The 115,343-nt window shown below is 60.2% G+C and carries 104 protein-coding genes and 1 tRNA gene (1 of these 105 running past the window's edge); 41 read left to right on the top strand and 64 right to left on the bottom strand.

The annotated features are described in order from the left end of the window. From AB3N21_RS18240 to AB3N21_RS18190, 11 genes are all read right to left on the bottom strand, one after another. Nucleotides 1–735 carry the 5' portion of an aldehyde dehydrogenase (NADP(+)) gene (locus AB3N21_RS18240; protein WP_367936559.1) on the bottom strand. Its footprint begins 768 nt before the window's first position, so only the first 735 of its 1,503 coding nucleotides appear in the window; the start codon lies at nt 733–735; its stop codon lies off the left edge, out of view. A 1-nt stretch (nt 736) separates the two neighbouring features. Then, entirely contained in the window at nt 737–1,648 is a 912-nt protein-coding gene (locus AB3N21_RS18235) for a dihydrodipicolinate synthase family protein (protein ID WP_367936659.1), read from the bottom strand. Then, nucleotides 1,649–2,824 (bottom strand): L-rhamnonate dehydratase, encoded by a 1,176-nt coding sequence (locus AB3N21_RS18230; RefSeq protein ID WP_367936558.1) that lies wholly within the window; start codon nt 2,822–2,824, stop codon nt 1,649–1,651. It abuts the gene before it with no gap. A 10-nt stretch (nt 2,825–2,834) separates the two neighbouring features. Then, nucleotides 2,835–3,845, bottom strand: coding sequence for a 4-hydroxythreonine-4-phosphate dehydrogenase PdxA (locus AB3N21_RS18225; protein WP_367936557.1), 1,011 nt, complete (start codon nt 3,843–3,845; stop codon nt 2,835–2,837). Beyond that, on the bottom strand, nt 3,842–4,804 hold the full coding sequence (locus tag AB3N21_RS18220; protein WP_367936556.1) for a YncE family protein: 963 nt from the start codon (nt 4,802–4,804) through the stop codon (nt 3,842–3,844). Before AB3N21_RS18220 ends, AB3N21_RS18225 begins: the two co-directional genes overlap by 4 nt. 75 nt (nt 4,805–4,879) lie before the next feature. Then, nucleotides 4,880–6,031 (bottom strand): substrate-binding domain-containing protein, encoded by a 1,152-nt coding sequence (locus AB3N21_RS18215; protein ID WP_367936555.1) that lies wholly within the window; start codon nt 6,029–6,031, stop codon nt 4,880–4,882. Nucleotides 6,032–6,113: 82 nt separating this feature from the next. Next, nucleotides 6,114–7,241: an ABC transporter permease gene (locus tag AB3N21_RS18210; RefSeq protein ID WP_367936554.1), complete on the bottom strand. Its 1,128-nt coding sequence runs from the start codon at nt 7,239–7,241 to the stop codon at nt 6,114–6,116. Nucleotides 7,242–7,252: 11 nt separating this feature from the next. Continuing rightward, nucleotides 7,253–8,014, bottom strand: coding sequence for an ATP-binding cassette domain-containing protein (locus tag AB3N21_RS18205; RefSeq protein ID WP_367936553.1), 762 nt, complete (start codon nt 8,012–8,014; stop codon nt 7,253–7,255). Between the two features lie 111 nt (nt 8,015–8,125). Further along, nucleotides 8,126–9,172, bottom strand: a complete 1,047-nt coding sequence (locus AB3N21_RS18200) for a substrate-binding domain-containing protein (protein ID WP_367936552.1) — start codon at nt 9,170–9,172, stop codon at nt 8,126–8,128. A 19-nt stretch (nt 9,173–9,191) separates the two neighbouring features. After that, nucleotides 9,192–10,211 carry an ABC transporter permease gene (locus tag AB3N21_RS18195; RefSeq protein ID WP_367936551.1) on the bottom strand — a complete coding sequence of 340 codons (1,020 nt, stop codon included), beginning with the start codon at nt 10,209–10,211 and terminating at the stop codon, nt 9,192–9,194. Between the two features lie 11 nt (nt 10,212–10,222). After that, the gene (locus tag AB3N21_RS18190; protein WP_367936550.1) at nt 10,223–11,728 is read right to left on the bottom strand and encodes a sugar ABC transporter ATP-binding protein; all 1,506 of its coding nucleotides are present in this window, start codon (nt 11,726–11,728) and stop codon (nt 10,223–10,225) included. A 127-nt stretch (nt 11,729–11,855) separates the two neighbouring features. Between AB3N21_RS18190 and AB3N21_RS18185 the strand changes: the two genes are divergently transcribed. Next, the gene (locus tag AB3N21_RS18185; RefSeq protein ID WP_367936549.1) at nt 11,856–12,905 is read left to right on the top strand and encodes a LacI family DNA-binding transcriptional regulator; all 1,050 of its coding nucleotides are present in this window, start codon (nt 11,856–11,858) and stop codon (nt 12,903–12,905) included. 99 nt (nt 12,906–13,004) lie between these two features. On the opposite strand, the gene AB3N21_RS18180 is transcribed toward AB3N21_RS18185, so the two are convergent. Next, entirely contained in the window at nt 13,005–13,916 is a 912-nt protein-coding gene (locus AB3N21_RS18180; protein ID WP_367936548.1) for a LysR family transcriptional regulator, read from the bottom strand. Nucleotides 13,917–14,062: 146 nt separating this feature from the next. Here AB3N21_RS18180 and AB3N21_RS18175 point away from each other — a divergent pair, with 146 nt between their 5' ends. The 5 genes from AB3N21_RS18175 to AB3N21_RS18155 all read left to right on the top strand — a co-directional run bounded on the left by AB3N21_RS18175 (nt 14,063) and on the right by AB3N21_RS18155 (nt 20,115). Next, nucleotides 14,063–15,013, top strand: a complete 951-nt coding sequence (locus AB3N21_RS18175) for a TAXI family TRAP transporter solute-binding subunit (RefSeq protein WP_367936547.1) — start codon at nt 14,063–14,065, stop codon at nt 15,011–15,013. A 69-nt stretch (nt 15,014–15,082) separates the two neighbouring features. Further along, complete coding sequence (locus AB3N21_RS18170) at nt 15,083–16,999, top strand: TRAP transporter permease (RefSeq protein WP_367936546.1); 1,917 nt, start codon at nt 15,083–15,085, stop codon at nt 16,997–16,999. Beyond that, a complete protein-coding gene (locus AB3N21_RS18165) occupies nt 16,996–18,567 on the top strand; it encodes a sulfatase (protein WP_367936545.1) in 1,572 nt (523 codons plus the stop codon). The genes AB3N21_RS18170 and AB3N21_RS18165 overlap by 4 nt, the downstream gene beginning before the upstream one ends. A 206-nt stretch (nt 18,568–18,773) precedes the next feature. Continuing rightward, entirely contained in the window at nt 18,774–19,040 is a 267-nt protein-coding gene (locus AB3N21_RS18160; RefSeq protein ID WP_367936544.1) for a transposase, read from the top strand. Nucleotides 19,041–19,638: 598 nt separating this feature from the next. Further along, nucleotides 19,639–20,115, top strand: coding sequence for a sulfatase-like hydrolase/transferase (locus tag AB3N21_RS18155; protein ID WP_367936543.1), 477 nt, complete (start codon nt 19,639–19,641; stop codon nt 20,113–20,115). A gap of 327 nt (nt 20,116–20,442) precedes the next feature. Here the strand turns inward: AB3N21_RS18155 and AB3N21_RS18150 are convergent, their stop codons facing one another. The 8 genes from AB3N21_RS18150 to AB3N21_RS18115 all read right to left on the bottom strand — a co-directional run bounded on the left by AB3N21_RS18150 (nt 20,443) and on the right by AB3N21_RS18115 (nt 30,260). Then, a complete protein-coding gene (locus tag AB3N21_RS18150; protein WP_367936542.1) occupies nt 20,443–21,186 on the bottom strand; it encodes an IclR family transcriptional regulator in 744 nt (247 codons plus the stop codon). A 223-nt stretch (nt 21,187–21,409) separates the two neighbouring features. Continuing rightward, nucleotides 21,410–22,069 (bottom strand): 3-oxoacid CoA-transferase subunit B, encoded by a 660-nt coding sequence (locus AB3N21_RS18145; RefSeq protein WP_367936541.1) that lies wholly within the window; start codon nt 22,067–22,069, stop codon nt 21,410–21,412. Further along, a complete protein-coding gene (locus AB3N21_RS18140) occupies nt 22,069–22,722 on the bottom strand; it encodes a CoA transferase subunit A (RefSeq protein ID WP_367936540.1) in 654 nt (217 codons plus the stop codon). Before AB3N21_RS18140 ends, AB3N21_RS18145 begins: the two co-directional genes overlap by 1 nt. A gap of 75 nt (nt 22,723–22,797) precedes the next feature. After that, nucleotides 22,798–24,867, bottom strand: a complete 2,070-nt coding sequence (locus AB3N21_RS18135) for an FAD-dependent oxidoreductase (RefSeq protein ID WP_367936539.1) — start codon at nt 24,865–24,867, stop codon at nt 22,798–22,800. Nucleotide 24,868: 1 nt separating this feature from the next. Next, nucleotides 24,869–26,110, bottom strand: a complete 1,242-nt coding sequence (locus tag AB3N21_RS18130) for a Tm-1-like ATP-binding domain-containing protein (protein ID WP_367936538.1) — start codon at nt 26,108–26,110, stop codon at nt 24,869–24,871. 28 nt (nt 26,111–26,138) lie between these two features. Further along, on the bottom strand, nt 26,139–28,604 hold the full coding sequence (locus tag AB3N21_RS18125; RefSeq protein ID WP_367936537.1) for an FAD-dependent oxidoreductase: 2,466 nt from the start codon (nt 28,602–28,604) through the stop codon (nt 26,139–26,141). A gap of 13 nt (nt 28,605–28,617) precedes the next feature. Beyond that, nucleotides 28,618–29,970, bottom strand: coding sequence for an aminotransferase class III-fold pyridoxal phosphate-dependent enzyme (locus AB3N21_RS18120; RefSeq protein WP_367936536.1), 1,353 nt, complete (start codon nt 29,968–29,970; stop codon nt 28,618–28,620). After that, a complete protein-coding gene (locus AB3N21_RS18115) occupies nt 29,967–30,260 on the bottom strand; it encodes an HAD-IA family hydrolase (RefSeq protein ID WP_367936535.1) in 294 nt (97 codons plus the stop codon). Before AB3N21_RS18115 ends, AB3N21_RS18120 begins: the two co-directional genes overlap by 4 nt. Before the next feature lie 335 nt (nt 30,261–30,595). On the opposite strand from AB3N21_RS18115, the gene AB3N21_RS18110 reads away from it, so the two are divergent. From AB3N21_RS18110 to AB3N21_RS18080, 7 genes are all read left to right on the top strand, one after another. After that, on the top strand, nt 30,596–31,531 hold the full coding sequence (locus AB3N21_RS18110) for a tripartite tricarboxylate transporter substrate binding protein (RefSeq protein ID WP_171179139.1): 936 nt from the start codon (nt 30,596–30,598) through the stop codon (nt 31,529–31,531). A 78-nt stretch (nt 31,532–31,609) separates the two neighbouring features. Continuing rightward, on the top strand, nt 31,610–32,149 hold the full coding sequence (locus AB3N21_RS18105) for a tripartite tricarboxylate transporter TctB family protein (protein WP_367936534.1): 540 nt from the start codon (nt 31,610–31,612) through the stop codon (nt 32,147–32,149). A 10-nt stretch (nt 32,150–32,159) separates the two neighbouring features. Further along, entirely contained in the window at nt 32,160–33,680 is a 1,521-nt protein-coding gene (locus tag AB3N21_RS18100) for a tripartite tricarboxylate transporter permease (RefSeq protein WP_367936533.1), read from the top strand. A 6-nt stretch (nt 33,681–33,686) separates the two neighbouring features. Beyond that, nucleotides 33,687–35,174 carry an aldehyde dehydrogenase family protein gene (locus tag AB3N21_RS18095; RefSeq protein ID WP_367936532.1) on the top strand — a complete coding sequence of 496 codons (1,488 nt, stop codon included), beginning with the start codon at nt 33,687–33,689 and terminating at the stop codon, nt 35,172–35,174. Nucleotides 35,175–35,190: 16 nt separating this feature from the next. Continuing rightward, nucleotides 35,191–36,222, top strand: coding sequence for a GlxA family transcriptional regulator (locus AB3N21_RS18090; protein ID WP_367936531.1), 1,032 nt, complete (start codon nt 35,191–35,193; stop codon nt 36,220–36,222). 41 nt (nt 36,223–36,263) lie between these two features. Then, nucleotides 36,264–37,541, top strand: coding sequence for an aspartate aminotransferase family protein (locus AB3N21_RS18085; RefSeq protein WP_367936530.1), 1,278 nt, complete (start codon nt 36,264–36,266; stop codon nt 37,539–37,541). Further along, entirely contained in the window at nt 37,538–38,542 is a 1,005-nt protein-coding gene (locus AB3N21_RS18080) for a phosphotransferase enzyme family protein (protein WP_367936529.1), read from the top strand. Before AB3N21_RS18085 ends, AB3N21_RS18080 begins: the two co-directional genes overlap by 4 nt. Nucleotides 38,543–38,681: 139 nt before the next feature. Here the strand turns inward: AB3N21_RS18080 and AB3N21_RS18075 are convergent, their stop codons facing one another. Genes AB3N21_RS18075 through AB3N21_RS18065 form a run of 3 tightly spaced genes read right to left on the bottom strand, consistent with a single transcriptional unit; the run spans nt 38,682 to nt 42,686 of the window. After that, nucleotides 38,682–41,102 (bottom strand): FAD-dependent oxidoreductase, encoded by a 2,421-nt coding sequence (locus tag AB3N21_RS18075; RefSeq protein ID WP_367936528.1) that lies wholly within the window; start codon nt 41,100–41,102, stop codon nt 38,682–38,684. Next, the gene (locus AB3N21_RS18070; RefSeq protein WP_367936527.1) at nt 41,099–42,595 is read right to left on the bottom strand and encodes a trimethylamine methyltransferase family protein; all 1,497 of its coding nucleotides are present in this window, start codon (nt 42,593–42,595) and stop codon (nt 41,099–41,101) included. Before AB3N21_RS18070 ends, AB3N21_RS18075 begins: the two co-directional genes overlap by 4 nt. Continuing rightward, entirely contained in the window at nt 42,534–42,686 is a 153-nt protein-coding gene (locus tag AB3N21_RS18065) for a hypothetical protein (protein WP_367936663.1), read from the bottom strand. The genes AB3N21_RS18070 and AB3N21_RS18065 overlap by 62 nt, the downstream gene beginning before the upstream one ends. A 59-nt stretch (nt 42,687–42,745) precedes the next feature. Between AB3N21_RS18065 and AB3N21_RS18060 the strand changes: the two genes are divergently transcribed. Both AB3N21_RS18060 and AB3N21_RS18055 read left to right on the top strand, forming a co-directional pair. Beyond that, a complete protein-coding gene (locus AB3N21_RS18060) occupies nt 42,746–43,189 on the top strand; it encodes an SRPBCC family protein (protein WP_367936526.1) in 444 nt (147 codons plus the stop codon). Next, on the top strand, nt 43,182–43,883 hold the full coding sequence (locus AB3N21_RS18055) for a hypothetical protein (RefSeq protein WP_367936525.1): 702 nt from the start codon (nt 43,182–43,184) through the stop codon (nt 43,881–43,883). Before AB3N21_RS18060 ends, AB3N21_RS18055 begins: the two co-directional genes overlap by 8 nt. Nucleotides 43,884–44,167: 284 nt before the next feature. Here the strand turns inward: AB3N21_RS18055 and AB3N21_RS18050 are convergent, their stop codons facing one another. From AB3N21_RS18050 to AB3N21_RS18040, 3 genes are all read right to left on the bottom strand, one after another. Continuing rightward, complete coding sequence (locus AB3N21_RS18050; RefSeq protein WP_171179159.1) at nt 44,168–45,274, bottom strand: site-specific DNA-methyltransferase; 1,107 nt, start codon at nt 45,272–45,274, stop codon at nt 44,168–44,170. A gap of 107 nt (nt 45,275–45,381) precedes the next feature. After that, nucleotides 45,382–45,999 (bottom strand): ribonuclease HII, encoded by a 618-nt coding sequence (locus AB3N21_RS18045; RefSeq protein ID WP_367936524.1) that lies wholly within the window; start codon nt 45,997–45,999, stop codon nt 45,382–45,384. 104 nt (nt 46,000–46,103) lie between these two features. Continuing rightward, entirely contained in the window at nt 46,104–46,568 is a 465-nt protein-coding gene (locus AB3N21_RS18040) for a hypothetical protein (protein WP_367936523.1), read from the bottom strand. Between the two features lie 176 nt (nt 46,569–46,744). Between AB3N21_RS18040 and AB3N21_RS18035 the strand changes: the two genes are divergently transcribed. The 3 genes from AB3N21_RS18035 to AB3N21_RS18025 all read left to right on the top strand — a co-directional run bounded on the left by AB3N21_RS18035 (nt 46,745) and on the right by AB3N21_RS18025 (nt 49,504). Next, a complete protein-coding gene (locus tag AB3N21_RS18035; protein ID WP_367936522.1) occupies nt 46,745–47,032 on the top strand; it encodes a hypothetical protein in 288 nt (95 codons plus the stop codon). Further along, nucleotides 47,004–47,705, top strand: coding sequence for a transcriptional regulator (locus AB3N21_RS18030; protein WP_367936521.1), 702 nt, complete (start codon nt 47,004–47,006; stop codon nt 47,703–47,705). The genes AB3N21_RS18035 and AB3N21_RS18030 overlap by 29 nt, the downstream gene beginning before the upstream one ends. A gap of 158 nt (nt 47,706–47,863) precedes the next feature. After that, complete coding sequence (locus AB3N21_RS18025) at nt 47,864–49,504, top strand: DUF427 domain-containing protein (protein ID WP_367936520.1); 1,641 nt, start codon at nt 47,864–47,866, stop codon at nt 49,502–49,504. Between the two features lie 112 nt (nt 49,505–49,616). On the opposite strand, the gene AB3N21_RS18020 is transcribed toward AB3N21_RS18025, so the two are convergent. From AB3N21_RS18020 to AB3N21_RS17995, 6 genes are all read right to left on the bottom strand, one after another. After that, the gene (locus AB3N21_RS18020; RefSeq protein WP_367936519.1) at nt 49,617–50,414 is read right to left on the bottom strand and encodes a DUF1217 domain-containing protein; all 798 of its coding nucleotides are present in this window, start codon (nt 50,412–50,414) and stop codon (nt 49,617–49,619) included. After that, complete coding sequence (gene flbT / locus AB3N21_RS18015; RefSeq protein ID WP_367936518.1) at nt 50,411–50,815, bottom strand: flagellar biosynthesis repressor FlbT; 405 nt, start codon at nt 50,813–50,815, stop codon at nt 50,411–50,413. The genes AB3N21_RS18020 and flbT overlap by 4 nt, the downstream gene beginning before the upstream one ends. A gap of 1 nt (nt 50,816) precedes the next feature. After that, nucleotides 50,817–51,188: a flagellar biosynthesis regulator FlaF gene (gene flaF / locus AB3N21_RS18010; RefSeq protein WP_367936517.1), complete on the bottom strand. Its 372-nt coding sequence runs from the start codon at nt 51,186–51,188 to the stop codon at nt 50,817–50,819. A gap of 70 nt (nt 51,189–51,258) precedes the next feature. Beyond that, nucleotides 51,259–52,503 (bottom strand): flagellin, encoded by a 1,245-nt coding sequence (locus AB3N21_RS18005; protein ID WP_367936516.1) that lies wholly within the window; start codon nt 52,501–52,503, stop codon nt 51,259–51,261. A gap of 212 nt (nt 52,504–52,715) precedes the next feature. Continuing rightward, nucleotides 52,716–53,075 carry a flagellar biosynthesis protein FlgN gene (locus AB3N21_RS18000; protein WP_367936515.1) on the bottom strand — a complete coding sequence of 120 codons (360 nt, stop codon included), beginning with the start codon at nt 53,073–53,075 and terminating at the stop codon, nt 52,716–52,718. Then, a complete protein-coding gene (locus AB3N21_RS17995; protein WP_367936514.1) occupies nt 53,065–53,352 on the bottom strand; it encodes a rod-binding protein in 288 nt (95 codons plus the stop codon). The genes AB3N21_RS18000 and AB3N21_RS17995 overlap by 11 nt, the downstream gene beginning before the upstream one ends. Nucleotides 53,353–53,537: 185 nt before the next feature. Between AB3N21_RS17995 and AB3N21_RS17990 the strand changes: the two genes are divergently transcribed. The 3 genes from AB3N21_RS17990 (at nt 53,538) to AB3N21_RS17980 (ending at nt 56,498) form a co-directional block, all read left to right on the top strand. Next, nucleotides 53,538–54,887, top strand: a complete 1,350-nt coding sequence (locus tag AB3N21_RS17990; RefSeq protein WP_367936513.1) for a flagellar hook-length control protein FliK — start codon at nt 53,538–53,540, stop codon at nt 54,885–54,887. A 3-nt stretch (nt 54,888–54,890) separates the two neighbouring features. Further along, complete coding sequence (locus tag AB3N21_RS17985) at nt 54,891–55,559, top strand: flagellar hook capping FlgD N-terminal domain-containing protein (protein ID WP_367936512.1); 669 nt, start codon at nt 54,891–54,893, stop codon at nt 55,557–55,559. A gap of 129 nt (nt 55,560–55,688) precedes the next feature. Beyond that, entirely contained in the window at nt 55,689–56,498 is an 810-nt protein-coding gene (locus tag AB3N21_RS17980; RefSeq protein ID WP_367936511.1) for a phosphotransferase, read from the top strand. Between the two features lie 4 nt (nt 56,499–56,502). Here AB3N21_RS17980 and AB3N21_RS17975 read toward each other — a convergent pair whose 3' ends face one another. The 5 genes from AB3N21_RS17975 to AB3N21_RS17955 all read right to left on the bottom strand — a co-directional run bounded on the left by AB3N21_RS17975 (nt 56,503) and on the right by AB3N21_RS17955 (nt 61,793). Next, nucleotides 56,503–57,804 (bottom strand): NAD(P)/FAD-dependent oxidoreductase, encoded by a 1,302-nt coding sequence (locus AB3N21_RS17975; RefSeq protein ID WP_367936510.1) that lies wholly within the window; start codon nt 57,802–57,804, stop codon nt 56,503–56,505. Continuing rightward, nucleotides 57,804–58,619: an ABC transporter permease gene (locus tag AB3N21_RS17970; RefSeq protein ID WP_367936509.1), complete on the bottom strand. Its 816-nt coding sequence runs from the start codon at nt 58,617–58,619 to the stop codon at nt 57,804–57,806. The genes AB3N21_RS17975 and AB3N21_RS17970 overlap by 1 nt, the downstream gene beginning before the upstream one ends. After that, nucleotides 58,616–59,497, bottom strand: a complete 882-nt coding sequence (locus AB3N21_RS17965) for an ABC transporter permease subunit (protein ID WP_367936508.1) — start codon at nt 59,495–59,497, stop codon at nt 58,616–58,618. Before AB3N21_RS17965 ends, AB3N21_RS17970 begins: the two co-directional genes overlap by 4 nt. Next, nucleotides 59,497–60,624, bottom strand: a complete 1,128-nt coding sequence (locus AB3N21_RS17960; RefSeq protein ID WP_367936507.1) for an ABC transporter ATP-binding protein — start codon at nt 60,622–60,624, stop codon at nt 59,497–59,499. The genes AB3N21_RS17965 and AB3N21_RS17960 overlap by 1 nt, the downstream gene beginning before the upstream one ends. Before the next feature lie 83 nt (nt 60,625–60,707). Next, complete coding sequence (locus tag AB3N21_RS17955) at nt 60,708–61,793, bottom strand: polyamine ABC transporter substrate-binding protein (RefSeq protein ID WP_367936506.1); 1,086 nt, start codon at nt 61,791–61,793, stop codon at nt 60,708–60,710. Nucleotides 61,794–61,936: 143 nt separating this feature from the next. On the opposite strand from AB3N21_RS17955, the gene AB3N21_RS17950 reads away from it, so the two are divergent. From AB3N21_RS17950 to AB3N21_RS17925, 6 genes are all read left to right on the top strand, one after another. After that, nucleotides 61,937–62,635, top strand: a complete 699-nt coding sequence (locus AB3N21_RS17950) for a GntR family transcriptional regulator (RefSeq protein WP_367936505.1) — start codon at nt 61,937–61,939, stop codon at nt 62,633–62,635. A 58-nt stretch (nt 62,636–62,693) separates the two neighbouring features. Beyond that, complete coding sequence (locus AB3N21_RS17945; RefSeq protein WP_367936504.1) at nt 62,694–64,091, top strand: aspartate aminotransferase family protein; 1,398 nt, start codon at nt 62,694–62,696, stop codon at nt 64,089–64,091. A gap of 398 nt (nt 64,092–64,489) precedes the next feature. Further along, entirely contained in the window at nt 64,490–65,590 is a 1,101-nt protein-coding gene (locus AB3N21_RS17940; protein ID WP_367936503.1) for an ABC transporter ATP-binding protein, read from the top strand. 87 nt (nt 65,591–65,677) lie between these two features. Next, nucleotides 65,678–66,781 (top strand): extracellular solute-binding protein, encoded by a 1,104-nt coding sequence (locus AB3N21_RS17935; protein WP_367936502.1) that lies wholly within the window; start codon nt 65,678–65,680, stop codon nt 66,779–66,781. Nucleotides 66,782–66,866: 85 nt separating this feature from the next. Further along, nucleotides 66,867–68,540 (top strand): ABC transporter permease, encoded by a 1,674-nt coding sequence (locus tag AB3N21_RS17930; protein ID WP_367936501.1) that lies wholly within the window; start codon nt 66,867–66,869, stop codon nt 68,538–68,540. A 6-nt stretch (nt 68,541–68,546) separates the two neighbouring features. Next, a complete protein-coding gene (locus AB3N21_RS17925) occupies nt 68,547–69,722 on the top strand; it encodes an ABC transporter permease (protein ID WP_171179195.1) in 1,176 nt (391 codons plus the stop codon). A gap of 156 nt (nt 69,723–69,878) precedes the next feature. On the opposite strand, the gene AB3N21_RS17920 is transcribed toward AB3N21_RS17925, so the two are convergent. Next, nucleotides 69,879–71,210: a lytic murein transglycosylase gene (locus AB3N21_RS17920; RefSeq protein WP_367936500.1), complete on the bottom strand. Its 1,332-nt coding sequence runs from the start codon at nt 71,208–71,210 to the stop codon at nt 69,879–69,881. Between the two features lie 63 nt (nt 71,211–71,273). Further along, nucleotides 71,274–71,984, bottom strand: a complete 711-nt coding sequence (locus AB3N21_RS17915) for a helix-turn-helix transcriptional regulator (RefSeq protein ID WP_367936499.1) — start codon at nt 71,982–71,984, stop codon at nt 71,274–71,276. An 85-nt stretch (nt 71,985–72,069) separates the two neighbouring features. On the opposite strand from AB3N21_RS17915, the gene AB3N21_RS17910 reads away from it, so the two are divergent. Continuing rightward, nucleotides 72,070–72,768: a glutathione S-transferase family protein gene (locus AB3N21_RS17910; protein ID WP_367936498.1), complete on the top strand. Its 699-nt coding sequence runs from the start codon at nt 72,070–72,072 to the stop codon at nt 72,766–72,768. Continuing rightward, a complete protein-coding gene (locus AB3N21_RS17905) occupies nt 72,765–73,151 on the top strand; it encodes a DUF1801 domain-containing protein (protein WP_367936497.1) in 387 nt (128 codons plus the stop codon). The genes AB3N21_RS17910 and AB3N21_RS17905 overlap by 4 nt, the downstream gene beginning before the upstream one ends. Here the strand turns inward: AB3N21_RS17905 and rnr are convergent. The 3 genes from rnr to dapE all read right to left on the bottom strand — a co-directional run bounded on the left by rnr (nt 73,142) and on the right by dapE (nt 77,035). Beyond that, nucleotides 73,142–75,400 (bottom strand): ribonuclease R, encoded by a 2,259-nt coding sequence (gene rnr / locus AB3N21_RS17900; RefSeq protein WP_367936496.1) that lies wholly within the window; start codon nt 75,398–75,400, stop codon nt 73,142–73,144. The two genes, AB3N21_RS17905 and rnr, sit on opposite strands and share 10 nt — an antisense overlap. 70 nt (nt 75,401–75,470) lie before the next feature. Next, a complete protein-coding gene (locus tag AB3N21_RS17895; RefSeq protein WP_367936495.1) occupies nt 75,471–75,836 on the bottom strand; it encodes a GNAT family N-acetyltransferase in 366 nt (121 codons plus the stop codon). Nucleotides 75,837–75,889: 53 nt separating this feature from the next. Further along, entirely contained in the window at nt 75,890–77,035 is a 1,146-nt protein-coding gene (dapE, locus tag AB3N21_RS17890; protein WP_367936494.1) for a succinyl-diaminopimelate desuccinylase, read from the bottom strand. A 212-nt stretch (nt 77,036–77,247) separates the two neighbouring features. On the opposite strand from dapE, the gene AB3N21_RS17885 reads away from it, so the two are divergent. Beyond that, the gene (locus AB3N21_RS17885; RefSeq protein ID WP_367936493.1) at nt 77,248–78,303 is read left to right on the top strand and encodes a transporter substrate-binding domain-containing protein; all 1,056 of its coding nucleotides are present in this window, start codon (nt 77,248–77,250) and stop codon (nt 78,301–78,303) included. Between the two features lie 6 nt (nt 78,304–78,309). Here AB3N21_RS17885 and AB3N21_RS17880 read toward each other — a convergent pair whose 3' ends face one another. The 4 genes from AB3N21_RS17880 to AB3N21_RS17865 all read right to left on the bottom strand — a co-directional run bounded on the left by AB3N21_RS17880 (nt 78,310) and on the right by AB3N21_RS17865 (nt 81,248). Then, entirely contained in the window at nt 78,310–78,654 is a 345-nt protein-coding gene (locus AB3N21_RS17880) for a hypothetical protein (RefSeq protein WP_367936492.1), read from the bottom strand. Between the two features lie 98 nt (nt 78,655–78,752). Next, nucleotides 78,753–79,580, bottom strand: coding sequence for a 2,3,4,5-tetrahydropyridine-2,6-dicarboxylate N-succinyltransferase (gene dapD, locus AB3N21_RS17875; protein ID WP_367936491.1), 828 nt, complete (start codon nt 79,578–79,580; stop codon nt 78,753–78,755). A 106-nt stretch (nt 79,581–79,686) separates the two neighbouring features. After that, complete coding sequence (locus tag AB3N21_RS17870; protein WP_367936490.1) at nt 79,687–80,286, bottom strand: GntR family transcriptional regulator; 600 nt, start codon at nt 80,284–80,286, stop codon at nt 79,687–79,689. A 44-nt stretch (nt 80,287–80,330) separates the two neighbouring features. Beyond that, nucleotides 80,331–81,248, bottom strand: a complete 918-nt coding sequence (locus tag AB3N21_RS17865; protein WP_367936489.1) for a threonine/serine dehydratase — start codon at nt 81,246–81,248, stop codon at nt 80,331–80,333. A gap of 99 nt (nt 81,249–81,347) precedes the next feature. Between AB3N21_RS17865 and AB3N21_RS17860 the strand changes: the two genes are divergently transcribed. The 3 genes from AB3N21_RS17860 to AB3N21_RS17850 all read left to right on the top strand — a co-directional run bounded on the left by AB3N21_RS17860 (nt 81,348) and on the right by AB3N21_RS17850 (nt 83,746). Beyond that, nucleotides 81,348–82,190 (top strand): LOG family protein, encoded by an 843-nt coding sequence (locus AB3N21_RS17860; RefSeq protein ID WP_367936488.1) that lies wholly within the window; start codon nt 81,348–81,350, stop codon nt 82,188–82,190. A gap of 47 nt (nt 82,191–82,237) precedes the next feature. Further along, nucleotides 82,238–82,525 (top strand): hypothetical protein, encoded by a 288-nt coding sequence (locus tag AB3N21_RS17855; protein WP_367936487.1) that lies wholly within the window; start codon nt 82,238–82,240, stop codon nt 82,523–82,525. Between the two features lie 105 nt (nt 82,526–82,630). Continuing rightward, nucleotides 82,631–83,746: a cystathionine gamma-lyase gene (locus tag AB3N21_RS17850; RefSeq protein WP_367936486.1), complete on the top strand. Its 1,116-nt coding sequence runs from the start codon at nt 82,631–82,633 to the stop codon at nt 83,744–83,746. Between the two features lie 99 nt (nt 83,747–83,845). Here the strand turns inward: AB3N21_RS17850 and AB3N21_RS17845 are convergent, their stop codons facing one another. The 8 genes from AB3N21_RS17845 to AB3N21_RS17810 all read right to left on the bottom strand — a co-directional run bounded on the left by AB3N21_RS17845 (nt 83,846) and on the right by AB3N21_RS17810 (nt 92,082). Then, nucleotides 83,846–84,232: a hypothetical protein gene (locus AB3N21_RS17845; RefSeq protein WP_367936485.1), complete on the bottom strand. Its 387-nt coding sequence runs from the start codon at nt 84,230–84,232 to the stop codon at nt 83,846–83,848. A 79-nt stretch (nt 84,233–84,311) separates the two neighbouring features. After that, nucleotides 84,312–85,493 carry a 23S rRNA (adenine(2503)-C(2))-methyltransferase RlmN gene (gene rlmN / locus AB3N21_RS17840; RefSeq protein WP_367936484.1) on the bottom strand — a complete coding sequence of 394 codons (1,182 nt, stop codon included), beginning with the start codon at nt 85,491–85,493 and terminating at the stop codon, nt 84,312–84,314. A gap of 132 nt (nt 85,494–85,625) precedes the next feature. Beyond that, the gene (locus AB3N21_RS17835; protein ID WP_367936483.1) at nt 85,626–86,474 is read right to left on the bottom strand and encodes a carbohydrate kinase family protein; all 849 of its coding nucleotides are present in this window, start codon (nt 86,472–86,474) and stop codon (nt 85,626–85,628) included. Next, complete coding sequence (locus AB3N21_RS17830) at nt 86,471–87,529, bottom strand: ABC transporter ATP-binding protein (RefSeq protein WP_367936482.1); 1,059 nt, start codon at nt 87,527–87,529, stop codon at nt 86,471–86,473. Before AB3N21_RS17830 ends, AB3N21_RS17835 begins: the two co-directional genes overlap by 4 nt. Before the next feature lie 2 nt (nt 87,530–87,531). After that, entirely contained in the window at nt 87,532–89,010 is a 1,479-nt protein-coding gene (argH, locus tag AB3N21_RS17825; protein ID WP_367936481.1) for an argininosuccinate lyase, read from the bottom strand. Beyond that, on the bottom strand, nt 89,007–89,810 hold the full coding sequence (locus AB3N21_RS17820) for a carbohydrate ABC transporter permease (protein WP_367936658.1): 804 nt from the start codon (nt 89,808–89,810) through the stop codon (nt 89,007–89,009). Before AB3N21_RS17820 ends, argH begins: the two co-directional genes overlap by 4 nt. Nucleotides 89,811–89,876: 66 nt before the next feature. Continuing rightward, nucleotides 89,877–90,764 (bottom strand): carbohydrate ABC transporter permease, encoded by an 888-nt coding sequence (locus AB3N21_RS17815; RefSeq protein WP_367936480.1) that lies wholly within the window; start codon nt 90,762–90,764, stop codon nt 89,877–89,879. Between the two features lie 58 nt (nt 90,765–90,822). Next, nucleotides 90,823–92,082 carry an extracellular solute-binding protein gene (locus AB3N21_RS17810; RefSeq protein ID WP_367936479.1) on the bottom strand — a complete coding sequence of 420 codons (1,260 nt, stop codon included), beginning with the start codon at nt 92,080–92,082 and terminating at the stop codon, nt 90,823–90,825. A 103-nt stretch (nt 92,083–92,185) separates the two neighbouring features. On the opposite strand from AB3N21_RS17810, the gene AB3N21_RS17805 reads away from it, so the two are divergent. From AB3N21_RS17805 to AB3N21_RS17780, 6 genes are all read left to right on the top strand, one after another. Beyond that, nucleotides 92,186–93,352: an ROK family protein gene (locus tag AB3N21_RS17805; protein WP_367936478.1), complete on the top strand. Its 1,167-nt coding sequence runs from the start codon at nt 92,186–92,188 to the stop codon at nt 93,350–93,352. A gap of 10 nt (nt 93,353–93,362) precedes the next feature. Then, a complete protein-coding gene (locus AB3N21_RS17800) occupies nt 93,363–95,705 on the top strand; it encodes a PIG-L family deacetylase (RefSeq protein WP_367936477.1) in 2,343 nt (780 codons plus the stop codon). Nucleotides 95,706–96,004: 299 nt separating this feature from the next. Continuing rightward, the gene (locus AB3N21_RS17795) at nt 96,005–97,333 is read left to right on the top strand and encodes a hypothetical protein (protein WP_367936476.1); all 1,329 of its coding nucleotides are present in this window, start codon (nt 96,005–96,007) and stop codon (nt 97,331–97,333) included. A gap of 200 nt (nt 97,334–97,533) precedes the next feature. Next, nucleotides 97,534–98,190, top strand: a complete 657-nt coding sequence (locus tag AB3N21_RS17790; RefSeq protein WP_367936475.1) for a hypothetical protein — start codon at nt 97,534–97,536, stop codon at nt 98,188–98,190. Nucleotides 98,191–98,248: 58 nt separating this feature from the next. Further along, on the top strand, nt 98,249–99,358 hold the full coding sequence (locus AB3N21_RS17785; RefSeq protein ID WP_367936474.1) for a hypothetical protein: 1,110 nt from the start codon (nt 98,249–98,251) through the stop codon (nt 99,356–99,358). A 1-nt stretch (nt 99,359) separates the two neighbouring features. Next, on the top strand, nt 99,360–100,883 hold the full coding sequence (locus tag AB3N21_RS17780) for an OmpA family protein (protein WP_367936473.1): 1,524 nt from the start codon (nt 99,360–99,362) through the stop codon (nt 100,881–100,883). A gap of 2 nt (nt 100,884–100,885) precedes the next feature. On the opposite strand, the gene AB3N21_RS17775 is transcribed toward AB3N21_RS17780, so the two are convergent. From AB3N21_RS17775 to AB3N21_RS17760, 4 genes are all read right to left on the bottom strand, one after another. Then, nucleotides 100,886–102,163, bottom strand: coding sequence for a DUF1598 domain-containing protein (locus tag AB3N21_RS17775; protein WP_367936472.1), 1,278 nt, complete (start codon nt 102,161–102,163; stop codon nt 100,886–100,888). After that, a complete protein-coding gene (locus AB3N21_RS17770) occupies nt 102,160–103,959 on the bottom strand; it encodes an RHS repeat domain-containing protein (protein WP_367936471.1) in 1,800 nt (599 codons plus the stop codon). The genes AB3N21_RS17775 and AB3N21_RS17770 overlap by 4 nt, the downstream gene beginning before the upstream one ends. A gap of 149 nt (nt 103,960–104,108) precedes the next feature. After that, entirely contained in the window at nt 104,109–104,720 is a 612-nt protein-coding gene (locus AB3N21_RS17765) for a ferric reductase (RefSeq protein ID WP_367936470.1), read from the bottom strand. 5 nt (nt 104,721–104,725) lie between these two features. Beyond that, nucleotides 104,726–105,214: a twin-arginine translocation pathway signal gene (locus tag AB3N21_RS17760; RefSeq protein WP_367936469.1), complete on the bottom strand. Its 489-nt coding sequence runs from the start codon at nt 105,212–105,214 to the stop codon at nt 104,726–104,728. Nucleotides 105,215–105,586: 372 nt separating this feature from the next. Here AB3N21_RS17760 and AB3N21_RS17755 point away from each other — a divergent pair, with 372 nt between their 5' ends. Both AB3N21_RS17755 and AB3N21_RS17750 read left to right on the top strand, forming a co-directional pair. Next, entirely contained in the window at nt 105,587–106,510 is a 924-nt protein-coding gene (locus AB3N21_RS17755) for an SMP-30/gluconolactonase/LRE family protein (protein WP_367936468.1), read from the top strand. A 150-nt stretch (nt 106,511–106,660) separates the two neighbouring features. Beyond that, the gene (locus tag AB3N21_RS17750) at nt 106,661–109,846 is read left to right on the top strand and encodes an adenylate/guanylate cyclase domain-containing protein (RefSeq protein ID WP_367936467.1); all 3,186 of its coding nucleotides are present in this window, start codon (nt 106,661–106,663) and stop codon (nt 109,844–109,846) included. Nucleotides 109,847–109,871: 25 nt separating this feature from the next. Here AB3N21_RS17750 and AB3N21_RS17745 read toward each other — a convergent pair whose 3' ends face one another. The 6 genes from AB3N21_RS17745 to AB3N21_RS17720 all read right to left on the bottom strand — a co-directional run bounded on the left by AB3N21_RS17745 (nt 109,872) and on the right by AB3N21_RS17720 (nt 115,279). After that, a complete protein-coding gene (locus AB3N21_RS17745) occupies nt 109,872–111,269 on the bottom strand; it encodes a Dyp-type peroxidase (RefSeq protein WP_367936466.1) in 1,398 nt (465 codons plus the stop codon). Further along, nucleotides 111,266–111,982, bottom strand: coding sequence for a hypothetical protein (locus AB3N21_RS17740; RefSeq protein WP_171179266.1), 717 nt, complete (start codon nt 111,980–111,982; stop codon nt 111,266–111,268). Before AB3N21_RS17740 ends, AB3N21_RS17745 begins: the two co-directional genes overlap by 4 nt. A gap of 4 nt (nt 111,983–111,986) precedes the next feature. Beyond that, complete coding sequence (locus tag AB3N21_RS17735; RefSeq protein ID WP_367936465.1) at nt 111,987–113,000, bottom strand: catalase; 1,014 nt, start codon at nt 112,998–113,000, stop codon at nt 111,987–111,989. A 128-nt stretch (nt 113,001–113,128) separates the two neighbouring features. Beyond that, the gene (locus AB3N21_RS17730) at nt 113,129–114,178 is read right to left on the bottom strand and encodes a patatin-like phospholipase family protein (RefSeq protein WP_367936464.1); all 1,050 of its coding nucleotides are present in this window, start codon (nt 114,176–114,178) and stop codon (nt 113,129–113,131) included. Between the two features lie 241 nt (nt 114,179–114,419). Continuing rightward, the gene (locus AB3N21_RS17725) at nt 114,420–114,800 is read right to left on the bottom strand and encodes a VOC family protein (protein WP_367936463.1); all 381 of its coding nucleotides are present in this window, start codon (nt 114,798–114,800) and stop codon (nt 114,420–114,422) included. Between the two features lie 402 nt (nt 114,801–115,202). Further along, nucleotides 115,203–115,279, bottom strand: a tRNA-Met gene (locus AB3N21_RS17720). Nucleotides 115,280–115,343: the final 64 nt, after the last annotated feature.

Raw genomic sequence — 115,343 nt, 5'->3', positions numbered from 1 at the left:
CAATTCGTAGAGCGCCCGACCGCCTGTCAGAGATCCAGTGAAACCGACGGCACGGATTTCTGGATGCTGTACGAGAGCCGAGCCGACCTCGCGCCCCGAGCCCTGCACAATCTGAAATGTGCCAGACGGCATGTCGCAGATCTCAATGGCCTTGGCGATGGCCTGTGCCACCAGTTCTGCTGTGCCCGCGTGGGCGCTGTGGCCCTTAACGACAACTGGACAGCCTGCCGCCAAGGCTGAGGCGGTGTCACCACCCGCCGTTGAGAAAGCGAGCGGGAAATTCGACGCACCAAAGACGGCCACGGGGCCGATGGCTTTGTGCGTCAGGCGCAGATCAGGACGGGGGAGTGGCGTCCGATCAGGAAGTGCGCCGTCTTTTCGGATATCGAGGTATCCTGTCTCTTCAATCAGGTCGGCAAACATACGCAGTTGGCCGGTCGTTCGGCCGCGCTCGCCCACCAATCGCGCTTCGGGCAGGCCCGTTTCAGCCATGCCGGTTTGCGTTATTTCGTCGCCCAGAGCATCTATCTGGTCCGCAATCGTGCGCAGGAACGTGGCGCGTTCAGCGCGAGATTTTCCCGAATAGGCGCGGAAATCGCGTCGGGCCGCGCGGCAGGCTTCGTCGACCTGCGCGGCGGTGGCCTGCGCAAAGCCCTGCCCACCCAGATCGTCAGATGCACGTAAATTATCGGACCCGACCCAGTTGCCGTCGATCAGGTTTTTTCCAAGGATCATCTTATTTTCCCCATTTCAGGACAAGCGGGTCCAGTGGTTTCAAAAGGTCTATCAAACGGTCGCGAATGGCCGGTTGCAGCGGATCGATCGGATGACGGCAATAGTCAGATTGGATAACCCCGCCTTCGACCATCGCGGCCTTGCAGGATTGCCAGCCGCATTGGCGGTTTTCGTGATTGATCACCATTGCGACGCGCCCATAGGCGGCGGTGGCCTCATAAATGCGGCCAGCATGGTGATGGGAGATCACTGGCTTGATTTGGTCGACGATCATGCCCGAAGTCATCGACCCCGTGGCCCCGGCATCCAGATCAGCCAGTAGAGTGATCCCTTCTTCACCATCAAACGGCGCTTCAATCGAGTCTCCCCCTTCGGCGATCAGTGCGCGGAGCTTGTTGGCCGCGCGGGGGCATTCGATCTTGAACAGTTTTACCATGTCGATCTCTCGCGCCATCCTCACCAGCAACGGCACTGGCAGATCAACACCTGACAGCGGCGCATCCTGCACCATGATCGGGATGCCAACCTCACCTACGGCTGCAAACTGCTCATAGGTTTGCTGCGCGTTCCCTTTCAGAAGCGCCCCATGATACGGCGGCATCATCATGACGATGTCGGCACCAAGCTCTTTGGAGTATTTTGCCCGTTCGACTGCGATCTGCGTGGCAAAATGGCTGATTGTCACAATCATCGGCACGCGTCCGGCGACATGTTCCAGACACAACCGGGTCAGAATTGCGCGTTCCTCGTCTGAAATCAGAAACTGCTCCGAAAAATTCGCCAAGATGCAAATGCCATCTGCCCCTTGGTCAATGAGGCAATCCAGAACACGTTCCATTCCGTCCAGATCAAGAGAACCGTCATCGTTGAACGGCGTGGGCGCAACGGGCCAGATACCGGTGTAAGCCATGATCTACTCCGTAATCTCGAAGTATTTGAGGTACTTGTCTGTGATCTCAATCCCCAGACCCGGTTTGCTGTCGTCAAGGTCCAGGAACCCGTCGACAGCCTGCGGATCGCCCTCAAAGATGTAGTAGAACAGCTCATTGCCCACCTCGACATCGAAGACGGGGAAGTACTCGCTGATCATGCAGTTCGCATTGGCCATGGTTAGATGGTAATTGTGCATCTGCCCGGCATGCGGGATGACCGGCACCTGAAAGGCCTCAGCAATGGCATTGATCTTTTGCGCCGCCGTGATACCGCCCACGCGGTTGGTGTCGTATTGCAGGACTGAAACCGCCTTTTTCTCGATCAGGTCCTTGCAGCCGATGACCGAAAATTCGTGTTCGCCGCCTGAGATCGGAACGACGTTCATCGCATTGAGTTCACGATAACCTTCGACATCGTCGGCGATCACCGGCTCTTCCAGCCAGCGAGGTTCATACTGAACCAGTTTGGGCAGCATCCGTTTGGCGTAATCGAGGTTCCAGCCCATATAGCATTCCAGCATAAGGTCGGCGTCATATCCGATCACCTCGCGCACTGCCTCAACCCGTTTGAGGTTCTCGCGCATACCGGGCATGCCATCCTTGGGGCCCCAACCAAACCGCATTTTGTAGGCTCTATAGCCGTTCTGTTTCGCTTCTTCCGCCTCGGCTTGCATCACGTCAATGGGACCGGAATACAGCTTGGAATAATAGACCGGGATCCTCTCCTTGGTGCGCCCGCCCAGCAGTTTGAACACCGGCTTGCCCGCCAGTTTGCCCATCAGATCCCAGATCGCGAGATCAACAGCGGAAATGGCTGCCATCCCGATCCCTTTGCGCCCCCAGGCATGGCTGCGGCGGTACATCTTTTCCCAAAGGTAGGCATAATCGAAAGGGTCTTCGCCAATCACCAGCGGCGCGAACCACTCGTCAATGGCCGCCTTCACAACAGACGGAGCCAGCGCCGCGTTGCCGATGCCAATGGTACCGTCTTCGGTTTCGATCTCGCAGGTCAACCACTGATGAAACCGGAATGACGACATCGCGTCGCCTTTCTCATACAGGAGGTCTGACGCGTTGGTACAGAAATTGCCGGTGGGTGGCACGGTTGGGCCTGTCCAGTTCCAGACGCGCGTGCGCACGGACTTGATTTTGGTCATCTTGGTCTCCTCAGGCCGCACCACGGTCGGCGCGATGTGTTTTTGCCATACGCACCAGCAGGTCGAACGCCTGCCGCGTTGCGCCCGGATTGGCCTTGTTCTGTCCGGCTATATCAAAGGCAGTGCCATGCGCCGGGGTGGCCACCGGAATCGGCAGCCCGCCCGCAACTGTCACACCGCGTTCAAACCCCATCAGCTTGATCGCGATCTGACCCTGGTCGTGATACATGGTCACGACCGCATCAACCTCGCCACGCTGCGCCTTGAGGAACACCGTGTCCGACGGCCAGGGGCCCGTCACATTCATCTGTTTCTGCTGCGCCTTGCGGACGGCGGGTTCCAGAATGTCGATTTCTTCCCGGCCGAACTTGCCATTGTCGCCCGCGTGCGGATTGAGCGCTGCCACCGCGATATTAGGTCTGGCCTTGCCGGCCTTGCGCAACGTGTCATGGGCCAGATTGACGGCCGCCAATATCCCCTCTTCGGTGATATTGGCGGCCACATCCTTGATCCCGATATGCGAGGTCACGCGCGTCGTCATCAACTCGTCCAGAACGTTGAGTTCCGAGTGATAGCCGTCATGCCCCATATACCGCGCCATATAGCGATGTTCGTCTTCTGCGTTCAGCCCTGCAGCGGTCATCGCAGCTTTGTTGAACGGGCCAAACAGAATGCCATCGACCTGCCCCGCCATCGCCAGATCCATCGCTTTGTCCAGGCAGCGAAGGGACGTCCTGCCGCCTTCCACCGTAACCTCGGCGATCTTCACATCTTCGGGTGCGATGGTATCGAGCTCAAGGTGAGACAACCCCCGCTGATCGGCAACGTCGGCTTCGGTGGTTGTGTTCAGAGGCACATTCAGACCGGCCTGTTCCGCGCCGCGTGCCCAAAGATGGCCATCACCTACCAGCACGATGTCGGCGGCATCCTGAACACCATCCTGATGTAGCAGTTTGGCGATCAGTTCCGGCCCGATCCCCGATGGGTCGCCCGAAACAATCGCGATACGCGGTTTGGTCATGCCGCATTCTCCCAATGTTCTGAAAATCCGTCGGGCAGGATGACCATCACATCTGGTTCTTTGCCCGTATCAAAGGTCTGAACAACCTCGAACGTATCGAGGTTAAAGCGCTGCACCTGCTCACAATCGATTGCGATATAGGCAAAGGCGGCCTCATCATCGATGCACAGCGCCAGCGGATTGGCAGGCGTTTTCTGTTCATGCAGCATCTCGCCCGTCGCCTCGTCGAAAACGGAGAACGACCCGCCGAAATGGTTCATCGTCACCAGGCGGTTGCGCTTTTTGTCATAGTAGATGCGGCAGGGATCATCCGGTGTCGGAAAGGTGCGCTCAATCTCAAGCGTTTGCGTGTTGATCACCGCAACCGTGTTGGAGATCCGTTGCGAGGTATAGAGCGTATGAACCTCTTCCCGCAGGCACCGACCTTCGGGTTTTTGTCCGGTCTTGATCGAAATTGGCTCGACCGAGGCGTCATACGGGTCGAACACCGTCACATCGCCAGAGGTCAGGTTCATCGAATAAGCCGTGCGGCCATTCTTGGTCAGCGCAAACAGATGGCATTTGCTGCCACCGGTCGGCGTGATGTGATCCCAACCCTGATCGAAAGCGCGCGGGTTTTCCTTGACCAGCAAATACCCTGTCCATTCTGACAGAACATATAGCCGCCCCTGCCTATCCAGCCCGATTCCATGCGGGCGGGCGTGCTCGCCAAGATCATAAGTATGGGCGATTTCTTGTTTGCGAATATCGACTACGACGACCGAGCGCCCATCGGTGCCGTCAATGCCCGAATTCTGCACCCCGTAATGGCCGACATAAGCATAATGGAAATCGCTATCGACAACGAATTCATGAGGGAAATGTGGCAAATCCAAACGCCCCTGCAAGGCGCCCGTGTCAATGTCATACCAGCTCACGCAATGGCTGCATTTCTCTATCAACATCATGGATTGCGCCATTCAAACTCCCTCCTGTGATGGTCTGTTCCGCGTGTCTGAGGCCGGCCTCGAAACGGCCGGCCTCGGACGGGTTTCTTACCGCTCCAACGCGCCAACGCCTGAGAAGCGGAAGGCTTCCTGTTCCAGCGCATCGAGCTCTTCGGCGCTCATCTGATCATGCGCGACCGTGATCCGACCCAGGAAAACAAAGGGCAGCTCGTCCTGTCGACCTTCCATATGCGCCTTGATCGCTTCGGCCGTGGCCGCACCAACATCATCGCCCATGCGCATGGGGGTTGCGTCCAGATCGCCTCGACGAATGGCGTCCAGCTCGAGACCTGTGCCGCCCCAGCCAGTCGAGAACACATCCTTTTCTTTTCCGACTGCAACCTGCGCCTCAACCGAACCCATCGCCATCGCCGTGTTCGCGTTGTGGATGATCGTGGCCTCTGGGTATGCCTGCAAGATCAGGCTGGTGCCTTCGAAACCGCCTTCACGCTGATACTCGCCATAGTGCTCATAGACAGTAGTCCAGTTGCCCTTTTCCTCGACACAGGCTTTGAAATCGCCCGAGCGCTGATCATCGGTGATCCCCGGAATGCCGCGGTTCATCGCCATGGTCACATCATTACCCAGACGCCCCAGCATGTAGTCGCACATGGTCAGCGCGCCCGCCGCCGAGCTGAAGTCGAACCACGCATCCGGTTGGTTTTTCAGATCTTTGGGCGGCGTGTGGAAGGCCCATACGAAGGTCGCAAAACCATCATTGCCTGCCATCTTGTCAATATTGTCCGCCTGAATGGCTAGTTCCGAGGGACCAAAGATCACGAAATCATAGAGGTCGGCATCCTGCACAACCTGATTGGCATAGGTCGACTGCAAACTGTGTTCGATCTGACGGCTGGCGAATTCAGTGGTTTCGTATTCGATGCCCAACTCGTTCAGCCGTTTTGTCATCGCCAGATAGTTGCGGGCCCAGAAATCCGACGTGTCCGCGGATGGATAGATCAGGGCGATTTGCAGCGGACCATCCTGGGTGCCCGAATACTTGACCGCTTCGGCACCGGTTGTGGCTTGCAGGGCCTCCAGCTTGCCATCGGCGTTCACCTCAGCCGGAACCCAATAGTCGCGGTCTTCGATACCAGGCAACTCCTTAAGTGGCAGCTTGCCATCACCGTCTGCGAACGCCCCCGCGGCACACAGGCAAAACGCGCTTGTCGTCAGTAAAGCTTTGTTGAATTGTTTCACGGTAAGTCCTCCCTTTCGCGAACATTGTGGGGTCTTGCAGGTGCGTCGGGACTCCTACCTCCCGGCGCACCACTTTTGTGCCTCAGCCGCTCGGCGTAGGCTCGGTTGCCAGTCCCGCCCCAACGGCCAGCAACAAGATCAATGCTCCGATCAGCGCGGCCGAGAACCGCAGTAGCCTCTGCGCCTCTTTCGTACGCAACCCATCCAGGAGGCTGCGTGCGCCGTCCCGGTCTTTCTTTTGCATCCAGGTGTAGAGCGCGACCGAGCTGACAATCACCACACCGGAAGCAACGGATTGCCAGAAGAACTCGATCCGCAGGGTCACCAGAGCGTTGATCATCATCGAGAGCAACAGCACGCCCGCCAGCGAGCCCAGCATCGACGCTCGCCCACCGAACAAAGATGTGCCGCCAACCACAACCGCTGCGATGACATGCAGGTTGAAATATGGAGCCGACGTTGCCTGAATGGCGTTCAGCTTGCCCGTCAGCATGACACCTGCCATCGCTGCAGCCGCGCCCATCAGCACATAGGCATAGATTTTGTGACGGTCGACCGCGACGCCGGTCATCTCACTGGCCTCGGGGTTCGAGCCGATGGCAATGGTGTAGCGCCCGAAGTAAGTGCGGGTCAGCACGACATAGCCGATGGCCATTGTGATAAGGCCCAGAACGACTGGAACAGGAATGAAACCGGGAATCTGGCCTCGTCCGATCTCGGTAATCAGGTCCGGGAAACGGGCCAGCACCAGACCTTTGGCAATCACCAGCGCCAGACCGCGATAGACCAAGTCCATCGCAAGCGTGCCGATCAGGTCGGGTACTTTGAACCGGGTGATGACGAGACCGTTGACCAGCCCCATGAGCGCGCCCATGACAATCGCCAACGGCACGGCGACCCACGCCGGGAAACCGTATTGTTTGATCAGAAAGGCCATCAGGATTGCCGACAGGGCGGCAATTGACCCGATGGACAGGTCGATCCCGCGTTGCGTAATGACGAAGGTCATGGCCATCGCCATCGGCATATAGAGTGCGGCATCTAACAGGATCAGGTTGAGGTTTGTGAGGCGGAAGTACCGCGCAGGTTCTGCGATACCCATAAAGATGAGGATGGCAAGGATCATAACCATAGGTCCGATGAAGGCCAGATAGGGCTCAAGCCGGTCCATGATCGTTTTCTGTTCGGTATTTGTGGTTGCTGCGGACATATCGTTCTCCTTCACGCAGCCGCATCCTGGGCGCCAACAATCAGGCCCAGAACGTCTTGAACGGAGCTTTCAGCAGTTTTGACAACGCCGACGGCACGGCCCCGGCGTTGCACATGCACCCGGTCGGCCACTTCGAACACATCGTCCAGTGAGTGGGAAATCAGAATCACTGCCAGGCCCTGCTCACGCAGCGTCTTGATCAGCTTCAGCGTCCGCGCGGTTTCCTGAGGGCCCAGCGCCGCGGTGGGCTCATCCATCACCAGAAGACGCAGGTCTTCATGGTAAACAGCGCGGGAAATTGCGACCGCCTGCCTCTGCCCGCCCGACAGGCTTTCTGTCATCACATCCATCGAGCGAAGACGAACGCCCAAGCGTTCTTCCAGAACCCGCGCAGCCTCGGTTTTCATGCGCTTGTTGTCCAGAAACGGAATGCCAAATACACTCTTGGTCAACTCGTTGCCCAGAAACATATTGGCGGTGGGCGACAGGTGATCAGCCAATGCCAGCGTCTGATAGACTGCGTCAATCCCGTTTGCGATTGCATCGGAATGGCTCGCCATCTTCAAGGGCCTTCCATCCATCTGGATGTGGCCTTCGGTGGGTTGATATACGCCAGTCAGTATCTTGATCAGAGTGGATTTACCCGCCCCGTTGTCGCCCACGATGGCCAATACCTCGCCAGCATAAGCCGTCAGATCAACATCCTGCAGCGCCGTCACGCCGCCAAAGCGCTTTGTTATTCCTTGCATCTGAACCAATGGCTGTTCGCTCATGGTTTCCTCCTCTGCGCAAAGCTCCGCCATCGCGGTCAGTTGACCGCTCGAATGGGTTTGCGCCGTTTCATCTTGCCGAAAGCGGCCCCACAGCCGGGGCCGCCCCTGGGCTTACTTGCCCCAAATCTGTGCGTAGGCTTCGCGATAGGGACTGTCAGGGTCGAACTGGTTGCTGTCACCCAGCTTGGCCAGACCTTCCTCGGTCACCAACGCGGGCGAGGTGATATAGCCCGAGCATGCCTCGCCCTGAATGGCGCGGTTTAGCTCGTCCACAAGCTGCCAGCCTTGTAGGTTCAGCGGTTCAGCCACGGTGATGGTCTGGTAGTTGCCACTGCGGATGCGCTGGAACGCGGCCTCGGACCCGTCGCCAGCTGAGCCGGCTTGCGGACCATCCTCGGATGAAATCCCCGCCGCAGCCAGCGCCGGCCCCATGAAATCAAAGTACAGGTCGTTGATCGCTAGAGCGTGCGTCCACTGGTCGCCATACTTTTGCAGTAGGCTGGTGGTCAGCGGGCCCATACGAGCCGAAGTATCGGCAATCGGAGTGTCCACATATTCCAGCACGGTGCCACCCGCCGCCTCGATCGTTTCTTTGATACGGTCAGCCTTGTCGATGGCAATCTGGTAGGTCGAGTCGGTAAAGATGATCGCGCCGACCCCGTCGCCCCCATCGTCCATGGCCCATTCGGCAGCCACTTCGGACACGGTCATGGCGTCGGTCGAGACATTGGCAAAGATACCGCCGGGCGCGTCGCAGCCAATCTTGGGCCCCGAGTGCCACGCGACCATCGGGATCCCCGCGCTGACCACACCTTCCAGCGCCGCTTGTTGTTCAACGGCGTCGAAGCCGTTGATGATGATTCCGTCAGGTTGCAAGGCAAGTGCTTGGCCAATCGCACCGGTACGGCCCTGAATCGACCCCGCACCATCCAACACGCGGACGTCCCAGCCAATGGTACCGACCGCCTCTTCGACGCCGTTGGTCACCCCAAGAATGCCGCCGTTCTTCAAATCACCTGCTACGACGACAATTGATTTGCCCTCGGCTGCTTTGGGCCCGCTGGTCGGTCCGTCAAAGGCGGTCTCGGCCATGACAGGTACGCCCAGACCCGTCAGCAGGGCAGCGGCGGATACCGCCATAAAAGTCCGTTTCAGCATAATCTCCTCCCTTATGCTTTTACTTGTTGGCGCCCTTGCGGCGCTGAGCGTAACCGGCGATCCCGATCGCAATCAGCAGCGTGACACCGTTGAACATCGGCTCGACCCAGAAGGATCCACCGAATTGCTGAATGCCCGAGATACCAACAGCCAAGATCGCGACACCCACGACTGTTCCCCAAACATTCACGCGTCCCGGCTTGATGGTGGTGGACCCCAGAAAGGCCCCGACCAAAGCAGGTAACAGGAATTCAAGACCGACCGAGGCTTGCCCGATCCGCAATTTCGATGCCAGAAGCACCCCGGCAAACGCGGTGATCAGGCCCGATGACATGAAGGCTCCAATGACGAATTTCCGCGTTGGAATACCGTTCAACTGTGCGGCGCGTTGGTTGGCGCCTATCGCGTACAGGTAACGGCCGATTGGCGTGTATTCGAGGATCAGCCACATCGCGACGGTGATCGCCAGAACATAGAACCCGGTGATCGGCAGGCCGAACACAAAAGTCCCGTTAATCGCGTAGAAACTGTCCGGCAATGCACCAACCATCTGACGCCCGCCCGTGTGCCACAATGCTAGTGCGTACAACACAGTCCCGGTGCCTAGCGTAGCGATAAAACTGTCGATCTTTGCAACCTCGACCAGCAACCCGTTCAGGAACCCGGTTAAAAGACCCAATGACAGAACGATCGCAACGGCGATCGGCCAGGGAATTCCGAACGTCGTCTGCAACGAGATTGCCAGGATATGCCAAAGAACTATCCCGTAACCGACTGTCAGGTCGATCCGGCCCGCAGCCATCGGGATCATCGCACCCAGCGACAACAGCGCAATGATGGCCTTGTCCGAGATGATCGCCCGCAGGTTCAAAAGCGTCGGAAAGGTATTCGGCAACAGGATCGAGAACAGGATGATCAGAAATCCGGTCAGCAGAACCAACCCGTACACTGGAAGAAAACGCAGTACCCGGGTTTTGAGCGGAGCATTTTTCAGCTCGGCCTTTGTGGGTTCCAGTGCATTGGATTCAAGCGATTGCATTTTTGTATTCCCTAACTCGCAACTGCGTTCGACGCCGAGGCTGCCTGTATGAGGTTTTCCGTCGTCAGTTCGGTGCCCATCAGCTCCTGAACGATCTGTCCCTGACTGAAAACGATGGCGCGATGGCAAATGGCAGCGACTTCTTCAAAGTCGGTCGAGACCACGATGATGCCCACGCCGTCTTCCATTGCCCGGTTCAGCAACGCATAGATTTCGGCCTTGGCGCCGACATCCACGCCGGCGGTCGGGTCTTCGCAGATCAATAATTTGCGCTTGGTTTCTAGCCACCGTCCAATCACGACCTTCTGCTGATTTCCGCCGGAAAGGCTTTCAATGGCCATGCTTTGGTCATTCGGCGACAACGCGACGTCCGCCCCTATGCGAGCCGCGTTCTCTGTCTCCGAGCGGTGGCTCATGAAGGACAAAAGCGTCCGTCCGACGGCGGCCGGATTCAAAAACGTGTTTTCCCTGATGGTCAGCGACATTGCCACCGACTCTTCGGTTCTGTCCCGCGCGACCAATCCGATGCCAGACGCCATAGCCGCTTGCGATGAGGTCAGATCCAGGGTTTCACCATGAAGGGCGATTTGACCGTCGAACACTTCTGCGCCGAATAATGCACGCGAAACGTGTTCATGGCCCGCTCCGCGCAGGCCCACCAGACCGACAATCTCATTGGACTTCAGCTGGAAACTCACGTTTTGCGCAGCCTCCATGGTCAGATCCGATACCTGAAGAATGGTTTCTCCCGGGGGGGTATCTGGTTTGATTACCTGACGGGTTTTGCGCCCAACGATCATGTACACAAGCTCTTCGGGCGTCGTGTGATCAATGCTGCGCAGCCCGACAAGTTCTCCATCGCGCAAAACAGCGACGCGGTCCGCGATCTGAAAGATCTCGTCCAACCGGTGCGACACATAGATCATGCCCACGCCTTGCTCTTTCAGCGGGCGCAGAGCCTCGAACAAACGCTCGACCTCATCGGCCGGCAGCGACGCCGTGGGTTCATCCAGAACCAGATAGTCACAATCGACCGCCAGAGCACGTGCAATAGCCACAAGAGATTTTTCGGTACGCGACAGATCTTGAACACGAGTGGTGGGATCGAAGTCACAGCCGACTTTATCCAACGCCCGTTGCGCGAATTCATCCACTGTCTGCCAGTTGATTAATCCGTTCTTTCGCGAATACCCCAGCGCCAAAGCAATGTTCTCGGCCACGGTCATCCATTCGATCATCCCCAGATCCTGGTGAATGAACGCCACAGACTGACGCTCCCCGAAACCGCCCGGGCGATGCTCGTAGGGGTGACCGTCGATCAGAACCCGGCCTTCGTCCGCCTTGTGGATACCGCCAAGTATCTTGATGAGAGTGGATTTCCCCGCCCCGTTTTCGCCCAGCAAAGCTACGATTTCACCGCGTTCAATGTTCAAAGATACATCACGCAGGGCATAGGTGCCTCCGAAATGCTTCTTTACCCCGTCAAAGAACAGATTGTTTTGTGCAATGCCGGGCACTGCGGCCTCCTCCCAGATCGCGGCAACTCTGCTGCACCTCAACGACGTATTGAGTTACCCGTAACGTTACGTTAGCATTCTCGCAGGCTACTCAGATGTCAACAAAAAAGAGTTACCCGTAACGTAAATGAGCAGAGATTCTGAAAAACCAAGTAAGAACAGCAAGATAAGCTTGGCTGAGGTGGCCAAGGCTGCGGGTGTTTCCAAGATGACCGCAAGCCGTGTCTTGCGGGATGAAGGCGGATTTTCGGAAAAGACACGTGCCAAGGTCATGGCCGAGGTCGATCGCCTGGGGTACCTGCCGAATCGCCTGGCGACCGTGTTTGCAGGCGACAAAAAGTCGACATTTGTCGGCGTCAGCATTCCGGAATTGGGGAACGAAATTTTTGCCCAGGTTCTTGAGGGGATTGACCGCAAGTTAGGGGCGTTCGGCCACCAGACCGTTCTGGGCCTGACCGAGCACGAAATCGATCACGAAGAAAAATGGATCGAAACAGTTCTGTCCTGGCAGCCGGCCGGATTGATCGTCACCGGGCGCTCACACAGCCCCAAAGCCATTCAGATGCTACGCGGTGCAGGCATCCCTTTGGTGGAGATCTGGGACTTCAACTCCAGCCCGCTGGATATGTGTGTCGGTTTGAACCACTTTGACAGCGGTTACAGCATGGGGCGCTATCTAGCTGGTATGGAGTATCGAAAGTTTGGGTATGTCGGCACTTCGCATGACGTTGCCAACGCGGCGACCGCGCGGCTGAACGGCTTCTCCAAGGCAATCGAAGATGCAAATGGCAGGCTTGAAAAGCAGCTTCTGCTTAAGGACACCCCGGGTTTCTATACCGGTTTCTATGGAACCGAGCAGCTTTTGGCGGCCCACCGCGATATCGAGGTCATTTTCTATCAAAACGACAACATGGCCGTAGGCGGTCTGCAATACGCGCAAAAAATCGGTCTCAATGTGCCGGGCGATGTCGGTATTGCAGGGTGGGGTGACTTGCCGATTGCAGCTATTCAGCCATATCGATTGACTTCAATCGCAGTACCTCATCTAAAAATCGGACAAATCGCAGCTGAAATGGTTTTGGCGCAAATTAATGGAGAGCCCGTGAAGTCCGCTAAGGACGTAGGGTTTAGGCTCATTCCAGGCAGCACGGTCAAGGAACCCACAGCTGGAGCGTAATGGCTTTCTAGCTCATAGCTCATAGCTGGCAACGGGGTCTGATCACCGGACTGACACCGTCATGGGATGCCAGCACGAGTCTTCAGGTTAAACGCAGCATCATGGTATGCCTTTGGCATGAATTCCCCGCTTCAATAACTGGAGGAAACGATCCTCAATGCGGCTCGAAGACGTGCTACTTCTGCGTATGGCTCCCAAAGGTCGGTGAAACTGAGGATGATCGAACGGCAGGAAGACAAGCCGATCCTCCAGATAGGGCGCCGTCGTTGCCTTCGGCATTGTGGTGATCAAGTCGGTCTCGGCAACAATCTCAAGCACGGAACGAATTGAATCGGTTTCACAACCTATCTGCATCGAACGGACACCGGATGCAGTCATCGCTGCTTCGGTTTGCTGTCGGAGCAGGCTACCCCGAGAGTGTGCAAGCCAGACCTGTGATTCTAGATCGGAAGCCATGATCCGCTCGCGAGATGCCAGAGAGTGGCCGGCGCGGCACATGACCCCAACACCATCATCGATCAGTTCTTCGAACTCCAACCCGTCTACGGGCTCGGCCAGGCTTTTCGGTCCGAAGACCAGATCGACCTGACCCCGTTTCAGCAAGGCCCGAAGCTCATGCACTAGCCCCGTGCGTATCTCGACGCTGCAATTTGGATTGGCCTTGATGAATTCCGTCAGGGCATCACTGAGGAATCTGCCGGACACGATGGGCGGGGCGCCAATACGCAGTTCTCCCACTGACCCTTTTGCGGTTTGTGCGGCGAGGATGCCGGCCTGCTCTTCGGCTAGTCGGATCGCCAGGCCATTGCGGGCCAATCTCAGGCCCAGAGCGTTTGGAATGGAGCGGCGCCCTTCCCTTTGAAAAAGAGGTGTGCCCAGCCGGGTTTCCAGAGCCTTCATGTTCCGGCTGAGCGCTGGTTGTGTCGTACCCAACCGATTGGCGGCGGATTGGAACGAGCCCGCCTCGACGATGACCGACAATTGAGCCAGGTGCTTGGGATCAAGTTTCATGTCTAATTGTTATGTATAGACCCGAGACTTTGATTATTCCATATCAATTAAACCTGGTAGTTTCCCGGTAACGACAGTGGGAGGACAACATGTTTCATTTCAGATCGCTGGGCCATAAGGTTCTGTCTGCAACGCTTGCCTTGGCTTTGCCCGGCACCGGGTCTGCCGAGATTTTCAAGGGCGAGACCGCCGGGGTCGGTGATCCGGTTCACACCATGTTCGTGGCATTCGCCAACCAGGCAGGCAAAAGCGATGTCGAAATTCAGGTCAACGCTGGACAAACACTGACCAAATCGATGCTAAGAGGCGCCAAGGGCGAAATCGACTTCTTCTCGACGGTGCCCTCGCTGGTGAATCTGATGGCCGGTCAGAAGCGAATGTACGAGAAGGTTGAAGGCGCCCCGGAACTGGCCAAGAACCTCCGGGCCATCCTAGGCTTCAAGGCCGGAGCCTACCACCCGGTGACGCTGGCCGGGTCCGGCATCGAAGCATGGGAAGACATCAAAGGCAAAACCGTGTTCACCGGCCCGCCCGCCGGTTCGGCCTCGGCCACCTCAGAAGCCTTAATCAAGATCATTACTGGTTATGTGGCGGGCGAAGACTATACTGCCGTGCGCCTCAGCTGGGGGGAGGGCTATGCCGCCCTGGCCGATGGCAAGATCGACATGATGGTTCGCCCTGCAGAAATTGGCTCGGCCAATATCGAACGGTTTGGCCTGTCGGGCGAGTTCCGGGTTCTGTCGATCCCTGACGACAAGATTGCGAATGACGAAATGAAAGCCCTGTTTGGTCGGCCTGGGCGCGGTATGCTCCAGTTCGACGGCGGTCTTTACAAAGGTCAACTGACCGGAGGTCAGATCACAGCCTTGGGCTTCACCCAGTTTGTTGGCACCCATGCCGGCGTCTCAGATGATGTGGTCTACAACGCCACTAAAGCGTTCTGGGAAAACCTTGACGAAGTTCATGCCACAGCGTTCTTCCTGAAGGATGTGACAAAAGATAGCGCCTTCACCTCCGTGAACGTACCGCTGCATCCTGGTGCCGTGCGCTACTATGACGAAGCGGGTTTTACGATCCCGGACGCGTTGCGCCCCTGATCCTGCTTGACAGGCTGGGCGGCTTGGGTTGCCCGGCGACGCCCTGAAAACTGCTGAAAGAAACTCGCCATGACGGATGCGGCCTCCACTGCCAGCGTCACGACCCGACTGTTTGCTCTGGCTGCGGCGCTTGCCTGTCTTACGCTGGGTCTGATCACTCTCTACAGTTCGGGCGTTGGCCTGATCGACCCGAAACTCCACCGGGCCGCCGGTTTTGCGCTGGCCCTGATCGTCGCAGTGGCCGTGTCACAGAAACGCTGGGCTCATCGCGGCCGCTCAACACCGCTGCATCTCGTCATAGATGCCGCCCTGATTCTGACCGGGCTGTGGTCGATCTGGTCGTTTCACTTCGTTCAAACCGAAATGGAAACCGCCCTTTACGACGTGACAACCAAGGATGCCTGGCCCGCGCTGGCCGGTCTGGTTGTCTTCCTTGAACTCTGCCGCCGTTTGTGGGGATGGGGGCTTTTCGGGGTCGGCACATTCGGAGTCATCTATCTTCTTTTTGGCCAGGATTTGCCGGGCATCATGGCTCATTCCGGTTTTTCGTTGAAAGAGGTCGCCGAGGCTCTTTGGTATAACACCAACAAGGGCGTGTTCGGTTCGATCACCAATATCGTGCTCAGCACGGTCTTCATCTTCATCATCTTCGGTGTGCTGCTTGAAGGCACCGGGGCGGGCGACACCCTGCTGAAATTCGCCTTCCTAGCCACCCGCCGCACCCGGGGCGGTCCGGCCCACGCCGCCATTCTGGCTTCGTCGATGTTCGGCACCATGTCGGGGTCTACCGTAGCCAATATCGTCGGCACTGGCACCTTCACTATCCCGATGATCAAGAAACGCGGCTTCTCTCCCACTTTCGCGGCCGGGATCGAAGCGACGGCGTCGTCCGGTGGTCAGATCATGCCCCCAATTATGGGGGCAGCTGCCCTGGTGATGGCCGACCTAACTGGGGTTGGCTATCTCAGCATTATCATCGCAGCCCTGTTCCCGGCGCTGTTTTACTATTTCAGCCTATTTTCAGCCGTCACGGTCGAGGCCCGCAGACAAGGCATCGATGTTCAGGAAATGACGGTCGATGATCAAATCACCCGCACCGACATGATCAACTCGGTGCTGTTCGCCGGGCCGATCCTTGTGGTGATTGGGTCGCTTCTTGCCGGGCTTTCCACATCTGCCGCCGGCTTCTATGCGGTTGTCGTTCTTCTGGTGCTTTCGGTCATCAACCCCGAGGTCCGGGGTGATCCGGTCCGGGTTTGGAAATCCTTCCTCAAGGGCGCCGAATCCGGGGCCACCCTTCTTATTGCCATTGCTGCCATCGGCATCCTCGTCGGCTCACTGGATTCCACTGGGTTGGGCCTGAAACTGGCCAATGTCATCGCGTCGATCCGAGGTGAGAGCCTGTTCTCAGCCCTTCTTGTCGCCATGGCCGGTGCATTGATCCTTGGCATGGGGATGCCGACGCTGCCGGCGTATCTCATCATCATCCTGGTGATGGGCCCGGCGATTCAGGAATTGGGCGTCTCGATGCTGACCGCACATATGTTCGTCTTCTACTATGGTGTGGCCTCATCGCTGACCCCACCCGTCGCTATTGCGGCCTATGCTGCGGCGCCAATCGCCCGGGCCAACCCCTTGATGACCGCATTCATGTCGTTCCGACTGGGAATGGCGAAATTCATCATTCCCTTCATCTTTGCCTTCTACCCCACAATCCTGATCGTTGAAGAGTTCGCCCTGCTGCCGTTTCTCTGGATTGTGGCCCGAACGTGTTTTTGCATCTGGCTGTTTTCTTCGGCCTTGTCGGGGTTTGACCGGCGTAAATTGTCAGTGCCCGAGATCGTGATCAGGTTTGCAACCGCGTTTGCCTGCCTTGCAATCGATCCGGTTTTCCATCTGCCCGCCGTCGGACTTGGCTTCGCCCTGATTGCGTTCGATATACATGCGGGCCGGTCCGCGGCAGCGACTTCCGAGGCAACGCGATGACGAAACGACCGAACTTTCTCTTCATCATTACCGACCAACATCGTGCCGATCACCTGGGCTGCTACGGCAACACGGTGGTGCAAACGCCCAATATCGACCGGATTGCAGCGGGCGGCACACGGTGGAACCGCTTCTATGTCGCTAACCCAATCTGCATGCCCAACCGGGCCTCGATCATGACCGGGCGAATGAGCTCGGTCCACGGGGCCCGTCACAACGGTATCCCGTTGTCCAAGGATCACACCACCTTCGTCGACTTGCTGCGGGACGCTGGTTACAACACCGGATTGATCGGCAAATCCCACCTGCAGAGCTTTACCGGTTTACCTGCAACAAATCGGTTTGAGGCCAGGGAAGGCTTGTCCTCGCCGTCCGCTCACCTTCGGGATGCGTATAAGAACAATCGGCACTCATCGGAGTATGACCTGGAGGTTGCCCCCAATTGGGTCACACCTCTGGCCGAACGCCTGGATGGAGATTTCTATGGGTTCGATCATGTCGAAGTGGCCGCCGACCATGGGGATCAGGCATCCGGCGACTACCTTTTGTGGGCCCGCAACCAACACCCCGGCTTTGATACCCTGACCGGCCCCGAGAACGCCCTGCCCGACAATTGGATCGACGCCCCCCAGGCGTGGAGAACGGCCGTCCCCGAAGAGCTTTATTCAACCTCCTGGATCGCCGAAAGATCGGAAGCTTGGCTCACCAATCAGGTCGAACAAGACAATCCGTTCTTCCTGCAGATGTCGTTCCCGGACCCGCATCACCCATTCACGCCCCCCGGGCGCTACTGGGACATGTATGATCCCGCTGACATAACGTTGCCCGCATCGTTCGGCCAAAGCGATCTGCCGCCCATCAAGGCGATGAGGGAGGCGTTGGAGAAGGGATCAGATCCACGGGATAATCAGAACCCATTTGCCGTAACCGAAGACGAGGCCCGGGCCATCATCGCCTTGACCTACGGCATGATCAGCATGATCGACGACGCCATCGGCCGCGTTTTGAAACGTCTGGAAACGCTGGGCCTTGCGGACGACACCGTGGTCATTTTCACCACGGATCACGGTGATTACATGGGCGATCATGGCCTGATGCTGAAGCTGTTGCTGCACTATCAGGGGATCATCCGGGTGCCGTTTATCTGGAACGATCCTGCGGCGCCGACCCATGGCAAAGTGGATCGGGGCTTGGGCTCCTCCATCGACATCTCTGCCACCATCCTCGCCCGGGCCGGAATTCAGTCCTTTAACGGCATTCAGGGCCGCGATTTACTCTCATCCGAACCACCAGAGGCCATCATCGTGGAAGAAGATAGCCAACGCAAAATGATCGGTTTCGACCGCCCTCAAAGAGTGCGGACGGTCGTAACCGAACGATATCGGATGTCGCTGCGGGAGGGGGAAGACTGGAATGAGCTGTATGATCTGGAGAACGACCCGGATGAGACAGAAAACCTGTATGGAGATCCTTCTTTCGAGTTTGCTCGGCACTCGGTCACCGAGACCATGCTACGGCGAATGATTGATCTACAAGACCGTGCGCCCTTGCCAGCTTATCGAGCATAGCACATCGTTTGTCGTGTCTATCGAAGGCGAATGCGGGTAAAACAAGCGAATGAAACTGTGGGGGGTCGGGCCAGCAACCAGACGTTCGCCGCTTCGCGAGCAATGTGCATTTCAGGCTCGTTATGGTCATGCGGTTCTACAGCGACCCGCGTTTTCGTGACATTCTGAGACTTGAATCAGGCCCACCTTGATTTCAGCTTTGTGGCATGATTCATCAGTCAAAAAAAAAGAGCGGTGTTACGTCTGACCTTTTCTGGCTGACCGATGCGCAGATGGCACGTCTGGAAACCTTACTCTGCCAAGTCCCACGGCAAGCCACGCGCCGATGGTCGACGCGTCCCAAGTGGCATTATATATTAAATCGCAACGGGTTACGCTGGCGGGATACGCCAAGGGAATATGGCCCTCACAAGACACTCCACAATCGCTGGACGCGATGGAGTGACGGGGCATCTTCGTCCAGATCTTGGTGAGCTTACACTGGGCGATCATCTCCTATCTTGTGGCGTCGAGTGCTGGCTTATAGATAAAACGCACATGAAGGCGGATGTGGCAGGCATGGCCCGGCTAGACCTGTCCCCAGATAGCGTTATTGGCGCGCTCCAGTCAGAGTGTGGTTTTCACGTGTGATGTCGCGATGACGGGCTTTGGAGCGTTTGTCCCAAGGCCCTTATGATTCCAAGCGAAGCCCCCACAACGAATATCTCCCGTCGAAAGGGCATCGAGGAAAAAACCCGACGGCGGATTTTGCAAAAGCGAGCCTTGCGGGTGACGATATGGCCAGCGGGTGGTTCATGAAAAACGCCAACAGACCCGCAAATACTGATGAACCCGACAGCGAAACTCCCTGGCTTGCCACCGAGGCAATGGCGCCACACAAGGGCCCTGGTGCGCTCATGTTAGCTACATCAAGCCGCCTTGGCCCTACATCACCCCAGCTCCGCGCCACGACATTTATACTGCGAACGACATTGTGCCCGTGTTGCGAGATCGAACAGAGATCGACAACCCGCATCCGGTCTACAACGCTTTCGCTTCAAACCATATCGCCAAGAGCTTTTCCACGATCATGTGCGTGGAAAAGTGATCCCGGTCTACATAGGATTGATTAAACAATGCGATGATCAGATGGAGCGCTTTTTCCGGTATCTTGAAGACGCAGGGCAAGACAAAGACGCGATGATCATCTTCACATCCGATCATGGAGACTATCTTGGTGATCACTGGCTGGGCGAGAAGGACCTGTTTCATACCCCGGCCGTCAAGGTTCCGTTGATCATCCATGACCCGCGAGAGTCAACAGGCGGAACCCGTGGGGTGGTGTGCCGGAATCTGGTGGAAGCTATCGACGTTACCGCAACAATCACCCACGCTGCGGGGTGCGAGTTGCCCTCACATATCGTGGAAGGTCGCTCTTTAATGCCGTACTTAGAAAACCGGGAGCATCTCGAACCGCAGAGCCACGCTATCAGTGAGTACGACTGTTCCAACCATCCAGCCAGGGCAGGGCTGAAGGTTGCCCCTAGGACGCCTGGATGTTCATGGTAGCCACCCATGACGAGAAACTCGTTCACTGTGAAGGCGGATTGCCCCCGATGCTCTTTGACATAAGGAATGATCCCAATGAGTTGGTTGATCTTGGCATAAGCCCAGAACACTCTGATATCAGGGCCGATATGTAAGCATTGCTGCATGATTGGTCGCCAAGGATGTCGCAGCGAGTGACCATTTCGGACGTAGAGATCGCAAGAAAACGCAAGGAGGCGGCCAGAACGGCGTTGTTCTGGGCCTTTGCGAGGACACTGGCGCCCCTCGCGCATAACGGTGAAATAATGCGGGAAGGTATCTGCAAGGAAGAAGTCCTGATACGTGGCGCTACAGCCCTGTCAATGCAGTTTCCATTCTTGAGATGGCGTCTTTCAACATTGGCAACAACTCGTCACGTCGCTCATCCGTCAGATCGTTTCTCGGAAGGGCCAAGGCAATACAGCCTGCGGGATCTGTCGCATCCTGAAAAAACGGCATGGCGACACTAGCGACATCTGTTTCGAAGGAGTTGCGAGTTTGGGAATAGCCCTGTCTCTTGAACGCGACCATCAGCCTCTGGAGTTCGGGTTTAGACGTCACTGTTGCATCTGTGATCTTTTCGCGCTTTAGCTTCAGAAGCTTGTTGGCAGTTTCAGAACTGGCAAATGCAAGAAACGCCAAGCCGGATGCCGTCGCATGATAGTACAGTATTTGTGACGGGATAATGTTAATGACATTACCGCGCTTTGGAAGCCGATGCGCGATCGTCGTCATGCCCTGCGCGCCCGGGATGCTTACATGCGCAGTTTCGTTTGCCTGCTCAACCAACCAATTGGAAACCTCCTGTGCCGCCCGCACGATGGGAACCGTTGCCTCGCGTATCCTGGCGAGACGCAGAAACCCGTGGCCAAGCCGGTATTTGCGCGTATCGGCTGCCTGTTCAATGAAGCCGTGTTTTGCCAAGGCGACAAGCAGACGGCGCGTCGCGGCCTTGTCCAACCCTGCCATCCTGGACAACTCACTCAGGCCTATTTCGGTGTTCTCCAGTGAGAACTGGTCTAGGACAGATAGAGCTTTATCGACGGTTTTCATTCACTGTGCCAGTAATTTAAGTATTAAAAGCAGTGTAACATAAACACCTGTGTTGTCTATAATGTACCACCAGAGCCTTCAGCCTCCTTTGGTGCGCGATAGATTTCAACCAGCCTGCATGTTGAAGCACTTTTTTCACCGCCCTTCAGCATCGCCCAATTCAACTAGGAAGCATCCACCAAGGCATCAGTTCTGTTGCGCCTCAGGTCCGGCCTTTGATGGCTCAATCTGGTCGCAGCGACATAACAGACAGGTCAGGCGATACTTCAAAATCGGCCAACGTCGCGGCGCGGATGGTCTCAATGTCAGTTCCCGGCGCATGCTCAAGCAGCACCAGCCCTGCTGGCGTCGGCCTGAACACAGCCAACTCGGTAACGACCAGATCGACGGAACGTGTCGACGTTAGTGGAAGTGAGCAGTTTTGTACGACTTTCGACTGACCACGATTGGCGTGCTGCATTGCGACCACGACTTTCTTCGCGCCAGTCGCAAGGTCCATTGCGCCGCGCATCCCGGGCGTCAGTTTTCCCGGGATCACCCAATTTGCAAGATGCCCTTTCGCATCGACCTCCAATCCCCCCAAAACTGTCATGTCTATATGACCTCCTCTGATAAGCCCGAAACTCATTGCGCTGTCTATTGCCGCAGCGCCGGGCACTGCGGTGACAAATCCTCCTCCTGCGTCGGTCAGATCGGGGTCTTCCATGCCTTCCGGAGGTCGGGCGCCCAAACCAATGACTCCGTTCTCAGACTGAAAGAACACACCAAGATCCGGTGAGACATAGTTTGCCACCAAGCTCGGAAGGCCGATCCCGAGATTAACCAGGGTCGCCGGTTCGATTTCCTTCGCCACACGACGGGCTATGCTCTCTTTTGCGTCCATCACAGCGCCCTCTCGATCAGATGATCCACCAACGCCGCCGGTGTGCGAACGGAATCCGGCGGGATCATTCCGACAGGAACAATATGCTCCGGCTCCGCAATCACGGTATCTCCTGCCATCGCCATGATCGGATTAAAGTTTTGGGCTGTTAGTGCATATTCCAGATTACCCGCATAGTCGGACTGACGGGCGGCAATCAGGGCAAAATCCGCCTTGATCGGTTTTTCGATAAGATATGAGACACCGTCGATTTCCAAGGTGTCTTTGCCTTCGGCTACCGGCGTCCCGATACCGGTTGGCGTGATCACCGCGCCCAGGCCGACGCCGGCCGCACGAATACACTCGACCAACGTGCCCTGTGGCACAAGATCAACTTTCAAATCTCCTGCGTTCATCTTTGCCTGGGTTTCTGGGTTCAGACCAATATGAGACGCAATCACATGCGCGAGACACCCCGCCGACACCAGATTGCCGATCCCCTTACCCGGCATCGCGGTGTCGTTGGCCACAAGAGTCAGGTTCCTTTTTTCGCTTGCCACCAAGGCATCGATCAATCGGTTCGGGGAACCCACGCCCATAAAACCACCGACCATGATGGTCGACCCATCCGGAATGAGTTCGACTGCCTTGTAAGGCGTTACCGACCGTTTCATCGCAGGCATAGCAACCTCGCAGTCAATTGGGCTGGCGGCGAGGAAGGGAGAATGCCTCGCCGCCAGAGGCGCGCGTCAACGATCAAACAGGACCGGTGTTTCGCGCTTGTAGATACCGTTTTCAGGCTCGTGTCCGATCAAGCGGCGCGCCTGGGCATGACCCGAAAAGACAGCGGCTTGAATAATTCCAGGCGCGAGGCAGTCGCCAATTCCGGTGACGTGATCACCCAGGCCCGGGAGTCGCTTCAGTTCGGCAAGCAATGAATCTTGCGGGCGCCTTGCACCTACGGCGATCAGGTGCTTACCCGAAATCGCGGGCAATATTTGCCCGGTATCAGATCTGGTGACCTCAAGCGCCGCCCCAGTCCACCGGCCAACCGTTGTGTTGGGGTACATGTGAACCCCGAGTTCGACCATTTCATCAAGCACACGCGGGCTTTCTAATGTGTACCCCATCCATTCCGCAATCGACGGAAGCGGGCATATCAGATGGACCTCGTGCCCTCTGGCCGCCAAGTGCCCGGCAAGCACATTGCCCATGTAATAATGGTCATCGTCATAAATGACGATTGGGCCGTCGAACTCCGCCCCTGCCATTACGTCATCGGGGGTTACCGCGTTTTCCGCAAAACCTTCGATCGGGCGGAATGTCGTTGCGCCAGCTCCGTCGTTGCGCCACTTGGCGCCTGTCGCCACTACGATATTGTCCGCTTCAAAGTCGGCGACATCATTCGCGTCAATCTCGCTTTCTACGTAGAGCGAGACATTGCCCATCTGCCGCAACTGATACAGCCGATAGTCCTTGACCCTGCCCCAAGCCGACAACCCCTTGAGGCCGGATTCCCTTAAAACGCGCCCCCCGAACTCCGAGGCGCGCTCGGCCACAGTGACCTCATGACCGGCCCTTGCAAGCGTCAGCGCACACTCAAGCCCCGCGGGACCGGAGCCGATGATCAGCGTTTTCTCCTTTTGAGGTGCCTGAGGAATGATTTCAGGGTGCCATCCGCGTCGCCATTCCTGACTGATTGTCGGGTTCTGCGTACACATCAGCGGCACAGAATAAGCATCGGCAGAGACGCACACATTGCAGCCTATGCATTCGCGGATGTCGTCAATCCGACCTTCCTTGATCTTGTTGGGCAGGAATGGGTCGGCGATGGAGGGGCGCGACGCGCCGATCAGGTCGAAAACACCCTTTTTGACAAGGCTGGCCATGGCATCTGCCGATGTGTAGCGCCCGACTCCAACGACCGGTTTTGTGGTCACCTGCTTGACATAAGAGGTGTATTTTTCCTGATGGCCCTCATCGTCAAACCTCGAGGTGCCGCTGTCACGCGGCCAACTGGCGACGTTTACGTCCCAAAGATCGGGTATCTCGGCGAGGCTCTCGATCACCGCCCGGGCCTCGTTGTCGTAGGTGAGCGGACTGCCAGACTTGAAATCGTGCGCCGGTATCCGCACCGCGACGGCAACGTCACCCGCGGCCGCTTCCATTGTGTCTTCCAAGACCTCGCGCATCAAGCGCAAACGGTTCTCAAACGAGCCGCCATATTCATCCGCCCGTTGGTTGTACATCGGGTTCAGGAAGTGCCAGACCAGTGCCGCATCATGTGCCGCGTAGACATAGACGATGTCATAGCCCGCCTCTTTGGCCCGATACACCGCGCGCCTATGACTGTCGCGGAACGCCCTGATGTCCTCTTTGTCCATCGCCTTGGACTGAATCGGGTTTTGCGGTTTCAAGATCCGCATGGACGATGGCCCGAGAACAGGGGTCCCGGTGTCCATATTGCGCGCCCGAATTCCCGTGTGGGCCAGTTCGACCGCAGTTATCGCACCGTGTTTCTTTACCCGCTCGACCATCAGCGCGTGGGATTTGATATCTGTGTCATCCCAGAACCGCTCCATCGGCAGGTTGGAGATATCCGAGGTCGGGTCGATCTCTGCCACCTGCATCGAGATTACGCCCCACCCGCCTTCGGCCTTCATTTCCCGCATCCCAATAGAGCCGTTTGGCATCAAGGGACTGTGCCCCGTGGCGTGCGGGACCGAGTAAAAACGGTTCGGCGCCGTTACCGGCCCGATCTGAACCGGTTCAAAAAGGATGTCATAGCGCGGGTCACGCTTGTGGGCACCGCCGTCCATCCTACGTTCCTCCTGACTTGATCGTACCGTCAGCAACCCAGCCGTCGAAGATTTCCAGCGCTTTATCGACAAACGGACGATCATTGATATGGCAGTCGAGCTCGGTAAACAGGATCGGGTCCGTCATCTGCACACGCATCTCGTCGCAGAATTCGGCAAAGGCGTCGGGATCGTGGGCCTCCTGTCCCTCGCGATCCCATTCCTCGATCCCCTGATTGGTCAGGATCACATGGGCGGGGGTGTCGGACGACTTGATGCGTTTCGCCATCTCGCGCGCGGTTTCGCGGCGCTCTTCAGCGTTCAGCCCGGACGATTTTATCAACCGGTTATGAGCATGGAACGGGCGATCCTGATACTGGGCCGGGATTTCCTGCCAACCAGCGAAGTCGATCAAATCGAGGCAACCGGGCGCAATGATTTGCGGAATGCCGGCGCGACCTGCATTGAGCATCCGATCGTCACCTCCGTTGATGACGGACCCGGCCAGGAGGTTACCAAGCTCCGGCAGCGCAAAATCCATCACACAGGCAAAGCCACCGTCGCGCGCAATGCTTTCATAGGCCATCCCGCCCATGCCCGTGGCGTGGAAAATCGCAACTTCGAAACCTCTGCTCTCCAGTTCGGGCTTCAGGGCTTTCATGTATTTCAGACAGGAAGACCCAAGCGAGGTCATTCCGACCGTCGGTCGTTCTTTGCTGGGCGGTTCAACCGCGCGGGCGGCTCCCAGAACGGCACCAGCGGCCTGGCTCAGGGATGACTTGCAGACGGAGTTCAGGCCATAAAGCCCGCCCGCCCAAAGGATCATCTGGATATCCGCCGACAGTCGTTGCGGCTCGATCAGGGGAGAAAAGGACACGGTCGATACGACATATTTCGGAACCCCGAGCGGCAGTGCCTGACAGATATCCAGGGCAGCATCGGTTCCCATGGTCCCCCCGAGGATCACCACGCCGTCGAACAGACCGTCATCGAGGAGTTTGCGAGCCAGGGTGCTGGCCCCCTTGGCCATGATCTGCATCGCGGTGTTTTCATCGCCACTGTCAATGGCGGCCTGGATCGAGCTGCCACCAGCCTCAGCCACATCGTGTTTGGAATAATTGGTTGGCCTTTCCGGATCGCCCAGAACCGAAATGTCCATGCTGAGCGCGCTACCACCTATCGCTCGGATCCGTTCGACCATATAGTCGAGTTCGTCGTTTTTGGTGTCGTAGGTGCCCACGACCAGAATTGTCTTTTCGGACATTTGTTATCCTCCCTGTTGTGCTTTTGGCTCAGTTGCGCATGATCTCGCCCTTTGGATCGTAGAATGGCCCAAGCCTCGCTTCGATCGGATGCATCTGCCCGGCGATCTGAACCTCGAAGCCACCTTCGTCGATCCAGGCTTTGGGCGCGCCGCCTTCCTTTTCGAGGGTGGCCAATCCGACCATGGCCCCCAGCCGGAAACCCCAGTCGCCGGAGGTCACATGGCCGACAATCTCGCCACCCTTCCAGATCGGTTCATTGTGGATCAGGTAAGGTCCCTCTTCCGCGGTCAGACCCGGCACTTTGATCGACACCATTCGGTGTCTGTAGGCCGGGCCTTCTTCTTCCTTCTGTTGTGCAAGGCGAGCCTTGCCCAGGAAATTGTCCTCTTTGTCGAGCTTCACGGCGAAGCCGAGACCTGTCTCATAGGGCGTATCCTCTTCGGCAATGTCATGGCCGAAATGGCGGAAACCCTTCTCAAGGCGGCAGGAGTTCATTGCAAACATGCCCATGTGGCGCAGCCCGTGCGGCACACCAGCCTCCAATAGGGCCTCATAGACGCCAGCCGTGAACTCGGTCGGGAACATCATCTCGAAACCAAGCTCGCCCAAGAACGACCGGCGGATCACCCAGCCTCGCGCATATGCGACGTCCATCTCGCGCGCTGCGCCGAACGGGAAGGCCTCGTTCGACACATCATCCGTACTCAGCGATTGCAGGATTTCCCGCGATTTGGGTCCATGCAACGTCAAGAGGCAATAGGCCGAGGTCGCATCGAAGACTTCGAAATTCCATGATGGACCGGCATGGGCCTTGATCCAGTATTGGTCCCGCATCTGGCTTGGATGACCGGTCACCACCATAAAGCTCTGCGGTGCGATGCGTGTGACGGTCACATCCGCCTCGATCCCGCCATTGCTGTTGAGGAACTGCGTGTAGACAGAGTTGCCGACATCGACATCCATCTGCGCTCCGCATACATGATTCAACGCGCGCGCTGCATCCGGCCCTTGCACCAGAATCTTCGCATACATCGACTGGTCCAGGATCACAGCCGCATCGCGCGCCGCGAGGCATTCTTGCTTGACCTGCTCTGACCAGGGCTTCCAACCGAGCGATGGGCTATCCGGCCAAGTCGGGTTCCCGGCATCATAGTACATCGGAACTTCCCAACCGATGCGCTCGGCCATGACCGCGCCAGCTTCCTTAAACTCGCGATGCAGCGGAACTCTGCGCACGCCGCGGGCTGAATTGACTTGTCGACCCGCCCAGGCAATGCCGTAGTGGAAGCCGACACTTTCGGCCGCACGTTCCTGATTGTAGCGGGTGTTGGCTTGAAAGGGATGCGCCCGGGCGGCCAAGAGCGGCCCCATGGACCGCGACGGCATGCCCTCGATTATCCATTCGGCCATTGTAAGGCCAGCACCGCCTGAGTTCAGGATGCCGTTTGAATTCATACCGGTTGCAAGGAACACGCCCTGTAACTCCGGCGCCGGCCCCATATAGGGGCGGCCATCCGGGGTAAAACTCTCCGGGCCGCAAAAAAAGGTCTGGATGCCCATATTCTCCAGCGACGGCATCCGCGAGAACATGCGCATCAGGTCCTCCTCGACATGCTCCATGTCGAAAGGAAGCTCATCGAACTCGAAGTCTTCCGGGATACCGTCCTGCGCCCAAGCCTTGCCCTGCGCTTCGAAGCCACCAATCAGGATTTTGCCCGCGTCCTCTTTCCAATAGTTCCGCTCTTCAATGATGTTTAGGATCGGCTGGTCAGACGTCAGGCCGTCGACAGGTTCCGTCACGATGTAGAAATGCTCGGCCGCATGGAGGGGAACCGTGATGCCATGTGCCTTACCGAAGAGGTGAGACCACATTCCCCCGGCCAGCAACACCTGGTTCGTCGCGATGGTGCCCCTGTCGGTCGCAACACCCACGACCTTGCCGTCACGAATTTCGAGGTTCTCGACTCTGGTTTCCTCAAAAACCTGAGCGCCCTTTTGACGGGCGCCCTTGGACAGAGCAACGGTCACATCCAGCGGATTTACCTGACCGTTGGATGGGACAAACAAGCCCGATTTCACATCGTCGATGACGAGGGCGGGCCAGTACTCTTTCACCTCCTGAGGCGAGAGCATCTGGCTTGGGATGCCCATCCGTGCCGCATGGTCATGCTGGCGCAAAAGCTGCTCGTGCCGCACATCGCTGAGCGAAATGTTGATCGTGCCGTTCTGCTTGTAACCCGTGCCTTGCCCAGTTTCCTCTTCGAGATCACGAAACAGGCGCGCGGTGTATTTGCCCAGCTCGGTCTGCGAGTTGCTGTCGCGCAATTGGCCCACGATACCCGCCGCATGCCAGGTCGTACCACTTGCGATCTTGCGCCGCTCGATCAACACAGCAGGCACACCGCGATGGGCAAGGTGGTAAAGCGTCGACATGCCGATGATGCCGCCGCCGATGATCACGACCGGAGCCGATTGCGGGAGGGGTTTGTTCATGATGATTTCTCCGTCAGGCTGCCGCCAAGCCGATATCGAGCGCGGAGAGGACTTGCCTCACGTCCTCTGCGGTCAATACCAATGGTGGGGACAAAATGAGATTGGGACCCGATACGCGGACCATCACGCCATTGGCGTGGGTTGTGTCAAAGACCTGCTTGATCCGCGCCGCGTCCAAAGGTTTTTTCTTTTCGCGGTCAGACACCAGCTCAAGTGCATTCATCAGGCCTTCACCGCCGCGCACGTCACCAACGATCTCATGCTTGGCTTTCAGGGCCTCGAGACCCGCCATCATTTCTTTCCCTCGCGCAGCGGCGTTGTCCTTGACATTCAGGCGTTGGATCTCCTTCAGGCAGGCGATGGCTGCCGCGGCCCCGACCGGATGTCCGGAATAGGTGTAGCCGCTGGCGATATTGGCTTTGCCGGTGTCATCCTTTTCAAAGGCTTCGGTCAGGTGGTCGGCGATCATGACCGCGCCGAAAGGGAAATAGCCGTTAGTAATGGCCTTGGCGGTCACTGCGAAATCCGGCTTTACCCCCCAATGGCGTGAACCAGACCAAGACCCGGTCCGCCCATAGGCGGTGATCACCTCATCCGCGATCAAAAGGATACCGTTGCGGTCGCAGATATCCCGCACGCCAGGCATGAAACTTTCATGAGGGGGGATCACGCCCCCCGCCCCAAGAACCGGCTCCATAATGAAGGCGGCAATGGTCTCGGCCCCCTGAAATGCGATCTCGTCTTCCAGGGCCGAAAGGCAAAGTTGAGCGAGCCGCTCTGGGTCAGTCTCGTTGAAGGGGTTGCGATAGGTGTAAGGGGCCGGAATGTGAAAACAGCCAGGCAACAACGGTTCGTACTGCTTGCGGAAATTCGAGTTGCCATTGACGGAAGCACCGCCGGTATGGGTGCCGTGGTAGCCCTTTTTGAGGCTCAAATACTTGGTCCGGCCCGCCTCGCCGCGGACTTTGTGATACTGCCGCGCAAGGCGCAGAGCGATCTCGATGCCGTCCGAGCCGCCTGAGGTAAAGAACGCACGGCTCAACCCATCAGGTTCAAAAAACTCCTGCAACATGTAGCTGAGTTCGATCACCGCATCATTGGAGGTCCCTCTAAAGGTTGAATAGTACGGCAGTTGCTCAAGCTGCGCGGCAATCGCCTTTTTCACCGGGGCGCAGGAGTACCCAAGGTTCACGTTCCAGAGCCCGCCCACCGCGTCGATGGTCTCGTTGCCGTCTACATCGACGATGCGCACGCCCTTGCCGCCGGTGATGATCTTGGGAGGGTTGGCGAGGCTGTCGGCAGGATGTGCCATTGGGTGCCACATGTAACGGGCGTTGTTTTCTTTCAGAAAATTGTCGTCCTTCATCCTGCTATCCTCTCTTCCAGCCCAAGCGGGCGTTCGGCCTCTGCAAAGCTCTGCCCCGGGTTCATCACATCAAAATGCACGGTGGTCATGCCGACGGCCCACGCGCCATCAATGCCGCGGCGCTGATCGTCCACAAAGACGCAGTCCTCTGCCGGCGAACCAAGCTTGGCGACAAGGCTTTCATAGGCGGCAGGTTTCAGCGTCTCGGTGAGATCATGCGTTGCGGAGTGCGTTTTCGAGATGACACCACCAATATCCAGAACCAGGGATTTTGCGCGATCGGAACTCATTTGAGGCCCTCGCAACCGCTTCGAGACCGCTCGGTATTGCTCAGAAAGCCAATGGCGATTCGCGAATTTGAATATCTTGCGCGATCATGATGTGGGGCCCTGCAGGCTTTTCTCGCTGAGATTTGGCGCAAACCCAAAAATCCCCCGGAGAACAAAAAACTAGGTTTTGCAACGAGTTTCATGTGTCTGCCGACTCCTCTCACTGCATTTGAGCTGCGTTTGACCGACGATTTGCGCGTCGATGACCTTTCTCCATCGTTGACAGAAGTTCATTTCTAGATCAATCTATTTTACACCAATGGTGCAAATAGTGTACCGCTGACAGGGAGACTAGAATGAAAAAGACACTGATCGCTGTTGCCGCAGCGCTCGCGGCACTGACGCCGGGACTTGCCGTGGCTGAGTATCCTGAGAAGCCGGTCGAGTTTGTGGTGCCGTGGCCTCCGGGTGACGCAGAGGACGTACTGACGCGGATGATCGCGGAAGACTTCCAAACCAAATACGGCGTGCCGGCAGCTGTGGTGAACAAGCCGGGCGGCGGCGGCGGCCCTTTCCCGGGCGCTGTCGAAGTCGCAAAGGCACCGGCTGACGGGTACACCGTCGGGTCGTTCATTCTCGCGGTGCCGGTCATCGGCCCCAATATCGGCATTCCAGAATTGAACCCGAACCCGTTTGAGCCCCTGGGTGCGTTTCTGACCTATCCGTTTGTGATCGTGTCGAGCAAGAATTCTCCCTACTCCAGCATCGACGAGCTTGCCGCCCATGCGCAGGACAATGACGTTGTGCTCGGCCATTTTGGAGCGCCGCTGATCCCGACAAAGGTGACCTTTGCGCTGGCACAGCAAAAAGGCTTTTCCTTCGCTGCGGACGCTGCGTTTGACATTCTTGACTGCAACTCCCTGGCTTCGGGCGATGTGGATGTCATGAACACGACACTGCAGTTGGTCTTGCCCTGTCTCGATGACATCAACGTTCTGGCTTCCATCGGCGGTGAACGCATCGGTCTGACACCGGAGACGCCGACCGTCGGCGAGTTGGATCCGAGCCTGACCCTGTCCCTGTGGAACGGCCTCTTCGTGCACAAGGACACGCCAGCCGATGTGCGCGAGAAAATCATCGCGGTCGCTCAGGAGACTATGGCGTCTGAACGGGCGCAGGACTTCATGGCGAAGACGGGTGCGCTTGTGTACTGGCAAAATGCCGAGGATACGGCCGCGCAGATTGAAGCGGATGCCGAGGCACTGGCCAATATCAACGCGATGCTGGAGTGATCTGGACATCATCAGGCGCTACGGCGGGCTGACCGGCCCGCCGCATCACGATGTCGGCCAGGGCCTAGGGAGGGGCAGATGATCAAAGCACAGACACTACAGGACCTGTTCAAACGCTATCGCCGGCCCGGCGATTTGTTTTACAGCTGCATTTGCCTCGCCTTCAGCCTGTTTCTGGCCGTCAACCTGTCGTCCCAGACAACCTGGGCCTCAGGCACCAAACTTTTGGCACAACCGGCATTCTGGCCCTATGCGGCAGTGATCACGATGGTGGGCTGCTCCACCCTGCACCTGATTTCCAGCTTCGTGTCACCAAAGCTCGATGGACGCTGGCAAGAGATCGGGTTCTGGTTCAAATCGGTCGAATTTGCCGGGTGGTTCATGATCTATGTGATCATCGTCCCGCAGCTTGGGTACTTTCCAACCACGATCATCTTCTCGGTCGCATTGTCGTATCGCCTTGGCTATCGCAGCGTTAAGTTCCTGGGCTCCGCCGCACTTTTCGGCGCGGTTGTTGTCATCGTTTTCAAGTCATTCCTGCAAGTGAAGGTGCCGGGGGGCGCTGTCTACGAATATCTCCCGAACGGGCTTCGCTCTTTCTTCCTGACGTATCTCTAGGAGCGCGAGCATGGAAACCTTCTTCTCAGGTGTCGAGCTTCTCATGCGTTGGGACGTCGTTCTTGCGCTTTTTGTTGGCTCCATCGGCGGCGTGATCATCGGCGCAATTCCAGGTGTTGGGGCAGCGGTGGCTATTGCGATCCTGCTTCCGGCGACGTTTTCCCTCGACCCGATTGTCGGCCTCACAATGTTGCTCGGAATTTATGGGTCGTCGATGTATGGCGGCGCTTTGCCCGCGATCCTGATCAACACGCCCGGCACAGCGGTCAACGCGCTGACCACCTATGACGGCTATCCCATGACCAAACGCGGTCAGGCCCGTCGTGCACTTGCGCTGGCCTACTCCGCGTCATTCTGGGGCGGGATGTTCGGCATCCTCTGTCTGATCTTCCTCTCGCCTGTTCTCGCGCTTGTTGCTCCGCATTTCGGCAGCCGGGAGATATTCCTCGCCGCTCTTCTGGGCATCATTCTTGTCGTGCTAGCCCACCGTGGTCAGGTTTTCGCAGCCGGTGGTCTGGCTGGCTTCGGGATCTTGCTCCATACCGTTGGACTGGACGTCAAATACAATCAACGCATGACGTTCGAGCAAACCTGGCTCACCGGCGGATTCGATCTGATCGTCGTCGTGCTTGGGCTATTCGCACTGTCACAGGCGTTCCTGCTTTTGACCGACAAGGACAGCGCACCCCACCCTCAGCCCGTCGAGGGCTCTCTTGCCAATGCCATGAAGGAAACCTGGCTCTACAAGCGCGTCGCGACTGTCGCTGGTGGGTTTGGTGTTCTGATGGGTATGATCCCAGGAGTCGGCGAATTCACCGCGCAGTTCATGTCCTATACCTATGCCCGGAAGACTTCCAAAACGCCCGATGATTTCGGTGACGGCGCTCCGGAGGGCCTGATCGCGTCGGAGGCCGCCAACAACGCGGTGCCAGCGGCAGCCATGATCCCGCTTCTGGCCCTTGGCATCCCCGGCGAAGCGCTCACTGCCATGATGCTGTCGGTCTTTTATGTGCATAACGTGATCCCCGGACCGCAGCTCTTCCAGAGTCAGCTCGATTTCGTCTACGCGCTCTACGTGGCGATGATCCTGCTCAACGTCATCGTGATCATCTTCCTGATCTTCTCGACCAACCTGCTGACGAAGATCATCCAGGTGCCCACGCGTTTCCTTGGCATGATCATCCTGACGCTGAGCTTTGTCGGGGTCTACAGCCTGCGAAACTCCGTTGTCGATTGCGCCATCGCGGCAGGCTTCGGCATTTTGGGGCTGGTCCTGAAACGGTTGAACTTGCCGATCGTGCCGATCGTCCTCGGCATGGTGCTGGGTGGCATCATGGAGGTCAAACTACGCTCGGCCATGATCCGAGTGAAAGATCCGCTTGATTTCGTCGACCGCCCCATCGCCGCCATGCTCGCAGCAACGATCGTTCTGGTAATCGTCCTGCATATCCGCACGTTGCGCAAAGAGCATAATGCGCGGTTGGCAGAATCCGAGATCGATCACGAAATGCACGACACGCAGCAAAGGTAATTCGCCGTGACGGACCAGTCTCAAATTGATGCGCTACGCGACAAGCCAATCCCGCCGCAGAACCTCCTGATCGACGGGGAATTGTGCCAAAGCGCCTCTGGGGCGACAGATGACGTCATCTCGCCACTGAACGGAGCGTTGCTGACCACGACCCCGGCAGGCACCAAGGAAGATACCGAACGGGCGATACACGCGGCGCGGCGGGCGTTTGACGATAAGCGCTGGCGTGGGATGCCACCTGCGGCCCGGAAAAAGATCATGCTCAGATGGGCCGGCTTGCTGGAAGCAAATATGCTGGACCTGGCCGTCCTGGGTGTTCGCAACAACGGCACCGAGATTGGTATGGCCCTGAAAGCCGAACCTGGCTCAGCCATTGCTACGATCCGCTTTTATGCAGAGGCCATCGACAAGATTTATGGCGAGATCGCCCCAACGGCCGGCGATGTTATGGGGCTGATCCACAAGGAAGCTGTTGGCGTGGTGGCCGCAATCATCCCCTGGAACTTCCCGTTGATGATCGGTGCCTGGAAACTGGGCCCTGCCCTCGCCGCTGGCAACTCCGTTGTCTTGAAACCGTCGGAAACAGCGTCGCTTTCTCTGATCCGCATGGCGGAACTGGCGCTTGAGGCCGGTCTGCCCCCCGGCGTGCTCAACGTCGTGACGGGCGAAGGAAAAATCGTCGGCGAGACGCTGTCGCATTCCATGGATGTCGACGTGATCGTGTTCACTGGCTCGGGCGCAACCGGTCGCAGGCTTTTGCAAGCCTCAGCCGCGTCGAACATGAAGCGCTGCTATCTCGAATTGGGTGGCAAGTCGGCGAATGTCGTCTTTGCAGACACCAAGGACCTGTCTGAGGCCGCGGCCGTTAGCGCGGCAGGTATCTTCCGCAACTCGGGGCAGGTCTGTGTGGCTGGGTCGCGCTTGCTGGTCGAACGCTCCATCCATAATGACTTCGTCGCGGAGTTGGCAAAGGCTGCGGCGGCCATACGAGTGGGCGATCCGCTTGATCTGACGACACAGGCTGGTGCAGTTAATAACCCCACTCAACTGGCGCAAAATCTTGCTTTCGTTGAAACGGCACAGGCTGAGGGCGGCACGCTCTATCATGGCGGCAATCAGATCCTCCAAGACACCGGCGGGTACTTCATGGAGCCCACGATCATCACCGATGTGGCAGAGGACCATACCGTCGCGCAGAAAGAAGTGTTCGGCCCGGTGCTAGCAGTCACGCCATTTGAAGATGAAGGCGGCGCCATACGGCTCGCCAACAGCACCGACTATGGGCTTGCAGGCGGTGTCTGGACGTCAGACCTCTCCCGCGCTCATCGCATGGTGCGCGAAATGCGCACGGGCGTGGTGCATGTGAACACCTATGGTGGTCCCGATGTCACCGTTCCCATGGGTGGCGTTAAGCAGTCGGGCAACGGGCACGACAAGTCCCTGCACGCGTTCGAAAAGTACTTCGATCTCAAGACGGCGTGGTTCAAACTCTGACGTTCAGGAGGGGTCTTTGAATAAGATCAACAGTTCCATCGCACGGGATTTCCCTGTTGGCAAGGCAACACGCCCGATATCCTGCGCGTTCATCCTCATCCCGGGCTTCAGTTCCTTAGACCTTGCCGCTGCAGTTGCACCACTTGCCGCGACCAATCGGATATGTGGACGGACGGTCTATGACTACAACGTATATTCCGTTCACGGAGGACCGGTGGAAAGCGCCAATGGCAGCCTGAATTCGGTAGATGGTGCGTTGGCGGACATTCGCAGCGACGCGCGGTGTTTTATTCTCTCATTTGACGACCCATGGGCTCACATCGACATGGCACTTTCGAATTGGCTGCGCCACCGGGAACGCCATGAAAACGCGCTGTTGGGCTGCATCGGAACCTCCACGGTTGCTGTTATCGAAGCGGGAGTCCTGCGGCGGCGCCCTTTTACGGTGCATTGGAGCATTCAGGCAGCTTTCGAGGAACGGTACCCGGACTTGGTTCCGGCTTCGTCGATTTTTACAGAAGCCTCAGGACTTGTGACTTGTGCGGGCGGCCAATCCACGTCTGATATGATGATGTCCTTGGTCGCTCGGGATACGCATGACCGTGTGTCCTTGAAGGTCGCAGATTTCCTGCTCGGGCAGGCTCCTCGCCCTTCCGACACGCCACAAAGGCTCAGCGCATCGGTTCGGTACAACACACGCAACCCAATGTTCCTGTCGGTGGTTCAGGCCATTGATGAGAACCGGATCGAAGGGCTGACCGTGGACGAACTTGTCGAACGATTTGGGATATCGCGCCGCCAGATCGAACGGACGTTCAACAGCATCACGGGGATGCCACCAACGCAATTCATCAAGCGCAAGCGGCTCGAGAAGGCGCGCGATCTTTTGAACCAAACAAACATGTCCGTGATGGATGTCGCGATTGCAACAGGGTTTGGATCGGTCGCGAATTTCTCCAAATCCTTCACTCGGCAATATGGGGTGCGCCCGTCTCAATGCATCAAGAGTCAGTTTTCAGCGGACGCAGTCACGAACAGGACGCAATAAAATACATGACCCAGTTTCACGCAACACGCTCAGACGCAGAGTTGATCTCGGCCAGGGAACGCCTCCTCGGCCCAAAGATGAGCACGTTTTATGAAGAACCCGTGCATTTGGTGAAGGGTGACGGAGTTTGGGTCTGGGATGCACAAGGCCGCAAATATCTCGATTGTTACAACAACGTGCCGCATGTGGGTCACTGTCACCCCAAAGTGGTTGACGCCATTTGCCGACAGGCGGCGACACTGAACACACACACGCGATACCTTCACGAAGGCATTATTCGATATGTCGAAAAACTGACTGCGACTTTCGATGAACCTCTGAAGACTGCGATCATGACCTGCACCGGGTCAGAGGCCAACGACATCGCACTCAGAATGGCTGAAGCGATGACCGGCAAACGGGGTGTGATCGCGACTGACCACACGTACCATGGCAATACCACCGTCGTGGCGCAGCTCTCGATGACCAATCGCCCAGGCACCGGGGATGGCAGCCATGTACGCCATGTGCCCGCGCCGGACAGCTACCGTCCCTTGGGAGGAGAGGCAGGCGACGCGCATGCCCACGCTTTCGCACAGGCGATTCAGGCGCAAATCGATGATCTTGAGGCCAGCGGCCATGGATTTTCGGCGCTGATCATTTGCCCCTACTTCGCCAACGAAGGTTTCCCTGATCTCGCACGTGGCTTTCTTGATCCAGCCGTCGAGGTTGTGCGCCGGACAGGCGGGATCATCATCGCGGACGAAGTGCAGCCAGGCTTTGGCCGGATCGGCAGCCACATGTGGGGCCATCAGCGCATCGGTATGACGCCGGATGTGGTCACCCTGGGCAAGCCCATGGGCAACGGGCACCCCGTTGCGGGTGTGGTTACCTCGATGGACGTGATGTCGAAGTTTCGCAACTCATTCCGGTACTTCAACACGTTTGGCGGCAACCCGGTCTCTTGCGCTGCCGCCGAAGCGGTATTGGATGTGCTTGAGAAAGAAGGATTGGTCGCACAGGCACGTGATGTTGGGGCTTATGCCTGCGAACGACTGCGCGAACTGGCCGAGCGTCATATCTGCATCGGCGACGTGCGCGGATCCGGCCTGTTCTTTGGGGCCGAGATGGTTTTGGACCGCGAGACAAAGGAACCGGCCACCGCCTTCACCAAACGACTGGTCAACGAGATGCGCCAAGAAGGCGTTTTGATCAACTTCCTTGGCATCAACTACAACGTCCTCAAAATCCGCCCTAGCATGCAGTTTACGCGCGCGAATGCCGATCTGCTGGTCCACACGCTCGATCGAGTTTTGAGCCGGGTGGAGTTGCACCCGTGATCGAAGCGACGGCACAAAACGCCCTTTCATCCTGGGGTCTCGATGGCGCGCATCTCTCACTTGTTGCACAACGGGAGAATATTGTCTTTCGAGTGAAACACGCCGCGGCGCAATATGCGCTGCGCCTGCATCGCCCGGGATATCAATCGGTTCAGATGATGAAATCTGAGCTGGCTTGGATGCAGCATCTGGGGGCGGAGGGTTTGAACGTTCCCGCTCCACTGCCGTCAGACGACGGAGCACTGCTGAGAGCGGTCGGCGGATATCAGGCGGACCTTCTGACTTGGCTCAGCGGAACCCCAATGGGAGAAACGGGCAAGCCGCTGGATCTTCCTGACCGGATTGGGACCTTCCGGCGGGTAGGCCGCCTGATGGCCCGGGTTCACCAGGTTTCAGACGATTGGGACCTGCCCGAGGGTTTTGAGCGGAAGTCTTGGGACATCGGCGGTCTCTTGGGCGACGCTCCACTCTGGGACCGCTTCTGGGACAACCCCGGCTTGAGTGACACAGAGCGCGCCCGTGTCATGGCGGCGCGGGACGGTCTGCGGGCCGAACTCTCAGATGACGGTTTGGATTTGGGCCTGATCCACGCAGATATGTTGCGTGAAAACATTATGATCGACGGGGACAACTTGGGTCTGATTGACTTTGACGATAGCGGTTTTGGGTTCAGGCTGTTTGATGTTGCAACGGCTTTGTTCAAAAACCGCGCAGAACCGGATTTCGATGGCTTGCAAACCGCGTTTCTGAATGGCTACCGCGAGGTGCGGCCGCTCGACACGACCTTGTTGCCGCAATTCATGCTCGTGCGTGCATTGTCGTATCTGGGCTGGATCATCACTCGCATGGATGAGCCAGGCGCAAAGACACGTCAGAAGCGCTTTTTGTCCTCATCACTGCCTATGGTGGATGCCTACCTTGAAGGGATTGGACCAGTAGCAAGGGTCAAGACCGACCATCGGAACGATGGTTCCAGCTCAATCCCGCCGCTTGACCATTGAAGAGCCTAAGCATCACCCTCGCGACCGCAAGACTCTCCTTGCTTGCGAGGTGCCTAGGGGATGGTATGTGAAGCACATCCTCTGTTCAAAGCGTCATCTTTAAGCGTTCAAAGTCGATAAACGACATTTCAGGTGATTTCTACCGCAACAAACGAGCGTTTTCCGGGTCGTATTGGGCGGTCGGGTGCCTTTTAGCCCCAAAGCCCTCACCCAGAATACTGACATCGCAGTCTTCGCCCATTGCCAGGGCCCCGCGGTGCACATAGCCCAATGCAAGCGTTCTACCTGTCCGGGCGCCGTAAGTTCCGGACGTGATATAGCCTATGACTGTCCGGTTTTTCAGTATCGATTCCGAGGCGAGTGGCAAAGGAGAGGTGGCGGCGATTTCCAAGCCGACCCATTCCCACTCGCATGCTTCTGCGGTCTGATCAAGCAGGGCTTCTCGGCCTTGGAACGCGCCTTTTCGCGGCCTGGCGAAGGATTGCAGCCCGGCATCAAAAAGCGTGTATTCGGTTCCGATGTCCGATCCCCAACCGTGGTATCCCTTTTCGATACGCATCGCGTTCAATGCGTAAGAGCCGAATTGTCCGATCCCGAATTTCGCCCCCTGATCCATGATCGCCCGATAGAGCGCAGACAGGTTAGCGCTGGATGCGTGCAACTCCCATCCCAGCTCTCCCACATAGGAAACCCGCATCGCGATCACGTCGATGCCCGCGACCCTGATTTCGGCGACGGACATCCAAGGGGCCGCGGCGGCCGACAAATCAGCCTCGGACAGCGGGGCCAGTACGTCGCGCGACCGAGGACCCATCACCATCAAGCATCCGTCTTTGGGGTGGCCCATGGAAAGGGCGACACCCTCGCTGGGCAACGCGGCGTTCAGCCAGTCGAAATCCCGCAAGTTCGCCAGCGTTGGCCCGCAGAGAAGAAACCGGTCGTCCGAAAGCCGGGCAATGGTCGCCTCGGACCAGATACGGCCCTTGGGGGTCAGCATGTATCCCAATTTGATCCGGCCGGGGCGCGGCATCGCCCCGCAAAACACGTGGTCCAGATAGGCCTCGGCCCCGGGCCCTTCGACGGTGAATTTGGTGAATCCCCCGTGATCCATCACGCCGACGGATTGAGCGACCGTCAGGCATTCGTTGCGCACAGCCGCGTGCCAGGGCTCTTCGTGAAAGCTCAATTCTCCGGTTGCGGGCGTTTCATCGGTTTCGAACCAGAAGGCCCGCTCCCATCCGCCGATTTGGCCCATGACCGCGCCAGTTTGTTTGAGTTGATCGTACAGGAGGGTGCGTTGCAGCGGTCGTCCGGACGCCATGTTCCGGTGCGGATAGGGAATGGCGTATTGCAGATCGTAGTGCTCGGACGCACGGGCATGGGCATAGTCGGGTGTCGCCCAATCGCCAAAGCGGCGCGGGTCCCAGGCCGCAAGGTCCCATTCGGTCTCACCTTCGGTGATCCACTCCGCCATCGCCTTGCCGATGGCAGCGGAATGGGTGATGCCGATCTGGACACCTGTGGCGTGGTAGAAATTGGGCGCCCCTGACGCTGGGCCGACAAGCGGTAAGGCATCGGGCGCATAGGCAATCGGGCCGTTGACGAACCGCTGCGCGCCCGCCTGCGCCAACAGTGGGACATGAGCGATCGTATCCTCAAGGACTTCGAGAATATCCTCGACACTGTCCGGGAAAAGCTGATGCGCGAAATCGTCGGGCGGGCCGCTGTCTGGCCAGGCGGGCCGTCCGGCATGAGCGTAGGAGCCCAACAGAAAGGCGTTGCGCTCGCGCCGCAAGTAAAAACGGATATCCGGGTCGCGCACCAGTGGGAACAGGTCGGGGTGTTCTTCGAGCGCCGCCAGAGGTTCCGTTACCAGATATTGATGTTCCAGCGTCACCACGGGTGTCTGCAATCCCGCCATCTCCGCGACTTTCGCACCATAGAACCCGGCTGCGTTGATCACGATTTCCGCCGTGATGCATCCATCAGCGGTTGAGACCTCCCACTCGCCGCTGGGCTTTCGCGTGATGCCGGTCACCGGAGTAAACCGCCGGATCTGGGCGCCCAGATCACGCGCGCCTTTGGCCAGCGCCTGCGTCAGCTGGCTGGGATCGATATCGCCCTCATAGGGGTCCATGATCCCGCCCAGAACGGTGTCGTCTGGGGACCAGAACGGGTGCATGGCATCCATCTCGCCGGGGCTCAGCATATGCAGATCGAACCCGGCGCTCTGGGCCACCCCTTCGATATGGCCAAACAGATCCATCCGCTCCGGCGTATGCGCGGGCCACAAGGCGCCGGTGTGGCGATAGGTGATGGGACTGTCCACCTTGTCGGCGAGATCCTTGTAGAGCCGCCAGCCGTAGTTTCCGGCCCTCATCCCCAGCCACGAGGTCGCATAGGTCGGGATGTTGCCCGCCGCATGCCAGGTCGATCCGCTTGTCAACTCGTTCCTTTCCAGCAGGACAGTGTCCGTCACACCCGCCAGTGCGAGGTGATACAAGATCGAGCATCCCACGGCACCACCGCCAATCACAATGACGCGCTTATGGGTATTCATTCTGGGTCCTTTGGAAGCTTGATGTCGAACGCTGCACGGATGGCCGTCTCACGGTCCTTAGACAGGTGAGTTGGGGGCTCAGCCGTCATCTCGGCCACCCTGGCCCGCGCTCGATCCATCAGCGCCGGGCTGCCCGCATCCTGCCAGTCCTGAACACTTTGCCTGTCGGCCAGCGACGGGTAGACGTATTCGCTTTTCATCCGTGCCAGCGTCTGCGCCTCACCCAGATAGTGACCCGGCCCGCAGGCGACAGCCTCGATCATCTCACGATCAAGCGCATCGTCCGCCAGTTCCACCCCGCGAACGGAGCGCAGGATCGCGCCGCACATGTCGTCGTCAATCACCAATGCCTCGGGCGAGGCAACCATCAGCGACCCGAGCATCCCAACGCTCAGGTTGATCATGTCAGCCCCTGCCTGCGCCGCCAAAGCTACGGTATAGCCTTTTTCATATCCGGCCTGAGCATCTGGCACTTTTGAATCCGTCATCCCGGCGGACACGGTTGAGGGAAGTCCAAGGTTCAGCAGCAACTGCGCAGCGGCTGCGTTGGCCACCGCCGCCTCGCCGCTGCCGCCGGTCATCGCCCCGGTGCGCAGATCACTGATGAAAGGCATGAAGGCGAGAATTGTGGGGAATCCGGGATGCAATAGATTGGCGACGATCAAACCCGCTATGGCCTCGGCAAACCCCTGCGCCAAAGCCCCGGCCAGCGTCACCGGGCTGGTCGCGCCTGCCTGAGCTGCCGTACAAATTTGCAGCGGCATCCCGGCGCCGATGGCGGCTTTCATGATCTCGATGCCCTCGGGCGCAAACCTCAGGGGTGAGACCGCATGCACGATGACCCCCATGCAAAACGGCTGACGCCGGAACGCGCCCTCCTGCCCCAAAGCAAGATCGAACATCGCCGCAACGCGGCCGACATGATGCGCATTGTCGAAGCTCACGCCGATCGGTTTGGGACACGCCTTGAGACAGGCAAAGGCTGTATTTGAATCGAGGTCCCAAGGCGTCTCCATATCCCGAGCCACTATGGGCCGAACACCGTAGTGGATGTTTTCCCCGCGCCCGACGATCTGCATAAGTTCGTAGAGGTCCGTCAGATGCGCCTGCCGAAACCCGCCCGTATTGTCCGGCACTTCGACGGCCGCACCGCCAGTGCCGATGTGGACCTGTCCGCCACCAATGGTCAGGCCAAAATCTTCCTCAAATCCCGGGATGTTCACGCGCTGCATCGCCGTCGCGATAGTGTGTTCCACCATGGCTCGGGGAAAGCACAAGCGACCGTCATCCCGCCTCCTTGCACCCGCCGCGACGGCCAGATCAGCGACGTCCAAGGGGCAATCGGCCATGCCGATGCTTTCCAGAATCGCAAACGCCGTCTCGGTAATCTGAGTGACCTGGTGCGGGCCAAGAGGCTGAAAGCGCCCCCCCTCAGGCGGCGGCGTTACCCGAATGCCGGGTGACTCCTGGATAACCCGTGCCCGCCTGGCCAATACCCACTCCGATCTTGTGTCGTCCGTTCAGGGAAAGCGGTGCGCCGGTCGGTTGCTGTAGAAAAAACGACACCGCGAGGTCGTTTTTCATTGGCCTGTGAGGGTTCTGGTAGATTTTACTTGGCTAAAACCAAAGGAGAACCACCAACCATGCACGTCTTCAGAAGCATGATCATAGAGGCCCCGGTCGCCGCGGTCTGGTCCGCGGTTCGGGCCTTTGACGGCGTCGCCAGCTGGAACCCGGCGGTTTTAGAGGCCACGATGGAAACAGGTTCAGCCATCACGCCAGGCAGTATTCGCCATCTCGATATTGCCGATGGAACGGTGTTTCGCGAAACACTTCTGGAGCTTTCGGACCTGGATCGGTTCTACACCTACGACATCATCGACAGCCCCCTGCCCGTCCGCAACTATGTCTCGACGCATCGCTTTGTTCCGATCACTCACACGAACCAGACGCTTGGCATCTGGGAGAGCCGGTTTGACTGCGAGGCGGGTCAGGAAACCGAGTTGGCTGCGATTGTCGGCGATCAAATCTATGTTGGCGGCATGACCGGGCTGAACGACTTTCTGAAAGGACAGCGACATGAGTGATACGCTCGCGCCCCGCGCCGTTATCGGCGTCATGACGCCCGCAATGAACACCGTCGTTCAGCCCGAGCTTGAGTTATTGCGCCCGCCCGGCGTGACCAACCAGATGCAGCGCTTCCGGTTGGGTGGCGACAACGTCTCGGACGATCTGCCCGACGAGGCGCAAAAGCTGATGGATTGCAACCCGACCGCGCTGTGCATTGGGTTGACGACCGACGCTGGCCCCGGCGGCGTTGAAAAGTTGTCAAGGCGCTGCACTGAACTGGAGGATCTGGTCGGCATACCGGTATTGAACGCCTCGACCGCCGACTATGCGGCGCTCCGCGCAATAGGCGCTAAAAAAGTGGCCGTGGTGACGCCGTTCAATCCCGAAATCGACCAGAACGTGAAAGCCAATGCTGAGGCGGCTGGGTTTGAGGTCGTTGCCATCGCGGGCACCTGCGCTCCGTCCTTGCCGGAGATCTGCGAAACACCGCTCGATGACATTCGTGCCGTTTTCCGCAAGGTCGCCGCTTCGAATTGCGACGCCATCCTTCAGGTCGGAACCGCTTTGCCGGTTGTGTCGATGATAGAAGAACTTGAGGCGGATCTCGGCAAACCAATCGTTGCGTGCAACGCTGCGGTTTACTGGCAAACATTGCGAAAAGTCGGCATCAGCGACGCTGTTAAAGGCTATGGCTCACTGCTTTCCAACTAGGCGAGCGGCGCCACATCATTTGGAAAATTCAGACTTATCCTCAACCCAGTGCCGACGAAGAGAGGCTTGGCAACGCCGGGACCCGTGGCAAGAATAAGTGCAACAGAGAAACATTTCTCAACACGCCTCATACCCCAGCGCGTGTCAGCGCGATGACAGATCGAACCCTCACGACATTCTCCGTCACACTCGGCGGCTGTCCACACGAAAAGGCCCCGCCGAGATCGGCGGGGCAAGGTTTAGTGCCTTGTGTCAGGCCACAGGCACCGGCGGTGTTCAGTTAATCAATTGTGCATCTCGGACCGGATCTGCTGGCGCAGCACGTCGATCGGTACCGTCTTGCCATCACGCTTGAAGCACCAGTAAGTCCAGCCGTTGCAGGAGGGAGCGTTTTCCAGATGCGCGCCCACCTGATGGATCGAGCCTTTAACGTTGTCACCAACCAAGGTGCCGTCAGCCCGCACCTTCGCCTTGTGACGCTGGTTCATCGAATAAAGCTCTTCACCCGGCCGCAGCATCCCGCGCTCGACAAGCTGGCCGAAGGGGACACGCGGTTCGGCGCGTTTCGACGCACTGACCTCCAACGCTTCGCGGTCGAATTTGCGGATCTTGGCGATGCGCTTCTCGGCCACCTTGCGGTAGCTTTCCTCGCGCTCGATGCCGATGAATTCTCGGCCCAGCATCTTGGCAACCGCTCCGGTAGTGCCGGTGCCAAAGAACGGGTCCAGCACTACGTCACCCGGATTGGTCGAGCCGATCAGCACCCTGTGCAACAGCGATTCCGGCTTTTGCGTCGGATGCGCCTTGTCACCGTTTTCGTCCTTGAGCCGCTCATGCCCTGTACAGATTGGCAGCACCCAGTCGGACCGCATCTGCACGCCCTCGTTCAAGGCCTTCAGCGCCTCATAGTTGAACGTGTATTTCGCGCCTTCCTGTTTGCTGGCCCAGATCATCGTCTCATGCGCATTGGTGAACCGCTTGCCGCGGAAATTTGGCATCGGATTCGACTTGCGCCAGACCACGTCGTTCAGAATCCAGTAACCCGCATCCTGCAGGGCCGAGCCCACGCGGAAGATGTTGTGATACGACCCGATCACCCAGATCGCGCCGTTGGGTTTCAGCAGCCGGTGCGCCGCTTTCAACCAGTCGCGGGTGAACTTGTCATAGACCGCAAAGCTGGAAAACTGATCCCAGTGATCGTCGACCGCGTCCACCTGAGAGTTATCCGGGCGGTGCAACTGGCCCTTGAGCTGCAGATTATAGGGCGGGTCCGCAAAGATCAGATCGACCGACGCCGCAGGCAGACTGTTCATCACTTCGATGCAGTCACCGGAAAGAATCGTGTTCAAAGGGAGCGCAGCTGCTGCGCCCTTGGTCTTGGTCGTTGTCATTTCACTGCCTCAGATTCCACGGCGCTTTTTGCGCTCATTTGGTTGAGACAAGGATGAGTCAAACCGGATTCGCGGTCAAATTCTTTTTTGAATCAGTTACTTACGATTTACTCTTGATACAAGATATTGTGGACCGGTTTGAACGAACGTCTATGATGTGGGGTCACCCCAAGATTTCGGAGCGCCTCGCGGTGGTGTTTGGACGGATAACCGGCATTCGTCTCCCAGCCATAGCCGGGGTGCTGTTGCGCCAAATCCACCATCACTTGATCACGCCATATTTTCGCCACAATTGAGGCCGCCGCAATGGAAACCGACCGGGTGTCGCCCTTGACCACTGCCTGGCTGGGCACACCAAGGCCGCGGGGAATCATGTTGCCATCGATCAGCAGGAAATCGGGCGCGGGGTCCAGCGCGGCCACGGCCCGTTCCATCGCCAGATGCGCAGCCCGCAGGATGTTAAGCTCGTCGATCTCTTCGACGCTGGCCTGCCCCACCGAAACCTCGGCCTGTTGCCGCAGGGCCAAATCCAATGCTTCGCGGCGTTTGGCGGTCAGTTTCTTGGAATCGTTCAGGCCCTCGGGAATGCGATCAGGATCAAGGATGACCGCCGCCGCCGCGACCGGCCCGGCCAACGGCCCCCGGCCCACCTCGTCCACACCTGCAATGCGAACATATCCCCGCGCCCGCAACGCATGCTCCAGATCGTAATTAGGTGTCGTCATGCCAATGGCAAATCGCGAATCCCGCGCCAAATCAAGAAAAAAGAGAGGGCGGTCAGACCGCCCTCTCCCACGGCGCTTCTGTGGCGCCGCTCCTGCTCGGAAACTCAGTAACCGCCGACCACTCGGTAACCGTGCTGACGAAGGCAGCGAGGTTCATAGGCTTTGCGAACGCGTTCGCCATTCCAGAACCCGACCTTGCAGGACTTCGGCAGGCTGTTGGCGTGCCTGTAGTGCCGTTTCAGGCATTTCTGCCCGAGCAGCGGATGATGACGTGAATACCGCTTGAATGTACGCAGGCAACGCTGCGGCAGGTCGTACCGTGCGACGCGCGGCGGCAGTGGGCGGCGGGTAACCGGGCCGGGATCAGGATAGTCCCGAATACGATAGTCGTGCCTTGCGCGCTCGCGATCACGCTTCTTGTCATAGTGATGAATAGCCGCCCCAAGGATGGCGATGGCGGCCAGACCGCCGAGAATGTCGTGTGGATCGGCCGCACGAGCCTGAGACGCGGAGAGGCCGGTAATCGCAATCGCGGTCGAAACAATAAGGGCAATGAATTTGCGGTGCATGGGGTATGTCCTTTCACTTGGGTGGTGCGATCCGCATCAGAACCGCGCCGGATATGCCTCAACCCTGGTCCTGACCCCGTCAGACAGGCAATATCGGCCCCGTGTTATTGGATATCATCACGATCAACGCCCTGTGGTTATTGAATATCCCACCATCCCTGCGCAGGATGCAGCGTATGAAACAGTTCCTCTCTTTTTTGGCCCTTGCGGCCCTGATATCGCTCTCGCCCGCAGCCGCGTCGGCGGAATGCTACGCCGATTACAAGGCAAAGCGGGACTCGCCCCTGCGTTTGCACTATGGCGTTATGCAGGTGTCGAATTGTTCACGCGGCGGCGCAAAGGCCGAGGTCTCGGCGCGCCTGCGGTCGTCCGGCTGGACGCTGCTGAACGTGATTTCGGTCTTTGGGCCTGAAGGTCTGCAAAAGAGGAAGGCCAATGCCGGAAAATTCTATCTCCGTTTCTGAGGCGCGGCGTTCAGGTGTACGACTGGTCGGTGCCGGGATCGCCGTCATCGTTCTGATCCTGGCAACTTCGGCCGTCTTTCTGCTTTTGACCCTGCCCGACGCCAACGCATTTAACGCGCGGGTCGAGCGGGTGTTCGTCGAAAACGACCTGACCTCGCAGGCTGAAATCAAGCTGCTCGAAATCCTCGCGCAGTCCGGCACCGCCTTCGCCGACACGCTGTCGAGCTACCGGATGGTGATTTTTGTTCTGCTGGTTTTTGCCACCGCGATGATGATCGCGGCACTGGTGTTTCTGGTGATGCTCGTCACCCTGAACCGCCGCATGGCGCAAATCGAGCGGACCGGCATTCAGGTGACCTCGCTGCTGATCAGCCGTGAGGAAAACACCGTCTACCTCAACAATATGGATTTCAAGCTGACTGCGGCGGCGATTGAAACCCTCTCGGTTCTTGCCGAAGCACGCCTTGACGACGAGGTTCTGTCAGGTGCCGAGATCGAGGCGATGATATCCGGCAAGGACGCCTCGGACTGCGAAGAGGCGGCGGGCGCCACTCGCATCAAGCGCCTGCGCGACACACTGGGTAACCAGATGGTCAGCGAGTTGCTGGTCAAGAACATCGCTCGCCGCGGGTACATGCTGGCCATCGAAAAGGATGTCATCCAGATGATCTGAGGGTTGTGCCCGTTTGGCAGTGCCCGCTGGCAACCTGCGCTGGTAGTGCCACTTGACCCTTGCTTCCGCTCTCATTCGATAAAAACCCTGCGCAGCCCCTTGGAAATGACCGCGTTCGCGCCCATCCTTAAACAGCGCAGGCGAAAGGGAGGTTACAGATGAACGTCCACGCCACCCCTCAGGTCAAAGGCTATGGCATCGACATTGAGCCGCTGCAGGGCCGTGTTGCAATTTATCGCGGCAATACCCTGTTGGCCGCAAGCACCCATGCCAAGGTGATGTACGAAACCCGGCTGCCGCCGACCGTCTACTTCCCGCGCGAGGATGTGGCGACCCACCTCAGCGACCCGACCGAGTTGCAGACGTTCTGCCCGTTCAAGGGCACGGCGACCTATCGCGACATCATGCTGGGAGAGGAGCGTCTAGCCAATTCGGTCTGGGCTTATGACGATGCGCTGCCCGAAAGCGCCGGGATTCAGGGCCATATCGGCTTCATGCCCGACGCCTATTCCCGCATCGATCTGGGTGAGAACACACTGCGTGAAACGGATGACGGCAATATCAGCGGCCCGTTGATCGATTGGCTGCTGCGCGGCGCATCTGGCCTTGAAAGCCCCGAGGATTTCACACGGGCCCTGGCGGAGAAGATGCTTGAACACGGCATCGCCATTCAGCGGTTGAGCATCCTTGTTTGGTCATTGCACCCGCTGATCGCGGGCAAACACTATATCTGGGAGAAGGGCGAGGAGGAAATTTCGACCTTTGCGCCGACCTATGAGATTCATAGCCATCCGGCCTACACCAACAGTCCGCTGCGCCATGTGTCCAACGGGTTGGGCGGCGTGCGTCAGCGGCTGAACGACGACCAGCCGGAGAACAGCTTTCCGATCATGGAGGATCTGCGCGCAAAGGGGGCGACCGACTATGTCGCGATGCCGATGCCATTTTCGGACGGACGTACAAACGTGCTGACGCTGACTTGCGATCATCCGGATGGCTTCACCACCGAAAATCTGGGCTTGGTCTTCGAATGCTCTGCCGTGATCGGACGGTTCTACGAGGTCTTCATGCAGCGTGAAAACGCACAGACCCTGCTGGAAACCTATGTGGGCAAACGCAGCGGCGCCCGGGTGTTGGGTGGAGAGATCCGCCGCGGCGACGGGGATGAGATCGACGCCGCCATCATGTTCTGCGACCTGCGCGGCTCGACCGTGCTTGAGGAGCGTTTGGATCGCGGCGCGTATATAAAACTGCTTAACGAATTCTTCGAGACCGTATCCGGCATCGTCCATGAGCATGGCGGCGAGGTGCTGAAATTCATCGGAGACGCGGTTCTCGCCGTGTTCCCCGCCGGCGACGACGCAGCGCTGGCACAGTGTCACGCCCTGCGTTCGGCGGTGGAAATCGTCGAACGGCTGGCCGAGCTGCGCAAGTCCGAAACTGACGTGCAATGCGACTGCGCCATCGGCCTTGCCTATGGCCGCGTGACCTATGGCAATGTCGGCTCGCAAGAGCGGCTGGATTTCACCGTGATCGGCCAAGCCGCCAATGTCGCGGCCCGGCTTGGCGATTTCGGCAAGGTGGCAGGTCACCGTATCGTTGTCTCAAAGGACATCGAGCCGGTCTGCACCGACGCGATCCCGTTGGGTGAGATCCGGCTGCACAACGTGTCGCAACCGGTAAGCTCTTATGCGGTTCGCACCCGTGTGGATGGCGAGGTCTTCCGGGCCAGAACCCACCCCGTCACATATCAATCAGAGACTGATACCGACGCCGCGGCCCAATCGCCGGGTGAATGACGGGATGGACCCCAATTGCGTTTCTGGAAACCATGAACCGCCAAAACATTGCCGCGTCTCGCACTCTCGGGACATTGGCCGCCAATGATGTATCAGGCGTTCCCGCAGCGCTTTAGCGGATATTCTGAAGAAGTGTTAACGCGGTCTGCGCCGATGAAAACCCAACGCCCAACGCGGCGATCTGCGAACGCGCCAGATAGGCGGTGGTCAACTGGTCCCGTACGTCAGGGCCGGTGAATTGGTCAATCGTTTCGGAACCCGTCAGCCCCCGCAACTTGTCCTTGAACACGTTGAGCTGCCGGTCGATATCGAGCTGGGCAAAACTCGCTGGTAGTCCCAAGGCGGTCTCCATCATGCCACGCAGTGGCGGCAAGCCCATCAGGTTGAACCACTTCGCATCGTCGCTGATATCCCGCTGGGCCAGATCCGCCAGCTCATGCTGAGCATAAAGCGCGGTGCGCATCGTATCATCCTGCTCACCGACTGAGATTTCGAACTGCGCCACCTGGTTCTTGCGAACGATCTCTTCCATATCGGTCAGCAAGCTGGTCTTGGAAAACTCCCCCGGCCCAAGGCCGAAAGCGGACGAGAACTCCCGATAACGTTTGTCCGCCAGACGATTTGCCAGCGCATCCTGCGACCCCGTGCCATCTTCGAGGATCTTGCGAATGAAATAGGTGTTATTGAGATCACCCTCCAACCCAAACGCCCCCAAAGCCACCGACAGCATGCGCCGGTCGGAAACAAGATCTTCGGCGGTGTTCACTTCTTTGATCTTATCCAAAAAGTATGCGTTCTCCCGCTGCCGGACATTCGATCCCGAAAAGGCCTCCAGCTGCGCCTGATAGGTGCGCTGCATAAACCGCCATCCAGCGATTCCGGTCGAGATCAAAACCGGCTGATAGGTCATTGCGGGCGAAAGGCCATCAGGCGCTCTTCACGCGGCAGCAGGGTGCGTAGGGCTTTTAGACATTTGTAGTGATGGTTCGCAATCAGCGCGTCCGTTGCCTCGGCCAGCGCACGACGACTGTCGCGGTCGGTAAAGATCTGGCTTAGTTCCTCAATCCGCCGCAACAGCGACAATCGCGTGGTTTCCGCATCGCTGTCGCCTGATAGCACCAATTGCGCCGCGTAGCAGACCCGGCGCACAGGAGTTGTCGCCTCTTCCGGATGGATCGCATCGCGCAGCCGCAAGATATTGGCATCCGGTGTCACGATGGACAAACGCCCGCGGCGATCACCGTTTTCGATGACTGCACCATTGATCAGAACACGTTCCTTCGGCGCCAGTTTCAGTACCAGTCCACTCATATCAGGCCGCTCCGCTGCGCAGGCCACGCATGATGGCCGCATTAATTTCGAGCAAGGGGATCACGTTGGCCTCGCGCCGCAACACCTTGCTTGTGTGGTCATGCGTGAATTCTGCGAGGTAAAACAATTGTGCGCGCAACTGTGAGGTCAGCCCGTTTTCTGCATTCGCAACTTCGGTTGCAAACACGGTCCACATCCGATTGTTGTCATACAGGGCCTCGACCAGTTCCCCATAGGCAGAATTCCCCTTTTTCGCCGCCGAATGAATCCGGTGCGTGATCCGTGAGATCGCCTCATATTCCATGTTTCTGGGGGTTCGGATCGGAGTGGATGCCGCGGAATAAGCCCGCCGTGCCTGTGTCAGCGCGTTCACGTCATGTCCTTACGATTGAAAAATTCACGAGAGGGAAGGGACCAGGGCGCGAACGCCCTGGTCAGATCGCTTAGCGGAACAGCGACAGGATCGACTGCGGCGCCTGGTTGGCGATCGACAGCGACTGCGTGGCCAGTTGCTGCTGCACCTGCAGGGCCTGCAGACGGGCCGAAGTTTCTTCCATATCCGCGTCGACCAACGAGCCGATCCCCGACTTGAACGAGTCGGACAGGTTCGAGATGAACTCTTTCTGAGTCTCGATCCGCCCCTGGGCCGAACCGAACGCAGCTGAGGCGTCGATGGAAGTGTCGATCAGCGTCTCGATAGTGCCCAGCGCCGCAGCAGCACCCGCATCCGTCGACACATCAATCGAGCTCAGCGCCGCGAGGCCACCGGAACCCGCATTGGTGAACTGGGCCGACACCGTCACGTCACGATCGGCATCGACACCACCCGCACCGGTCACGAAGGACAATGTGCCCGGAGCCGAACTGGAGTCATAGTCGATCTCGACGCCGGTAATCCCAAGTGCATCGATCTGGTTCTTCAACCCGACGGCAACGATGGCATCGGTGTAGTTGGCATCATAGGTGCCCGACGGATCCAAATCCCCGGCCTGCACCGTGTAGGACGCAACCTTGTCACCGATGGTAATCGACACAGTGTCACCCGCCGCGAAGTTGTCGGTCGAGCTGTCGATCACGATGTCACCCGAACCACCGGTCTTGTCCATGGTGAAACCAGCGGCGTCATTGTCAGTGGTCGCGTTGTCAGACCCGGCAAGAACGCCCTTGCTGGCGTAACCGCCGGTGGACAGGTTCTGGCTGGCAACGGAAATCGACGACGCAGTCACGTTGCCGGCATTGTCCCGATCAAGCGACGCCAGAACCGAGGCGGTACCCGCCGAACCATCGACCAAGTTGAGACCGTTGAATTGCGCGGCCCCGACCACCGATGCGATCTGATCCCGTAGCGCGGTCACGTCATCGTTGATCTTGCCCCGGTCAACGTTGTCTTCCTGCGCTGCAACGATCTTGCCCTTCATCTGGGTCAGCAGATCGGTCACGGTTTCAGACGCGTTTCGCGCCACCGCCACCGTCGATTCTCCCAGCGCCAAACTGTCTTTGATGGCGTTGAAGCCTTTGACATCCGACTCCATCACTTTGGAGATCGCCCAGACGGCCGAGTTGTCCTTTGCAGTAGCGACGTCCTTGCCGGTTGAGATGGCATTCTGGGTCATTGCCAGGTTCTTGTTGACCGATTTCAGGGTCTGCAGCGCCACCATCGCGCCGTTGTTTGTCAGAATACTGGACATGTTTCTTTGTTCCTTCAGTCATTGGGCGGTTCACCACCCAGGTTTCATCCCGCAGCAATGCGGGCGCTATGTCGTTCTGACGTCTGCGAGTTACCGGTTCGGTGTTCGCGCCACCCGTTGTTCAAGGTGCGGGCTCACCTTTGGCCGCTTTCCCCTAACGGATTGCTAAAACGGGCAGGTTGCGTTGTTCGAATTTGATTCAACCCGAACGCTCAAGCCCGCTTTTCCAGCTTGGCCTGCATGCGCACCGGATAACGCTGTTTCTGGCCGGCACTATCATAGGTCTCGAGCCCCTGACTGACCCGGCGCAATTCGGCCATACGGTTGGCAACCGCGCGAATCCCCTCCATCGCGCTGTTCAGAAGCGCCTGATTGCGCGTGATCTTTTCGTGAACCCGCGTCAGGCTCCGTCCCTCGATATCATCTTGCTCGTTGATCGCCTCGATCAGCTTTTCCTTCTCGGGCATCATATTGCCCAGCCGGTCCAGCTCTCCGTCAATCAGCGCGCTACGCTCAAGATCGAGCAGTTCCTCAAGCGCTGTGATCAGGTCCTTTGACGAATCATGTGTCATTGCCGCTCTCCATCAATGCGTTGAACAAGGTTTCCGACAATCCGATGCCGCCCGCGCGTGCCAGTTGCTCGGCCTGCTGGCGCACCAGCATTGAGGCGAACTGATCTTCGCCCGCGCCTCCGCCAAACGCTTCGGGCGCTTTCCCGAGGCCCGCGGATCTGAGCATTTCAGACAGAAACGCCGCCTCCAGTTCTACGGCGGCATCCCGCAATGCCTCATGTTTGGTCGGAGTGGGTGGCGCCTGCGCCGTTGCGGTTGAAGGGGGCGGTATCTTCATCGTTTCCCTCGGGATTTGTCTCGAACTGTCTCGATCAAAAGGGAAAGCGGTTAAAATAAATGTAACCCGTTGCGGGCAATGGTTGGGCGAACACTTCAAATCACCGGATACCGATGTTGACGCCGTTATTGAACACAACCTGCTCTGCGAATGGCTGTGCGGCCCTGCAAAGGGATCGTGCCCAAGTGGAGGAATCGAAGGGAAAATCAAGTGGATTGGACACGTTCGACCGGTTCATGGAGGCGCCGGAGAACGAGCGTCAGGATCTTCCGGCCCCGGAGTTGACAATCGATTCCCCCGATGTGGAGAACAGTGCAGGCCCGAAAACAGCCGGAGCGCTGACGGAACTCGCCAAGGAACCTGCACCGGATGCACCCTTTCTGACCCGGTCGGTCGACACACAAGAATTGCCGCGCGCGCGGGCAGCTTCCGGGGCTGACGATGTTGCAAAAGGCATTGCGCGTGCAGGCCTTCAATTGGCGCCCAACGCTGGCGCGCCGTCAGCCGCGCAGGCGCGTCTTGGCGCCGCGAGCCAATCTGAGAACGCTCATTGCGATACCGGGAAAGTGCAGGTCGAGTTGAACGTGACGAATGGCAAATTTGTTCTCACTGGACTGCCGGGCGGAAATGGCAACGAGGTTCAATCTAGTTCAGCCGATCTGTCCGGCACTGTTTTGGCGCAAGACAAGGCTGCGTTCGCAATGTACGCCGGAGCCACTACGCAAAACACCGCGGCGTCAAGAATGGCTACCAGATCAGGCGCGGGCCACACTGGGCCTGAAGCTCGGTTGGCAAATGGTTCCAGCGCGCACGGCTTGCTTGCGGAATCCACAGCACGCTCCGAGAGTGCTGTTGTTGAGCCTATCGATCCGCCGTCTCCAAAAGCCGGTCAGGCCGCCGAAACGTCTTCCCACTCTGCCAGCGTCCAGCCTGTCAGACCGCAAGTTTCGTCAGGACCAGCAGTACCCTCTTCGGCAATTGTTCCTGACCAAGAACAACGCACCTCTACTACCGCGTCGCTTGCCGAGGATCTCTGGCTAGAGACGGCAGACCCGGGAGAAACCAGCGGTACTTCGGGATCGTCGCAAGCAAATAGTGCTGACCGGGCTCCGCTCGCGCAGCTTCCTTCGACGCGAGCCGAATTGGCGCGGGCTGTAGCCGGCCAGCTGTCGGCCGCAGTCTCGGCGCGCGCCGGAGCGGGTATCGTTGACATCACGCTCAATCCGGAAGAGTTGGGGCGGGTCTCGATGGCACTGAGCACGCGCGATGACGCCTTGATCTTGTCGATTTCGTCCGAGCGGCCGGAAACCTTGGATCTGATGCGGCGCCATATCGCGGAACTGTCCACCGAATTCCGAGAGCTGGGATACGAGTCGGTCACGTTCGAGTTCGGCACGGCAACCGGAGATACCGAGAACGCTCCGCAAAACCCTGAAGGTGAAGCGACCAAATCCCGGCACGATCCGGGTGACCATCAACCATCGCCCGATGCCCCGCAGCAAATCGCCGGGCCGGGCGTCGACCTGAGGCTTTGATGCATGACGACACCTGTTGGCAGTCCGGTTGGAAACACCACCGGAACCCCTGTCCCCGCTCCGGCAAGCAACACTTCGGCGTTGACGTCGGATTTCGAGACATTTCTGAAGATGCTCACGGCACAGGCACGGAATCAGGACCCGTTGGAGCCCCTGGATTCGTCGGAATACGCCGCTCAGCTTGCGCAGTTCTCGATGGTCGAGCAGCAGGTCCAGACCAATGACATGCTGGCCAATCTCGTCAACCAGCTTGGCGCATCCGATATGACGGCGCTGGCCGGATGGGTCGGTATGGACGTGCGCGCACTGGCCCCAGCGCATTTCTCCGGCACGCCGGTTACGGTTTCACCCACAGTGCACAACACGGCGGACAAGGCGTATCTGAATGTCCGCGACAGCTCGGGCACTGTGGTCGAACGCTATGAAATTCCGGTCTTGCCGCAGTCCATCACTTGGGATGGAACCGATGATGCCGGGGCATCTTATCCGTCCGGCCTCTACACGTTTTCGGTCGAAAGTCACAAGGGTGGAACAATGATCGCCGACGATCCTGCCGCGACCTATAACCGGGTGACCGAAGCGCAGATTCAGGACGGCGGCATTGTCCTGACACTCGCAGGTGGGCAGGTCATCCAGTCTTCAGTGGTTACCGCCGTGCGCGCAGGGAGTTGATCTGGGCACCGGGACAGGTCAAACCATACCTGTTCCCGGGCAATCTGCCCGCTCAAACTGCGGAGCACGACACTGCAACCCGACACACCTCCTCCGAGTGCCCTTGTCGCCCAGCTCCACGCGCAGGGGTTGGTTGGCGATTCCGACCGGTTCGAGACGCTCTATGGCGGGCGAACCAACCGGGTATGGAGGCTATTGGGCACTGAAAGTGACCGGGTGCTGAAGCTTTATCAGACCGGCTTTAGGAACCCGCTATTCCGCAACGATGCGAGGCTTGAGGCGGCATGTCTGAGAGCATTCGAGGGCACCGGTTTTGCACCGCGCCTGAGAGCGGCGGGGCAGATCGGCGCAGAAAGCTGGGTTCTTTATGATCACGCGCCCGGTACACCTTGGCGGGAAAACCCGGAAACAGCCGCCCGTGTTCTTCAGCAGGTACATACGCACCCGACGCGGATCGAGGCACCAAAGGGTTGCGATGGCAGCGACGATCTGGCCCGGCATGGCGCGCGGATCGCGTGTTTGTGCGATCCGGATGACCGCCGCGCCCTCGACGCCCTGCGCCCCGACGTTGTTGTTCCACCCGCACAAAAGCGCTGCTTGATCCACGGCGACCCGGTGGCAGGAAATATTCTGGTGGCTAACGGATTGGCAACCCTGATCGACTGGCAATGCCCGGCGCTGGGCGATCCCTGTGAGGATCTGGCACTATTTCTGTCGCCCGCCATGCAGCAGCTCTATCGAGGCAATCCTTTGACTCAGGCCGAGATCGATCGGTTTCTTGCCGCCTACGGCACAACGGAAATCGTTGATCGTTATCATGCGCTTCGCCCCTGGTATGCATGGCGTATGGCCGCTTATTGCCTGTGGCGCAGCCGGAACGGGGCATCAGACTATGCGTCCGGGTTCGAGTTGGAGTTGGAAACGCTCAGAATGGGGTAAACGGTCAGAGATCGCTCAACGCGAGAGCGGCATAAATCGGCGGCATCAGCGCCCGGCGAAAGCGGCCCAGCGGGAATCGCCTTGGCGGCTGCGACAGGACCAAGGGAAGGGCCGTCGACCTTCCCAACGCAAGTTGCGCCAGCGCCCGTCCACAATAGGTGCCCATAGCGACACCGTTGCCGTGATAAGCCAGTCCGGCGAACAGGCCGGGCCGACCGGGAACCGGGCCGACGTAGGGCTTGAGGTTGCGCAACAGGCAGACAAGGCCCGACCACATGTGGCTGGCCTCGACACCGGTCCAGGCCGGGAACATCCGGTCGAAATCGCGGCGGACCCGGACTCGGATCGCGGACTCGGCCCGGGGTGAAGACATCAGCCCGCCGCGCATCCCGAACAGGAACCGGCGGTCCGGCATCAACCGGAAATAGTGCAGCAGGTTGCGGGTGTCATAGCACATCTGGTCCGAGGTCCAGCCCTGCGCCTGCAGCTCGGCATCGCTGAGCGGGCGGGTGACCAATACCGTCGATTGCGCGGGCATGTAGCGCCCGGCGAGCCAATCCGGCAGGCCCTCGCTGGAATAGCCGTTGGTGCAGATCAGGACCATGTCGCAGTCCACCCGACCCTGCGGCGTCGCAACCGCGTGCCCTTGGCCGGTGCGGGTTATCGAGGTTGCCAGGCTTTGAGCAAAAAGCTCAGCACCGGCTTTTCGGGCAACGTCCGCCAGTCCGAGCAGATATTTGCGCGGGTTTAGACCGAACCCCACGGGATTCGTGTATCCGCCATGAAATTGCCCGCCGAAGCCGAGACCCGGCAGCTCATTGGGCTCATGCAGGGTGCCTTCGTTATCAGCGGCACGCCGCAGCGCCCGCATCGCACGTGGGCCGTGGGCCAGCAGGGTTTCGCCTTTGGAATGGGTGTCTGCCTCGATCCCGTGCTCGGACAGAAGACCGGCCACCAACGCAACCGCGTCGTATTCGGCCTTCTCATAGGCATCCGCCGCAGCGGTTCCATAGCGACGAACCATGGCGGGATAGCCGAGTTTGGAGCCGCCCAGACAGCAGAAGCCGCCGTTTCGACCCGAGGCGCCCCAACCGGGCGTCTCGGCTTCAAGCACCGCAACCGAGGCCCCTTCCTGCGCAAGATGTAAAGCTGCCGAGAGGCCGGTGAAGCCGGCGCCGATGACAGCGATATCCGCCTTCACTTTCCCGGCCAGCGCCGGCCAGTGCGGCGCAGCTATGGTTTCATCCCACCAGCACCCCACACGCGGACCGGGGCCGTAGGTATAGGCAGGAAAGATCCGTTTCATCACGCGCGCACGGCGGCCTGTTCTTCCTGTTTCTGCCGGACCATGGCGCGTTTCGTCACCAGCGAGGCGGTGATCACGCCGATGGTCACGATGGCAATCATGATGGTCGAAAGTGCGTTGATCTCGGGGCTCACGCCCAGACGCACCGCTGAGAAGATCTTGATCGGCAGCGTGGTCGCTGACGGACCGGACGTGAAGGACGCGATAACCAGATCGTCAAGCGACAGGGTGAAGGCCAGCAGCCAGCCCGAGATCACCGCCGGAGCGATGATCGGCAGGGTCACCAACCGGAACGCCTCAGCCGGCGAACACCCCAGGTCCAAAGCTGCCTCCTCAAGTGAGCGATCAAAAGTCACCAACCGCGAGGAGACAATCACCGAGACGTAACACATCGAAAAGGTCGTATGCGCCAGCACTATAGTCAGCACACCGCGGTCCAGCCCGATACCGATGAACAAGAGCAGCAGCGATAGACCGGTGATCACCTCGGGCATCACCAGCGGCGCGTAGATCATGCCGGAAAACAGCGTGCGCCCCAGAAACCGGCCGCCACGTACCAGGACGTAAGCCGCCATGGTGCCCAGGATCGTCGCCAGCGTGGATGAGAACACCGCAACCTTGAATGTGACCCAAGCGGCGTTCAGAAACGCCTCGTTCCGGATCAGTTCACCATACCATTTGGTCGAGAACCCGGCCCAGACCGTCACCAGCTTGCTTTCGTTGAAGCTGTAGACGATCAGGATGATCATCGGGATGTAGAGGAACGCAAATCCCAACGTCAGCGAGACCGCGTTGAACCAGCTCAGCCTGTTCATCCGTCCGCCTCCGCCTGTTTCTGCTGGTTGCGCTGGAACAGCACGATGGGGATCACCAGGATCAGCAGCAGCACCACCGCCACGGCGCTGGCCACCGGCCAGTCGCGGTTCGAAAAGAACTCCTCCCACAGCACCTTGCCGATCATCAGCGTGCCCGAACCACCCAGAAGCGAGGGGATGACGAATTCACCGATCACCGGGATCATGACCAGAAAACAGCCCGCGATGATGCCGGGGCGCGAGAGTGGGATGGTGACGAGCCAGAACGCCTGCACCCGTGAGCATCCCAAATCTTCGGCCGCTTCGATCAGCGATCCGTCCAGCCGGTCGAGCGCGGCGTAGATCGGCAGGATCATGAATGGCAGATAAGTGTAGACGATGCCGATATAGACCGCCGTGGGCGTGTTCAGAATGGTGAGCGGGGCCGAGATGATCCCGGTCCACAGCAAAAACTGGTTCAGAACCCCCTCGTTGCTGAGGATGCCCATCCACGCGTAGACGCGGATCAGGAATGAGGTCCAGAACGGCAGGATCACCAGCATCATCAGCGTCGGGCGCCATTCTTCGGGCGTGCGGGCCATGGCGTAAGCGATGGGGTAGCCGACAATCAGCGTCAGTAGTGTCGAGACCACCGCGATCCTGACGCTGGACAGGTAGGCCTTCCAATAGAGGTCATCCTCGGTCAGGAAAACGAAATTCTCGAAATCCAGCTCGCTGAGAAATGCCCAGATGCCCTCGGCCCAGTCGAATTGTGGCATGTAGGGCGGACGAGCGATGGCCGCGTCGGACAGCGAGATCTTCAGGACGATGGCGAAAGGCACCAGAAACAGGGCCAGAAGCCACAGATAGGGAACGGCGATCAGAAAGGCGCGGCGCATCAATTCGCCAGCAGAACGCCTGCGGTGGCGGTCCAGGACAGCCAGACAGGGTCTTCCCAGGTGTAGGACCGGCGCGAGATGCGGCGGGTATTGGCGGTCTGCGCCTTGATGATGATGCCGTTGGGCAGTTCGACATGGTAGGTCGAGAGATTGCCCAGATAGGCGATGTCATGCACCTTACCCTGCACCGCGTTGGCGGCGTCAGAGGGACGTTCGGCGGTGATAGTCACCTTCTCCGGCCGGATGGCCAGATGACAGGATTGCCCGGTGTCGAAACTGTTGTCTGAGGCGGCGGTCAGCGCCTCCTGCCCTTCGGCCCAGTCGATGTGATAGCCGTCGCCGCCATTCTGCCGCGCGCGGCCCCGAATGATGTTCACGTCTCCGATGAAATCAGCCACGTAGACCGAATTCGGGGTTTCGTAGATCCGGTCCGGGGTCGCCACCTGCATCAGTTGACCCTGATCCATGACGGCGACGCGGCTGGCGACGGTCATCGCCTCTTCCTGATCGTGGGTCACGATCACGAAGGTGGTGCCGGTCTTTTCCTGAATATCCATCAGCTCGAACTGCGTATCCTGCCGCAGTTTCTTGTCGAGCGCGCCCAGCGGTTCGTCCAGCAGCAGGAGTTTCGGCGCTTTGGCCAGACTGCGCGCCAGCGCCACCCGCTGGCGTTGACCGCCGGAAATCTGGTGCGGCTTGCGGCGGGCGAACTGCTCTAGCCTAGTCAGCCGCAGCATCTCTTCCACCCGCTCTTCTAGGTCGTGTTTGGGCATCTTGTCCCGCCGCAGGCCGAAGGCGATGTTTTCCCAGACGCTGAGATGCGGGAACAGCGCATAGGACTGGAACATCATGTTCACCGCGCGCTTGTTCGGCGGGATCGGGTCGATGTCCTGACCTGCCAGCATAATCTGACCCTCGGTCGGCGTCTCAAACCCGGCAAGCATCCGCATCATCGTGGTTTTGCCGCAACCCGAGGGGCCGAGCAGGGCAAAGAACTCTTTTTCGAAGATATCCAGCGACAGATCGTCGATGGCGGTGAATTCGCCGAAGCGCTTTGTCACGTTACGGAACTGGATCAGCGGCTTCTCCCCGGGATCGTCCCAAGGCGCAAAAACTGAAGTGTTCAAATCGAATCCCCGCGAACTGACTGTGTCGATTGAGGTCAGGCTGGCGGGGCAGCAGACTGCCGCCCCGCTGCGTCAGGTTCGGATCAGGTGCCCGACTTGATCTTGGTCCACAGCCGCGTCACCGTGCGCTGCGTTTTCGCCGGATAGGGCGTGGTGGTGTAGAGGTTCTGCATGGTCGCGTCGTCGGGATAAATCGCGCTGTCGCCGATCACGCCCTCTTCCAGAAACTCCTGCGCAGCCTTGTTGCCGTTGGCGTAGTAGACATAGTTCGATGCCGCCGCCATGTTCTGCCCTTCCATGATGAAGTTCAGGAACCTGTGCGCGCCCTCCGGATTGGGGGCATCCACCGGGATGGCCATCTGGTCGAACCACATCAGCGAGCCTTCCTTGAAGGCGTGATATTCGATCTCGACACCATTCTCGGCTTCGGCCGCACGGTCCCGCGCCTGAAGCACGTCACCCGACCAGCCCACGGCCACGCAGATATCGCCGTTGGCCAGCGCGTTGATGTATTCCGAGCTGTGGAATTTCTGGATATGGGGGCGCACCGCCATCAGCACCGGCTCGGTCTTGGCGATCACGTCCTTGTCGTGGCTGTCAGGGTCCTCACCGATATATTTCAGCGCCATCGGGATGATCTCGGTCGGGGCATCCAGGAAATGCACACCGCACTGGCTGAGCTTTTCCATATTCTCGGGTTTGAGGATCAGGTCCATCGAGTTCAGCGGCGCGTCCTCGCCCAGAACCTCCTTGACCTTGTTCACATTGACGCCCAGCCCGGTCGAGCCCCACATGTAGTTGATCGAATAGGCGTTGTCGGGGTCGTATTGCGCCGTGCGTTCTTTGATGACCTCCCACATGTTTCCGGCGTTAGGCAGCTTGGCCTCATCAAGCTTCTGAAAGGCCCCCGCCTGAATCTGCCGTTGCAGGAAGGTGCCCGTCGGCACCACCACGTCATAGCCGGACCCGCCTGCCAGCATCTTGGTTTCCAGCAACTCGTTGCTGTCGAAGACATCGTAGATCAGCGTCAGGCCGGTCTCATCCTCGAACTTCTTCAACAACTCTTCATCAATGTAGTCGGACCAGTTGTAGACCCGCACCTCTTCGGCAAAGGCCGCCGAAGTCCCCAACGCAATCACAGCTGTGAGTGTCAGCGTCTTGATCTTCATATTCTTCTCCCTGCGATTTGACGGGTATCCTCCCGTCTGCCGGGATTTGATCAAGTTTTGCCTTCTGCGGCAACAAAATTTATGGTTTCATGGGTGTAACATCCGCCGTTTCAGCCCTCCGAACCGAGGTAACCCTGTTGAATATGATCAAAAATAAGGCTCAGGAAACAGATCGTGAAGAGGGCAAACGCCCTGCGCACGAGCAGGTTTACCAAACTCTCAGGTCCCAAATTCTGTTCGGAGAGCTGGTTCCGGGGCAGGCGGTGACCATTCAGGGACTGACTGATTCGCTCGGCGTCGGCATGACCCCGGTGCGCGAGGCGATCCGCCGTCTGATCTCGGACGGGGCCTTGATGTTCCAGGGCAACCGGAGGGTCAGCGTGCCGGTGCTGTCCGATGGCGATATCGAGCAACTGATTTACGTAAGGAAATCAATTGAATCCGAACTTGCCCGCCGTGCGGCACAGCACATGGGGGCAAGTGAAATCAATCAGGTCGAAGCTATCGACCGCGCCCTTGATACCGCCATTCAGGCCGGTGACGTCAGCGGGTATCTGCGTTACAACCATGCCTTTCATGCGACGCTCTATGCCCAGGCCGATGCACCGGTTCTGAGCGATTTGGCCGAACGGCTTTGGCTGCGGTTCGGGCCTTCGCTGCGCATGGTTTGCGGGCGATTTGGCACCCAGAGCCTTCCGGACCGGCACAAGGACATCATTCGGGCCCTTCGGGAAGGCACGCCGGATGATGTCGCTCAGGCCGTGGCGCAGGATGTAGAACAGGGGATGGAACTGATGGGCGGGGTGTCGACGAAACGCATCCCTCAGTCATCCGTTGATTGACACCGTAAAATTTGATCATATTGTGTCTCTCGGCCCCTTTTCCGGAGGAGAGATTCCGATGTCGACCATCACCAACCATATGCCCACCGCCGAGTTGCAGGCATTGGACGCCGCGCATCACATGCACCCGTTTTCCGCCAACGGCGAACTGGGCCGAAAAGGCGCACGCGTCATCACCCGCGCTAAGGGCGTCTACCTGACCGACAGCGAGGGGGAGGAGATCCTGGATGGTATGGCCGGGCTGTGGTGCGTGAATATCGGTTATGGCCGTGACGAATTGGCCGATGTCGCCGCGCGCCAGATGCGCGAGCTGCCCTATTACAACACTTTCTTCCAGACCACCCACGTGCCTGCCATCGCCTTGGCCGACAAGATCGCCAGCCTCGCGCCGGGGGATCTGAACCACGTCTTCTTTGCCGCCGGCGGGTCCGAAGCAAACGATACCAATATCCGTCTGGTGCGCACTTATTGGGCGACGAAAGGCAAGCCAGAAAAATCGATCATCATCAGCCGCAAAAATGCCTATCACGGATCGTCAGTCGGCTCGGCCTCGCTGGGCGGGATGGCGGCGATGCACGCGCAGGGCGGCATTCCGATCCCCGATATTCACCATATCAACCAGCCCAACTGGTGGGCCGAGGGCGGCGACATGACGCCCGAGGAATTCGGCCTCGCCCGGGCCCGCGAACTGGAAGAGGCCATCGAGGAACTGGGCGAAGATCGCGTTGCCGCCTTTATCGCCGAACCGGTGCAGGGTGCGGGCGGTGTGATCGTGGCGCCCGACACCTACTGGCCCGAGATCCAGCGCATTTGCGACAAATACGACATCCTGCTGATCGCGGATGAAGTGATCTGCGGCTTTGGCCGCACCGGCAACTGGTTCGGCTCGCAGACCGTCGGCATCAAGCCGCATATCATGACCATCGCCAAGGGCCTGAGTTCCGGCTACGCGCCCATCGGCGGCTCGATCGTCTGTGACGAGGTGGCCGAGGTCATTGGCAGCGGCGATTTCAACCACGGCTACACCTATTCCGGCCATCCCGTCGCCGCCGCCGTGGCGCTGGAGAACCTGCGCATCCTCGAGGAAGAGGACATCATCGGCCACGTTCAGAATGTCGCCGCGCCCTACCTCAAGGAAAAGTGGGAGGCACTCGTCGACCATCCGTTGGTGGGCGAGGCACGGATCGTCGGCATGATGGCATCAATCGCACTGACCCCGAACAAGGCAACCCGGGCGAAATTCGCTTCCGAGCCGGGCACAATCGGCAACATCTGCCGGGACCGCTGTTTTGCCAATAACCTGATCATGCGCCACGTGGGCGACCGACTGATCATCTCTCCCCCACTGATCCTCACACCGGCGGATATTGACGAGATGTTCGTTCGCATCCGCAGATCGCTGGACGAAGCACATGCCGAGATCCTGGAAAACGGGCTGATGAAAGAGGCGTCATAACGCCAAATTGAATTGCGGCAGAGTTTTTGCCGGGGGCCGATCTCAGAATGAGATTGGCCCCATTTTCTTCGCCTCTATTCCGGCGAATCCACAGTCAGGCGACCGATGATGAAGGCAGGCACGACCACTGGCCTCTGCCTGATTCAGTATCAAAAGCGACACTCCGATGTCGCAACGACGCAGCGACGCGTCGCAAAATGCCGACGTTCAACCCGGGCAGTTCAGCAAAGATGTAGCGAAGAGTTTTCAGGGGACCGCCCAATCGGCGTTACGAATTTCGTCCCGGGGGTAACTGAAAATTATTAAATTCGTACCTAGCGTTTCATATAGTGGGTATGATTAGATCGAAGAACAAGCGCGGGGACAACCCGCCGGACACAATCAATGGGGAGCCTGACTTGGCTGAAGCGTCCACCGAAGACGCGTTCGTAGAATTCGAACGCGTTCAGAAAAGCTATGATGGCGAAACGCTCGTCGTCAAAGACCTTAACCTCACAATGCCAAAAGGCGAGTTTCTGACCATGCTCGGGCCGTCGGGTTCCGGCAAGACCACGTGCCTGATGATGCTGGCCGGGTTCGAGACCGCGACCCATGGCGATATCCGTTTGGGCGGTGTCTCGATCAACAACATCCCGCCGCACAAGCGCGGCATTGGTATGGTGTTCCAGAACTACGCGCTGTTTCCGCACATGACGATTGCCGAAAACCTCAGCTTTCCGCTGGAGGTCCGCAAGTTGGACAAATCCGCGCGCGAGGAAAAGGTGATGCGCGCGCTCGACATGGTCGAAATGGGCGCATTCGGCGGGCGCCGTCCAGCGCAATTGTCGGGCGGTCAGCAGCAGCGGATCGCACTGGCGCGTGCGCTGGTGTTCGAACCCGAACTGGTGCTGATGGACGAGCCGCTGGGCGCGCTGGACAAGCAACTGCGCGAAAAAATGCAGTTTGAGATCACCCATCTGGCCCACCGACTGGGCATTACCGTGGTCTACGTGACCCACGACCAGACCGAGGCGCTGACCATGTCCGACCGCGTCGCCGTGTTCGATGATGGCCGCATTCAGCAACTGGCGCCGCCAGACAAGCTGTACGAGGAACCCTCGAACAGTTTCGTTGCCCAGTTCATCGGCGAGAACAACACGCTGGAGGGGCAGGTCAAGGAAATCAACAACGGCATCGCCGTGGTGCAGTTGGATGATGGCGAACTGATCGACTGCAAGCCGATCAATGTCAGCCAGCCGGGTGAGCGTACCCGCGTGTCGATCAGGCCCGAACGCGTCGAATACAACAAGGACCGCCTGCAGGAAGGCGCCCACACGCTAAAGGCCGAGGTGCTTGAGTTCATTTATATGGGCGACATCTTCCGCACCCGTCTGCGGGTGGCCGGAAATGATGAGTTCATCATCAAGACCCGGAACGCACCCGACCAAACCCGTCTTCAGCCCGGCGAGCAGATCGAGATCGGCTGGCTGCCTGACGATTGCCGCGCGCTTGACGCCTGAGGCCGGCAACAGTGCCCCCTTTCCGACCGTCGTCGGGAAGCAACGACAATTGCAAAACCGCAAGAAAATCAACAAGGAGAGAACCAAATGAAGCTAAAGAACCTGACCGCACTGGTCGCAACCACCGCGTTGGTCGCCCCGATGGCGATGGCAGCGGACATGGCCGACGAGATGACCATCGTCTCGTGGGGCGGCGCCTATTCCAAGTCGCAGCTCAAGGCCTATCACGAGCCCTATTCGGAAAAGACCGGCGTCAAGATCATCAACGATGAAAGCTCGGCCGAAGCGGTGGCCAAGCTGCGTGCGATGAACGAGGCGGGCAACGTCACCTGGGACGTGGTTGACGTGGTGGCCGCAGACGCGCTGCGTCTGTGCGACGAAGGTCTGGCGATGGAGATCGACCCCGAAGAGCATCTGGCCGCGGCGCCCGATGGGACTTCGGCCGAGGATGATTTCGGCGACCTGCTGGTCGGCGACTGCTTCATCCCGCAGATCGTCTATTCGACCACTTTCGGCTATCGCACCGATCTGGTTGGGGACAACCCGCCAACAGATGTCTGCGCCGTCTTCGACCTGGAAACCTACCCCGGCAAGCGCGCACTGGAAAAACGCCCGATCAACAACGTGGAATGGGCGCTGCTCTGTGACGGCGTTGCCAAGGAAGACGTCTATGATGTTCTGGCCACCGAAGAAGGGCAAGAGCAGGCTCTGGCCAAGCTCGACACCATCAAGGACGAAGTAATCTGGTGGTCGGCGGGCGCCGACACTCCGCAATTGCTGGCCGATGGCGAGATCGTCATGGGCTCGACCTACAATGGCCGCCTATTCAGCGTGATCGAAGAGCAGAAGCAGCCCGTTGCCATGCTGTGGGACGCACAGGTGTTCGACCTCGATGGCTGGATTATCCCGGCTGGCCTGTCCGACGAACGCAAGGCCCGCGCGCTGGACTACATCTACTTCGCGACCGACACCCAGCGTCTGGCGGATCAGGCCAAGTGGATCTCGTACGGCCCGGCGCGCGCGTCCTCGGCTCCGCTGGTGGGTCAGCATGCGGATCTTGGCATCGACATGGCACCGCACATGCCGACCGATCCGGAAAACGCCAAGAACACGTTCCTCTACAACTACGAGTTCTGGGCTGACTACCGCGACGATATCGACGCGAAGTTCCAGGCCTGGCTGGCCAAGTGATCGTCTGATCGCTTGATCGGATAGTGACGGATGGGGCCTGCCGGGCCCTGTCCACCCTCAAAGAACAAACACCAACGGGGACAAGATGAGCGATTCGACCGCCTCTGGACCGGTGTTGGCCGCCGACGGCACACCACTCAAACGCAGCCTGGCCCGAGCGCTACGCATGCAGAAGCTGCGCGCATTGATGCTGATTGCGCCGCTGCTGCTCTTTGTCCTGCTCACTTTCATCGCGCCGATTGCGGACATGCTGTTCCGCTCGGTCGAGAACAAGATCGTCGTCACCACCCTGCCGCGCACCGTGCAAGCCCTGCAAGAGTGGGACAGCGCTTCCGGTGAGGCCCCCGACGAGGCGGTGTTTCAGGAGCTTTACTACGACATGTTCGTGGCCGCCGAGGCCAAGGAACATACCAAGCTGGGCACCCGGCTGAACTACGAACGCACCGGCATCTCGTCCCTGTTCCGCAGTTCCGGGCGCAAGGTCGACGATATCGGCAAGGACCACGTGAAAGCGATCGAGGATGCCTCCGACAAGGCGCTGAAGGACGAGGCGCTGTGGTTCGAAATCATGACCGGCGGCGCGGGCGCCGAGACCAATGACGCCCTGCTGAACGCCGGGCGCCAGCGGCTGAGCAACCTGACCGACACCAGTTTCGGTGGCGATATCGGCTTCGTGCCTGGTGCCGCAATCTCGGAAATCCTGCCGGAAACCACCCAAGCCTACACCGATTTCGCTCTGTTCACCGCTGTCGCGGACAACGATGTCGTGGCCGAGGAAGACCCGTGGGAGACCGTCTTTGTGGCCCTCGCCACCGAGTTGCAAGCCGACCCGGCACGGCTTGACGGCTATGCCGGCCCCGGCGCCGATGCGCTGATAGCGGCGGCCGAGGCGGTTGCGGGGTTTGAACCCATCGCCTTCAAACCGGCTTTCATTGATATCGACAAGGATTGGGGCGACGCCGAGAACTGGAAGACAATCCAGATCTATAGCCCGCGCACCACCAACGGCTATTTCCTGAACGCCGTGGACCTGCAAAAGGGCACCGACGGCATCGAGGCACGGCCCGAGAACCAGCAGATCTATATCACGCTCTTTACCCGCACCCTGATCATGTCGCTGATCATCACCGGATCCTGCATCCTGCTGGGCTATCCGGTGGCATGGATTCTGGCCAACCTGCCGACGCGCACGGCAAACGTGTTGATGATCCTGGTTCTGCTGCCCTTCTGGACCTCGCTCCTGGTGCGGACATCGGCTTGGAAAGTGATGCTGCAACAGCAAGGCGTGATCAACGAAGTCCTGGTGTGGCTTGGTATGGTCCCGGACGAGGCGCGGCTGGTGATGATCAACAATCAGTTCGGCACCATCGTGGCGATGACCCACATCCTGCTGCCGTTCATGATCCTGCCGATGTACTCGGTGATGCAGACCATCAACCCGACCTACCTGCGCGCAGCCAAATCGCTGGGCGCCACCAACTGGACCGCCTTCTGGCGGGTCTATTTCCCGCAATCGGTGCCTGGAATCGGTGCGGGCAGCATCCTCGTCTTCATCCTGGCCATCGGCTATTACATCACGCCCGAGATCGTGGGCGGCACCAAAGGTGTCTTCATTTCGAACCGGATCGCCTACCACATCTCGTCTTCGCTCAACTGGGGGCTGGCGGCAGCACTGGGGACAATCCTGCTGGTGGTCGTTCTGCTGCTCTACTGGGCCTATGACCAGATCGTCGGCATCGACAACGTGAAGCTGGGGTAAGCGAACATGGCACTCAATACCGTCCAACCACAAACCCCGGGCTTCGTCGCCGCCGTGTCCGCCGGCGCCGGAGCGCTCTTCGGCCTCTTCGTCGGGACCGCACAAGGTTCGGGCTTCATCGGCATCGTGATCGGCGCGGCCCTGCTGGCGGCGTTGGGCTTTGTCCTCTCGGGCATGCGCGAGCGCGAAAAACCGCTGCGCTGGCTGATCACCGCCGGGTTCCTGATTGCGGGCCTCGTTCTGGGAGGTATATCAGCTGCTATCGTCGGGGCGCTCTTCGGCTGGTTCGCCGGATGGTTCATCTTCTGGCTGGCTACATCGCGCTACCGTGCTCATCTGGCGCCTTACCTGACACCGGGCCAGGTCCTATGGCACTATACGTTTCGAGTAATCTGCGGTGCGATCTTCGTGTTCCTTATCACGCCGATCCTTGTGGTGATGCCGCTCAGCTTCAACGCGCAGGACTTCTTTACCTTCACACCCGAGATGCTGCGGTTCGACCCCGCCGGGTACTCGATGAAGCACTACGAGGATTTCTTCAGCAATTCCGACTGGCAGAATGCGCTGTGGAACTCGATCAAGATCGCACCCATGGCGACGCTGCTGTCGGTCGGGTTCGGCACGCTGGCCGCCATCGGCCTCAGCCAGCCGCATGTGCCCTTCCGCCGCGCGATCATGGCGATCCTGATCTCGCCCATGATCGTGCCGCTGATCATCTCGGCGGCTGGCATGTATTTCTTCTACAGCCGGATTGGCCTGCAGGGCACCTATTTCGGCGTGGTACTGGCGCACGCAGCGCTGGGTATCCCCTTCGTGATCATCACCGTGACCGCAACACTGGTGGGCTTCGACCGTTCCCTGACTCGGGCCGCTGCCAATATGGGAGCGGGACCGGTCACCACCTTCTTCCGAGTACAGATGCCGCTGATCCTGCCCGGAGTGATTTCGGGTGGTCTCTTTGCCTTCATCACCTCCTTCGACGAGGTGGTGGTGGTGCTCTTTGTCGGCTCTGCCGGACAAAAGACCTTGCCCTGGCAGATGTTCACCGGCCTGCGCGAACAGATCTCACCCACCATCCTTGCCGTGGCAACGATCCTGGTGGCGATCTCTATCCTGCTGCTCACAACGGTCGAGATGCTGCGCCGCCGCTCGGAACGCCTGCGCGGTATGTCCCCAAGCTGACAACAACAGGGCGCCTCTCACAGGCGCCCTTTCTTCTTCTGTTCAAAAATATCCCGGTGGGGTGAACAGGCTTCCCGGAAACTGTCCAGTGGACAGTTCCGCCTGTGAACGGCGAAGCCTCGGATGCCCTCAGGCAGCGGAGGCAGAGCCCCCAATCTACCGCAACCGCTCGAGCAACCTCAGCGACGCATAACCGTCCGGCAAAAGCCCCTCAGCCAGTTGATAGGCCCGCACCGCGTTGATGGTCAGCGGCCCGATACGCCCGTCGATCTTCTGCGTGTCGAACCCCGCCTGAGTCAACCGCTGCTGCAACTCCTTGCGCTCGGCAAAGCTCAGCGCGCGATCGCCACGCGGCCACTCAGCGCGGATGGGTCCGGCCCCGCCTATCCGGTCAGCCAGATGGCCCACTCCGATCACATAGGCATCAGCGGTGTTATAGCGCTCCAGAACTTCGAAATTGTCAAAGATCATAAAGGCCGCGCCCTGCCCGCCTGCAGGCAACAGGATCGAGGCAAGCCCGTGGTCCGACACCGGCCGCCCGTCCACCCCAACGACCCCGAGCCTCGCCCAATCCGAGGGCTTCTTCGTCAGCTCGCGTTTGGCGTTGGAATAATCGAACCCCTCCGGCAGAAGCACCTCGACACCCCAGGGCAGCCCACTGGTCCAGCCGAACCCGGCCAGATACGCAGCGGTTGAGGCCAGCGCATCGGTCGGATCGTCCGACCAGATATCGCGCTTGCCATCGCCGGTGAAATCCACCGCGTGGTCCAGATAAGAGGTCGGCATAAACTGGGTATGCCCCATCGCGCCGGCCCAACTGCCCTGCATGTTGCTGGCCGAGACATCGCCCGCGTCCAGTATTCGCAGAGCGGCGATCAGTTGCTCTTCAAAAAATGTCGACCGCCTCGCGTCAAAGGCCAGCGTGGCCAGCGAGCGGATGGTGCTGTCGCTGCCCCGGAAGGTGCCATAGGCGCTTTCCAGCCCCCAGATCGCTGCCACGATCTCTTTCTCGACGCCGTATTTGGCCTCGATCTTTTCCAGCGTCTTGCGATGCTTGGCCAGCGCCGCCTTGCCGTTCCTGATCCGCGCATCCGAGACAGCGCTGTCCAGATAGTCCCAGATTGTCTTGGTAAATTCCGACTGGTTGCGGTCGCGCTTCACGACCTTGGGGTCGTAGGTCACCCCGCGCAGCGCGGCATCCAGCGTCGCGCTGGAAATCCCCTGTTCCAACGCACGGCGCTTGAACGCGCCGACCCACGCCTCAAACCGTGCATTCGAACTGCTTGCCGTCACCTGCTGCACCTCACGCGCCGGGCGCAAAACTGGCCGGACCGAGGATGTGATCTCGGCTGCGGCCAGCACGATCTTGCCCTGCCCGGCCTGTGTCTGGGGCCGCTCCTGCGGCCGGATTGTTTGATTGACTGTGCCACCTGACACATTCGTAGCCCATATCACGGCGAGGACGGCGCCACTCACGCATGTTCGCATTCCGGTTTTCCCGATTGTCTGCTCGGGGTCAGGATAGCGCGAAACCGGCCATCGACAAAGCGTCTAAGCGTCAGGCCCGCAATCTTCCGCCCGTTCCGCCCGGATCCGTTCGAGTGCGGTGCGCAGCAGCGGAACCCGCTGGGGGCGAAAGCTCTCGTCGGTCACCGCCATTTCGCTCATCCGGTCCAACCGGAAGACGCGAAAATCCCGGCGCAGATGACACCAGGACAAGAGCACGCTGGAGCGGTCCATGTAGACGATGCTCAGCGGATTCACGCGGCGAAAGGTCTGTGCGCCCTTCACATCGGTATAGGCGAATTCGACCGCGCGTTCGTCCCAAGTGGCCTGTCGCAGCGCTGCGACCTCGATGGTGGGGGCCGCCGGGCGGTCGAAACGGGTGGCGGCCAGGATGGCGTGGCTCAGCCGGTGCGACTGGCGCTGCGGTAGCCGTCCCTGCAACTTGCGAAGCGCCGCCCCAGCTGCCGCGGACAGCGCCGGATCACCGATCAGTTCGACCTCGCGCAGGCCCAGAACCAGAGCCTCAAGCTCATCATCGGTGAAACCCAAAGGCGGTAGCGTGGCGTCTTCGATCAGGGTAAAGCCGAACCCGGCCTCACCGTCGATCACGGCCCCAAGGCTGCGCAGTGCGTCGATATCGCGGTGGATCGTGCGCGCCGACACGCCCAGATCCTGCGCCAGATCGACCGAGGTGCGCGGCGGCGTGCCCGAGCGCAGGGCTTGCATCAATTGGAACAGGCGGGTGGTACGGGTCATGACTCAGCTTAACCTATCCCTGATGACAGAAATTGTCATGAGGTGTGTCTACTCTTGGGACCGACCCCCAAACGGAGACCCCGACATGCTGACCCTGCTCACCTTCCCCTCTGCCTTCGGCCAGTTCAGCGCCAGCCCCTTCTGCGTCAAGGCCGCCTATATGCTGCAGCTTTCCAAACAGCCATGGCAACGCTCCGACCTGCTGGACCCGCGCAAGATGCCCCATCGCAAGCTGCCCGTCCTGCGCACGCCCGAACGGCTGATGCCCGACAGCGACGCCATCCGCAGCTGGCTCGAGGCGCAGGGGGCCGAGTTCGATGCGGGCCTCAGCGACGTGCAAAAGGGCCAGTCCCGCGCGCTGATCCGGATGGCCGAGGATCACCTCTATTTTCACATCGTGATGGACCGCTGGGGCAATGACGAGGTCTGGCCGGTCCTGCGTGACACTTTTTTCACCACGATCCCGACGTTGATCCGCAAACCGGTCTCGAATTCGATCCGCAAGTCCGTACTTAAGGGGCTGGATATGCAAGGTGTCTCCCGGTTCTCGGAAACTGAACGGCTGGATCGGGTCGAGCGTGACCTGCAGGCAATCTCCGCCTTTCTCTGGCAATCACCGTTTCTGATGGGCGAGGCCCCGACCTCCGCCGACTTGAGCGTAGGCCCAATGCTGGCGGCGATGCGCGCGACGCCTGCGGAAACACCGCTGACCCGGCGGATCGACGGCGATAAGATGCTGTGCGACTACATCGACCGGATCGACCAGACGATACGCTTGCCATGAGACCTTTTGCAGACCCTGCCGTCGCGAACGCCTTCGCCGCCTTGCCCGACGCAACCCGCAACGGGTTGATGGATCTGCGCGAACTGATTTTCGACACCGCCGACACCCTGCCCCACGCGCAACCCTTGACCGAGGCGCTGCGCTGGGGCCAGCCCGCCTATCTGGCGCCGCGCGGCTCGACCATCCGGCTGGGTGGACACAAGTCGGCGCGGTTTGCCCTGTTCGTACATTGCCAGAGCCGGTTGATGGGCGATTTCACCACGGCCTTCCCAGACGAAGACCGGATTGAGGGTAGCAGAGCGATCCTGTTCGATGCGCCGGGCCAGATCGACCCGACGCGGCACGGCTGGCTGATCGCCCGGGCGCTGACCTATCACCTCTGACGGCGCTTGCGCTCGATCTTGCGTTTGATCTTGTCTTTCTTCCGCTTGGTGCTGGCACCTTTGCGCCGGGGCGCACGGCCCGCTGGACCGCGTCCGCGTGGCAAGGCCTGATCGTCGATGGAGAGCAGCTCCAACTCCAGCCCGCCAGTCACGGGCACGGCCTCGGTCAGGCGCACGGTTACCCGCTGGCCGATGGCAATCAACATCCCGGTATCCGAGCCCATCAGCGTTCCGGCCTCGCGGTCGAAATGGAAGAACTCGCGCCCCAGCGAGCGCACCGGCACCAGCCCGTCGGCACCGGTCTCGTCCAGCTTCACGAAGGCCCCGAACCGGGCGATGCCGCTGATCCGGCCCGAAAACTCGTTACCAACCCGCTCGCTGAGGTAGGCCGAGAGATAGCGGTCATTGGTGTCCCGTTCCGCCATCATCGAGCGGCGCTCGGTATCCGAGATGTGGTTGGCGGTCTCTTCCAGCCGGTCAATCTCATCCTCCGTCAGCCCGTCGTCACCCCAGCCGTGGGCCGTGATCAGCGCGCGGTGCACGATCAGATCAGCATAGCGCCGGATCGGTGAGGTGAAATGGGCGTAGTTCCTGAGCGCCAGCCCGAAATGACCAAAGTTTTCAGGGTTGTAATAGGCCTGCGCCATCGAGCGGAGGGTGCTAAGGTTGATCAGCTCCGCCTCGTCGGTTCCGGCGGCGGCGTTGAGCAGCGCGTTCAGGTGCCGGGTCTGCAACACCTGCCCCTTGGCTAGGTTCAGCCCCGCCGCCTGCGCCGTTTCACGCAAGGATTCCAGCTTTTCGGGCGCCGGTTCCTCATGCACCCGGAATAGCAGCGGGCGGCGTTTCGCGATCAGGGTCTCGGCGGCAGCGACATTGGCGAGGATCATGAATTCCTCAATCAGCCGGTGCGCGTCCAGCCGGTCGCGGAAGGCGACGCTCAGCACCTCGCCCGCATCGCTCAGCACGATCTTGCGCTCGGGCAGGTCCAGATCCAGCGGCTGGCGCACAGCGCGCGCCTTTTTGAGCGCCTCGTAGGCGGCATAGAGCGGCCTCAGAACCGGCTCCAGCAACGGCCCGGTGCGGTCGTTTGGGGTACCGTCAATGGCCTCCTGCACCTCGGCATAATTCAGCGAGGCAGCCGAGCGCATCAGTCCGCGCACAAAGCGATGGCCGATCTTGTTGCCCTCGGCGTCAATCTGCATCCGCACCGCGATACAGGCGCGCGGCACGCCCTCGTGCAGCGAACATAGATCGCCCGACAACCGGTCCGGCAGCATCGGCACCACGCGGTCGGGGAAATAGGTGGAGTTGCCGCGCTTGCGCGCCTCGCGATCCAGCGCCGCGCCGGGGCGCACATAAGCCGCCACATCGGCAATCGCGACCCAGATCACATGGCCACCCGGGTTCTTGGGATCGTCATCGGCATGGGCGTAACACGCATCATCGTGATCGCGCGCGTCCGACGGATCGATGGTCAGCAACGGCAGGTCGCGCAGGTCCTCGCGCCCGCTCAGGCCCACCGGCTTGGCCTTGTCGGTCTCGTCGATCACCTTGTCGGGGAAGTCGTCGGGGATGCCATGTTGATGAATGGCAATCAAGGACACCGCCTTGGGCGCCGAGGGATCGCCCAGCCGCTCGACAATCCGTGCGCGTGGCAGGCCCATGCGGTTCTTGGGACCGGCCTGCTCGGCCTCGACCAACTCGCCGTCCTTTGCGCCTTGCGTGGCACCCTCGGGCACCTGCCATTCTTTCGAAGCGGCCTTGTCGATCGGCACGATCCGCCCACCCTCGGCGCCTTTGCGGAACAGGCCGAGGATGCGGCGCGGGTTGGTGCCGATGCGCCGGATCAGTCGGGCCTCGTAATTGTGATCCTCCTCATGCACCAGCGTGAGGCGCGCCAGGATGCGGTCACCCTCGCCCAGCGCCGGATCGCTGGCGCGCGGGATGATCAGCACGATGGGCTCGACCCCCTCGCCATGCCATTCCAGCGGACGGGCGAACAGGTCGCCATCGGCATTGGGCGCCTTGACCTGCAACACGCTGACCGGCGGCAACCGGTCCGGGTCGCGATAGCTGCGCTTGCGTTTCTCCAGATGCCCTTCGGCCTCAAGCTCCTTGAGGATACGCTTGAGGTCGATCCGGTCCGCGCCCTTGATGCCAAAAGCCTTGGCAATGTCGCGTTTCGAGGTGAGGGTGGGGTTCGTCGAGATCCAGTCGAGGACCTCCTGCTTGGAGGGGATGCGTTTCATGTTTCCGCCCTAGCACGGCGATACGACCGCGTCATGACCAAAAACGGGCAACGCCGCCGGTCACGCGCGGTTAGGGATCGCGTATCATGTCGCGATGTGCGATTCCGGCGCTGTCATAGACCGGCCCGCAGGCGCGAAAACCCAGCTTTTCATAAAACCCCATGGCCCGGACCCGCGCGCCCAGCATGACCCGCCGGACCCTACCGCGCGCGCTGGCCACCTCCACTCCATGCCCGATCAGCGCCGCGCCCAGCCCGGTGCCGCGTGCCTCAGGCAACACACAGACCCGACCGATCTTGGCAACCTCACCGTCAAAGAGGACTCGCGCTGTGCCCACCGGCTCGTCGTCCAGAAAGGCAAGCAGATGCAGCGCATCCTCGTCGAACGTGTCAACCTCGATCTCTGCCGGAACGCCCTGCTCTTCGACAAACACCATGCGGCGCAAGGCAAAGCAGGTCCTGCGATCCTCGGTCTGCCCGATGGTTCAATTCATGCGAAATAGTCGGCCAGTACACGCCCGTAGATGGCTTTGAGTTGATGGATCTGCGCCACCTCGACCCGTTCATCCACCTGATGCATGGTCCGGCCTACAAGACCGAACTCGACCACCGGACAGTGGCTCTTGATGAACCGTGCGTCCGAGGTGCCGCCGGTGGTCGATAGCTCAGGCATCACGCCGGTTTCGGCCTCGACCGCCGCTGCCACCAGATCCGAGAGGGGGCCGGGCGGAGTGAGAAAGCTCTCGCCCGAGATTTTCACCTTCATCCCGATTTCGACGCCGAATTCCTCGGCCACCCGGTCCGCCTCGGCCCGCATCCAATCTGTCAAACCGGCGCCCGAGTGCAGATCGTTGAAGCGGATGTTCGCGGTGCTGGTGCATTGTGCCGGGATCACGTTGGTGGCCGGGTTGCCGGTGTCGATGGTGACGACCGCCAGCGTCGAAGCGTCGAAATGGTCGGTGCCCCGGTCCAACTCATGGCTCGCCAGCCGGTCCATCAGCCGCGCCATGGCGGGCAGCGGGTTTTTTGCCCGGTGCGGATAGGCCGAATGCCCCTGAACGCCGGTCACCGTGAACCAAGCAGTCATCGAACCACGACGCCCGATCTTCATCATCTCGCCCATCCGGTCCGGACAGGTCGGCTCGCCCACCAGACAGACCGACATGCGCTCGCCCGCCTGCTCCATGTAATCGAGCAGCGCGGTGGTGCCGTCCACGGCATCACCTTCTTCGTCCCCGGTGATGGTAAGGACAACCGCCCCGTCCGGCGGTGTCTGCTGTACGAAATCGACGGCAGCGGCGGCAAAGGCCGCCACGCCCGACTTCATGTCAGTGGCACCCCGGCCATACATCACGCCATCCTTCACCTCGGCACCGAAAGGCGGCAGGGTCCATGCCGCCTCGTCCCCGACCGGCACCACGTCGGTGTGGCCGTTGAAGCCGAACGTGCGGGCGTGCCCCTTTTGCCCCCACCGGGCAAACAGGTTGCACACATCGCCACGATCCACCCGCACACAGTCAAAGCCCGCCGCGCTGAGCACCTGCTCCAGGACGCCCAGCGCCTCGCCCTCCTCGGGTGTTACCGAGGGGCAGCGGATCAGATCTGCGGTCAGCCGGACGGGGTCGATAGGCGTCATTTGAACTCCGGAGATGGTGGCCTCATTTCCCTCACTCATTCTATGAAATACCCCCGATGCCAAGCCCGCCGGGCAGAAAACGCGGGAATAAAGCCACGGACACCGCCCAATTGCAGGAATTCCTGCAACAATCCGGCCAGTTTACCCAGGGGCCGCCTTGCTCGGGCGCCAAAAACTGCGCTAGTGGGCGACTAAACAGGTAGACACTCCAGATGCGCGTTATCCTCGTCCTGCTTATTCTGACTGTTACGGCCCTTGCTCAGGCCAGTCAGGCTCAGACCCTCACGGTGTCGACCGTGACACGGCCCCCGTTCTCATTTGTCGAGGATGGGAAAGAGACCGGGTTTTCGGTGGAGTTGTTTGACGCGCTCGCCGAGGCGCTGGAGTGGGATTTTCGGATCGTGCGTTCGGATGGCTTCTCGGACATGCTGACCCGGGTTCAGCAAGCCCGCGCGGACCTTGCCATCGCCAATATCTCGATCACCGCCGCACGTGAATCCAAGATGGATTTCAGCCAGCCCATCTTTGAAGCTGGGCTGCAGATCATGGTGCCGTCGGAGTCGACCCGACGCCCATCGCTGATGCAGGCGCTTCTGTCCCGTGATCTGTTCATCGCCATCGGGCTGGCCTTTGCGATCCTGCTGACCGGCGGGATGCTGATGTGGTATTTCGAGCGTCGCGCCCAGCCCTATTTCGACCGAACCCTGAACGAGGCCTGGTTTCCCTCATTCTGGTGGGCCCTGAACCTGGTGGTGAACGGAGGTTTCGAGGAGCGGGTGCCGCGCACCGTGTTCGGGCGGTTGTTCGGCGTTGTGCTGGTGATCTCATCTTTGTTCATCGTGTCAGTGTTCACCGCCCGGATCACCTCGGTCATGACAGTGGATGCGATCACCGGAACCGTCAATTCGGTGAACGACCTTTACGGCAAGCGCGTCGGCACGATCAGCGACTCGACCGCCGCCGCGTTCCTGGATCGGCGCGAGGTTGAATATGACAGCTTTGCCGGGCTGGACCCGATGCTGGAGAGATTTCAGGAAGGCAAGCTCGACGCGGTCGTGTTCGACGCCCCTGTCCTGTCCTACTACGCCAATCACGAAGGCCGCGACATCGCCACCATGGCAGGCGGCATCTTTCTGCGTGAGAACTACGGGATTGCCTTCCCCACCGGCTCACCTCTGATCGAAGAGGTCAATCAGGCGCTGCTCGGCCTGCGGGAGGACGGCACTTATGACAAGATTTACCGCAAATGGTTCGGGATACCGAACTAGACCTGCCTAGGCCTGCCCGGCGTCCTCAAAGAACGGCGTCATCTGCGCGACGATCACCGCGTTCTCTTCAAGCGCACGCTGCATCAGCGCGCGCTCCTCATCACCGATCTCATGCCCTTCGGCCTCGCGCTCGGCCAGAGTGCCATAGCCAGTCACGTCCAGCGGGGCAGTATCGGCCTGCTTGAGGATCGCCACGGTCTCGCGCACCGCCTCGGCCTCATCCACGCCGCTGGCAAAGCACATCAACGCAGCCCCCGTGGCGCCTTCGGGCAGGCCGTCCCCGTCCTTTCGTCCGATCTGAACGAGAAGCGTGTAGACCTGCTGGCGTGATGGTTTCTTTTGCTTTTCCATGGCCGCCGCCTTAACGACAGGCACCCCGGCGGTCAACCGAAACCGGGCCGCGAAGGACACCCCTCACGGCCCGGCAAACTTGAACCTGTTCTGACGGATCAGTCGCGCAGCAGCTCGTTGATCCCGGTTTTCGAGCGGGTCTTTTCGTCCACTCGCTTCACGATCACCGCGCAATAGAGGCTGATGTTGTTCTTCGACGGCATCGAGCCAGCTACGACCACCGAATAGGGCGGCACCTCGCCATACATCACTTCGCCGGTCTCGCGGTCCACGATCTTGGTGGATTTGCCGATGAATACGCCCATGCCCAGAACCGAGCCCTCGCGAACGATGCAGCCCTCGACCACTTCGGACCGGGCTCCGATGAAGCAGTTGTCCTCGATGATGGTCGGCCCGGCCTGCATCGGCTCCAGCACGCCGCCGATACCGACGCCGCCGGACAGGTGCACGTTCTTGCCGATCTGTGCACAGGACCCGACGGTGGCCCAGGTATCGACCATGGTGCCCTCGTCCACATGGGCGCCCAAATTGACGAAAGAGGGCATCAGCACCACGCCCGGCGCAATGTAGGCCGATTTGCGGACCACACAGTTCGGCACCGCACGGAACCCCGCCGCGCGCCACTGGTTCTCTCCCCAACCAGTGAACTTGCTGTCCACCTTGTCCCACCAGCCACCGGCCTGCGGGCCGCCGGCCTGAATCTCCATGTCCTTGATGCGAAAGCCCAGCAGAACCGCCTTCTTGGCCCACTGGTTCACGTGCCAGCTGCCCTCGCCCTGCTTTTCGGCGACCCGCAGCGACCCGCTATCCAGCGCGTTCAGCGTGTCCTCGATAGCCTCGCGCTGCTCGCCGGTGGTGGCGGGAGTGATCGTGTCACGAGCCTCCCAGGCGGTTTCGATGGCGGCTTCCAGTTGTGCGTTGGACATGGCTGTGCTCCCTGCAGAATCCCGTCGTGTTTGTGTGGCCTATAAGGAAGCGGCGGCCAATGCGCAATGCGACGAAGATCGGCCCCTTTGCGGCGGGGCAGCTGCCTCAGCGCACCCGCCGGATATGCCGTTTGAGAATCTCGCAGGCCGTGGCGGCGTCCTTGCGCTTCAGCGCCTGCACGATGGCGGCGTGATCCGCATCGCTGCGCTGTACCCATTTCTGGCGCCAATGGGAAAACAGATGCCTGGCGCTGGCGATGTGCAGATCGTCGATGGCATGCAATAGGCGCGGCATGGCGCAGGGGGTCAGGATCACTCGGTGAAAGCTGCGGTTGCGCGCCTCCCATGCCGGCATGTCCTCTGCCGCGTCGCAGGCAACGCGCGCGTCATCCGCTGCCTTGACGTCGGCCGGTGTCATGTTCTGCACCGCATGCTGCAGGGACAGCGTTTCCAGCGCCACCCGCATCTCGATCACCTCACGGATCTCGGCCGGGTCCAGCGCCGTCACCCTCATGCCGCGCCGGGGCTCGCTTTGGGCCAACCCATGCGCTTCGAGCCTCAGCAAGGCCTCGCGCACCGGCACATGGCTGGTCTCGAACGCGCGGGCGATATGGTCCTGCCGCAGCTTTTCGCCCGCCGCCAGCTGACCGGTAACGATCTGCTGGCTGAGACGTTCATAGATGGTGTCGGCGATGGTGGCAGTCATAGATTATAGATAAAATCGCCGCGCGTCCGCCTCAAGCGGATAATTCACGCAAAGACCGGCGATGGCGCGATATTCCCGCCGCAGACCAGAACCGCAACACGCTCGCCCGGTTCGGGCCGGTATGCCCCGCTGATGAGCGCGGCCAGCGCCGTCGCGCCCGCTGGCTCGACCAGCACCCGCCGCTCGGCCCAAAGCGCCTGCTGCGCAGCCACAATCGCCTCGTCACAGACCAGAACCGAAGCCATCCCCTGCGCCAGCCCAAAACAGATATCCCCGATCCGGCGGGCACCCAAAGCGTTGGCGGCAACACCCGAAACCTCGACATCCACCGGCGTGCCGGTCCGCAACGCCGCATGCAGCGCGCAAGAAGTTTCGGGTTCGACCGCCACAACCTTGCGCGTGCCTTGAAACCAGGCCAGCGCGCCGCCGATCAGACCCCCGCCGCCAACGGCCACCACCACGGTGTCGGCGGTCAGACCCTGCGCCTCCCACTCGGCAAAGCAGGTGCCCTGCCCGGCCACGGTTGCGGGCGCATCATAGGCGTGGATCTGCATCGCGCCGCTCTCGGTCTCATGCGCCTGCGCCATGCTCAGTGCGTTGGCGTATTCGCCGGGCACCACGGTCAGATCCGCCCCGATACCCTCGATCAGCGCGATCTTGGACGGGCCCGCCAGTTCCGGCACAAAGATCTTGGCCGGATGACCCAACGCCCGCGCCGCATACGCCGCCGCCGCGCCATGATTGCCGCCCGAGGCCGCGACCACCCCCGCCCCGGGCACCTCGCGGGACAAGAGCGTGTTGAACGCCCCGCGTGCCTTGAAACTGCCGGTGTGCTGCATGTGCTCAAGCTTCATCTCGACGGGAAATTCCAACCCGAACCCCCGCGCCTCGATCACCGGAGTCACCTGCACATGGCCTGCAATGCGATCTACCGCCGCCGAAATCTCTGCCTTCCAATCCATTCTCACATCCCTGTCACTGGCCTGTCACCGCCGAACACTGGCGCTCTGGCCGCGAACCCTATAGCTGTTGGAAAAACAAGCAAGCAGGGATCCCCCGCAATGAAAGAAGACCGCCTGAGCCCTTTCCGCGACGCGCATACCGACCGCTCGACCGCGAGCCATGTGCCCGACACCCCGCAGACCCGGTCACCCGCCTACAAGCTGGCCTTTGCGGACGAGGATTTCCTGTGCCGGGATGAACTGCGCCCGGTGCGCCTGCAGCTGGAACTGCTCAAGCCCGAGATGATAATGGCCGAGCGCGAGATCACCTCGACCATCGTGATGTTCGGCGGCGCCCGCATCCCCGAGCCGACGCAAAAGCACAAGGCACGCACGCAGACTCTGGCCGACCTGTCGCAATACTACGACGAGGCGCGCGAATTCGCTCGGCTGATGACCGAGAAGTCCAAGCACAGCGGCTGCCGCGAGAACGTGGTCGTCACAGGTGGCGGCCCCGGCGTGATGGAAGCGGGCAACCGCGGCGCGCAGGATGCGGGGGGCTGCTCGATCGGGCTGAACATCGTGCTGCCGCATGAGCAGGCGCCGAACGCCTATGTCTCGCCTGAGCTCAGCTTTAACTTCCACTATTTCGCCATCCGCAAGATGCATTTCCTGATGCGCGCCCGCGCCATCACCATCTTCCCCGGCGGCTACGGCACTATGGACGAGCTGTTTGAATCGCTGACCCTGATCCAGACCGGGCGCATGGACCGGGTGCCGTTCCTGCTGTTCGGCCGCGAATTCTGGGAGCGCGTCATCAACTGGGAGGCGCTAGCCGATGCCGGCACCATCTCGGAAGAGGATCTGGACCTGTTCCGCTATGTCGATACCGCGCAAGAGGCGATGGATCTGATCGACAACTGGACCCCGGCCCCCCCGCGTGACGTGATTCCGGGGCGCTGAAGCGATTCGTGCTACACTCGGCCAACCGACATCCAAGGGAGAGGCCGATGGAATATGTAACCGTGTCCAACTGGACCTATGACGAGACCCTGGACGAGGCGGCGCTGATTTCCAGCGCCAAGGAAAAACTGAGCCAGCTCAAAGCGATGGGCGCCAAGAGCGGCCATCTGGTCCGCATCGGTCCGACCGAAGGGCTGATTGTCATGGTCTATCCGGACGAAGGTACCTGGAACCGGGTGCGCGAAGCCGTGCAGCATATGCGCACCGACACCAGACCGAGTGAGGGCGGCACGAATACCGGCGCCGTGGACGGCCCGGCCTTGGTGTCGATCTGACGCTGTTGGCTCTCGCCAGACCGCGCGGCGCAGGCATTCCACTTTCTGCAAACGCTTTTGAATGCTAGAGGGCAAGGGACCGCAATTCGACAAGGGCCCGATCTCATGAGCACGCCCCACAAGACTCCCCCGCGCACCGGCGCGATGCTGCATCTGCGCGGCAACGCTTTGGATAAGGGTGACGCGGTTGCCCTCCCGCTGACCCAGAGCAGCATGTTCCACCTGCCCGGCCAGCCCGAGGATTTCGCGACCTATGGGCGTGTGGACAACCCGACCTGGAAGCATCTGGAACATGTGCTGAGCCATCTCGAAGACGCCCCCTGTTTGGCCTTCCCCTCGGGCATGGGTGCAATCTCGGCAGCCCTCTTTGCCACGCTCAAGGTCGGGAACCGGGTGCTGATCCCGTCCGACGGCTACTACGTCACCCGACTGCTGGCCGAACGGTTCCTATCCAATCTGGGTGTGACGGTCGAAAAGCGCCCGACCACGGCCTTTTCCGAAGGCGGTTTTGATGGGTTCGACGTTGTGTTCCTTGAAACCCCGTCGAACCCCGGCCTCGACATGATCGGACTCTCCGCCGTGGCGCAGGCCGTGCGCGCGGCCGGCGGCATCACCATCGCCGACAACACCACTCTGACCCCGCTGGGCCAGCGCCCGCTCGATCTGGGCGTGGATGTAGTAGTGGCCTCGGACACCAAGGCGATGGGCGGCCATTCCGACCTGCTGATGGGGCATGTGGCCAGCCGCAATGCCAAGACCATGCAAACCGTTGAAGATTGGCGCAGAATCTCGGGCTGCATCCCCGGCCCGCATGAGGCCTGGTTGTTGCACCGGGGGCTTGAGACGCTGGATGTCCGGTTCGACCGCATGTGCAGCTCAGCGCACGTGCTGGCCAAGCGTCTGGCCGCCCACCCGGCAGTGAAACAGATCCGATATCCCGGTCTGGAAACCGACCCGTCACACACGCTGGCCAAGGCGCAATGCCTCCGCTTCGGCTTCCTACTGTCGATCACGCTGGAGAGCGAAGACAAGGCCGAGGCTTTCATCAACGCCTGCCCTCTGATCCGGCCCGCCACCTCATTTGGCGGCGTCCACACATCTGCCGAACGCCGCCTGCGCTGGGGCGATGCGGTCGATCCGGCCTTCATCCGCCTGTCAGTCGGATGCGAACCGGTTGAGGAACTGTGGCAAGCGATCGAAAACGCCCTCGACACCATATGAACAGGGGCACTCGCCCGCCCCTTCTTCTGTTCAAAAATATCCCGGAGCGCGAGGCAGAGCCTCGCATTATCACCAACGTAACCGCCGCGCCGCGCTCTGTTATTTTGCTTTCGGTGCCCGCAACTCCTTGAACACATAGATCGGCAGCACCACCGCCGCGATCAGCGCGCCCAGCCACACCAGCAACGTCGCCGCCAACAGGTTGGCGATCCCGCCGATGGTCAGGCCTGCCGTGATCAGGTCGGTCGCCAGCAACCCCACAAAGGTCACCACCAATGCGATCCCGCCTTTGAGCGCCGGGATGTTCTGCTCGCTCAGCTTCGCGATCAGCGGCTCGGCAACCATCTGCACCAGTGTGAACACCACCACCACGATGATCAGCGAGAGCGGCGCGATCCTGAACCCGTCGAGCAGGAATGCGGCCAGCAGCAGACCGATGGCATTGCCTGCCAGCAGGGCGAGCACCGACATGATGCGTCGGGACATGAGACGATACCTCGCATTCAATTCGCACAAATATTGAATGCGAGACTAGACCGGCCTCAGACCGATTTCACCTTGTTTTTCAAAGACCCGCCTCGGCCTCGATCTGTTTGCGCGACTTGCGGCCGCGCTCGGTGGCCGACTTCAGCTGACCGCAGGCGGCCATGATGTCCTCGCCGCGCGGGGTGCGGATGGGTGAGGCATATCCGGCCTGATAGATGATGTTCGCAAAGGCATGGATGCGGTTGTTCGAGCTGCGCTTGTATGGCGCGCCGGGCCATTCGTTGAACGGGATCAGGTTGATCTTGGCCGGAATATTGTGGCGTTTGATGTGCTCGATTAGGCGATGCGCATCCTCGTCGCTGTCGTTCACCCCGTCCAGCATCACGTACTCAAACGTGATCCGCTCGGAGTTGGACGCATTGGGATAACTGGCCAGCGCTTGCAGCAACTCTTCGATATTCCAACGCTTGTTGATCGGCACCAGAACGTCGCGGGTTTCATCCGTAGTCGCGTGGAACGAGATCGCCAGCAGGCAGCCGATTTCCTCAGCAGTGCGCGCGATTTCAGGCACTACGCCCGAGGTGGAAAGGGTGATACGGCGGCGCGACAGCGAGATCCCCTCGGGGTCCATCGCGATCTTCATCGCGTCGCGGACGTTCTCGAAATTGTAAAGCGGCTCGCCCATACCCATCAGAACGATGTTCGACAGAAGGCGGGTTTCGTCCTTGGGTTCACCCGGAACCGGCCATTCCTCAAGATCGTCACGCGCCATCATGATCTGCCCGACGATTTCGGCAGTTGTTAGGTTTCGTACAAGTTTCTGAGTGCCGGTATGACAAAACGTACATGTCAGCGTGCAGCCCACCTGAGACGAGATGCACAGCGTCCCGCGCCCCTCTTCGGGAATATAGACGACCTCGACCTCATGCCCGCCCGCGATACGAACGAGGTATTTGCGAGTGCCGTCCTCGGACACTTTGCGGGTCACCACCTCGGGGATTTCGATGACGAAGGTTTCGGCCAGTTGCGCGCGGTAGGTCTTGGCGAGGTTGGTCATCTCGGCGAAGTCGCGCACGCCCCACTGGTAGATCCACTGCCAAATCTGGTTCACCCGCATCTTTGCCTGTTTCTCGGGTGTGCCATGTTCGATCAGCACCTCGCGCAGACGATCGCGGGTGAGGCCCACAAGGTTCAACTTCCCCTCGGGCAATTTGCGGGGGATGGTCATGACATCTTGAGTGATCGGCGCTTTGGCAGACATGGGTAAGGACTCGGGCTGGTCGCAGGGATGCGCCTCTATATAGGAATGCGCGCGAAGATCAAAAGATTTCGTGCGGGGATGCGTGCGGATTTGAACGCGGGGGTGGCGTTGCTTGGACGGAGTCCAGTGTCGCTATTTCAGGTTTCCCGCGCCGCCGAGTGCCTGCACAGCAGCCGCACCACATGCGTTGCCTTTTGCCAGACACTGCTCAAGCGGTGCCCGCTCCAGCCAGGATGAAAGGAACCCGGCGTTGAACGCGTCTCCTGCCCCTGTGGCGTCCAACACTTCAACGGGTGTGGCGCCGTTGAGAGTCCATGCGCTACAGGACCGAGATCTTGCGCGGGCGCCGTTTTTGCCGTTTTTGACGACGGTCAGAGGTGCGCAGAGTTCATCAGTACCAGCGGCGCGGAGCGCGGTCATTTCAGCCTCATTTGGCAGGAACACATCGACCTCTGAGATCAGTTCCAACAGGTTTTCCGCATATGCGTCCTGCCATCCGCAATCGAGCGAGACGGTCAGACCGGCCGATTTGGCCCGATGCAGCAGATCGGGCTGTTCCTGCAATGTGCGGAGCTCGCCGATGTGCAGATGCGCATATTGACCGAAGTCGATTTCGGCAGGATCGGGCGTTGCCGGTCCATCGGACCGGGTCAGAAAGGCGCGGTCTTCGGCGCAGGAGATCGCCACCGTGATTTGCGGGTCGATCCCGTCCGCCGCTGTCGCAGAAGCACTGGCATCCACGCGATATTGCGCCATGTCCGCGCGGACAATGGCGTCGAAGGGCGCAGCGGGAAGGGTCGAAAACTGGGACACCGCATGGCCCAGCGCCACCATGTTCGCCCCGGTGATGAACGCGCCTCCGCCTGCGTGGAGCGTGAGACCCGGGGCAAAAACCTCGGTCCCCGGTGTGGGCAGGCGGGGTGTGTCGACGAAAACCAGGTCGCAATAGAGCCTGCCCGCGCAGAGGATCGGCTTTTTCACGTCAAAGCCTCGCCGCTTGCGCCGTCGAAGACATGCAGGTTTTCAGGGGCCGCGCCCAACTGCACCGCGTCACCGACCTGCGGCGGGTTCCGGCCATCCGCCTTGGCGATGATTTCGCCCGACGGGGTATCGACGTAAATCAGGGTCTCGGCGCCGAGCGGTTCCAGTAACGTGATCTTGCCGCACAGGATCGGGTTGGCGCTGTCGAGGTATAGATCGTCGGGCCGGACGCCAAGCAGGATGTTCGTTGCGCCCCCGGCAGCCACCCCGGGGACGTCGATCTGCTGATCTGCGCTCAGGTGCACCAGAGTACCGTCCAACTCTCCGGCCAGCAGGTTCATGGACGGGGCTCCGATGAAACGCGCAACGAATGTGTTTGCCGGTTTGTGAAAGACCTCGGTCGGGGTGCCGACCTGCTGGATGTAGCCGTCCTTCATGATCACGATCCGGTCCGCCATGGTCATCGCTTCGACCTGATCATGGGTCACGAAGATGATCGTGTTGCCGACCCGCTGGTGCAGTTTCTTGATCTCGAGCCGCATCTGGGTGCGCAGCTGGGCGTCGAGGTTCGATAGGGGTTCATCGAACAGAAACACCGCCGGATCGCGCACCATGGCGCGCCCGATGGCCACGCGCTGACGCTGGCCGCCGGACAATTGGCTGGGCTTGCGATCCAGCAGGTCGGTCATGTCGAGGATGCCGGCAACCTCTTGAATTCGCTTTTCCTTGTCGGCTTTTGGCATCTTGGAGGATCGCAGACCGAAGGCGATGTTCTTCTTGACCGACATATGCGGATAGATGGCGTAGTTCTGAAACACCATCGCGATGTCGCGTTCCTTGGGTTCAAGGTTGTTCACCTCGCGCCCGCCGATTTCGATGATGCCGCTGGTGGTTTCCTCAAGCCCCGCGATCATCCGCAACGTGGTGGATTTTCCACAGCCCGACGGGCCGACGAAGACCACGAATTCGCCGTCGGCAACGTCCAGAGTGATGCCGTGCAGCACCTCTGTCGTTCCATAGGATTTGGTCAGGTTGCGCAGGGCGAGATTGGCCAAAATCAGGTCTCCAGCAATTGGGCGAAGGCGGTGGCGCGGGCGGTGGCGGCGGTCGGGACCCGCGCTGTCCGTTGGCTCGCCCGTGCGCGCAGGGCATCGAGATCGGCGCTGTATTGCGCAAGGGCCGCATCCAGAGCCGCCGGGGCTGGGCCGCCAATGCGGTCGCGGCGCGCAACAAAGGTTTCGGGGCTGACGGCGGTTCGGAATCCCTGCTCGTCCATCGCGGGCGTGCGGGCGGTGGCCGCGCGGAAGGCCGTTTGGAACGCGCCGAAACCCTGGGACAGTGGCTTGCCGTCCAGATCGCGTGCGACATGGGCGGCAATGTCATGTGCCTGGCGAAAGGTCAGCCCCTCGTCCCGAACCAGCGTGTCGGCAAGTTCCGTGATGGTGATGCTGGCGGCGTCGGTGTTCCGGCGCACTCTGTCCGAGTTGATCGAACAGGCGGGCAGGAACGCGGCCATCAGCTCAAGCACCCGGCCGCCACTTTCGAACGCGGCGTACCCGGCATGCTGCACTTCGCCCTCGCTGTCGTTCATGTCGGTGAACGGCGTGTTGTGCATGGTGTTCACCACCATGTCGCAGCGCCCGCAGGTGACCGAGGCGAGGTGGCGCATATGTTCGATCGGCACCGGGTTGCGCTTTTGTGGCATGATCGAGCTGATCTGGACGAGCGCATTGGGGACGTAGAGCTGCCCAACCTCGAAGCTGGACCAGAAGGCCAGATCCTGCACGACGCGGCCCAGATGCAGGAACACCAGTTTGATGGCAGAGTAGAGCCCGGTGACATAATCGACGGACGCGATGCAGCCATAGGCGTTCACCTGGGGGCCTTCGAAGCCCAACAGGTCCGCCATGCGGGCGCGGTCGATGGGGAACCCGGATGTGGTGATGGCGGCGGCCCCCATGGGACAGGGCCCGAGGGTGTCGATGGCCGCAGACAGCCGCTGTGCGTCGCGGTTCAGCACCTCGATCATCGCGCCCAGGTAGTGACCGAATGTGGTGGGTTGAGCGGGCTGGCCGTGGGTGTAGGCGACGATCAGGATGTCGGCCTCGTCCCGGGCCTTGGCGATCAGTGCCTCGGTGAGTGACGTGATTTGCGCCAGCAGAGCCTCGGCCCGGTCCCGCAGCGCCATCTTGAACACGGTATGGTCCATGTCGTTGCGCGAACGGGCCGTGTGAAGCGCGCCGCCAAGATCGCCCAAACGGCGTTTGAGTTCGGCCTCGACATAAAAGAAGAAGTCCTCGTGCTCACCGGTGTAGACAAGCGCGGGGACGTCGGTTTCCGTGTCGATTGCATCGAGCGCATGGGCGATTTGGCCGCCATCTGCTCGGGACAGAATCCCGGTTTCGACCAGCATCACCAGATGGGCCTGATTGATCGCCATCATATGCGCGGCGTAGTGGGTTTTGACGCCTTCGAAAAGCGGCGCAAGCACGGTGTTCTTGTAGGTGGGATCGGGAAATTTGCTGTCGTCGGTCATCCTTTGAGCCCCGCCATGACAACACCTCGGATGATGAACCGCTGGAAGATCAGGAACACGACGAGGGTCGGGATGGTGGATATGGCCGCGCCTGTCATGATCAGTTCCCATGCGACGTCGGCCTCATCCCCAAAGCCCGACAGGCCCACGGGGATCGTGTACATGTCCACCGAATTGGTGACGATGAGCGGCCACAGGAAGGCGGTCCAGTTGCCCAGGAACACAAAGATGGCGAGGGCCGCCAAGGCCGGTTTCACCAGCGGCATGGCGACGGTCCACCAAATCTGCAGCTCGTTCAGGCCGTCGATCCGCGCGGCTTCGATGAAATCGTCGGGAACGCCCTCAAAGAACTGTTTCATCAGGAAGGTGCCAAAGGCGGTCATCAACCCCGGAAACATGATGCCCCAATAGCTGTCGAGCCAGCCGAAGGCCTGGGACATCAGGTACCACGGGATCACCAGCATCTCGGTCGGGATCATCAGCGTCGACAGGATGGCGATGAACACGATCTGACGCCCGGGAAAGCGGAACTTGCACAGGGTGTAGCCCACCAGCGAGTCGAACAGGAGGTTACAGATCGTCGTGATCGTGGCGATGATGATCGAGTTCAGAAACCACCAGTAGAAACGTCCGTCCTCAAGAACAAAGGTGTAGTTCTCCAGCGTCGGTTCCTCGGGGATGAGGTTGACGTTATAGACCTCGTGCGGCCATTTCAGAGAGGTCGAGATCATGTAGGCGAGGGGCATCACCATCAGAATGCCGCCCACGAACAGCAGCAGCCAACGGATGATCTGGCCCATGTTGCGCGGGCGCTTAGCGGGTTTGGTGGTCAGCAGGGCCTCGGCGGAGGGGGCGATATCGGCCATCTATTCGCTCCTCAGCAGGCGTAGCTGAATGAGCGAGACGATCAGCAGGATGGTGAACAGCACAACGGTCTGTGCCGCGGCATAGCCCATGTCGAAACCGTTGAAGGCGGTGTCGTAGATCATCAGCACAAGGGGCTTGGTCGAATTCAGCGGCCCGCCGGGATTGTTGGTTGTCATGTTGAAGACGTGGTCGAAAATCCGGAGGAACCCGATGGACGAAAACACCACGATGAAGATGATGGTCGGGCGTAAAAGCGGCAGGGTGATCTGGGTCAGCACCGTGAACCAGCCCACGCCGTCGATCTTGGCGGCCTCGTAATAGCTGGTGGGGATCGCGCGCAATCCGGCCATGAAGATGATCACCTGAAACCCCAGCCCGGCCCACACGGCGGGGGCCAAAACAGACGGGAGCGCGTTGGTGGTGGAATTCAGAAATGAGATCTGCGGGATGCCGAAGCCTGCCAGTATGTTGTTGAACAGCCCGATTGGCACGTCCTGATAGAACCAGCGCCACACCCAGGCCATGGCCACCGCAGAGGTCATGAAAGGCAGGAAATAGAGCATCCTCAGAAAGCCGTGCATGAACCGCAGCTTGTCGAGGTGGTAGGCGATGACAAAGGACAGCACGAGGCTGATCGGTGTGCCCAGCAGCAGATAGACAAACGTGTTCCTGAAGACCTTCCAGAACACCGGATCGTTCCAGAGCTTCTGGTAATTCTCAAAGCCTGCCCATGTCCGGTCACCCAGCAGGTTCCAGTCCTGAAACGAGATCAGCATCGCGTTGGCGGTCGGATAGAACCGGATCACGCAGTAGAACAGAACCGGCACTGCGAGAAACGCCCAGGCCCAGACGATCTGTTTCTGGCGGATGGTCAGTTTTTGGTACATGTGCCCTGCCCTGATGGAACACCGCCCCGGCGGGAGAGACCGGGGCGGCGAAGTCCGCCTAGTCGGCGTAGTATTCGTCGAGCAGCTTTTGTTCAGCCTCGGCAGCGATGGCCAGGCTTTCGGCCGGGTCCATGTTTTCAAGCTGAATCCGCTCGACCATTTCCACCATCAACTGGCGCTGATCGGATTCGTTGGCGAATTTGGTGGTGTTGGCATAGGCCAGACCGCGAATGAAGGGTCCAAAGGTCTCGTCGTTCTTATTCGCATCGGTCAGGCCGACCGACGGTTTTGCCGGCAGCTCACCCACCACGTCCAGCCAGATCTGCATCGCCTCATCCGATGTGACGTATTCCATGAATTTGACCGCAGCGTCGTATTTCTCGCCCTCGGCCTTGGTGGTGATCGCGTTCACCCAATAGGAGGAATAGTTCGACCGGGTGCCGTCCGCATTGGCGGGTAGCTCGGTAACACCCCATTTGAGGCCGCGCGTGCCGTTCAGCGACCCGATGCGGAACGACCCGTCGATATGCATCCCGGCGCGCCCGGCTTTGAAAGCGGCCTGTGGCTCGTCCATGAAACCGATGGCGGTGACCGGCGGATCGCCCAGGAACATGTCCGTGTAGAACCCAAGGGCGGCAACACCGGCCTCGTTGTTGTAGTTCACGGTCTTGTAGTCATCGGCGTAAGGCTCACCGCCGAACTGACGCACAAGGCCCTCGCGCCACCAGTGGTGATCCTGCGCAGTCATGCCCGCGGTGATGCCCACCTGAGTGATGTTCCCGGCCGCATCCGTCTTGGTCAGGGCGCGGGCGACCTCCATCAGTTCGTCGAGCGTCTCGGGCGGGCTGCCGATACCGGCCTCGTCGAACAGGCGTTGGTTGTAGAACAGCGCAAGGCTGCGCACGGCGGTCGGCAGTGCCCAATAGGCGTCACCGTCTTTCATGGCCTGCACCATCGGGAAGAACTCGGCGTCGATCTTGTCTGCCGGAAAGCTGTCGGCGGGCAGCGGCTGGATCAGTTCGGCATCGACATAGTCGTTCAGCCAGCCATAGAACAGTTGCACCACATCCGGCCCCTCACCTGCCGGAATCGCAGCCGCGACCTTGGTGCGGTAATCCGCATAGGGGAAGTGGGTCATCTTGACGGTGATGTCGGGGTTCGCGGCTTCGAAATTCTTGATCAGCGTCTCCATCGCCTCGACCCGGGCATCGAAGAAATACTGCCAGTATTCGATCTCAACAGCACTTGCGGCGCTGGAAAATAACGCGGCAGAGGTTGTCAGCCCGGCCAGCGCCAGGCGTCTGAAATGCGTCTTCATCTTAAGTCTCCCATATGGCCGTCGCGGTTCGTTTTCGAACTCATGGATCATGAGTTAACTCAATTGAATTGATAATTCAAATGATTTGAGTTAATCCGGTCACATGATCGTCCAAACCAAACCCAAAGGCAGCAATGCCGAGCGATCCCGGTACCGCAACCGGCAAGCGGTTCTGGGGCAGGTTCGCGAGGCCGGGGCCATTGGTCGCGCCGAGATCGCCCGCGCCCTGTCGCTGACCACGCAGACCGTCAGCAACATCATCGCCGAGCTGTGCCACGATGGAATGCTGCTGGAGAAGGGCCGCCGGAGTGTCGGGCGCGGTCTCCCTGCGATGCAATACGCGCTGAATCCGAAGGGCGGCTATGCGTTGGGGATCGAGGTGCGCCCCGACGCGATCTTTGCCGCGCTTTTGGACATGCAGGGCAATGCGGTGGCAACCGAACGGGTTGCGCTGCGGGGCAACCGACCCGACGCGGTGATGGACCATGTCTCTCACCTGCAGACCCAGATGCTGGATCAGGAGCCTGTGGCCCGAAACAGGATGCTGGGCGCGGGTGTGGTGATGCCCGGCCCGTTTGGCGTGACCGGGATAACCGGGATGGGCTCCGATCTGACCGGCTGGCAGGAAATCGATGCCGAGGCCCTGTTCGCCGAGAGGCTTGGTTTGCCCGTGGTTCTCAGCAATGACGCCAATGCCGCCGCAATGGCCGAGCGGATCAACGGGGTTGCGCAGGGCATCGCGTCTTTTGCCTATCTCTACTTTGGCGCCGGGCTGGGGCTGGGGCTGGTGCACGATGGCCAGCTTGTGCGCGGCGCCTATGGCAACGCGGGTGAGATCGGGCATATCCCGATCCCGGGGCTTGGCGGCAAGCTGGAGGACGCGCTGAGCCGTCTGTCCGTGCAGAGCCATCTGCGGCGGGCCGGGAAAGAGGCACGCGACATCGATATGCTGGATCGGCTGTTTCAACAGCGGGACCCCGACCTGATGGCATGGCTTGAGACCGCAACCACTGCATTGGGGCACGCGATGGCGATTGTCGAGAACATCTTTGATCCGCAGGCCGTGGTGCTGGGCGGCGCCATGCCGGACGCTATTCTGGATCACCTGGTGACCCGGACACCCTTGACGGATCTGTCGGTTTCAAACCGTCCGCACGCCCCTCATCCCCGCCTGATCCGGGGCGCCTCTGGACGGATGACGGCGACTTTGGGGGCGGCGGCACTGATCCTGAACCGGGCGCTTGGCGCGCCCGGTTCCAACGTGCATTGAAGGACCCGCCATGCCGCTTTCAGATCAGGCCCGCATTGCCGCAGAACGGGACCGCCCGCGCATTGTCGCCCTGTGGCAGGCGCTGACCGCGCTGCAAAGCACCGTATCCTTCATGAACACGGGCGCACACCCGGATGACGAAACCTCGGCCATGCTGGCCGCCCTGCGGTTTCGGGACGGGGTGGACATCTCGTATGCCTGCGCGACCCGGGGCGAAGGCGGGCAAAACGATATCGGGACGGAAAGCGGCGCGGCCCTTGGTGCCCTGCGCACCGCCGAGATGGAGGCCGCCTGCGACCGGCTGGATCTGCGGATGTACTGGCTGTCGATCGGCCCGGAGGACTCGATCTTTGATTTCGGGTTTTCCAAATCGGGCGATGAGACGCTGGCCAAATGGGGCCGCGACCGGACGCTTGTGCGGTTCGTCGACGTGATCCGCACAGAGCGGCCCGATATCATCTGCCCGACCTTCCTCGACGTACCCGGTCAGCACGGTCACCACCGCGCGATGACCGAAGCCGCGCATCGGGTCATGGATCTTGCCGCCGATCCCGGCTTCGCGGGCAGCGATCTGCCGGTGTGGCAAGTCAGGAAGATGTATCTGCCGGCGTGGTCCGGGGCGGGGCAATCCTATGACGACGATGAGCCCCCGCCGCCCGCGACCCTGACCGTTCCGGCCTCCGGCAGGGACCCGGTGACCGGGTGGAGCTATGCCCGCATGGGCCAGCAAAGCCGCGTGCTGCATGCAACGCAGGGGATGGGCCGGTGGGTTCCGGCGGGGGCGGAAACGGATTTTCCCCTGCATCTGGCGCGATCCCATGTCGCCGGGCCTGATCAGGACCTGGGCTCGGGTCTGGCACTTACCTTGCGGGATCTGGATATGCCCGGGCTGGCTGCGGTGCAGGATGCGTGCTACGCCGCGCTGGCGGCGTTTCCAAACACCGCGGAGGTTCTGAGCCATGCATGCGCGGCGGTGCAGGCGCTTCGCGAGGCAGTGCAGGCCTGCCCCGCCGAGGCGCTGCGCGAGGTCGGGCACAAGCTGACCCGAAAAGACGAGCAATTGACCCGCGTGATCCATCTGGCAGCGGGTGTGGATGCGCGTGCCGCCTTGCAGGACGAGGTGCTGCACCCCGGCGACCGCACGAACTGGCTGCGCGAGATCACGGTAGAAACCGGTGAGGTCAGGGCGACCCCTAGCTTGCCGGAGGGTTGGTCGGTGAACGCCAAGGCCGTGACCCTGAGCGCAGAGGCTGCCATCAGTAACCCGTATCCAGCCGTCTATCTGCCGGGGCACCCGGCTGCCCCTTGCGTCGATGTGGACCTGACGGTGCATGGCGTCACCACAACCCTCGGGGTGCCGTTTGAGGTGCCGCCGGTGATCTTGCCAAAGCGCTCCGCTGCGATCTCACCGAAGACGGATTTGATCAATCTGGCCGATGCGCGCCGGACGGTGGAGATCTCGGTCAATGACGCCACGCCACCTGCGGCGAAACCGGGTTTGCGTGTGCCAAGCGGTTGGAGCGTCACTGACGACGAAGGGTTCCTGACCGCAACCGGACCCGTCGATGTGGCGCCCGGGCTCTATGAACTGGCGCTGACGCTGGATGGGCAAGATGCGGACAGTGTGGACTTGATACGACGCGATCACACGGCGCCCCGGGCAGTGGTGCGCCCGGCGGTTGCGCAAGTGCGCGTGGTCGATGCCTGGCTTCCGGACGTGACGGTCGGCTATATCGGCGGCGGGAACGATCGGGTGGGGCTCTGGCTGGACCGGATGGGGCTGACGGTCACGGATATGTCGAGCGCGCCGCTGACCGATGCTGCGCTGGCGGCTTGCGACACGCTGGTGATCGGTATCTTTGCGATGAAGTCCCGCCCCGATCTGGCCGACGCTATGCCGCGCATACATGAGTGGGTTCACGCGGGCGGCACTCTGGTCACTCTGTATCATCGCCCTTGGGACAATTGGGACCCTGACCGGGTCCCACCTTATCGGCTGGAGATCGGTCAGCCGTCTCTTCGCTGGCGCGTGACAGATGAAAACGCCGTGGTCACGGTACTGGCCCCGGATCATCCGCTGTTGACCACTCCGAACCACATTAGTGCCGTGGACTGGGCGGGGTGGCACAAAGAGCGGGGGCTGTATTTCGCCAAGGATTGGGACTCTGCATATGTCCCGCTTGTTGCGATGAACGATGCCGGGGAGGCGCCTCTGCACGGTGCCCTCTTGGCCGCCGATGTGGGGCGCGGACGGCACGTCCATACCTCGCTCATCCTGCACCACCAGATGGAAAAACTGACCCCCGGTGCGTTTCGGCTGATGGCCAATCTGCTGGCCAAGCGTGACGGATGAACCAGCGCGCGCAGCGAGTCGATGAGACGTCGCGGCTGTTGATCGTCATGGCGACCTGAGCGGCGTCGCGTTCCGAAATCTTTTGCGATGGAACCGCCCCGACAAGCGCTCGGACCCCGAAACGGATCGGGCCCTGAATTGACGAATTTGCAATGAAAGTTGTCAATTCGCCCCTGTGGACGATAGTCTGGCAGACGGATCGAGCGGCAGGTGGGTGGCGCTTTAGTATGAGTAAATTGTCTGAACTCATTGATAAACTGTTTCCGGCGGCACCGGAGGCTGGGCAGATTTTCGTCCCCTTGAACGTCGAAAAGGAAGTCGCCTCGCTGGGTGTGAAAAAGAAGGGCGAAGAGCGCGGCACCAAGTGTGAACCGCCGCATGGACAGACATCCGACGACGCGGTCGAGATGCAGATCACCGCCCGTTTCCGAGAGCGCTGGCAGGCGGCGAGCGAGGCCTATCACGCATATGTGGCGCAGTATCGGCGGCGTCTCGATCTTGCCATCGACATGGCCGGGAACGTCGAGGAGGTGGCGCTTGGCAGCGTCGGCGACTTCCTCGCCATCACCAAGGAAGCCGCGCTGCATCTTCACAATCAACGTGTGCTGGTTTCCGACCTCGAGGACGAATACCGCCATTTTCGTCAGGCGAACCGGTTGCAGCGCACCGCCCTACCCCGGCGCAGCCATGTCTTCAATGTCGGCGTACTGCTGTTTGCGATCGTGGCCGAAAGCGTTCTGAACGGCGCGTTTCTTGCGCATATCTTTGGTGGCGCGCTGTTGATCGCGTTCCTGTTTGCCGTTGGGATTTCGGCGGTGAACGTGCTGGCATCGCTGCTCTGCGGGATATTCTCGCGCTACGTGCAACATGTCGGTTTTGTGAAACGTCTGCTGGGCCTTGTCGCGATCCTGTTCTTTCTGGCCTGGGCGGCGGGCTACAACCTGTTTGTGGCCAATTTCCGCGATGCGGCCGAGGGCATCGAATGGGAACAGGCGTTGATTGTCTCGGTGCAGAATTTCATCGCATCGCCATGGACCCTGGAGAACTTCCAAAGCTGGATGCTGGCCCTGCTGGGCGCGCTGATCTCGGTCATCGTTTTCATCAAAGGGGTGTTGTGGGACGATTTTTACCCCGGCTTCGGGAGCCTGGCCCGGCGTCGTGAGGCGGCCAATGACCGGTTCGCGGATATGGCCAGTGAGGCGATGGATGAAATCAGGTCGGTGCGGGCCGCACGCCGGGACGATCTGCAGGCAGCGCGTGAGCGGCTGATCATCGGGCTCAACGAGACGACCCTGATCCTGACCGAGCAAAGCTCGCTGGCGATGCAATACGCAACCTATCACCAGCAGCTTCAGGACGCGACCAACTATGCGCTGAGCGTTTATCGCGAGGCCAATCGCAGCGCGCGTCCCGACAACTGCCCGCCGCCGGAGTATTTCAACCGGCTGCACAAGCTGCCGGAACCTCAGAAGGTCGCCAATACGGAACATGTCACGGTCGAGTCGGAGAAGCTGAAGAAAGGGTTCGACAAGGCGCTCGAGAAGGCGCGCAAGGCGATTGAAGAAGCCTATCAAAGCGCTGTCACGAGCATCCCTCAATTCGATGATCTGGATCGGGCGCGGGAGTAACGGCAATGGCACGCTACGGCAAAGGAAAGTCCAGATCCCTGGGAAAGAGCACTGCCGTAGAGACCGCTTTCGGGCTGCTTATGGGGGCAGTCGCTTTGGGTGTGGTCGGAGCGGTTGTTGGTATCTGCTTCATCTGGGGAAGCTGTTTTCCGCCGCCCTTGCCTGCCGATCTTTGCCCGCCCACGGGGCCGACAGGCTATTTGGCGATTGTCATCGATACCACCGACAAGATCGGATCGCGCGCGCAGAAAGAGGTCGAGCGGGTGCTGGAGGCCTCTGTGAACGGCCTGCCGGTGGGCACCAAGCTCGGGCTGTATCTTGTGGTCGATGAGACCGGAGACAACCCCGATGGCGCGGCACGCGTGACCGCCCTGTGCCGGCCGGCCAGCGGCGCCGATGTCAATATCTGGCTGGAAAGCAAATCCGAGGCCGAGGAGGTTTTTCAGTCCGGGTTCGTGGCCCCTGTGCGCGCGGAGCTGTCCGGCATGCTTGATGTCGAGGCGGCCGACACCTCGCCCATCGTAGAGGCGATCCAGCTTGCAACAACGGATCTGCTGCCGTTCGGGGAGAGCGACGCCCCACGCAAGATCATCGTTGTGTCCGACATGATACAGAACAGCGAGCGGTTCAGCTTTTTCCGCGGCGACAAATGGGAAGATACAAAAGGCGAGAGCCGCGAGGCGCTTGGCATCCCGCTTGCGGGCAGCAGGGTCGAGATCGTGCGTGTGCTGCGGCCCGGGTTTTGGGACCGCTCGCCCGGTTTCGACACGGACGATGTAAATCTCTTCTGGCGCGAGCTTCTGGCTTCGGGCGGCGCCAGCGAAGCAAAGACGATTGCGCGGATACCAGCGGACTGAGATGGCAATACGAGAGACAACGAAGCGCAAAGAGCGCGCAACAGGACGCGGCATCGCCGTGCTGTTCGTCGTTGTCGCAGTCGCCGGCGGTGCCGTCATCATCAGCCTGCGGATGCTGGGTTACCATCCGCTGGTTGCGGCCGGTACGGGCAGTGGACTGATCCTTCTCTATGCCCTGCTGGCGATGCCGCTCAAACCCAAGGCCCTCTCGACCGGCGTGATCGGGGACAACTGCTATTACCTGGGGTTCATCTTCACCTTGACCTCGCTGGCCTGGTCGCTTTATGGCGTCGGATCCGACGGGCAGGAGCGCGAGGACTTTGTACTGAATGTGGTGTCCGGCTTTGGCATAGCGCTGCTGACCACGGCGGTCGGAGTGGTTTTGCGTGTGGCCCTGAACCCGGCCCGCGTCGATATGGTCGAAGAGGAACAGGCGGCGTTCAATTCGATCCGTCACTATTACGACCTGATGCAGCGTGATCTCGCGTCGCTGACGGCGACCAACAAGCAGTTCGCGCTGGGGCTGAAAGCCTCGCTGAACGAGTTCCGCCAGGCATTCCACGACGACCTTCGCACCGAGGCCGAGGCGCGGACGAAAACGACGCTGGAGATCATCGGTGACGCCGAAAAGCGATTTCAGACGCGGCTGGCCGAACTGGATTCCGAACTCAACGGGCAACTCACCGGCGCGGTCACCCGCATGGGACAGGAAGCGGAGAGCGCGACCGACCGGGCGATCTCGGCTGCGTCGCGCACGGCGCGCACCCGCCTTGCGGCGACCATGCGCGAGTTTCGGGCCGCGGCGGCGGCCACTGGCGAAGACTGCAATGACGCGATGGAACGCACGGCGTCGGGCGCAGCCGAGACGGTGGATACGCTGAGCGAAATGCTGACCAAGCTCGACAAGGCGACGACCAAGCTGAATGCGTCGGCGGCAACACTGTCCGAAAGTGTTCCACGGCGCACCGGCGATCTTGTGACAGCGGTGCAGGCCAATATCGACGCAATCTCAAAGGCGCTGGACGATCTGGAGGCGGCGAGCAAGACGGTTTCGGCGCGAATGGCCACGTTGAGGAGCCACGCCGATCAGATGGAGCGGGATCTGCCATACTCGGAACCAGCGGGCCGGGGGCGCTGGCCATTCAGATGGATTTCGCGGGGGCGGTAACATGTGGCGCCAGCGATTTGACCGATCGGCACACCGAGACGATGCCCAATTCCAGCGCGGCTCTGTTCTGGGGCTGACCTTCGGCGAGGTCTTTCTGCTGCTTTCCTTTGTCCTGTTGCTGCTGCTCGGGTTGCTCGAAGTTCAGCGCCGTGCGGATCGCACCGATCTTGCAAGTCTGCGCCCGTTCGGACCTGCGGTCGAGGCCGCGACGGAAAGGAATGTGCCCCCGAAAACGCTGCAACATCTCATCGAGGGGCTGGCACCCGAGGACCTCAGGGACCCGGAGATGGTTGCCGATTACAGCCGGACGATCGCGACCGCGCGGAGCCAGGGCATCGAACCCGACCGCTTCGAACAGTTGCTGTCGGCGGTTGCCGACCGCCCACCAGAAGATATCGACTTTGTCCGCTCGGACCTGGAAGCGGGCGAGTTCATTCGCAAGAAGGCCCAGGGTGTGGTGCCGGGCGAACTGGCCGACTGGCTGATCCTTGAGCCCGAAAAGCGGGATCTGGCGCTTGAGATCGCCCGCGGCGCCGATGAACGCGCCATCGACCGTATCCGCGAGGTGCTGGGCCGCGACATTGCCTTGCGCGATGATGTCACCGGTGCCGTGCAACGTGCGCTTGGCGATCTGGTCAGCAAAAAAGGCGGCAGTATAGACAGCGCCAGCGGCTCGATATCGCTGCCGGACGACGTTCTGTTCGAGCCGGGCTCGGCCAAACTCACACCAGAGACGCTTTCATTTCTTGAGGAATTCTGCGGCCCGTGGATCAACGCCATTCACGGTTTCGGCAACCGGATCGCCGAGTTGCGCATCGAGGGGCATGCCTCGTCCGAGTGGTTTGGCGCCACGACGCCGGGCACGGCCTATCTCAACAATCTCGACCTCTCGCAACGGCGTTCTGCGGAAGTCGTGCAGTTTTGCCTGTCACAGCCAATGTCTCCGGACATTGCGGGATGGGCGCGCAAGAAACTGGTGGCCGTCGGTCATTCGTCCTCGCGCCCGGTTCTGCTGAACGGAGAGGAGGACCGGGTGCGCAGCCGCCGTGTGGTCTTTGGCTTCGAGACCGACAAGCAGCAGGTGCTGGAAGACATCAAGCGCAACATCGCGGGTCAACCGGCCCCGGCGACGCCTGCAGTGGCGCCTGCGTCCGAGCCTTCGGCGCGGGTTGCGCCGGAACCGGAGCTGCCGCCGATCAAACCGCGCTATGCGGGTCCGGCGCGGGTCGTCGAGGCGGGTGTGATCTCGGTGGAAAGTGCCGAGCTGAGGCTGTCCAACGTCGAAGCTCCGGGTATCGAGGCCACCTGTCGCGACGCGCAAGGTCCGCTGCGCCCGTGCGGCCGCATTGCGGCGATGCGCCTGGCGGAGTGGCTGGACGGGTCCGACGTTATCTGCGAGCCGGCAGGTCAGGGCCGCGACGCCACCGGCCGGCCATTGGCGCATTGCCGGCGTGGCGGCACGGATGTCGGTGACTGGCTGATCAAGGCGGGCCATGCCAAAGTTGCGGAGACGTCGGAGAATTAAGGTCAGAGGAACACGTCCCAGAACACCTGGGTCAGCGTGTCACGATAAAAGGTCACGATCTGACCCATATGGGCAAGCCGGCCAGAGAGGTCCGGCAGTACACTGGCGTGCAGCCCGGAGTGGTCAACCGCGACACCGCCGCAGCTTGGCAGCACGAGGCGGACCCGGCTTTGCCCGTATTCCGGGTCGTCCTTTTCCGGCCAGCGCCGAATTTCGGAAATCCCGTCCAGGGTTGCGGGTAAGGATTGCGGGGTCACGGAATAATCTTCGATCAGCCAGCGCGGGCGAAACCCGGCGGCGCCGAAGGCATCCCTGTCGACCATCAACCGCGCGAGCGCGGCCCAGCGGAAGATTTCTTGGAGGTCGGCATAAACGGCGTGCTCAGGCTCCGCCGCGATGGCGCGGTAGTTGCGTGAGAAGGCGCAGGAAAACTCGCGGGCGAGGTCGTTGGGCTCAGCCGCGGCGACAACTTCGCCTTCACGGGTCAGGAACTCGGCCTCATCGAGCAGCACGACATTGGCGGTCTCCAGCATGATGACGTCGTCATCAGCCGTCACACTGTGGGTACCTGCCGAGAACCAGAACCGTGTCAGTCCGCCGATTGCGTGCTCAGCCTCGTCGGACTGCGCGGCGTTCCGCGCGGCCTCGAGGGACAGATCCGACAGCGATGCGTATCCCGGCAAGGCGATTGCGACCTGACCGTTGACGAAACGCTTCATCTTGTAATCGGCCTCGAGCATGATTGCCGCCGCGCGGCTTTCGGGTACTCCGAGGATGCGCACATCCTGCGGCACCTCGCAGAACTCGGGCCATTCGTCTGCGTAGTCTTCAAGCCCGCCGGTGAGCTGGTCGAGCTCTTGCAGACGCGCGATTGTCTCGGGACGCGGATCGATCGACACGCCGGGCGCGGTGTACCAGATCGTGTTCCCCTCACGTCTGGCATAGAGGTTGAGCGCATTGCGCAGCATCACCACGAAATCGTCGAGGTCGAGCGGGCGACCGCCCTCGGCCCGGTGGCCAACCAGAATGATGTCCTGTGCCCGTGTATCGACAACGAACCCGTCAATCGAGGTCAGATCATAGAGCGACCTGCCCGGGGCCGTGCAAGCTGCATCGCCACCGCATTCGACAAGCTCGCGTTCAAGGCCCTTGAGCGATACGGCGCGGTCGATCTCGGGCCGCTTGATCTCGGGCGGCTCGCAGGTGGTGTCCTGTGCGTTTACCGGGGCACCTAAACCCGCAGCAAGACAGGCGCATATGCAGACCGCGCGCCAGGTCATGGCTTGAGATCGCAAGACGCGTTTGCGCTGAAATCGCACTGGCCCAGCAGGGCACGGACACCAGCCGTCGTGCCGGGTTCACCGGGTGTGAAAACCGGAGAGATGCGGACACCGCCACGCCCGTCTCCGCCGCGCTTTGTCAGGGTCACGAACCCTGCTTCAGCTGTCCGATTTGGCGTGTGTTGTGCACCGGTGATTGGCACGGTGCCGTCCGCAGCCTCCGCTTTTAGAGGTGATATCAGTCTCTTTGTGAAATATTTTGCGGCTTCCACACGGATGATCCCTTTGGTGTCCGGATAGGCTTTGTCCCAGAATGCCAGCAGTCGTTCAGAAGGACTGAATGACCGGTAGAGCGATCTCCCTTCGGTGAAATCGACAGGGCGATATGCAATTCCGTCGATCTCGATATCCGGCAGAAAGTTGGACCCTGAAACGATCTTTGGCTTAGGAGTACTGGGCTTTCCCGTCGCGACATACAGGCCGGAATTGGCTCTGTTGACCGCATAGAGCTGTCCATCGACCAATTCCGCCGCTTCACTCTCCAAAGTGAGGTCGTTCGCGGTGATTTGTTGGATGTTCGGTTGGTCGGGGGCTTCAATGGGGGATTTTTGTCGCCGCACGATACGGCTCGGCACCGGTGGCTCGTCGCCAAGGCGAACACTGTAACGAAAGGCCCGGCGCCAGACCACTGACAGGGCCCACATGCTGGAGGCGAGGTCGGTGAAGTCATCGGTTCGATCGAAATACTGTCGCAAGTGATCGGGATCAGCGATGCCGGGCACGCCTGAAAACACGTGAGACATGTATTGATCGCGGGCCAAGATACGCCCGACCTGAAACCCGATTGTCCCACCAACGGTCCGCAGCGTGACGGTCTGCAGATATGAAAAGGCGAACTGTGCCTGCAGTGTTGCGAACATCGTCGCTTGCAGCGCGATGTATTCTTTCAACGGCTCGCCCGAAGCCCAGTATTCAAGCGGCCTCGCCGGACCCAGCGGGGCAATGGTTTTGGTGTAATAGGGGTCCTCGACCAGATAGCGGCCAGAGGTCCAGTAGGTTTCCCAGTCAGCGATTGCCCGCTCGGGCGGCAGTTTCCTGAGATTGCTGTCGATCAGTGCGAAGGCCTGCCGGATGAAGCGGTCATTGTTCGACAGCGACATAAATTGCAACGGGTTTGGCCGCGGCAGGACGGGCGCCTCGAAGATGTGTACCCCCGGGGTTGACGGGCGCACCCGGATGCCGGGATAGATCCACGCGCCTTGCGGCAAGCCTTGCGGGCCAAGCGCCAGATATCCCCAATGGGTCGTGACGGAGGTTAACCGGCCAGCGGCGTTTCGGTGAAACACAAGCGCCTGCCCGTCGGAGCCCATAATATGGGTGATCCTGCCCGTCGGGTCGGCACCGACCTGCATGGTGCCGTGCGGGATTTCGGCGGATTCCAATCCTTCGACGGGCCGCGCGAGTTCGAACAGTCGTCCGGTGTCGTCATAGCGGGCGAAACCACGCATACCGGCGTTGTCTATCGTGAGCATCCGGGTTGCGTATGTCTTGGCCCCCAGCGCATCGGAAACGATGCCCGTGGCGCGCCCGGTCGTGCGGTCGATATGCAGCCGGTCGCCATTGGGAAGCTGAACCAGCGCAAATGGGCTGTCCGGGGCGGCAAATACGGCCGGATCGGTCTGAACGGTGCTCCCCTCTGCCTGAAGGTTGCCGGGCGGCAAGCACAACACGCAGAGGGCGGTGCCCAGATGCAGCACCTGCCGGAGCGCAAGCCTAGTTCGGGTGATCATGCGCATTGATGACACTCCGCTTCCGCCCCCGATGGTACTGCCCGCGAGACGTTGCAGCAAGTTTGCCGGGGAACTGCCCGTTGCCTGCAGGTTTGGCTATTCAGATGGATCGAGTGGGTGAAGTCTCTCCTCTGGCGCCGGTGATCCGGCTGATATCATCGACGCAGCGACCAGATTTTCAGATCCCGGACCGCCTTTGCGACGATGACACCCAGCAGGAGAGACAGAGCGACTTTGGACACGGTCTCCATGGTCCCTTCGATCAGCAGCACATGCGCGATTGTGCCGCCAACTGCGACCAGGGTCAGTGTGACGTGCCCCCGCCGCCACAACCGCAAGGGCACACGCACGCGCATGCGCAAAACGGCCAGTCCGGCTGCTGCAAACAGCGCCCACATCGCGAGGGCGCCCCAAACGGAGAACGGGGTAGGCGACCGGAACAGCAACACGTCGATGACATCCGGCGGGCTGGTGATCCACAGGCCAGCAACATGCGCCACGACGGCCAGAACCAGACAACCGCCGACATAGCGATGCACCCGTCTGCCGATGACCGGGCCAAGGCGCGGCAGGTATCCTGCGACCAGAACCGGCTGGACCAGCATCAGCCCCATCGCAAGGATGCCTGCGAAGCCGGATGCGATATAGACCGGTCCGCGCCATTGAAGCAGAGGGCTCATGGACGCCAGCGCGAGGGGCGTCAGAACTGCGACGGTCAGGCCGATCCAGGGCAGCAGGGCCCGCACCGGGCTTTTTTCCGTCCGCATGAGGCTCAGGCGGGTTCCAGAACGAAATGTGCGCTGAGCGAGGTATCTTTGGAGCTGGCCATTACCGGGCGCAGAAACACGGTTTTGAAATCGCCGCTGTCATAGGCCAGGTGGCCATGCGCCTGACCAAAAGCCGGAACAATCTGTGGCATCTCGAGGCGGAACTCGCCGTTTGCATTGGTAAGCGTCGCGCCATGACTGCGGGCGTCACGTTCATGCCCCTCAGTCGTATGGGCCCAGATCTGGATGCGCTGACCGGCAAGCGGCGCGCCATCACCGGCGCGGCGCACGGTCCCCGACATCCAGAACCCCCCGCCCCCGATGCGATTCACAATCGGAGCACCCGGGCGATAGTTGTTGGCCCCACCCCGCATGGTCCGGGTCGGCGCTAGCCCCGCGGCCCGGGCGGGAATACTCATACCCGGGATGCCTGCCGCCGCAGCGGCGGCGGTCAGCACCATCATTTCACGGCGGGTCGGGCGCAGGATGGTCATGTCGATTTCTCCTTTTCAGCACGCAGTTGCCAGCCTTCCGGTTTGATCATGGAGCTAGGCCTGCGTGCGCAAAAATCGAGTATATGATTGACTAAAATAACCTGTTTGGGCCGTTCCTTCAATTTGCGGGTCTAAGGTGGTGATCAGGTACCACCGCTGACCGCATTTCGCCTGATGCTCCTTCTGCGCCGGACCGGCTGGCCTGGGAAAGGTCATCCGGCAAGCTGCAAATCATTGCCCGACCGGCGATCAGAAACTAGGCTGCTGGAAAGGCTCAACCTTTGGCGTTTGCCAGGCGCGGGTCGAGACACGAACTTCCACTTCCGCCGTCACGCGCGGAACCCAAAACCGGCAGGTCAGAGGAGCAAAAGGATGTCATTGAAACTGGAAGAAATGTGCAGCGGCCTGGGATTTCCCGAAGGTCCCGTGGCGATGGATGACGGCTCGCTGCTGTTCGTTGACATCAAGAACCAGACGCTGGAGCGCCTTGGAACCGACGGTAAGCTGAGTGTGGTGGCCGAGATCCCGGGCGGACCCAATGGCGTTGCAATCGGACCTGATGGCGCGGCCTATGTCTGCAACAACGGCGGCGTTTACAGCTTCGTGCCTTACGGGCCGGAACAGATCACCGTCCCTGCCCCGATCCGCCCGCACTACACGGGCGGTTCGGTGCACCGGGTCGATTTGGAAACCGGAGAGGTTACGCTTCTTTACGACGCCTACGAAGGAAAGCGCCTAATTGCGCCGGATGACATCGTTTTCGACACGTCCGGGGGCTTCTGGTTCACCGATACCGGCATTCAGGACGAGGAATCCACGCGCTATGGCGGGCTTTATTATGCGAGCATCGACGGCAGCACGCTGATCAAGGCCGCAACGATCCCGATGCCGAACGGTGTCGGGCTGTCGCCGGATGGCAAGACGGTCTATGTGTCCGACACGGTTTACGGGCGGCTCTGGGCCATTGAAATCACCGGGCCGGGAGAGATAAAACCGGGGCCGATGCCGGGAATGCCGGGGAACGTGGTGCAGACGCTTCCGGGCTATCAGTGGCTCGACAGCCTCAAGGTCGAAGAGGGTGGCCGCGTCTGCGTCGGCACGATCTTCAATGGCGGTATCACCATCTTCAGTCTGGATGGCACGACCGAGCATGTGGAGATCCCCGATCTCTTCACAACCAACATGTGCTTTGGCGGCAGCGACATGCAGGACCTGTGGATCACGGCGTCGAGCACGGGCAAGATCTACAAAGCCAGATGGCCGCGCCCGGGGCTGAAGCTGGCATATACCGCCTGAGGTCTGGACCCATTCGGAGCGTGTCATCATACGCTCAACCCAAGGATGTGTGCGGCGTGACATTTTGGCTGCCTTTTTTCCGTGCCGTTGCGGCAGGATGTCCGCGCATGGTGGCCGGACGAAATTTCGTATTGTAAGCTCGCCGCCCAAATGGGGGAAGCCACCAACATAACAGCACGACAACCGGAGAACCTTGGCGAGCGGCGCCAGGTATCAGTTCTGTTCGCGGATATGGTTGGCTACACCGCCATTGTTTCGGAGCTGGGCGAAGAAAAGGCGCTCGAATTCATCCGTCTGGTCTATGAGAAGCTGACAAGCGCCGTTGAGGACCATGGCGGCACGGTGCGCGACTTTGCCGGCGACAGCATCATGGCCCTTTTCGGGATACCCGAAGCGCTGGAGGACGCCGCGCTGCGCGCATGCCGCGCGGCATTGTCGATCCATGCGACATTTGCGGTGGCAGCCGATGACATCGAAGCCCGGTTTGGTGTGCGTCCCAGCATGCGGGTCGGCATCAGTTCGGGCACCGTCCTGATGGCCGCCGTGACCGGGGAACACGGGCCGGCGACCGCGGTGGGCAGCACGGTCAACCTGGCCTCGCGCATCGAAAGCCTGGCACCGCCCGGCGGCAGCCTGATTTGCGACACGACGCGGCGGCTGGTCGAATGGGTCGCCGAGCTGAGCTTTAACGGCGAGCATCAGATCAAGGGTCTGGCCAAGCCGCAGAAGCTGTGGAACCTCCAGTCCATCCGCGACAGCGCCACGCGCTTTGACGCCTCGCTCGCACGCGGGCTCAGCAGCTATGTCGGGCGCGAGGGCGAGCTGGTGGCGATGTCCGCCGCGCTGGTGCGGGCCAAGAACACGCTTTCGGTGATCGATCTGGTTGCCGAGCCAGGGCTCGGCAAGACACGCCTGGTCTTTGAGTTTCTCAAACGGGTGCCGTCCGAGGAAGCCTCGGTCATCACGGGGCATTGCTTTGCCGACGGCCAGCAGGTTCCGTTTCTGCCGCTGCTCGAAATCGTGCGCAGCTCGTTCCGGATCAGGGATGCGGATGATCCCTCGGAAGTGGCGCGCAAGTTGGATGCCGGTTTGCAGGTTTCCGGATTGCACTCGGAAGAAAACCTCGGCCTGTTGCTGAATCTGTTGGGTCTGAGACCGCCGAGTGGAGCGTTGGACGGGCTGGACGGCGTTCTGATCGGCCTGCGCACGCGCGACCTTTTGCGTGCGTTGCTGAAGGCCAAGTGCAGCCAGGGCAAGACAATTCTGCTGATCGAGGACAGTCACTGGATCGACAGCGCGTCCGAAGACATCCTGCACAGGCTGATAGAAAGCGGCGAGCAGAACAATCTGCTGATCATCCAGACGCGGCGGCCTGAATATGTGCCCGATTGGCTGGACAATTCCAGAGTGACCACCATCGCGCTTGAACCGCTGGCGCCGGACGATATTGCGCATATGGCTCAGACGCGGCTGGGCGTGGACCTGCTGCCCAATGATCTGAAACGCCAGTTGACCGAGCGCGCGGGGGGCAATCCGCTGTTTGGCGAAGAGATACTGAGCTTTCTGCTGGATCAGGGCGCCTTGCGGATCGATGCCGGTACTGCGGATTTCGATGCCGAGCTGGGAGAAAGCGGTCTTCCGGTCACCATGCAGAGCCTGCTGACGGCCAGAACGGAACGGCTGCATCCCGAAGACCGGGAGCTTTTGCAGGCCGCGGCCGTGATTGGGCGGCGTTTCGACCCGGGTCTGTTGTCCCTGCTGATTGACAATGCGGACGATACCGGTGCGGCGCTGGAAAGGCTGCAGACACTCGACATCGTGCACCGCGAAATCAACTCGTCAGACTATATCTTCAAGCATGTCCTGTTGCGGGATTCGGTCTATCAGAGCCTGGTCTCGACGCGCCGGACCGAACTGCATCTGGCGATCGCCCAGGCGCTTGAGATACGGAACTCGAACCGTCTTCAGGAAGCCGCGGAAACCCTGGCGTATCACTATGGCCACACGGATCGCACCGATCTGGCCTTTACCTATAGCGCGATGGCGGGTGCCAAATCTCTTGGTATTTACTCACTGGACGAGGCCAACCGGTACTTTGTCTCGGCGCTGGAACTGTATCAAAGCGACCCCGGCTGCGCGACGAAAGAGCAGTTCGCCGAGTTCCTGTCGGATTTCGCGCTGTGTTCGAATATCTCGCTGCGGGTCACGGCGATGATCGAACTGGCGGACAAGGTCAGGCCAATCCTCGAACAGGTCGGTGACAATCGTCACCACGCGCTCTTTCTGCATCACTACGTGTCCTGCCTTGTGTGCAACGGCAAATACCACGCGGCGCACAGCATCCAGCAGGAACTGACAGCCATGGCCGAGCGTCTTCGCGACCCCGCCTCCAAGGCCTATGCCATGGTGAACGAGCTGTCGGTTTCGATCTACTATTCGCCCATTGCGAATGAGGTGTTCGAGGCGAAAAAGCGGGAAATCGAGGCGGTTCTGAAACGCATTGACGACGCCTATATTCAGAACTTCTTTCTGGCCACTGTCGGGTGGAACGAACTGACCCGCGGGCGGGTTGCCAAGGCGCATGAAACCGCAGACCAGATGATCGCCCTTGGCACGTCCAAGAACGACCCGCGTGCGCTTGGCTATGGCACCGCGATGAAGGCCCTGATCGCGATGGTGACGGACGACCACGAGCTTGCGCTCAGGATGGCCGAAGAGGCGCGCAACGCCTCGCGGGTCGAGTTTGAGCTGGCAATTGCCGAAGCGGCGCGGGTTGGCTCGCTTGTGCCGCTGGAAAAGCCGGGCGCGCTCGAGACCGTTCAGCGGCATGTGGACGAGTGCAGCGCCAAGGGTTGGGCCCTGTTCACGGCGGGGCCCGAGACGATGTTGGGCGTGGCCTACGCCATGAACGGGCAGATCGCGGAAGGGTTGCGTCAGATCGAGGACGTGATCCGGAGGCGCGACGAAGAGGGAACGCAGGTTGCCGCCGACTGGGGCCGGCTGTTTCTGTGTGAAATGCATCTAGCCATTCTCACGGGTGAGGGCGGCGGGTCCATCGGTGTTCTGCTCAGGAACCTTCGGACGATTATCCGGGTGATGCTGACTGGTGAGAAACGGCTGATTTCCCTGATCGAGCGTGTGCGCAAGAACCCGCAATTCGACACCAAGGGCCATTACATTGCCCGATGCGACATGATCATGGGCCTTCTCTACAAGGCCAAGAAGAAAAAGCCGCTGGCCGTGCAGCACCTGACCGACGCGCGTCTGATTGTCGAAACCGCCGGGCAGTCGCCGATGCTTGCACGCATCGACGCGGCGCTGGCGGAGCTGGCCTGACACATCGTGCGGTCGGACGTGCCGCTTAGTCGGTCAGTTCCGACAGATATTTGATGGCGGCGATGCTGGGCAGGAACGTGTAGGCCCCGCCGCGTGCCTTGATCAGACGCGGGAAACCGCGCAGGCGGATCGTTTTGCCGTCGGGCAGCGACATGTCGAACCAGCTGGTCTCGGGCGTGTTTGCCCCAAGCAGCGGGTCGTTTGCGCCGGTGATCGTCGGATCATGCAAGCCGAGATTGATCCAGTCGCACATGACCGCCTCGAACTGCGCGCCGATATTGGCCCCGATAAAACTGCCGAGCAGCCCGCGTTCCCGGTCGTCGGGGTTCCGGGGGTCGAAATCCGGGCCGTAGGACATGCCGCGTCGCACTAGCCGCCGCGTGTAGTTTGCGATGCGCTGGACGATCCGGCCGCCACGCGGGTTGCCGCGCCGCAGATGAGAGCCCGCCGGGCAACGTGAGCCGTGCCAGTAGTTGAAATTGGTCAGGGACACGGGCGGGTCGGGGAATTGCGCGTCCGGCGACAACTCGTATGGCACCCCGTTGCGCCAGCGCCCGCACATTTGTGCCGCCACGACCTCGCGCAGGGCGCCGTGCATGTCCAGCCCCTTGCCGATCCGATCCAGATTGTGCGGATCTGCAAGCTGATTCACGTCGGGATGGGCCATCAACTGGGTCGCGGCCTGATCGAGATAGGCTTCGAACCCGACCACATCCTGCGCCAGAACCCGGAAGGCGTTGAAGGATCCGTTAAAGCCCAGATCATGCGGTGTCGGCACGCGGAACAGGACGCCCTCTTGCCGGGTGGGATAGCCCAGAAGGGCGGTGCCGAGCGGATCTATGGGCTCATCCACGCCCACCTGATCGGGGTCGATGACGTGCTTGAACCGCGGCTGCGAGATACCGTCGACATAGCCGAAAAACACCTTGCCCTCTGGCAGGTTGCGCCCGTTGCGCACGCCCAGAACGGTAAAGGCCTTGGCCACCTGAGCCTCGACCTGATCCAGCGGTTCTTCGGTGTCCGCATGGATCGAGGCGATGATGTGCACGCGTTCAGGTTTGTCAAACGGGGCTGGCCAGTGTTCCGGCGCGCTGTCCCCGAAGTCACCGATTTTAATCGCGCGTTTGGCCATGCCCTGAGCGAACTCGGTCGGGAAGGTCTCAAGATGCTCGGACGGGGTGCCCAGTGCCCGCAGCCCTTCGAAAGTTATGCCGATGTTGAAGCAGACCGGCGGCTTTTCACGCCAGGTCGTATCCCGCGTGATCGCGGGGACATCGGCGCTGTTGCCATCGACCGATGCAGACAGAAACCGCCGAGCTGCATTGCGGTCCGCGACCTCAAGGACGAGGTGCCGCACAAGGTTACGGCGGTATCCCCGCAGGATGTTGCCCTGAATATCGGCAAGATTGAACGCTTTGGTCACCAGCCCACTCCGAATTTGCTGCGCACCTGTGCGGCCGACACGCCGGGATACGCGCGATAGCCTCCACCCAGTGAAATGTTGGGGTTTGCATGCAGTTGCAGGATCAGTTCGCGCGGCAGCGACCCCAGCATATGCGGCGGCTTGTTGGGCGGCAGGCCCTTGGCCGCGTCCTGCAATCCGAACAGGTCCGTCGGGAAATCCGGCGCCTGGAACAGGTCATGGTCCTGCACCCAGTCGATGAACTCTTCGACGTTGTGTTCGGTGGGCATCAGCGCCTCGCCGCCCTCAACCAGCGACATCACATCATCGAACACGCTGCCAATCGTGGTGATGAAATCGCGGATGTAGTTGCTGAAATCGCCGTCGTAGACCGAAATCATGCAGATATGGTTGTCGATCAAAAGGAACCGCGCGAAGTGGACCGTGCCCACATTGTCGAGGCCGGCAAATATCTCATCCACATTCTGCGCGATGGCCAGCGTTGCCCGCGCGCGGCCCGCCGGAGAGGGATCCTTGAGCGGCATGATCAGGTTCATCATACGCTGAACATTCTCGCTGGGCTGAGGCGATGGCCGCGGCCCGCCCGGCAGCTTGGGCTTGGGCTCTTTCCAGGCCCAATAGGGCACCACCACATAGCGGGACAGGAAATTGAACCACCCCCGGTCGGGCAGGCTGTTGACGTACCGATTGAACCAACTGTCCTGGCTTGTCATGGTCTTAACTCCCTGAAAAAGGGCAAGGTGTGGCGCCGCGCTGCTCGCTGGAAAGCTCGTAGACTTCCCTGCGTATATGCAGCACGGGATCGTCCGAGGCTTCGATGCCTTCAGTCAGTAGGCCCGGGTTGAAACTCAGTTTCTCGTTCTGCTCTTCCTGATCCTTGGGCACATCATCAAGCGTAAGCGTCCCCATCATCACCCGCTGCCGGTGCGGCGGCCATGGGCGCGCCGAGTTGTTGAAATCATCGCCGACCTCACCAATCACCATCATCAGCGAAAACCGCGCGGGTTCGGCGGCAAGGCGGTCCTCGAGCTCTTTTTTCAGATAATCATCGACCGGCGGCAGATTGGGATCGGTCCTGAGAACACCTGCAATCGGCTGCCAGCTAAAGCGCACCCACCGGCGGGTGTTGTCGGGCGCGGTTATGACGAAGGTATGGACGGCGTGGTAGGCCGCACGCACATAACTCACCGGCGCGCCGATGGTGGCGGCCTGCAACACGCCAAGCTGAGCATGAGCATTCTGATCCGCGAACTCGATCGCTCCTTCGTCCGGGCTGATGGTTTCCCCGGGATAAGGGTCGCGCTTTGGCAGTGTCAGGTTCAACAGGTTGAGGACCTTCCGCCACGGCGATTCACCCTTGTAGGGTTTCGGCTTGGCCGCCACAGCGAAGTCGAGGAAATCCTCGGGCGTGGGCGAGAAGAACTCGGGCAGGGTCATCGCGATAAGATCGGTATCCGTGCCGTCCGAGAGGTGAAACCGCGTCGCCATCCCCCGCACGTCCGACCAGCCGTCGCGCACCGTGGCACTGCCGGAACCGTTCGAGAACCGGACGATGACCTTTGTCTTGTCCTCACGGAAATGATCCGCGATGCAGAAATTTCGTGCAATCGGTGAAGGCTTGAAAAACCCGGTGGCGCTGATGCCGATGGTGTGAACCGGGCGTTTCTTCAAATCACCATCAGGACGGTGCAAAACCTCAACCAGTTTCTGGGCAATGCCAGTGTCGTCCATACGCCTCCCCTCCGCGTCCGAACAATTTTGCAAATAATTGATAGATTAACTTTTCGCGCCTTGGGTGCAACAATAACAAACACCACAACTTGCACAAACCCGGTCCCGGCGCGGATTTTGCAGGGCGGCTACCAGTTATTGAGCATGTCGACGGCGCTCACCCAATCCCGGCTGTTTTTGGCAGCCTGGCAGGCCTCGTCCATCAAGTCATAGATCCCGGGTTCATGTTTTGCCAGGCTGACCACCTTGGGCAGCGGCGGGTTCAAACGCACCAACCGATCCGTCAGGACCCGGCGCGCCATCCAGTACAGATTTTCGGCCGAGGTCGTCAGCATCAGTTCAAGCAGCGCGGCTTTTGGTGCGTTGGAGGTCACGCCGAACCATTTCAACAGGCCCCAATCGTCGGGGTCCTTGACCATTTCCTTGGATATATCGGTCGGTTGCCGCCCGGTGCCGATCGAGAGCGCCTCGATATCAAAAAGACCGGCAGCCTGCTTTGCGGCAATCGCGATGTTGATCCCATTCATCACCGGATTGTTGGCAAACGCACCGCCATCGGCGAAGTAACCATAGTCGACGCCGTTCGCAACTATGCGATGCGGTGGGAAATAGGTCGGGGCCGCCGAGCTTGCCATTGCAACGTCCAGGAGCTTGACCGCACGCATGTCCAGCCAGGGGCCTTCGCCAAAGTCCTGATTGGTTACGGTGAATGGCGACCAGCCAACCTGATCGCTGCGGTGCAGGCAGACCGTGTTGACCGCCAACACGATATCCGGCGACAGCGATCCAACCGTGCGATCCTCGACAAGGGTTTCTCCAATCTCGGCCAGCCCTGTCGCGTTGTATTGCGCCGCGGTAATGCCGGGGCCGCCGTTCAACTTGAACCGCCTCAGAACCTCATCCAACGCCTTGTCCAGGATACTGCGCTCGTTTTCACGAAAGATCTTGTCGGCCTCGTCGCGGTAGATCGAGATCAGGTCGTCAAGCAACCGGGTCATGTCTTTGCCCTGAGACCTGCCATCGGCCAGCGCCACGGCGATCAGACCACCGGTTGACGTGCCCGCAAACCCGTCCGCCTTGTCCAGGAATTGGGTTTCCTCCTGAAGACCTTGCAGGATCAGGCATGTCAAATACCCCCTAATCCCGCCACCATCGCAGGAAACCAGCCTAAACGTCATCGGACATGTCCCGTTTTTACCCGTTCTGACGGTACGTCTGGTAAGACAGTTTTCCAAGAGGGTGCCGGGGTCGGTTCTGTGTAGACGCATCGGCCTCGTTGGCCGTTCGGCACACCGGACATCTCAGTGTCAAACCGGGTCGTCAGTGATCCACTCACCGCGAATCCGTGTTGTGGTTCGGCAAGCCGTGGATAGCCAACTGCTCATACCAGCCTTTCTGCGCCAACGCTCAATTAAACCTTCAGGCCAGCCTGTTGCTGACCTCGACAAGATTGTCGTCCGGGTCCCGGAAATACACCGACATCAGCTTGCCGACGGCGCCCAGTTTCTCAGCAGGCCCTTCGACGATGGTGACGTCGTGTGAGCGAAGTCTCTCGACAACGTCCTCAATGGGCGTATCGGTGACGAGACAAAAATTGCCGCTGCCCGGCACGGTCCTTTTTGCAAGCATCGGCGCTGTGAGCGCGTCCTGAAGGCTGATCTTGCTCGATCCGAAGTGAAGGGACCACTTGCCGGGGCGTTCCTCGCGCGCCGTCATGCCGAGCACGTTTCGATAGAACTCAAGAGTTGCGTTGACGTCGCGGACGCAGAGAACGATGTGGTCGAAGCCATAGATGTTCATGCGCAGAGCGTATCTTTGTCCAGTCTATCCGTACAGATATGAAACCACCCTCAATCGTCTGCCGTAACACGTGGCCAGTTAGTGATCGCCGTGAACACAGATGCAATTACAGCTATGGCATGTAGCTAAGGAATTTCTCATGCGAACAGCGCTCGGCAGTCCAGCATCTCTCGCCGTCTGGACACTGACGAAACTGACATGCTGTGAACCAAAGTCGTTGTTTGGCAAGTGAGGCACCAACAAACTAGGCTGCGCGTTTCCAGACCAATCGCCCGAGATAGAGTTCGTTGTTCAGGATGCCGGTACCACGTTGGTGGTTGCCATAGATGGTTGATGCGCCCCACGTGCCGCGCGGTCCTGGAATACCCAAGGCGGCTTGTTCGACACTTTGGTCGGCCTTGCTGGTTGCGGGAGCAGGATTTGAACCTGCGACCTTCAGGTTATGAGCCTGACGAGCTACCGGACTGCTCCATCCCGCGACACTTTATGAGACCTATCGCTTACGCTACTTGAGGTCGTGGTTGGTCTACCGCCTGTTTGGCT

Origin of the sequence: Ruegeria sp. (assembly GCF_040830605.1) — a bacterium.
Lineage (GTDB): Bacteria > Pseudomonadota > Alphaproteobacteria > Rhodobacterales > Rhodobacteraceae > Ruegeria.
This window is presented reverse-complemented; position numbering and strand designations above follow the sequence as displayed.

Excerpts from the sequence above, each read along its gene's own strand:
- AB3N21_RS18050 (WP_171179159.1), bottom strand. The coding sequence starts at position 45,274 with ATGACAACGACCAAGACCAAGGGCGCAGCAGCTGCGCTCCCTTTGAAC.
- AB3N21_RS17860 (WP_367936488.1), top strand. The coding sequence starts at position 81,348 with ATGAAAGAAGACCGCCTGAGCCCTTTCCGCGACGCGCATACCGACCGC.
- AB3N21_RS17820 (WP_367936658.1), bottom strand. The coding sequence starts at position 89,810 with ATGGGCCAGATCATCCGTTGGCTGCTGCTGTTCGTGGGCGGCATTCTG.
- AB3N21_RS17945 (WP_367936504.1), top strand. The coding sequence starts at position 62,694 with ATGTCGACCATCACCAACCATATGCCCACCGCCGAGTTGCAGGCATTG.
- AB3N21_RS17810 (WP_367936479.1), bottom strand. The coding sequence starts at position 92,082 with ATGAAGACGCATTTCAGACGCCTGGCGCTGGCCGGGCTGACAACCTCT.
- AB3N21_RS17995 (WP_367936514.1), bottom strand. The coding sequence starts at position 53,352 with ATGAAGATACCGCCCCCTTCAACCGCAACGGCGCAGGCGCCACCCACT.
- AB3N21_RS18120 (WP_367936536.1), bottom strand. The coding sequence starts at position 29,970 with ATGAAGGACGACAATTTTCTGAAAGAAAACAACGCCCGTTACATGTGG.
- AB3N21_RS18030 (WP_367936521.1), top strand. The coding sequence starts at position 47,004 with ATGCCGGAAAATTCTATCTCCGTTTCTGAGGCGCGGCGTTCAGGTGTA.
- AB3N21_RS17780 (WP_367936473.1), top strand. The coding sequence starts at position 99,360 with ATGTGGCGCCAGCGATTTGACCGATCGGCACACCGAGACGATGCCCAA.
- AB3N21_RS17755 (WP_367936468.1), top strand. The coding sequence starts at position 105,587 with ATGTCATTGAAACTGGAAGAAATGTGCAGCGGCCTGGGATTTCCCGAA.
- AB3N21_RS17970 (WP_367936509.1), bottom strand. The coding sequence starts at position 58,619 with ATGAACAGGCTGAGCTGGTTCAACGCGGTCTCGCTGACGTTGGGATTT.
- rlmN (WP_367936484.1), bottom strand. The coding sequence starts at position 85,493 with ATGTCTGCCAAAGCGCCGATCACTCAAGATGTCATGACCATCCCCCGC.
- AB3N21_RS17920 (WP_367936500.1), bottom strand. The coding sequence starts at position 71,210 with ATGCGAACATGCGTGAGTGGCGCCGTCCTCGCCGTGATATGGGCTACG.
- AB3N21_RS17870 (WP_367936490.1), bottom strand. The coding sequence starts at position 80,286 with ATGACTGCCACCATCGCCGACACCATCTATGAACGTCTCAGCCAGCAG.
- AB3N21_RS17800 (WP_367936477.1), top strand. The coding sequence starts at position 93,363 with ATGCCGCTTTCAGATCAGGCCCGCATTGCCGCAGAACGGGACCGCCCG.
- AB3N21_RS17735 (WP_367936465.1), bottom strand. The coding sequence starts at position 113,000 with ATGGACGACACTGGCATTGCCCAGAAACTGGTTGAGGTTTTGCACCGT.
- AB3N21_RS18170 (WP_367936546.1), top strand. The coding sequence starts at position 15,083 with ATGACGGATGCGGCCTCCACTGCCAGCGTCACGACCCGACTGTTTGCT.
- AB3N21_RS18160 (WP_367936544.1), top strand. The coding sequence starts at position 18,774 with ATGATTCATCAGTCAAAAAAAAAGAGCGGTGTTACGTCTGACCTTTTC.
- AB3N21_RS17845 (WP_367936485.1), bottom strand. The coding sequence starts at position 84,232 with ATGTCCCGACGCATCATGTCGGTGCTCGCCCTGCTGGCAGGCAATGCC.
- AB3N21_RS17775 (WP_367936472.1), bottom strand. The coding sequence starts at position 102,163 with ATGACCTGGCGCGCGGTCTGCATATGCGCCTGTCTTGCTGCGGGTTTA.
- AB3N21_RS17965 (WP_367936508.1), bottom strand. The coding sequence starts at position 59,497 with ATGCGCCGCGCCTTTCTGATCGCCGTTCCCTATCTGTGGCTTCTGGCC.
- AB3N21_RS17885 (WP_367936493.1), top strand. The coding sequence starts at position 77,248 with ATGCGCGTTATCCTCGTCCTGCTTATTCTGACTGTTACGGCCCTTGCT.
- AB3N21_RS17760 (WP_367936469.1), bottom strand. The coding sequence starts at position 105,214 with ATGACCATCCTGCGCCCGACCCGCCGTGAAATGATGGTGCTGACCGCC.
- AB3N21_RS17815 (WP_367936480.1), bottom strand. The coding sequence starts at position 90,764 with ATGTACCAAAAACTGACCATCCGCCAGAAACAGATCGTCTGGGCCTGG.
- AB3N21_RS18145 (WP_367936541.1), bottom strand. The coding sequence starts at position 22,069 with ATGGACGCAAAAGAGAGCATAGCCCGTCGTGTGGCGAAGGAAATCGAA.
- AB3N21_RS18100 (WP_367936533.1), top strand. The coding sequence starts at position 32,160 with ATGGAAACCTTCTTCTCAGGTGTCGAGCTTCTCATGCGTTGGGACGTC.
- AB3N21_RS17935 (WP_367936502.1), top strand. The coding sequence starts at position 65,678 with ATGAAGCTAAAGAACCTGACCGCACTGGTCGCAACCACCGCGTTGGTC.
- AB3N21_RS17850 (WP_367936486.1), top strand. The coding sequence starts at position 82,631 with ATGAGCACGCCCCACAAGACTCCCCCGCGCACCGGCGCGATGCTGCAT.
- AB3N21_RS18060 (WP_367936526.1), top strand. The coding sequence starts at position 42,746 with ATGCACGTCTTCAGAAGCATGATCATAGAGGCCCCGGTCGCCGCGGTC.
- argH (WP_367936481.1), bottom strand. The coding sequence starts at position 89,010 with ATGACCGACGACAGCAAATTTCCCGATCCCACCTACAAGAACACCGTG.
- AB3N21_RS18110 (WP_171179139.1), top strand. The coding sequence starts at position 30,596 with ATGAAAAAGACACTGATCGCTGTTGCCGCAGCGCTCGCGGCACTGACG.
- AB3N21_RS18000 (WP_367936515.1), bottom strand. The coding sequence starts at position 53,075 with ATGACACATGATTCGTCAAAGGACCTGATCACAGCGCTTGAGGAACTG.
- AB3N21_RS17770 (WP_367936471.1), bottom strand. The coding sequence starts at position 103,959 with ATGCGCATGATCACCCGAACTAGGCTTGCGCTCCGGCAGGTGCTGCAT.
- AB3N21_RS17910 (WP_367936498.1), top strand. The coding sequence starts at position 72,070 with ATGCTGACCCTGCTCACCTTCCCCTCTGCCTTCGGCCAGTTCAGCGCC.
- AB3N21_RS18200 (WP_367936552.1), bottom strand. The coding sequence starts at position 9,172 with ATGCTGAAACGGACTTTTATGGCGGTATCCGCCGCTGCCCTGCTGACG.
- AB3N21_RS17905 (WP_367936497.1), top strand. The coding sequence starts at position 72,765 with ATGAGACCTTTTGCAGACCCTGCCGTCGCGAACGCCTTCGCCGCCTTG.
- AB3N21_RS17730 (WP_367936464.1), bottom strand. The coding sequence starts at position 114,178 with ATGACGTTTAGGCTGGTTTCCTGCGATGGTGGCGGGATTAGGGGGTAT.
- rnr (WP_367936496.1), bottom strand. The coding sequence starts at position 75,400 with ATGAAACGCATCCCCTCCAAGCAGGAGGTCCTCGACTGGATCTCGACG.
- AB3N21_RS17725 (WP_367936463.1), bottom strand. The coding sequence starts at position 114,800 with ATGAACATCTATGGCTTCGACCACATCGTTCTCTGCGTCCGCGACGTC.
- AB3N21_RS17895 (WP_367936495.1), bottom strand. The coding sequence starts at position 75,836 with ATGGTGTTTGTCGAAGAGCAGGGCGTTCCGGCAGAGATCGAGGTTGAC.
- AB3N21_RS17955 (WP_367936506.1), bottom strand. The coding sequence starts at position 61,793 with ATGAAGATCAAGACGCTGACACTCACAGCTGTGATTGCGTTGGGGACT.
- AB3N21_RS18210 (WP_367936554.1), bottom strand. The coding sequence starts at position 7,241 with ATGTCCGCAGCAACCACAAATACCGAACAGAAAACGATCATGGACCGG.
- AB3N21_RS18055 (WP_367936525.1), top strand. The coding sequence starts at position 43,182 with ATGAGTGATACGCTCGCGCCCCGCGCCGTTATCGGCGTCATGACGCCC.
- AB3N21_RS18065 (WP_367936663.1), bottom strand. The coding sequence starts at position 42,686 with ATGAAAAACGACCTCGCGGTGTCGTTTTTTCTACAGCAACCGACCGGC.
- AB3N21_RS17880 (WP_367936492.1), bottom strand. The coding sequence starts at position 78,654 with ATGGAAAAGCAAAAGAAACCATCACGCCAGCAGGTCTACACGCTTCTC.
- AB3N21_RS17975 (WP_367936510.1), bottom strand. The coding sequence starts at position 57,804 with ATGAAACGGATCTTTCCTGCCTATACCTACGGCCCCGGTCCGCGTGTG.
- flbT (WP_367936518.1), bottom strand. The coding sequence starts at position 50,815 with ATGAGTGGACTGGTACTGAAACTGGCGCCGAAGGAACGTGTTCTGATC.
- AB3N21_RS18135 (WP_367936539.1), bottom strand. The coding sequence starts at position 24,867 with ATGGACGGCGGTGCCCACAAGCGTGACCCGCGCTATGACATCCTTTTT.
- AB3N21_RS17740 (WP_171179266.1), bottom strand. The coding sequence starts at position 111,982 with ATGACAAGCCAGGACAGTTGGTTCAATCGGTACGTCAACAGCCTGCCC.
- dapD (WP_367936491.1), bottom strand. The coding sequence starts at position 79,580 with ATGTCCAACGCACAACTGGAAGCCGCCATCGAAACCGCCTGGGAGGCT.
- dapE (WP_367936494.1), bottom strand. The coding sequence starts at position 77,035 with ATGACGCCTATCGACCCCGTCCGGCTGACCGCAGATCTGATCCGCTGC.
- AB3N21_RS18040 (WP_367936523.1), bottom strand. The coding sequence starts at position 46,568 with ATGCACCGCAAATTCATTGCCCTTATTGTTTCGACCGCGATTGCGATT.
- AB3N21_RS18045 (WP_367936524.1), bottom strand. The coding sequence starts at position 45,999 with ATGACGACACCTAATTACGATCTGGAGCATGCGTTGCGGGCGCGGGGA.
- AB3N21_RS18075 (WP_367936528.1), bottom strand. The coding sequence starts at position 41,102 with ATGAATACCCATAAGCGCGTCATTGTGATTGGCGGTGGTGCCGTGGGA.
- AB3N21_RS18115 (WP_367936535.1), bottom strand. The coding sequence starts at position 30,260 with ATGAGTTCCGATCGCGCAAAATCCCTGGTTCTGGATATTGGTGGTGTC.
- AB3N21_RS18205 (WP_367936553.1), bottom strand. The coding sequence starts at position 8,014 with ATGAGCGAACAGCCATTGGTTCAGATGCAAGGAATAACAAAGCGCTTT.
- AB3N21_RS18130 (WP_367936538.1), bottom strand. The coding sequence starts at position 26,110 with ATGTCCGAAAAGACAATTCTGGTCGTGGGCACCTACGACACCAAAAAC.
- AB3N21_RS18195 (WP_367936551.1), bottom strand. The coding sequence starts at position 10,211 with ATGCAATCGCTTGAATCCAATGCACTGGAACCCACAAAGGCCGAGCTG.
- AB3N21_RS17750 (WP_367936467.1), top strand. The coding sequence starts at position 106,661 with ATGGGGGAAGCCACCAACATAACAGCACGACAACCGGAGAACCTTGGC.
- AB3N21_RS18020 (WP_367936519.1), bottom strand. The coding sequence starts at position 50,414 with ATGACCTATCAGCCGGTTTTGATCTCGACCGGAATCGCTGGATGGCGG.
- AB3N21_RS17805 (WP_367936478.1), top strand. The coding sequence starts at position 92,186 with ATGATCGTCCAAACCAAACCCAAAGGCAGCAATGCCGAGCGATCCCGG.
- AB3N21_RS17950 (WP_367936505.1), top strand. The coding sequence starts at position 61,937 with ATGATCAAAAATAAGGCTCAGGAAACAGATCGTGAAGAGGGCAAACGC.
- AB3N21_RS17985 (WP_367936512.1), top strand. The coding sequence starts at position 54,891 with ATGACGACACCTGTTGGCAGTCCGGTTGGAAACACCACCGGAACCCCT.
- AB3N21_RS18230 (WP_367936558.1), bottom strand. The coding sequence starts at position 2,824 with ATGACCAAAATCAAGTCCGTGCGCACGCGCGTCTGGAACTGGACAGGC.
- AB3N21_RS18225 (WP_367936557.1), bottom strand. The coding sequence starts at position 3,845 with ATGACCAAACCGCGTATCGCGATTGTTTCGGGCGACCCATCGGGGATC.
- AB3N21_RS18125 (WP_367936537.1), bottom strand. The coding sequence starts at position 28,604 with ATGAACAAACCCCTCCCGCAATCGGCTCCGGTCGTGATCATCGGCGGC.
- AB3N21_RS17855 (WP_367936487.1), top strand. The coding sequence starts at position 82,238 with ATGGAATATGTAACCGTGTCCAACTGGACCTATGACGAGACCCTGGAC.
- AB3N21_RS18005 (WP_367936516.1), bottom strand. The coding sequence starts at position 52,503 with ATGTCCAGTATTCTGACAAACAACGGCGCGATGGTGGCGCTGCAGACC.
- AB3N21_RS18180 (WP_367936548.1), bottom strand. The coding sequence starts at position 13,916 with ATGAAACTTGATCCCAAGCACCTGGCTCAATTGTCGGTCATCGTCGAG.
- AB3N21_RS17915 (WP_367936499.1), bottom strand. The coding sequence starts at position 71,984 with ATGACCCGTACCACCCGCCTGTTCCAATTGATGCAAGCCCTGCGCTCG.
- AB3N21_RS17930 (WP_367936501.1), top strand. The coding sequence starts at position 66,867 with ATGAGCGATTCGACCGCCTCTGGACCGGTGTTGGCCGCCGACGGCACA.
- AB3N21_RS18220 (WP_367936556.1), bottom strand. The coding sequence starts at position 4,804 with ATGGCGCAATCCATGATGTTGATAGAGAAATGCAGCCATTGCGTGAGC.
- AB3N21_RS18105 (WP_367936534.1), top strand. The coding sequence starts at position 31,610 with ATGATCAAAGCACAGACACTACAGGACCTGTTCAAACGCTATCGCCGG.
- AB3N21_RS17765 (WP_367936470.1), bottom strand. The coding sequence starts at position 104,720 with ATGCGGACGGAAAAAAGCCCGGTGCGGGCCCTGCTGCCCTGGATCGGC.
- AB3N21_RS18185 (WP_367936549.1), top strand. The coding sequence starts at position 11,856 with ATGAGCAGAGATTCTGAAAAACCAAGTAAGAACAGCAAGATAAGCTTG.
- AB3N21_RS18150 (WP_367936542.1), bottom strand. The coding sequence starts at position 21,186 with ATGAAAACCGTCGATAAAGCTCTATCTGTCCTAGACCAGTTCTCACTG.
- AB3N21_RS18140 (WP_367936540.1), bottom strand. The coding sequence starts at position 22,722 with ATGAAACGGTCGGTAACGCCTTACAAGGCAGTCGAACTCATTCCGGAT.
- AB3N21_RS18165 (WP_367936545.1), top strand. The coding sequence starts at position 16,996 with ATGACGAAACGACCGAACTTTCTCTTCATCATTACCGACCAACATCGT.
- AB3N21_RS17925 (WP_171179195.1), top strand. The coding sequence starts at position 68,547 with ATGGCACTCAATACCGTCCAACCACAAACCCCGGGCTTCGTCGCCGCC.
- AB3N21_RS18025 (WP_367936520.1), top strand. The coding sequence starts at position 47,864 with ATGAACGTCCACGCCACCCCTCAGGTCAAAGGCTATGGCATCGACATT.
- AB3N21_RS18035 (WP_367936522.1), top strand. The coding sequence starts at position 46,745 with ATGAAACAGTTCCTCTCTTTTTTGGCCCTTGCGGCCCTGATATCGCTC.
- AB3N21_RS17865 (WP_367936489.1), bottom strand. The coding sequence starts at position 81,248 with ATGGATTGGAAGGCAGAGATTTCGGCGGCGGTAGATCGCATTGCAGGC.